General features: G+C 63.5%; 107 protein-coding genes, 3 tRNA genes and 1 pseudogene (2 of these 111 cut by a window edge). 60 read left to right on the top strand and 51 right to left on the bottom strand.

Features of this window, described 5'->3' with window-relative positions; genetic code table 11:
* Window positions 1-847 carry the 5' portion of a Glu/Leu/Phe/Val family dehydrogenase gene (locus PVU19_RS02385; protein ID WP_050663400.1) on the bottom strand. 200 nt of this gene lie to the left of the window's left edge, so 847 of the gene's 1,047 nt are visible here — the first part of the coding sequence; its start codon is at window positions 845-847; the stop codon falls past the left edge of the window.
* Window positions 848-966: 119 nt separating this feature from the next.
* Between PVU19_RS02385 and PVU19_RS02380 the strand changes: the two genes are divergently transcribed.
* Together PVU19_RS02380 and PVU19_RS02375 are read left to right on the top strand one after the other, a co-directional pair.
* Window positions 967-1,422, top strand: coding sequence for an Lrp/AsnC family transcriptional regulator (locus PVU19_RS02380; RefSeq protein WP_050663401.1), 456 nt, complete (start codon window positions 967-969; stop codon window positions 1,420-1,422).
* Window positions 1,423-2,592, top strand: a complete 1,170-nt coding sequence (locus PVU19_RS02375) for a geranylgeranyl reductase family protein (protein WP_050663402.1) — start codon at window positions 1,423-1,425, stop codon at window positions 2,590-2,592. It abuts the gene before it with no gap.
* Here the strand turns inward: PVU19_RS02375 and PVU19_RS02370 are convergent.
* A complete protein-coding gene (locus PVU19_RS02370) occupies window positions 2,568-3,764 on the bottom strand; it encodes a class I SAM-dependent methyltransferase (RefSeq protein ID WP_050663403.1) in 1,197 nt (398 codons plus the stop codon). The two genes, PVU19_RS02375 and PVU19_RS02370, sit on opposite strands and share 25 nt — an antisense overlap.
* Window positions 3,765-3,816: 52 nt before the next feature.
* Window positions 3,817-5,760, bottom strand: a complete 1,944-nt coding sequence (locus PVU19_RS02365) for an AsmA family protein (RefSeq protein WP_050663404.1) — start codon at window positions 5,758-5,760, stop codon at window positions 3,817-3,819.
* A gap of 109 nt (window positions 5,761-5,869) precedes the next feature.
* Between PVU19_RS02365 and rimO the strand changes: the two genes are divergently transcribed.
* Window positions 5,870-7,258, top strand: coding sequence for a 30S ribosomal protein S12 methylthiotransferase RimO (rimO, locus tag PVU19_RS02360; protein ID WP_050663405.1), 1,389 nt, complete (start codon window positions 5,870-5,872; stop codon window positions 7,256-7,258).
* A gap of 63 nt (window positions 7,259-7,321) precedes the next feature.
* Here the strand turns inward: rimO and PVU19_RS02355 are convergent, their stop codons facing one another.
* From PVU19_RS02355 to PVU19_RS02340, 4 genes are read right to left on the bottom strand one after another with little or no spacing between them, the layout of a single operon-like run.
* Window positions 7,322-7,906, bottom strand: coding sequence for a GNAT family N-acetyltransferase (locus tag PVU19_RS02355; RefSeq protein WP_050663406.1), 585 nt, complete (start codon window positions 7,904-7,906; stop codon window positions 7,322-7,324).
* Window positions 7,903-8,298 (bottom strand): ketosteroid isomerase-related protein, encoded by a 396-nt coding sequence (locus PVU19_RS02350; RefSeq protein ID WP_050663407.1) that lies wholly within the window; start codon window positions 8,296-8,298, stop codon window positions 7,903-7,905. Before PVU19_RS02350 ends, PVU19_RS02355 begins: the two co-directional genes overlap by 4 nt.
* The gene (locus PVU19_RS02345) at window positions 8,295-8,756 is read right to left on the bottom strand and encodes an arsenate-mycothiol transferase ArsC (protein ID WP_050663408.1); all 462 of its coding nucleotides are present in this window, start codon (window positions 8,754-8,756) and stop codon (window positions 8,295-8,297) included. Before PVU19_RS02345 ends, PVU19_RS02350 begins: the two co-directional genes overlap by 4 nt.
* Before the next feature lie 3 nt (window positions 8,757-8,759).
* Window positions 8,760-9,239, bottom strand: coding sequence for a UPF0262 family protein (locus PVU19_RS02340; RefSeq protein ID WP_050663409.1), 480 nt, complete (start codon window positions 9,237-9,239; stop codon window positions 8,760-8,762).
* A gap of 775 nt (window positions 9,240-10,014) precedes the next feature.
* Here PVU19_RS02340 and PVU19_RS02335 point away from each other — a divergent pair.
* The 3 genes from PVU19_RS02335 to PVU19_RS02325 all read left to right on the top strand — a co-directional run bounded on the left by PVU19_RS02335 (window position 10,015) and on the right by PVU19_RS02325 (window position 13,877).
* On the top strand, window positions 10,015-10,674 hold the full coding sequence (locus PVU19_RS02335; protein WP_050663410.1) for an ABC transporter ATP-binding protein: 660 nt from the start codon (window positions 10,015-10,017) through the stop codon (window positions 10,672-10,674).
* Window positions 10,652-12,292, top strand: coding sequence for a KpsE/RkpR family capsule polysaccharide export protein (locus PVU19_RS02330; protein WP_050663411.1), 1,641 nt, complete (start codon window positions 10,652-10,654; stop codon window positions 12,290-12,292). Before PVU19_RS02335 ends, PVU19_RS02330 begins: the two co-directional genes overlap by 23 nt.
* Before the next feature lie 88 nt (window positions 12,293-12,380).
* Window positions 12,381-13,877, top strand: a complete 1,497-nt coding sequence (locus tag PVU19_RS02325; RefSeq protein WP_050663412.1) for a phosphomannomutase/phosphoglucomutase — start codon at window positions 12,381-12,383, stop codon at window positions 13,875-13,877.
* A 293-nt stretch (window positions 13,878-14,170) separates the two neighbouring features.
* Here the strand turns inward: PVU19_RS02325 and PVU19_RS02320 are convergent, their stop codons facing one another.
* Genes PVU19_RS02320 through dapF form a run of 3 tightly spaced genes read right to left on the bottom strand, consistent with a single transcriptional unit; the run spans window position 14,171 to window position 16,894 of the window.
* Window positions 14,171-14,791 carry an FMN-binding negative transcriptional regulator gene (locus PVU19_RS02320; protein ID WP_050663413.1) on the bottom strand — a complete coding sequence of 207 codons (621 nt, stop codon included), beginning with the start codon at window positions 14,789-14,791 and terminating at the stop codon, window positions 14,171-14,173.
* 13 nt (window positions 14,792-14,804) lie between these two features.
* A complete protein-coding gene (gene mtaB / locus PVU19_RS02315) occupies window positions 14,805-16,064 on the bottom strand; it encodes a tRNA (N(6)-L-threonylcarbamoyladenosine(37)-C(2))-methylthiotransferase MtaB (RefSeq protein ID WP_050663414.1) in 1,260 nt (419 codons plus the stop codon).
* Window positions 16,061-16,894: a diaminopimelate epimerase gene (gene dapF, locus PVU19_RS02310; protein WP_050663415.1), complete on the bottom strand. Its 834-nt coding sequence runs from the start codon at window positions 16,892-16,894 to the stop codon at window positions 16,061-16,063. Before dapF ends, mtaB begins: the two co-directional genes overlap by 4 nt.
* 108 nt (window positions 16,895-17,002) lie before the next feature.
* Between dapF and PVU19_RS02305 the strand changes: the two genes are divergently transcribed.
* Window positions 17,003-17,078: transfer RNA gene (locus tag PVU19_RS02305), tRNA-Lys, on the top strand.
* 59 nt (window positions 17,079-17,137) lie between these two features.
* Here the strand turns inward: PVU19_RS02305 and PVU19_RS02300 are convergent.
* On the bottom strand, window positions 17,138-17,335 hold the full coding sequence (locus tag PVU19_RS02300; RefSeq protein WP_152911638.1) for a hypothetical protein: 198 nt from the start codon (window positions 17,333-17,335) through the stop codon (window positions 17,138-17,140).
* A 492-nt stretch (window positions 17,336-17,827) separates the two neighbouring features.
* Between PVU19_RS02300 and PVU19_RS02295 the strand changes: the two genes are divergently transcribed.
* The 5 genes from PVU19_RS02295 to PVU19_RS02275 all read left to right on the top strand — a co-directional run bounded on the left by PVU19_RS02295 (window position 17,828) and on the right by PVU19_RS02275 (window position 22,887).
* Entirely contained in the window at window positions 17,828-19,000 is a 1,173-nt protein-coding gene (locus PVU19_RS02295) for an ABC transporter substrate-binding protein (protein WP_420833240.1), read from the top strand.
* A 94-nt stretch (window positions 19,001-19,094) separates the two neighbouring features.
* Window positions 19,095-19,877 carry an ABC transporter ATP-binding protein gene (locus PVU19_RS02290; protein ID WP_050662790.1) on the top strand — a complete coding sequence of 261 codons (783 nt, stop codon included), beginning with the start codon at window positions 19,095-19,097 and terminating at the stop codon, window positions 19,875-19,877.
* The gene (locus PVU19_RS02285; RefSeq protein ID WP_050662791.1) at window positions 19,874-20,581 is read left to right on the top strand and encodes an ABC transporter ATP-binding protein; all 708 of its coding nucleotides are present in this window, start codon (window positions 19,874-19,876) and stop codon (window positions 20,579-20,581) included. The genes PVU19_RS02290 and PVU19_RS02285 overlap by 4 nt, the downstream gene beginning before the upstream one ends.
* A complete protein-coding gene (locus tag PVU19_RS02280) occupies window positions 20,582-21,592 on the top strand; it encodes a branched-chain amino acid ABC transporter permease (RefSeq protein ID WP_050662792.1) in 1,011 nt (336 codons plus the stop codon). It begins immediately after the preceding gene.
* Between the two features lie 29 nt (window positions 21,593-21,621).
* Window positions 21,622-22,887 (top strand): branched-chain amino acid ABC transporter permease, encoded by a 1,266-nt coding sequence (locus PVU19_RS02275; protein ID WP_152911639.1) that lies wholly within the window; start codon window positions 21,622-21,624, stop codon window positions 22,885-22,887.
* Between the two features lie 236 nt (window positions 22,888-23,123).
* Here the strand turns inward: PVU19_RS02275 and PVU19_RS02270 are convergent, their stop codons facing one another.
* The 8 genes from PVU19_RS02270 to PVU19_RS02235 all read right to left on the bottom strand — a co-directional run bounded on the left by PVU19_RS02270 (window position 23,124) and on the right by PVU19_RS02235 (window position 32,251).
* The gene (locus PVU19_RS02270) at window positions 23,124-24,050 is read right to left on the bottom strand and encodes a cobalamin B12-binding domain-containing protein (RefSeq protein WP_082237599.1); all 927 of its coding nucleotides are present in this window, start codon (window positions 24,048-24,050) and stop codon (window positions 23,124-23,126) included.
* A gap of 145 nt (window positions 24,051-24,195) precedes the next feature.
* On the bottom strand, window positions 24,196-24,804 hold the full coding sequence (locus PVU19_RS02265) for a response regulator transcription factor (protein ID WP_050662795.1): 609 nt from the start codon (window positions 24,802-24,804) through the stop codon (window positions 24,196-24,198).
* Entirely contained in the window at window positions 24,788-27,082 is a 2,295-nt protein-coding gene (locus PVU19_RS02260; RefSeq protein ID WP_050662796.1) for an ATP-binding protein, read from the bottom strand. Before PVU19_RS02260 ends, PVU19_RS02265 begins: the two co-directional genes overlap by 17 nt.
* Entirely contained in the window at window positions 27,079-27,696 is a 618-nt protein-coding gene (locus PVU19_RS02255; RefSeq protein ID WP_050662797.1) for a biliverdin-producing heme oxygenase, read from the bottom strand. The genes PVU19_RS02260 and PVU19_RS02255 overlap by 4 nt, the downstream gene beginning before the upstream one ends.
* 218 nt (window positions 27,697-27,914) lie before the next feature.
* Window positions 27,915-28,946, bottom strand: coding sequence for a glycosyltransferase family 2 protein (locus PVU19_RS02250; RefSeq protein ID WP_050662798.1), 1,032 nt, complete (start codon window positions 28,944-28,946; stop codon window positions 27,915-27,917).
* Between the two features lie 35 nt (window positions 28,947-28,981).
* The gene (galE, locus tag PVU19_RS02245) at window positions 28,982-29,965 is read right to left on the bottom strand and encodes a UDP-glucose 4-epimerase GalE (protein WP_050662799.1); all 984 of its coding nucleotides are present in this window, start codon (window positions 29,963-29,965) and stop codon (window positions 28,982-28,984) included.
* A 21-nt stretch (window positions 29,966-29,986) separates the two neighbouring features.
* Window positions 29,987-30,880, bottom strand: a complete 894-nt coding sequence (gene galU, locus PVU19_RS02240; RefSeq protein ID WP_050662800.1) for a UTP--glucose-1-phosphate uridylyltransferase GalU — start codon at window positions 30,878-30,880, stop codon at window positions 29,987-29,989.
* Between the two features lie 132 nt (window positions 30,881-31,012).
* Window positions 31,013-32,251, bottom strand: a complete 1,239-nt coding sequence (locus PVU19_RS02235; protein ID WP_050662801.1) for a urate hydroxylase PuuD — start codon at window positions 32,249-32,251, stop codon at window positions 31,013-31,015.
* Window positions 32,252-32,361: 110 nt separating this feature from the next.
* Between PVU19_RS02235 and PVU19_RS02230 the strand changes: the two genes are divergently transcribed.
* Complete coding sequence (locus PVU19_RS02230; protein ID WP_050662802.1) at window positions 32,362-33,267, top strand: LysR family transcriptional regulator; 906 nt, start codon at window positions 32,362-32,364, stop codon at window positions 33,265-33,267.
* Between the two features lie 86 nt (window positions 33,268-33,353).
* Here PVU19_RS02230 and uraH read toward each other — a convergent pair whose 3' ends face one another.
* On the bottom strand, window positions 33,354-33,707 hold the full coding sequence (gene uraH, locus PVU19_RS02225; RefSeq protein ID WP_050662826.1) for a hydroxyisourate hydrolase: 354 nt from the start codon (window positions 33,705-33,707) through the stop codon (window positions 33,354-33,356).
* A gap of 171 nt (window positions 33,708-33,878) precedes the next feature.
* Here uraH and puuE point away from each other — a divergent pair, with 171 nt between their 5' ends.
* Window positions 33,879-35,294, top strand: a complete 1,416-nt coding sequence (gene puuE, locus PVU19_RS02220) for an allantoinase PuuE (RefSeq protein ID WP_050662803.1) — start codon at window positions 33,879-33,881, stop codon at window positions 35,292-35,294.
* Window positions 35,291-35,791 carry an ureidoglycolate lyase gene (locus PVU19_RS02215; RefSeq protein WP_050662804.1) on the top strand — a complete coding sequence of 167 codons (501 nt, stop codon included), beginning with the start codon at window positions 35,291-35,293 and terminating at the stop codon, window positions 35,789-35,791. Before puuE ends, PVU19_RS02215 begins: the two co-directional genes overlap by 4 nt.
* Window positions 35,792-36,053: 262 nt before the next feature.
* Here the strand turns inward: PVU19_RS02215 and PVU19_RS02210 are convergent, their stop codons facing one another.
* Entirely contained in the window at window positions 36,054-36,887 is an 834-nt protein-coding gene (locus tag PVU19_RS02210; protein WP_050662827.1) for a bifunctional allantoicase/(S)-ureidoglycine aminohydrolase, read from the bottom strand.
* Between the two features lie 213 nt (window positions 36,888-37,100).
* On the opposite strand from PVU19_RS02210, the gene PVU19_RS02205 reads away from it, so the two are divergent.
* Window positions 37,101-37,176: transfer RNA gene (locus PVU19_RS02205), tRNA-Thr, on the top strand.
* 50 nt (window positions 37,177-37,226) lie between these two features.
* Here the strand turns inward: PVU19_RS02205 and PVU19_RS02200 are convergent.
* Both PVU19_RS02200 and PVU19_RS02195 read right to left on the bottom strand, forming a co-directional pair.
* Window positions 37,227-37,820: an HD domain-containing protein gene (locus PVU19_RS02200; RefSeq protein ID WP_050662805.1), complete on the bottom strand. Its 594-nt coding sequence runs from the start codon at window positions 37,818-37,820 to the stop codon at window positions 37,227-37,229.
* A 29-nt stretch (window positions 37,821-37,849) separates the two neighbouring features.
* Window positions 37,850-38,767: an FkbM family methyltransferase gene (locus tag PVU19_RS02195; protein ID WP_050662806.1), complete on the bottom strand. Its 918-nt coding sequence runs from the start codon at window positions 38,765-38,767 to the stop codon at window positions 37,850-37,852.
* Window positions 38,768-39,014: 247 nt separating this feature from the next.
* On the opposite strand from PVU19_RS02195, the gene ahcY reads away from it, so the two are divergent.
* Both ahcY and PVU19_RS02185 read left to right on the top strand, forming a co-directional pair.
* Window positions 39,015-40,403 carry an adenosylhomocysteinase gene (ahcY, locus tag PVU19_RS02190; protein ID WP_050662807.1) on the top strand — a complete coding sequence of 463 codons (1,389 nt, stop codon included), beginning with the start codon at window positions 39,015-39,017 and terminating at the stop codon, window positions 40,401-40,403.
* Window positions 40,404-40,604: 201 nt separating this feature from the next.
* Complete coding sequence (locus tag PVU19_RS02185; RefSeq protein ID WP_050662808.1) at window positions 40,605-40,946, top strand: DUF2853 family protein; 342 nt, start codon at window positions 40,605-40,607, stop codon at window positions 40,944-40,946.
* 50 nt (window positions 40,947-40,996) lie between these two features.
* Here PVU19_RS02185 and PVU19_RS02180 read toward each other — a convergent pair whose 3' ends face one another.
* Window positions 40,997-41,470 carry a MarR family winged helix-turn-helix transcriptional regulator gene (locus tag PVU19_RS02180; RefSeq protein WP_050662809.1) on the bottom strand — a complete coding sequence of 158 codons (474 nt, stop codon included), beginning with the start codon at window positions 41,468-41,470 and terminating at the stop codon, window positions 40,997-40,999.
* A gap of 249 nt (window positions 41,471-41,719) precedes the next feature.
* Here PVU19_RS02180 and ectA point away from each other — a divergent pair, with 249 nt between their 5' ends.
* From ectA to PVU19_RS02160, 4 genes are read left to right on the top strand one after another with little or no spacing between them, the layout of a single operon-like run.
* Window positions 41,720-42,238, top strand: coding sequence for a diaminobutyrate acetyltransferase (ectA, locus tag PVU19_RS02175; protein ID WP_050662828.1), 519 nt, complete (start codon window positions 41,720-41,722; stop codon window positions 42,236-42,238).
* Window positions 42,239-42,286: 48 nt separating this feature from the next.
* Window positions 42,287-43,579, top strand: a complete 1,293-nt coding sequence (ectB, locus tag PVU19_RS02170) for a diaminobutyrate--2-oxoglutarate transaminase (RefSeq protein WP_235575804.1) — start codon at window positions 42,287-42,289, stop codon at window positions 43,577-43,579.
* 5 nt (window positions 43,580-43,584) lie between these two features.
* Window positions 43,585-43,977: an ectoine synthase gene (locus PVU19_RS02165; RefSeq protein WP_050662811.1), complete on the top strand. Its 393-nt coding sequence runs from the start codon at window positions 43,585-43,587 to the stop codon at window positions 43,975-43,977.
* 36 nt (window positions 43,978-44,013) lie between these two features.
* Window positions 44,014-45,450, top strand: coding sequence for an aspartate kinase (locus PVU19_RS02160; protein WP_050662812.1), 1,437 nt, complete (start codon window positions 44,014-44,016; stop codon window positions 45,448-45,450).
* Window positions 45,451-45,982: 532 nt separating this feature from the next.
* On the opposite strand, the gene PVU19_RS02155 is transcribed toward PVU19_RS02160, so the two are convergent.
* Genes PVU19_RS02155 through tsaD form a run of 4 tightly spaced genes read right to left on the bottom strand, consistent with a single transcriptional unit; the run spans window position 45,983 to window position 48,721 of the window.
* Window positions 45,983-46,402: an EVE domain-containing protein gene (locus PVU19_RS02155; protein WP_050662813.1), complete on the bottom strand. Its 420-nt coding sequence runs from the start codon at window positions 46,400-46,402 to the stop codon at window positions 45,983-45,985.
* Window positions 46,402-46,671 (bottom strand): YciI family protein, encoded by a 270-nt coding sequence (locus tag PVU19_RS02150; protein ID WP_050662829.1) that lies wholly within the window; start codon window positions 46,669-46,671, stop codon window positions 46,402-46,404. The genes PVU19_RS02155 and PVU19_RS02150 overlap by 1 nt, the downstream gene beginning before the upstream one ends.
* Window positions 46,671-47,627 carry an NAD(P)H-dependent glycerol-3-phosphate dehydrogenase gene (locus PVU19_RS02145; RefSeq protein ID WP_050662814.1) on the bottom strand — a complete coding sequence of 319 codons (957 nt, stop codon included), beginning with the start codon at window positions 47,625-47,627 and terminating at the stop codon, window positions 46,671-46,673. Before PVU19_RS02145 ends, PVU19_RS02150 begins: the two co-directional genes overlap by 1 nt.
* Complete coding sequence (gene tsaD, locus PVU19_RS02140) at window positions 47,624-48,721, bottom strand: tRNA (adenosine(37)-N6)-threonylcarbamoyltransferase complex transferase subunit TsaD (protein ID WP_050662830.1); 1,098 nt, start codon at window positions 48,719-48,721, stop codon at window positions 47,624-47,626. The genes PVU19_RS02145 and tsaD overlap by 4 nt, the downstream gene beginning before the upstream one ends.
* Window positions 48,722-48,794: 73 nt before the next feature.
* Here tsaD and PVU19_RS02135 point away from each other — a divergent pair, with 73 nt between their 5' ends.
* The 4 genes from PVU19_RS02135 to PVU19_RS02120 are packed head-to-tail and all read left to right on the top strand — an operon-like array spanning window position 48,795 to window position 53,656.
* On the top strand, window positions 48,795-49,529 hold the full coding sequence (locus PVU19_RS02135; protein WP_050662815.1) for a uroporphyrinogen-III synthase: 735 nt from the start codon (window positions 48,795-48,797) through the stop codon (window positions 49,527-49,529).
* 48 nt (window positions 49,530-49,577) lie between these two features.
* Window positions 49,578-50,963, top strand: a complete 1,386-nt coding sequence (locus PVU19_RS02130) for a mitofilin family membrane protein (RefSeq protein WP_082237605.1) — start codon at window positions 49,578-49,580, stop codon at window positions 50,961-50,963.
* A gap of 19 nt (window positions 50,964-50,982) precedes the next feature.
* On the top strand, window positions 50,983-52,446 hold the full coding sequence (locus tag PVU19_RS02125) for a heme biosynthesis protein HemY (RefSeq protein ID WP_050662816.1): 1,464 nt from the start codon (window positions 50,983-50,985) through the stop codon (window positions 52,444-52,446).
* Between the two features lie 40 nt (window positions 52,447-52,486).
* On the top strand, window positions 52,487-53,656 hold the full coding sequence (locus PVU19_RS02120) for a pyridoxal phosphate-dependent aminotransferase (protein WP_050662817.1): 1,170 nt from the start codon (window positions 52,487-52,489) through the stop codon (window positions 53,654-53,656).
* A gap of 300 nt (window positions 53,657-53,956) precedes the next feature.
* Here the strand turns inward: PVU19_RS02120 and tdh are convergent, their stop codons facing one another.
* The 7 genes from tdh to PVU19_RS02085 form a co-directional block, all read right to left on the bottom strand.
* Window positions 53,957-54,979, bottom strand: a complete 1,023-nt coding sequence (tdh, locus tag PVU19_RS02115; RefSeq protein ID WP_200901858.1) for an L-threonine 3-dehydrogenase — start codon at window positions 54,977-54,979, stop codon at window positions 53,957-53,959.
* A 1-nt stretch (window position 54,980) separates the two neighbouring features.
* Window positions 54,981-55,916 carry a PLP-dependent cysteine synthase family protein gene (locus tag PVU19_RS02110; RefSeq protein ID WP_050662819.1) on the bottom strand — a complete coding sequence of 312 codons (936 nt, stop codon included), beginning with the start codon at window positions 55,914-55,916 and terminating at the stop codon, window positions 54,981-54,983.
* A complete protein-coding gene (locus PVU19_RS02105) occupies window positions 55,913-57,109 on the bottom strand; it encodes a glycine C-acetyltransferase (protein ID WP_050662820.1) in 1,197 nt (398 codons plus the stop codon). The genes PVU19_RS02110 and PVU19_RS02105 overlap by 4 nt, the downstream gene beginning before the upstream one ends.
* A gap of 205 nt (window positions 57,110-57,314) precedes the next feature.
* Window positions 57,315-57,449, bottom strand: a complete 135-nt coding sequence (locus PVU19_RS02100) for a hypothetical protein (RefSeq protein ID WP_268784945.1) — start codon at window positions 57,447-57,449, stop codon at window positions 57,315-57,317.
* A 150-nt stretch (window positions 57,450-57,599) separates the two neighbouring features.
* Complete coding sequence (gene mutT, locus PVU19_RS02095) at window positions 57,600-57,998, bottom strand: 8-oxo-dGTP diphosphatase MutT (protein ID WP_050662821.1); 399 nt, start codon at window positions 57,996-57,998, stop codon at window positions 57,600-57,602.
* Complete coding sequence (gene argJ, locus PVU19_RS02090) at window positions 57,995-59,224, bottom strand: bifunctional glutamate N-acetyltransferase/amino-acid acetyltransferase ArgJ (protein ID WP_050662822.1); 1,230 nt, start codon at window positions 59,222-59,224, stop codon at window positions 57,995-57,997. Before argJ ends, mutT begins: the two co-directional genes overlap by 4 nt.
* A 3-nt stretch (window positions 59,225-59,227) precedes the next feature.
* Window positions 59,228-60,079, bottom strand: a complete 852-nt coding sequence (locus PVU19_RS02085; protein ID WP_050662823.1) for a peptidylprolyl isomerase — start codon at window positions 60,077-60,079, stop codon at window positions 59,228-59,230.
* A 192-nt stretch (window positions 60,080-60,271) separates the two neighbouring features.
* Between PVU19_RS02085 and secA the strand changes: the two genes are divergently transcribed.
* The 3 genes from secA to PVU19_RS02070 all read left to right on the top strand — a co-directional run bounded on the left by secA (window position 60,272) and on the right by PVU19_RS02070 (window position 65,630).
* On the top strand, window positions 60,272-62,968 hold the full coding sequence (gene secA / locus PVU19_RS02080; RefSeq protein ID WP_050662824.1) for a preprotein translocase subunit SecA: 2,697 nt from the start codon (window positions 60,272-60,274) through the stop codon (window positions 62,966-62,968).
* A 95-nt stretch (window positions 62,969-63,063) separates the two neighbouring features.
* Entirely contained in the window at window positions 63,064-64,044 is a 981-nt protein-coding gene (locus tag PVU19_RS02075) for a hypothetical protein (RefSeq protein ID WP_050662832.1), read from the top strand.
* 26 nt (window positions 64,045-64,070) lie between these two features.
* Window positions 64,071-65,630, top strand: a complete 1,560-nt coding sequence (locus PVU19_RS02070) for a phosphate ABC transporter substrate-binding/OmpA family protein (RefSeq protein WP_050662825.1) — start codon at window positions 64,071-64,073, stop codon at window positions 65,628-65,630.
* On the opposite strand, the gene radC is transcribed toward PVU19_RS02070, so the two are convergent.
* The 3 genes from radC to dnaK all read right to left on the bottom strand — a co-directional run bounded on the left by radC (window position 65,627) and on the right by dnaK (window position 69,586).
* Window positions 65,627-66,385, bottom strand: coding sequence for a RadC family protein (gene radC, locus PVU19_RS02065; RefSeq protein ID WP_274789877.1), 759 nt, complete (start codon window positions 66,383-66,385; stop codon window positions 65,627-65,629). The genes PVU19_RS02070 and radC overlap by 4 nt on opposite strands.
* A gap of 51 nt (window positions 66,386-66,436) precedes the next feature.
* Complete coding sequence (gene dnaJ / locus PVU19_RS02060) at window positions 66,437-67,597, bottom strand: molecular chaperone DnaJ (protein WP_050664459.1); 1,161 nt, start codon at window positions 67,595-67,597, stop codon at window positions 66,437-66,439.
* Window positions 67,598-67,675: 78 nt separating this feature from the next.
* Entirely contained in the window at window positions 67,676-69,586 is a 1,911-nt protein-coding gene (gene dnaK, locus PVU19_RS02055) for a molecular chaperone DnaK (protein WP_050664458.1), read from the bottom strand.
* Between the two features lie 208 nt (window positions 69,587-69,794).
* Here dnaK and PVU19_RS02050 point away from each other — a divergent pair, with 208 nt between their 5' ends.
* On the top strand, window positions 69,795-70,403 hold the full coding sequence (locus PVU19_RS02050) for an alpha-ketoglutarate-dependent dioxygenase AlkB family protein (protein ID WP_050664457.1): 609 nt from the start codon (window positions 69,795-69,797) through the stop codon (window positions 70,401-70,403).
* Here the strand turns inward: PVU19_RS02050 and PVU19_RS02045 are convergent.
* The gene (locus PVU19_RS02045; RefSeq protein WP_074785071.1) at window positions 70,400-71,221 is read right to left on the bottom strand and encodes an ABC transporter permease; all 822 of its coding nucleotides are present in this window, start codon (window positions 71,219-71,221) and stop codon (window positions 70,400-70,402) included. The two genes, PVU19_RS02050 and PVU19_RS02045, sit on opposite strands and share 4 nt — an antisense overlap.
* Before the next feature lie 164 nt (window positions 71,222-71,385).
* Between PVU19_RS02045 and cysQ the strand changes: the two genes are divergently transcribed.
* The 9 genes from cysQ (at window position 71,386) to tnpC (ending at window position 80,998) form a co-directional block, all read left to right on the top strand.
* Window positions 71,386-72,156, top strand: coding sequence for a 3'(2'),5'-bisphosphate nucleotidase CysQ (gene cysQ, locus PVU19_RS02040; protein ID WP_420833266.1), 771 nt, complete (start codon window positions 71,386-71,388; stop codon window positions 72,154-72,156).
* Window position 72,157: 1 nt separating this feature from the next.
* Window positions 72,158-72,958: a 3-deoxy-manno-octulosonate cytidylyltransferase gene (locus PVU19_RS02035; protein WP_274789875.1), complete on the top strand. Its 801-nt coding sequence runs from the start codon at window positions 72,158-72,160 to the stop codon at window positions 72,956-72,958.
* 253 nt (window positions 72,959-73,211) lie between these two features.
* The gene (locus PVU19_RS02030; protein WP_050664445.1) at window positions 73,212-74,405 is read left to right on the top strand and encodes a tyrosine-type recombinase/integrase; all 1,194 of its coding nucleotides are present in this window, start codon (window positions 73,212-73,214) and stop codon (window positions 74,403-74,405) included.
* Window positions 74,406-74,861: 456 nt separating this feature from the next.
* Window positions 74,862-75,182, top strand: coding sequence for a hypothetical protein (locus tag PVU19_RS02020; protein WP_152911727.1), 321 nt, complete (start codon window positions 74,862-74,864; stop codon window positions 75,180-75,182).
* Entirely contained in the window at window positions 75,179-76,063 is an 885-nt protein-coding gene (locus tag PVU19_RS02015; RefSeq protein WP_050664447.1) for a DUF7146 domain-containing protein, read from the top strand. Before PVU19_RS02020 ends, PVU19_RS02015 begins: the two co-directional genes overlap by 4 nt.
* Window positions 76,060-77,637 carry a DUF3987 domain-containing protein gene (locus tag PVU19_RS02010; RefSeq protein WP_082238051.1) on the top strand — a complete coding sequence of 526 codons (1,578 nt, stop codon included), beginning with the start codon at window positions 76,060-76,062 and terminating at the stop codon, window positions 77,635-77,637. Before PVU19_RS02015 ends, PVU19_RS02010 begins: the two co-directional genes overlap by 4 nt.
* 234 nt (window positions 77,638-77,871) lie before the next feature.
* The gene (locus PVU19_RS02005; protein WP_274789874.1) at window positions 77,872-78,078 is read left to right on the top strand and encodes a hypothetical protein; all 207 of its coding nucleotides are present in this window, start codon (window positions 77,872-77,874) and stop codon (window positions 78,076-78,078) included.
* The gene (locus PVU19_RS02000) at window positions 78,075-78,494 is read left to right on the top strand and encodes a DUF5681 domain-containing protein (RefSeq protein WP_274789873.1); all 420 of its coding nucleotides are present in this window, start codon (window positions 78,075-78,077) and stop codon (window positions 78,492-78,494) included. Before PVU19_RS02005 ends, PVU19_RS02000 begins: the two co-directional genes overlap by 4 nt.
* A gap of 1,088 nt (window positions 78,495-79,582) precedes the next feature.
* Window positions 79,583-80,998: an IS66 family transposase gene (tnpC, locus tag PVU19_RS01995; protein WP_274789764.1), complete on the top strand. Its 1,416-nt coding sequence runs from the start codon at window positions 79,583-79,585 to the stop codon at window positions 80,996-80,998.
* A 347-nt stretch (window positions 80,999-81,345) separates the two neighbouring features.
* Here the strand turns inward: tnpC and PVU19_RS01990 are convergent.
* A pseudogene (locus PVU19_RS01990) lies at window positions 81,346-82,586 on the bottom strand (IS1380 family transposase).
* Here PVU19_RS01990 and PVU19_RS19430 point away from each other — a divergent pair.
* Window positions 82,467-82,724 (top strand): hypothetical protein, encoded by a 258-nt coding sequence (locus tag PVU19_RS19430; RefSeq protein WP_274789925.1) that lies wholly within the window; start codon window positions 82,467-82,469, stop codon window positions 82,722-82,724. The pseudogene PVU19_RS01990 and the gene PVU19_RS19430 sit on opposite strands and share 120 nt — an antisense overlap.
* A gap of 77 nt (window positions 82,725-82,801) precedes the next feature.
* Window positions 82,802-83,326: a hypothetical protein gene (locus tag PVU19_RS01980; protein ID WP_147434216.1), complete on the top strand. Its 525-nt coding sequence runs from the start codon at window positions 82,802-82,804 to the stop codon at window positions 83,324-83,326.
* A gap of 355 nt (window positions 83,327-83,681) precedes the next feature.
* Here PVU19_RS01980 and PVU19_RS01975 read toward each other — a convergent pair.
* From PVU19_RS01975 to PVU19_RS01950, 6 genes are all read right to left on the bottom strand, one after another.
* A tRNA-Phe gene (locus PVU19_RS01975) sits at window positions 83,682-83,756 on the bottom strand.
* A 77-nt stretch (window positions 83,757-83,833) separates the two neighbouring features.
* A complete protein-coding gene (locus tag PVU19_RS01970) occupies window positions 83,834-84,016 on the bottom strand; it encodes a DNA gyrase inhibitor YacG (RefSeq protein ID WP_050662273.1) in 183 nt (60 codons plus the stop codon).
* A complete protein-coding gene (locus tag PVU19_RS01965) occupies window positions 84,013-85,038 on the bottom strand; it encodes a ribonuclease E/G (RefSeq protein WP_050662274.1) in 1,026 nt (341 codons plus the stop codon). Before PVU19_RS01965 ends, PVU19_RS01970 begins: the two co-directional genes overlap by 4 nt.
* Window positions 85,035-85,613, bottom strand: a complete 579-nt coding sequence (locus PVU19_RS01960) for a Maf family protein (RefSeq protein WP_050662275.1) — start codon at window positions 85,611-85,613, stop codon at window positions 85,035-85,037. Before PVU19_RS01960 ends, PVU19_RS01965 begins: the two co-directional genes overlap by 4 nt.
* Before the next feature lie 14 nt (window positions 85,614-85,627).
* Window positions 85,628-85,846 carry a translation initiation factor IF-1 gene (infA, locus tag PVU19_RS01955; RefSeq protein WP_005978431.1) on the bottom strand — a complete coding sequence of 73 codons (219 nt, stop codon included), beginning with the start codon at window positions 85,844-85,846 and terminating at the stop codon, window positions 85,628-85,630.
* A gap of 84 nt (window positions 85,847-85,930) precedes the next feature.
* On the bottom strand, window positions 85,931-86,815 hold the full coding sequence (locus tag PVU19_RS01950; RefSeq protein WP_050662276.1) for a carbon-nitrogen hydrolase family protein: 885 nt from the start codon (window positions 86,813-86,815) through the stop codon (window positions 85,931-85,933).
* 122 nt (window positions 86,816-86,937) lie between these two features.
* On the opposite strand from PVU19_RS01950, the gene PVU19_RS01945 reads away from it, so the two are divergent.
* The 8 genes from PVU19_RS01945 to PVU19_RS01910 all read left to right on the top strand — a co-directional run bounded on the left by PVU19_RS01945 (window position 86,938) and on the right by PVU19_RS01910 (window position 94,615).
* Window positions 86,938-87,975, top strand: a complete 1,038-nt coding sequence (locus tag PVU19_RS01945; protein WP_050662277.1) for a hypothetical protein — start codon at window positions 86,938-86,940, stop codon at window positions 87,973-87,975.
* Window positions 87,968-89,344: a hypothetical protein gene (locus PVU19_RS01940; RefSeq protein WP_235575745.1), complete on the top strand. Its 1,377-nt coding sequence runs from the start codon at window positions 87,968-87,970 to the stop codon at window positions 89,342-89,344. The genes PVU19_RS01945 and PVU19_RS01940 overlap by 8 nt, the downstream gene beginning before the upstream one ends.
* Before the next feature lie 92 nt (window positions 89,345-89,436).
* Window positions 89,437-90,720 carry an ABC transporter substrate-binding protein gene (locus tag PVU19_RS01935; protein ID WP_050662279.1) on the top strand — a complete coding sequence of 428 codons (1,284 nt, stop codon included), beginning with the start codon at window positions 89,437-89,439 and terminating at the stop codon, window positions 90,718-90,720.
* Between the two features lies 1 nt (window position 90,721).
* On the top strand, window positions 90,722-91,339 hold the full coding sequence (locus tag PVU19_RS01930) for a hypothetical protein (RefSeq protein ID WP_050662280.1): 618 nt from the start codon (window positions 90,722-90,724) through the stop codon (window positions 91,337-91,339).
* 22 nt (window positions 91,340-91,361) lie between these two features.
* Entirely contained in the window at window positions 91,362-92,288 is a 927-nt protein-coding gene (locus tag PVU19_RS01925; protein WP_050662281.1) for a branched-chain amino acid ABC transporter permease, read from the top strand.
* A complete protein-coding gene (locus tag PVU19_RS01920; RefSeq protein WP_050662282.1) occupies window positions 92,285-93,217 on the top strand; it encodes a branched-chain amino acid ABC transporter permease in 933 nt (310 codons plus the stop codon). Before PVU19_RS01925 ends, PVU19_RS01920 begins: the two co-directional genes overlap by 4 nt.
* Window positions 93,214-93,936, top strand: a complete 723-nt coding sequence (locus PVU19_RS01915) for an ABC transporter ATP-binding protein (protein WP_235575747.1) — start codon at window positions 93,214-93,216, stop codon at window positions 93,934-93,936. The genes PVU19_RS01920 and PVU19_RS01915 overlap by 4 nt, the downstream gene beginning before the upstream one ends.
* Window positions 93,920-94,615: an ABC transporter ATP-binding protein gene (locus tag PVU19_RS01910; RefSeq protein ID WP_050662284.1), complete on the top strand. Its 696-nt coding sequence runs from the start codon at window positions 93,920-93,922 to the stop codon at window positions 94,613-94,615. The genes PVU19_RS01915 and PVU19_RS01910 overlap by 17 nt, the downstream gene beginning before the upstream one ends.
* 2 nt (window positions 94,616-94,617) lie before the next feature.
* Here PVU19_RS01910 and PVU19_RS01905 read toward each other — a convergent pair whose 3' ends face one another.
* Window positions 94,618-95,304, bottom strand: coding sequence for a rhomboid family intramembrane serine protease (locus PVU19_RS01905; protein ID WP_050662285.1), 687 nt, complete (start codon window positions 95,302-95,304; stop codon window positions 94,618-94,620).
* Window positions 95,305-95,378: 74 nt separating this feature from the next.
* Here PVU19_RS01905 and trpS point away from each other — a divergent pair, with 74 nt between their 5' ends.
* From trpS to PVU19_RS01890, 3 genes are all read left to right on the top strand, one after another.
* On the top strand, window positions 95,379-96,407 hold the full coding sequence (gene trpS, locus PVU19_RS01900) for a tryptophan--tRNA ligase (RefSeq protein WP_050662286.1): 1,029 nt from the start codon (window positions 95,379-95,381) through the stop codon (window positions 96,405-96,407).
* A 74-nt stretch (window positions 96,408-96,481) separates the two neighbouring features.
* Entirely contained in the window at window positions 96,482-97,540 is a 1,059-nt protein-coding gene (locus PVU19_RS01895) for a GlxA family transcriptional regulator (protein ID WP_050662287.1), read from the top strand.
* Window positions 97,541-97,621: 81 nt separating this feature from the next.
* Window positions 97,622-99,667 (top strand): NADH:flavin oxidoreductase, encoded by a 2,046-nt coding sequence (locus tag PVU19_RS01890; RefSeq protein ID WP_050662288.1) that lies wholly within the window; start codon window positions 97,622-97,624, stop codon window positions 99,665-99,667.
* A 32-nt stretch (window positions 99,668-99,699) separates the two neighbouring features.
* Here the strand turns inward: PVU19_RS01890 and PVU19_RS01885 are convergent, their stop codons facing one another.
* The gene (locus tag PVU19_RS01885) at window positions 99,700-100,434 is read right to left on the bottom strand and encodes a GntR family transcriptional regulator (RefSeq protein WP_152911621.1); all 735 of its coding nucleotides are present in this window, start codon (window positions 100,432-100,434) and stop codon (window positions 99,700-99,702) included.
* Between the two features lie 236 nt (window positions 100,435-100,670).
* Between PVU19_RS01885 and PVU19_RS01880 the strand changes: the two genes are divergently transcribed.
* The 5 genes from PVU19_RS01880 (at window position 100,671) to PVU19_RS01860 (ending at window position 105,439) form a co-directional block, all read left to right on the top strand.
* Complete coding sequence (locus tag PVU19_RS01880) at window positions 100,671-101,654, top strand: ABC transporter ATP-binding protein (RefSeq protein WP_050662289.1); 984 nt, start codon at window positions 100,671-100,673, stop codon at window positions 101,652-101,654.
* A 54-nt stretch (window positions 101,655-101,708) separates the two neighbouring features.
* A complete protein-coding gene (locus tag PVU19_RS01875; RefSeq protein ID WP_152911623.1) occupies window positions 101,709-102,974 on the top strand; it encodes an ABC transporter substrate-binding protein in 1,266 nt (421 codons plus the stop codon).
* A gap of 99 nt (window positions 102,975-103,073) precedes the next feature.
* A complete protein-coding gene (locus PVU19_RS01870) occupies window positions 103,074-103,928 on the top strand; it encodes an ABC transporter permease (RefSeq protein WP_074787382.1) in 855 nt (284 codons plus the stop codon).
* 2 nt (window positions 103,929-103,930) lie between these two features.
* Complete coding sequence (locus tag PVU19_RS01865; protein ID WP_050662291.1) at window positions 103,931-104,767, top strand: ABC transporter permease; 837 nt, start codon at window positions 103,931-103,933, stop codon at window positions 104,765-104,767.
* 3 nt (window positions 104,768-104,770) lie between these two features.
* On the top strand, window positions 104,771-105,439 hold the full coding sequence (locus PVU19_RS01860; protein WP_050662292.1) for an aspartate/glutamate racemase family protein: 669 nt from the start codon (window positions 104,771-104,773) through the stop codon (window positions 105,437-105,439).
* On the opposite strand, the gene PVU19_RS01855 is transcribed toward PVU19_RS01860, so the two are convergent.
* The gene (locus PVU19_RS01855; RefSeq protein ID WP_235575755.1) at window positions 105,426-106,025 is read right to left on the bottom strand and encodes a TetR/AcrR family transcriptional regulator; all 600 of its coding nucleotides are present in this window, start codon (window positions 106,023-106,025) and stop codon (window positions 105,426-105,428) included. The two genes, PVU19_RS01860 and PVU19_RS01855, sit on opposite strands and share 14 nt — an antisense overlap.
* 201 nt (window positions 106,026-106,226) lie before the next feature.
* On the opposite strand from PVU19_RS01855, the gene PVU19_RS01850 reads away from it, so the two are divergent.
* Both PVU19_RS01850 and PVU19_RS01845 read left to right on the top strand, forming a co-directional pair.
* A complete protein-coding gene (locus PVU19_RS01850) occupies window positions 106,227-107,342 on the top strand; it encodes an efflux RND transporter periplasmic adaptor subunit (RefSeq protein WP_050662328.1) in 1,116 nt (371 codons plus the stop codon).
* Window positions 107,343-107,362: 20 nt separating this feature from the next.
* A complete protein-coding gene (locus PVU19_RS01845; RefSeq protein WP_050662294.1) occupies window positions 107,363-110,467 on the top strand; it encodes an efflux RND transporter permease subunit in 3,105 nt (1,034 codons plus the stop codon).
* A 2-nt stretch (window positions 110,468-110,469) separates the two neighbouring features.
* On the opposite strand, the gene panC is transcribed toward PVU19_RS01845, so the two are convergent.
* Together panC and panB are read right to left on the bottom strand one after the other, a co-directional pair.
* Window positions 110,470-111,315, bottom strand: coding sequence for a pantoate--beta-alanine ligase (panC, locus tag PVU19_RS01840; protein ID WP_050662295.1), 846 nt, complete (start codon window positions 111,313-111,315; stop codon window positions 110,470-110,472).
* Window positions 111,312-112,139: a 3-methyl-2-oxobutanoate hydroxymethyltransferase gene (gene panB / locus PVU19_RS01835; RefSeq protein WP_050662296.1), complete on the bottom strand. Its 828-nt coding sequence runs from the start codon at window positions 112,137-112,139 to the stop codon at window positions 111,312-111,314. Before panB ends, panC begins: the two co-directional genes overlap by 4 nt.
* Window positions 112,140-112,332: 193 nt before the next feature.
* Here panB and PVU19_RS01830 point away from each other — a divergent pair, with 193 nt between their 5' ends.
* A protein-coding gene (locus PVU19_RS01830) for a GcvT family protein (protein WP_050662297.1) crosses the window boundary here: on the top strand, window positions 112,333-113,260 show its 5' portion. The gene runs 1,580 nt beyond the window's last position; only the first 928 of its 2,508 coding nucleotides appear in the window; its start codon is at window positions 112,333-112,335; its stop codon lies beyond the right edge, outside the window.

The raw sequence follows: 113,260 nt of genomic DNA, 5'->3' as shown, positions 1-113,260 counted from the left end.
CGTAATCCGGCAGATAGAGGATGCCGCGCGCCTCCAGCAATTCGGCGGCCTCGGGCGTCGCCAGCTGATTGTTCGCCGCGCCACAGATCATCGCCGCCCTGATTTCGGGAATGCTGCGCGCATTCAGCACGCCGCCAATCGCGCAGGGCGCGAAAATATCCGCCTCCGCCGCGTGAATGGCCTCGGCTGCCACCGGCTCCGCCCCGAACTCCTTGACGGTCGAGGCAACGCGCGCCGCATCCATATCCGCCACGATCAGCCGCGCCCCCGCCTCGTGCAGCATCAGACACAGGTGCCAGCCGACATGGCCCAGCCCCTGCACCGCCACCCGGCGACCGGACAGATCGGCCTTCCCCCAGACCCGCATCGCGCCCGCCTGCATCGCGCACATCACACCCCGCGCCGTCACCGGCGAGGGATCGCCGCTGGCATGCATGCCCTGATCGCGCCCGGCCACGAACCGCGTCTCGCGCGCGATCTCGGCCATGTCCTCGGGGCTCATCCCCATATCCTCGGCGGTCCAGTAGCGCCCCGCAAGGCTGTCGATGGCGCGGCCCATGGCGCGCAGCAGCGCGGGCGTCTTGTCGTGGTCCGGGTCGCCCATGATCACCGCCTTGCCACCGCCGAGGGGCAGACCGGCGGCGGCGTTCTTGTAGCTCATGCCGCGCGACAGGTTCAGTACATCCTCGATCGCCGCATCATCCCCCTCATAGACCCGCATCCGCAAGCCCCCCGCCGCCGGGCCAAGCCGCGTGGAATGCAGCGCGATATAGCCGCGCAAGCCGCTCTCGCGGTCCTCGACGCGGTACAGGTCCTCGTGTCCGGGCGATGAAAGACGTGTCAGCATGGTGGAATCCTCCTTACGATCAGGGTAAGACCACGCAGACGCGAAAAAACAGCAAACTTTTGTCACTTGGCCGTGACGATTGGGGATTATCCCCAAAAGTGAGAGGGGTTTTGGGGATTATGGACAATATCGACCGCCGCATCATCGCCGCCCTGCAACGCGACGGCCGCCAGAAACTGGCCGATCTCTCGGCCACCATCGGCCTCTCGCCCACGCCGCTTGCGCGCCGCATAACCCGGCTGGAAGGCGCAGGCGTGATCACCGGCTATGCCGCCCGCGTCGATCAGGAAAAGCTCGGCCTGCCGCTCAATGCCTTCATCTTCGTCGAGTTGGAGCATCACACCCGCGACGCCATCAAGACCTTCGAAACCCGCCTACGCCGGTTTGACGAGGTGATGGAATGCTACCTGATGACCGGCACCCGCGACGTGCTGATCCGCGTCGTGGCCGTCGATCTTGCCGGTTTCGACCGGTTCCTCGAAGACGGGCTGATGCAGACGCCCGGCATCCGCTCCATGCGCTCCAGCTTCGCATTGCGCACCATGATCCGGCGCAACGCGCTGCCCGAGGTCTGAATGGAGCAGTTCGACGTCATTGTGATCGGGGCCGGGCCCGCAGGTGGCGCAGCGGCGTTCTGGGCCGCGCGTGCGGGCCTCACCGTGGCGCTCATCGACCGCAAGTCCTTTCCGCGTGACAAGCTCTGCGGCGGTCTTGTCACCGGGCGCGCCCGGCGGCACTACGCCGAGATTTTCGGCCACGAGATGCCGTTCGAGCCCGAGGACTGCAAGACCACCGTCGATTTTCGCTATCGCGGCCAGTCGGTCGGACTGATCGAAGACGCGCCACCCCTCTGCGCCACCATGCGGTGGGACATGGATGCGATGATCTGCGGCCATGCGCTCGGCGCGGGGGCGCAGGATTTCACCGGGCAAGACATGGCGGCACTGGACCCGGACACCGCGACCCTGATGCTCAAGGACGGCCGCAGCCTGAGATATGGCGTGCTCATCGGTGCCGACGGGGTCAACAGCCAGGTGGCCAGACACCTCTTCGGCCAGAGCTTCGAGCGCGCGCGCATCGGCTTCGGGCTGGAGATCGAGGCAACCGATCCGCATCTCCACCCCGACGCCCCCATCCGCATCGACCTTGCAGCGGCACATTGGGGCTATGGCTGGACCTTTCCGAAACGCCGCTCGACCACCATCGGCGTCGGCGGCCTGCTGTCGAAGAACCCCGGGATGAAGCGCGCCATGGCAGACTATTGCGACCTGCTCGGCATCAACGCCCCCGAGGCCCGCATCAAGGGTCAGTTCCTGCCTTTCGGCGACGTTCGCAAGGTGCCGGGGCGCGGTGCCGTGCTGCTTGCGGGCGATGCCGCCGGCCTGGTCGATCCGATCACCGGCGAGGGCATCGGCCACGCGCTCCATAGCGGTCATCTGGCCGCACAGGCGGCAATCGACGCGCTCGCCGCGCACCGCCCCGACACGGCACTGCACCACTATCGGCGCGCCCTGCGCCCCTTGCACCGCAGCCTCCGGATGGCACGGCTGATCCGCCCGGTGATCTTCGCCCCCGCGCTCGAGCCGTCCTTCGCCCGCGCCTTTGCCCGCTCCACCACGCTGCGGCGGCAGTTCCTCGACCTGATGGCAGGCGATACGGACTACCACGACATCCTCTGGCAAGTGGTGCAGCGCCTGCCGCGCCTCGGCCTGATGGCGCTTCAGCGTCGCAGGATCGAGGAATAGACCAACAGCCCGTGATCGCTCAATTCCCGCTCGACCCGCGACCAGAGCGCGCCCATGCCGATCGGGTCGGTCCCGGTGGCTTGCGCGATCTCCTGCAGGCTGCGCCGCCCGTCAATTGCGGCGATCAGCCGGGCCGCCTCTTTCGGCAGGCTCAGCCGCGCGGTGACGCTGCCAAAGCTCAGCTTGGGGCTTTGCCCTTGCCCCACGGCCCGCGCCAGATCGGCCGCGCGCAGCCCCTTGAGATGCGGCACCAGCGCCCGATTGCGTCCCGTCGCCGGGCCCCGCGCCTCACTGCCGCGCACGGCATATCCCACATGCGTCTTGATCGTGCCGCCCAGCTTTTCGGCCAGCGCCATGCGCTCGACCGGGCACAAGTGGTCCGGCACATCGGTGATCCGTGCGAGATCATAAAGCGCCGGCAAGGTGAAGCCAGACAGGTGCCAGCCCGTCGCCTCCAGCATGTCGTTGAGCGTGGTCACGTCAAAGGCGCGGTCCTGTGAATGCAGCAGCAGGTCATAAAACCCCGCATCACTGTCCTTGTGATCGCCAAGATTGATATTGGCCCTGAACGGATGCCCCTCGGGCAGGCCCGCGACGATCTTGCGTGCCGCCTTCAGCCGCGCCTCGGGCGCCATCCCGTCCAAAAGCGCGCCGAACGCCTCCTGCAGCGGATAGACACCTGATCGGCCATAAGGCGCATAGACCATGAAACCCATGCCGCCACCGGGGGCCAGCGCGGCCAGAAGCGCACGAAACCCTGTCGCCGGGTCGGGCAGATGATGCAGCACACCGCAGCAGTCGATATAGTCGAACTGCCCGTGCTCTGCCGCCTCCAGCAGGCTGCCGGTGACAAAGCGGATGCCGCTCAGCCCGCGCACCCGCGCCCGCTCCTCGGCAATCGCGCGCGAGGCGGTCGAGAGATCCAGATAGGTGATCTCCGCCACCCGCCCCGCATCCTGCATTTGCTGCGCCAGTTGGATGAGCGCATCGCCGGTGCCGCCGCCCGCTACCAGAACGCGCAGCGGCTTTGACCAGTCGCGCGCACCGCCGAAGACGAAATGATCGACCTCCAGCACATGCGAGGGCGACCCGGTGATCAGGCGCGTCTTTTCCTCCGCCGGGTCGCGCGCCGGATAGGGATAGGCCTCGTATTGCGCCCTGACCTCGCTCACCGCCCCACCCCCTGTTTCTTCTTGGAAAAAATACTCAAATCCGACGTCCGACTCAGTCGAAAAGCTTGCGCAGCTTGCGCTCGGCCTTGTCCTTGAGCTTGTCCTTGACCGCATCCTCGACGCTCTGGCCCTCCTGCGGCGTCACGTCGAGCCGCTTTTGCACCTCGCGTTCCAGACGCTCCTCGGCCTTCTGCTCAAGTTCCTCACGCTCCGCCTTGAGGTTGAGGTCAAGCGCCTTCTCCAGATCGGGCTTGATCCGAGGGCTGGCCCAGGGGCCCTCGATCCGCACCGGAATGGCAAGGCCACGCGAATTGTCCCCCTCCAGCAGCACCGGCGTGAAAAGATAGTCGATGTCGCGCGCACCCAGACCCACACGGCCCGTCCCTTCGGCCCGCGCCAGCGGCAGCTTCATCGCCAAATCGCGGTTGTAGAGATTACCCTTGTCCATGGTGAAACTGGCGCTCAACGTGTCGAAAACCGTGGTCCCCCCCGACAGGTCGCCCGCGCGCATCAGCCGGTCCAGATCAATCCCCGAGATCACCCCGCGCCCGGTGCGCAACGCGCCCTTGCCCGAGAGCGAATTCATGATCGCATGAACCGACTGGCCGACACCCAGAAACTCCACCTCACCGCTCGCCGAGGCCGAAAACCGGGTGATGTCCATCGCGTCGGCAAGGAACCGTTCGAGGTTGATGCCTTCCGCGTTCATGGTGCCGCCCACCGACAGGCCCGAGCGGTTGTTGGCGACGAACTCGCCGGTGATCAGCCCGTCATAGCCGCTCAATTCGCGCAAGGAAAAGACCGCACGCGACCGGTCCAGCGTCATCAGCGTGCGGGTGGTGCCCAGCTTCAGATCACCCAGGTCGACGCTGTCGGCGACCAGCGCCACCTCGCCATTGGCAAGCGCCAGACCGCTCGCATCAATCGGCGCGCGCGACCAGCCGGTGTCACCGCCCGCGCCCGCCTCATTGCTGTCCGCCCCGGCCAGCTTCGACAGATCAAGCGCGCCCGCATTGAGCTGCGCATTGATGCGCGGCACCTCTCCCGCAAGCTCGATATCCGCCGCCCCCGACAGCGCATTACCCCCCAGATCGAGCGTCATGTCGCGCAAGGAAAGCCGCATTTCTTGCGTCAGCGTCACATCCGCCCCGCCCCTGACCCCTGCACCAAAGCCCTGCGGCAGGTCCACCGCGCCGAGATCCAGCGCCGCGACAAAGGCACGCGTGTCCGGCATGTCGATGTCGAACCGCCCCTGCACCTGCGGCTGCAACCCCGCGCGCCCGTCAAAACCGATGCTCCCGCCCGGCCCCTCGATATTGGCCACCACATCCGTGACCGCCCCGTCGATGAACGCGCCCACCTGTTCCAGATGGCCCGATACCGTCACCGGATCGCCCGCCTGCCGCAGAACCACGTCAAATGTCGCCCGGCCATCGTAATCGGGCCAGCGCAGGTCGAAATCCATGTCGCGGATCGCCTGTGTTTCGCCAGTGCCGTGATCGGTATAGGTCAGATAGGCGCCCTTGATCAGCGCCCGGTCCAGCGTCAGCGACAACCGGTTCGCGGTGGCAGGTGTGCCGCCCTCGGACTGGCCAGAGGGGGCCACGCCCTCGACCCCCAACTCCCAGTTCACCCGGCCGCCCGCGGCCCGCTCCAGCCGGATCTGCGGCCCCACCGCCTCCAGCCCGGTGATCCGGATATCGCCCCCGAAAAGCGCCGCAGGCTCCACCCCGATCTTGAGACTGTCGGCGGTGAACATCGGCCCGGCCTCGGACCACTCAGCATTGGCGACCTCGACCGCCCCGGTCGCAACCCCCAGAACGGGGTAAAAGCTGATCCGCGTATCCCCCGACATGGTGACCTGACGGCCCGTCGCCTTGGTGATCTGCTCGGCGGCGATCTTGGCGATCCGGTCGCCCGGCAGGAAAAACAGCGCGCCCAGTACGATCGCCACCATCACGACCACCAGCCCGATCAGCCGAAACACCCACCGCATGGCACAATCCCCTCTTGCAACGCTCCGCACAACTCTAGGCGTGCAGCACAGGCCGGGGCAACCGCTTTTGCCCCTTCCCGCGGGACCGGGCAGAGGCTATATCGCGGCCATGTCACAGAACCCGCCCAGCCTCCGCCCCGACCTCGCCCCGCGCGCCCGCCTGACCGAGACACCCCGCAGCGGCCAGCCGACCATCGGCATGGTCTCCTTGGGCTGTCCCAAGGCGCTGGTGGACAGCGAACGCATCCTGACGCGGCTGCGCGCCGAGGGCTATGGCATCTCGCCCGACTATACCGGCGCGGATGCGGTGATCGTGAACACCTGCGGCTTTCTCGACAGCGCCAAGGCCGAAAGCCTGGAGGCCATCGGCGAGGCATTGGCCGAAAATGGCCGGGTCATCGTCACGGGCTGTCTGGGGGCCGAGCCCGATTACATCACCGGGGTGCATCCCCGCGTCCTCGCCGTCACCGGGCCGCATCAATACGAACAGGTGCTCGATGCCGTGCATGCCGCCGTGCCGCCCTCGCCCGACCCGTTCATCGACCTGCTGCCCGCCTCGGGCGTAAGCCTGACGCCACGCCATTACAGCTATCTCAAGATTTCCGAGGGCTGCAATCACAAGTGCAAGTTCTGCATCATCCCCGACATGCGCGGCCGTCTCGCCAGCCGCCCCGCCCACGCGGTGATCCGCGAGGCTGAAAAGCTGGTCGAAAATGGCGTGCGCGAACTCTTGGTGATCTCTCAGGACACCTCCGCCTACGGTGTCGATATCAAGCACGCCGAGACGAACGGCCACCGCGCCCATATCACCGATCTGGCGCGCGATCTGGGGGCGCTCGGCGCATGGGTGCGGCTGCATTACGTCTACCCTTACCCGCATGTGCGCGATCTCATCCCGCTGATGGCGGAAGGGCTCGTGCTGCCCTATCTCGACATTCCGTTCCAGCACGCCCATCCCGACACGCTCAAACGCATGGCCCGCCCCGCCGCCGCCGCGCGCACCCTTGACGAGATCGCCGCATGGCGGCGCGACTGCCCCGATATCGCCTTGCGCTCCACCTTCATCGTCGGCTATCCCGGCGAGACCGAGGCCGAATTCCAGACGCTTCTCGACTGGCTCGACGAGGCGCAACTCGACCGGGTCGGCTGCTTCCAATACGAGAACGTTGCAGGCGCCCGCTCCAACGCTCTGCCGGATCACGTCGCCCAAGAGGTCAAACAGGACCGCTGGGACCGGTTCATGGCCAAGGCGCAGGCGATCTCCGAGGCGAAACTCGCCGCGAAGGTCGGCCAGCATCTCGACGTCATCATCGACGATATCGACGAGGACGGCATCGCCACCTGCCGCACCAAGGCCGACGCCCCCGAGATCGACGGGAATTTGTTTATCGACGAGGGCACAGCCCCCCTCTCGGTCGGCGACATCGTCACGGTCGAGGTGGACGAGGCCGGGGAATATGACCTGTGGGGGCGCATCCCCCGTCATCCTAGGGCTTGACCCGAGGATCTCCGGTCAATCTCGCCCTCCGCCCCCCGCCTTCGCGGGGTTGACTGTAAAAACTCAGAGCGACCGCATCCAGAACTGCAAATCGTGGTCGGTCTCATCCTCGCGGTCGACATCCTTCCAGCGGAACTGCGCCACGGCCCCCTCCACAGGCGCATAGCCACGCTTGCGCCAGAACGCATCGAGCGTGCGGTGCCCCTCGGGGCGCAGAGGGTGGTCCGCCGGGCGCAGCACCCCGCAAAAGGCACAATGCGTCCGGCCCAGCGCCCGCGCATGCGCCTCGCGCGCGTCGAAAAACCGATGCCCGATGCCCCGCCCGCGATATTCGGGCAAGAGCACGCTCTCGGCACAATAGAAGATCTGCTCAAGCGCCAGCCCCGTGCCCGCAAACGCCGCGCCGAAATCATCGGCGTGATCCTCCATCGGGGTGCCGGTCGCAGCCCCGATCAGGCGGTCACCGTCATAGGCCCCGACAAGGATCGCATCATCGCTGTCGCGGTAGACCTGAAGATAGCGTTCCTCATAGGCCAGATCGCCGTCATAGAGATAGGGAAAGGCGCGGAACACCTCGATCCGCAGCCGCGCCACATCGGGCAACGCGGTGGATAGCGCATCGCCGGTCAGCCGCTCCACCGCGATCATGCCGAAACCTGACGCGTCCAGTCGGCAAGGTTGTAATAGGTCACGACGCGGGTGATCAGCCCGTTTTCCAGCGAAAAGAACGAGCCCGCAGGCAGGCGGTAGGTCTGCCCATTGGCCTGCGGAAGCCCCTCGTCGGCTTCCAGATAGGTGCCGTTCACGATATATTCGGCCGCCGCCCGGCTGCCGCCCTCGGCGTCGAAGATCACCATATCGGTCAACTCCTCGCGGTAGCAGCGGCTCATATGATCGCAAAAGGCGCGAAAGGCATCCTTGCCGACCCGCACCTGCCCTTCGTTGACGAAATGCCGGATATCATCCCTCATGCAGGCCAGCATCGCGGGCGTATCGCCATGGTTGAAGGCGTTGAAATAGGCGCGCACGGTCTCGTTCATGTGTCCTCCCGGGGTGGGCCCCATCTGTCCTGCAAATGGCCGATGATCTGATCACGGGTCTTGCGATAGGCAACCAACCGCGCGCCGCGCTCCTGCGCAAGCCCGGTCGGGTCCATGATTGGCCAATAAACGACATCGAGGTGAAAATAGCGAGTAAGGTCGAGCGCCCGGCGCTGGCTTGCCGGGCTGAGCGCGACGATCAGGTCAAACGACGACAGATCGTCGCCCCATTGCTCCATCTCGTCGAAACTGCGCGTGCGGTGGCGTTCCAGTTCGACCCCAATCTCGCGGCAGACGGCAATGGAAAAGCCGTCGATCTCCATGTCGCTCTTGACGCCCGCGGATTGCACATAGGTGCCCGCGCCGTAGAATTTCTTCATGATGCCTTCCGCCATCGGCGAGCGCACCGCGTTGTGATCGCAGCAAAAGAGCACCGATTGCGGCAGCGCCTCGGGCATGGATCAGCCCCCGAAATGCAGCACGCAGATCAGCGTGAAGAGCCGCCGCGCAGTGTCGTTGTCGATCTCCGCCTTGCCCTCCAGCCGTTCGGACAGCACACGCGCGCCCTCGTTGTGGATGCCGCGCCGGGCCATGTCGATGGTCTCGATCTGGCTCGGCGGCATATTCTTGACCGCGTCGAAATAGCTCTCGCAGATCGCCCAGTAATCCTTGACCACCTGCCGGAACGGGCTGAGCGACAGGTGGAATTCCGTCGCCGGATCGCCGGCTTCGGTTCGGATATCGAACACCAGCCGCTTTTCGCGGATCGACAGGCCGACGCGATAGGGGCCATCGGGCGCCACGCGATCGTCGCGCGCGGGCAGGGCAAAGCTGTTCTCCTCGATGAGATCATACATCGCCACCTTGCGCTCCTGCTCGATCTCGGGCGTGGGGGGCGGCAGGTTGGCGTCATCCAACTCGATATGGCAAATCCGGCTCATGGCAATCACTCGTGCAGCTTTATCCGCCTCGTGCCTAGCGCAGGCGGCGCGCTTGGGCAATCGCCAGCGTGCTGCACGGGCGACGCGACGCGCCCCCCGTGCCCGATGCGCCACGCCGGAATGGCTCAGGCGGCGATGAAGTCCGAGCGCCGCGACACGCCGGGCGTGCGGGCCTTGCCGACGGCGACCGCGTTCATCTTGACGGTTGGGATTGGCCTTGAGTTACCGTTGGCGTCAACGAGATGAGCCGCGCGGTGCCCGACCGCCGGGTGGGCGCAGCAACCTTGATGGAGTGCACTTTATGCCCGCCAAGCACTCCCGCGTTATCAATGGCTTGAAACGTTCAAAAGCGCCCGCCCGAGGGGGCGGTCGGGCGCTGCGCGGCGGTGCCTGCGGCACCTTGATTCCGCGCATTGGGGCTGCACCTGAAGGTCCGCTCACAACCACTATTGGCAAATGTTCACGCAGACGACACTCACGCCCCCGGTGCCGCACAACAGCACGGGCGAACGCCCGAAACCCCACTCGAAACATCCGCGCACCAACCGTTCAGACAGGGCGTGGCCGCGCCCGGATCGCAGCCTTCAGGTTGCCTTCGACAAGCGGCGGCCCGCTCAGGATCAGGAAATTGCCACGATTCACGTCACCAGACGCATAATATTGCCTTGTTCCAATGGCATATTGTCGTCAGATCGGCAATAATGACGCGATGAGGCTAAGCCGACCTTAAGAGTATCCCGTTAAAGCGGGAGAGCAGTAGTATCGGGGCCAACGGATGCTCGAATTCGAGAATGTCAGCAAGTCCTTCTGGACGGGCACACAGCGCAAGGTCATCCTTGACCGTGTGTCCTTTCGGGTGGATTTGGGCCGCAGCCTCGGCATCCTCGCCCCCAACGGCACCGGCAAGACCACCTTGATCAACATGATCGCCGGGCTCGAGAAACCCGACGAAGGGGTGATTCGGCGGGACTGTCGGATCTCGTTTCCACTGGGCTTCATGGGCGGGGTGATCAGCCGCCTCTCGGCGCATGAGAATGCCCGCTACATCGCGCGGCTCTACGGGCTCGATCCCGATTACATCGAATCCTACTGCCGCTGGCTCTGCGGGCTGGGCGAATATTTCGATCAACCCATCGGCACCTATTCCTCGGGCATGCGCGCGCGGTTCAGCTTTGCGCTGATGCTGGCGCTCGATTTCGACATGTATCTCATCGACGAGGGCATGCCCGGCTCCACCGATGTGGAATTCAATCGCAAGGCGGGCGACATCCTGCGCGAACGCCTGCGCACCACCACCATCGTAATCGTGTCGCACGATCCCAAAGTGCTGGAGAAATTCGCCACCTCGGCGGCCGTCCTGATGGGCGGGAAACTCTACATGTTCGACACCTTGGAAGAGGCAAGAGAGCTTTATGACTACGAAACCCAAGGTTAGAAAATTCCGCATCCGGCGCAGCACGCCCAGCGTCTCCGCCATGGCGGAGACGGGAAATGCCGCGCGCGCCTATGACGACGCGCCGCCGCCTGAGACCGCACAGGACGAGGCACAGGCACAGACCGGCGAACTCGCCTCGGCCCGCGAAACCGACACCGCCCAGGGCATCGACGAGATCCGCCGCGAGGGTCTGACCGGGCGGCAACTGCGCATGGCGCGGCGCATGGCCCAGAAACACGGGCTGGCCCCGACCTCCGATTTCGACGCCGTGCGCCTGTTGCGGGCACGCGGCATCGACCCGTTCCAGCGCGCCAATATCCTCGAACTGGTCGCGAACAAGGGCACCGGCACCGCCCAGACCGCGGACGCAACCGATGACGCCAAGGCCGAAACGCGGGTGCAATTGCCGCAAACCGTGCCAGCGGGGCGTCACCCCAACCTGCCCGCAACGGACATCAGCCCCGCCGACCGCCGCGCACGGGAAATCCAGGAAATCCAGCGTGATATCGGGCGGCGGCGGCGGCGCAAGCTGGCCCTGCTGTTCTCGCGGCTGATGGCCTTTGTCATCCTGCCAACGGTGATCGTGGGCTATTACTACATCGCCGTCGCCACGCCGATGTATGCCACCAAATCCGCCTTCCTGATCCTCTCGGCGGATAGTGGCGGCGGCGGGCGCGGCGGGCTTGGCGGCTTGCTTCCCAGCCAGTTCGCCACCGGACAGGATGCCATCGCCACGCAGGAATATCTCGAATCAAAGGATGCGATGCTGCGCCTCGACGCCGATGTCGGCTTTCGCGCGCATTTCAGCCAGCCCCATATCGACCCCTTGCAACGGCTCGACCCGGATGCCTCGAACGAAGAGGCCTACAGCCTCTACCGCAAATACGTGAAGCTTGGCTACGACCCGACCGAGGGGGTGATCCGGATGGAGGTCTCGACCGCCGATCCCGCGGCAAGCGCCGAGTTCTCGGAGCACCTCATCGCCTATGCCGAAGAACGGGTCGATGAACTCAGTCAGGAAAAACGGCAGGACGCGGTCAAGACCGCCATCGAAAGCCTGGACCAGGCCAAGGCAGAGCGGCGGACGGCGCAGGAACAACTCGTATCGCTGCAAGAAGGCAGCATCCTCGATCCCGAGGGCGAGATCGCGGGCATCCGCAGCCTCGTCAACACCGTCGAATTGCAGCTTCAGGAAAAAGAGCTCGATCTCAGCATTCAGTTGAACAACGCCCGCCCCAACAGCGCCCGGGTCGCGGCCCTTCGCAGCGAAATCGACGTACTCCGCGCCGAACTGAACCGGCAAAAGGGGCGCCTGACCGAGGCCACGGAAGGCGAAACTTCGCTCGCCTCCAAGACCGCCGCGATCCAGATGGCGCAGGCCGATCTCGCGACCGCCGACATGGTTCTGCAATCCGCCCTCGAAACCAAGCGCCAATCCGAGGTCGAGGCCAACAAGCAGGTCCGCTATCTCACCGTCAGCGTGCGCCCCCTGCCCTCGCAGGACTCCTCCTATCCGCGCGTGTTCGAGAACACGGTCCTGGCCTTCCTGATCTTCTCGGGCATCTACCTGATGATCTCGCTCACCGCCTCGATCCTGCGCGAACAGGTCTCATCGTAACCGGCCGCCACGCGGGTGCTTTACCCCCGCGTGGCTTTTTGCCACAACGCGCGCAGCGACCGGACACCCCTTGATAAAGAGCCATTCCATGACCAGCCCCTTGCCGACCGTCACCCCCAACACCTGGGAATTCCTCCGCGACGCGATGATCGTGCCGACGGGCTTTCGCGAATATGACGCGCGCTGGAAATATCCCGATCAGATCAACCTGCCCGGCATCACCGCGCTCGGTCTTGGCCTCGGCACGCAGATCCGCGCACGCGGGATCGCACCGGTGATCGCGGTCGGAAACGATTACCGCGACTATTCGCTCAGCATCAAGAATGCGCTCATCCTCGGGCTGATGCAGGCCGGGATCACGGTCAAGGATATCGGGCCCTGCCTCTCGCCAATGGCCTATTTCGCGCAGTTTCACCTCGACGTGCCCGCCGTCGCCATGGTCACCGCCTCGCACAATCCGAATGGCTGGACCGGGGTCAAGATGGGGTTCGAACGCCCCCTGACGCATGGCCCCGACGAGATGGCCGAACTGAAGGGGATCGTGCTCGAAGGGCGCGGTCAGCCGCATCCCGGCGGCAGCTATGAATTCGTGCCCGGCGTGCGCGAGGCCTATCTCGACGACCTCGCCGGTGACTTCAAGATGACCCGCAAGCTGCGCGTCGTCTGCGCCACCGGCAACGGCACCGCCTCGGCCTTTGCGCCCGAATTGTTCGAGCGCATCGGGGTCGAGGTGATCCCCTCGCATAACACGCTCGACTACACCTTTCCGCATTACAACCCGAACCCCGAAGCCATGGAAATGCTGCACGACATGGCCGACACGGTGCGCGCCACCGGGGCCGATTTCGCGCTCGGCTTCGACGGCGACGGCGACCGCTGCGGCGTGGTCGATGACGAGGGCGAAGAGATTTTCGCCGACAAGGTCGGCGTCATCATGGCGCGGGACCTGTCGAAGATTTACCCCAACTCCACCTTCGTGGCGGATGTGAAATCCACCGGGCTCTTTGCCTCCGATCCCGAGTTGATCAGAAACGGCGTGACGGCGGATTACTGGAAGACCGGGCACAGCCACATGAAGCGCCGGGTCAAGGAACTGGGCGCGCTCGCCGGGTTCGAGAAATCCGGGCACTACTTCCTCGCCGAACCGGTGGGGCGCGGCTACGATTGCGGCATGCGCGTCGCCGTGGAAATCTGCAAGCTGATGGACCGCAATCCCGATATGTCCATGTCGGACCTGCGGCGCGCCCTGCCGATGACCTACGCCACCCCCACCATGTCGCCCTATTGCGCCGACACCGAGAAATACGCTGTGCTGGAGCGCATCGTCGCGCGACTGGTCGCCAAGCACGAGGCGGGCGACACACTTGCGGGCCGCCCCATCAAGGAGGTGGTGACGGTGAACGGCGCGCGCGTCATTCTCGACAATGGCTCATGGGGGCTGGTGCGCGCCTCGTCGAACACACCCAACCTCGTGGTGGTCTGCGAAAGCAGCGACAGCGAGGCCGAGATGCGCGCCATCTTCGCCGATATCAACGCGGTGATCCGCACCGAACCCGAGGTGGGCGACTACGATCAGACGATCTGACGCGCGGTTTCCGGCACGGGGCGATCCGGCCTGGAGCGGTCATCCGATTGAAGCACCCTGCGCGAAACGCGGCCGAAGGCCGCCGCGCATCGCCGGGCCGCCCCCCGGCACGGCGATTTGGCTGCAACCTGCTCTGCGCTCTGATGTTTCTCGAGCTTGGCTGAGATAAAGCGCTGCAAAACTTAACTTGGATCGCCGCACCGCGGCCCGTCGATGCGCGGCTCACGACCACGGCAGCTTCAGGCCATCTTTCTCAGCTGAGGCTCCCCGCGCAGTCCCGACACCCCAAGCACTCAAGCCGGCGGTTCCCGCATCAGCCCCGCAAGCACTTCCACCTCCTGCCCCTGCCCCGCCGCCGCCAGCGGATCAGCGGCGCGCAGACGCACATCCTCGGGCTTGTTCTGGCCCAGCTTCCAGGTGCCCGCAATCTCGTCCACCTGCATCTCGCAGGGCACGATCTGGCGCATCATCCGCTCCAGCACATCGGGTGTCATTTTCTCCGCCCGCCATTCCGGCTTGGGTGCCAGCCGCGCCTCGAACTCCGCCGATTGCCGGTCGAGCAGATCGCGCATCCGCTCCTGCGGCTGCAGGCGCACCTGCCCTACCAGATGCACGGCGACATAGTTCCAGGTCGGCACCTGATCCTCGACGCCGTACCAATCCGGCGAGACGTAGGAATGCGGCCCCTGCACCGCGAGCCGCGCAGGCAGCGGATCAGACATGAGCCGCGCGATAGGGTTGGAGCGCACGAGGTGAAACTCGGCGCGCGTGCCGTCTTCCGACAACAGGAACGGGATATGGCTGATCAGCGGCGCGCCCCCGGTAGCCACCGCCAGCAGGCCAAAGCCCTGCGCACGGGCAAACGCGATGTTGCGGGCCGTGTCGGCCTGACGAAAGGCAGGATTGGGATGCATCGCGGACGACCCTTCAGACAGCTGTCAGTTGCGTGCCGGTATGGCCCGTCACCGTGGCGGAGACGATCGCGCCCTCCGGGCGGTCGCTGTCGAAACTCACTTCGGTGAATTGCTCGGTCCGGCCCATGCGCGGGTTTTCCATCAGCACGGCATGGCGGCACCCCTGCTGTTCGGCCAGATGCGCCGCGACACGCGCCTCACCCGCCGCCCGCAGCCGTGCAGCCCGTGCCTTGATCGCGCGCCCGTCCACCTGCGGCATCTTTGCCGCCGGGGTGCCAGGGCGCGGCGAGTAAGGAAACACATGCAGCCAGGTCAGGTGACACTCCTCCACCAGCCGCAAAGAGTTCTCGAACGCCGCCTCACTCTCGGTCGGGAACCCGGCGATGATATCGGCACCGAATGTCATCTCGGGCCGCAAGCGCCGCGCCTCTTCCGCAAAGCGGATCGCATCGTCGCGCAGATGCCGCCGCTTCATCCGCTTGAGGATCAGGTCGTCGCCATGCTGCAGGCTCAGATGCAAATGCGGCATCAGGCGCGGCTCGGTGGCGATGGCCTGCATGAGATTTTCATCCACCTCGATCGAGTCGATCGACGAAATCCGCAGACGCGGCAAATCCGGCACCAGCTTCAGGATGCGCATCACCAGATCGCCGAGTTTCGGCTGCGACGGCAGGTCCGCCCCCCAGCTTGTCAGGTCCACACCGGTCAGCACCACCTCGTTATAGCCCGCCCCCACCAGCCGCTTGATCTGATCGACCACGACGCCCGCCGGAACGCTGCGCGAATTGCCCCGACCGTAAGGGATGATGCAGAAGGTGCAGCGATGATCACACCCGTTCTGCACCTGAACATAGGCGCGCGACCGGGTGCCGAAACCGTCAATCAGGTGCCCCGCCGTCTCGGTCACCGACATGATGTCGTTGACCTGCACGCGCTCCGCGTCTCCTATGAAATCGGCAGCAAGACCGGCCCATGTGTCGCCCTGCATCTTCTCGGTATTGCCGATCACGGCATCGACCTCGGCCATCGCGGCAAACGTCTCGGGCTCGGTCTGCGCGGCGCAGCCGGTCACGATCAGGCGCGCCTCCGGATGCGCGCGACGCAACCGGCGAATTTCCTGCCGCGCCTTGCGCACAGCCTCTGACGTGACGGCGCAGGTATTGACCACGACGGCATTCTCCAGCCCCGCCTGCCCGGCGAGGTCTTTCATCGCCTCGGTCTCATAGGCATTCAGCCGACAGCCCAGGGTGGTGAAGCGCGGCGCGTCGCTCATTGGACCCTCGCCAGAAACTCCGGCGTCAGCACGCCGCTCGCGACATGCGCCGTCTTGCCGGTCATCCACACGCCATCCTCGCGCCAGTCGACATCGAGCGTGCCACCATCGAGGGTGATCCGCACGCGCCGCCCGGTCAGCCCACGCCGCGCGGCGGCCACGGCCACGGCGCAGGACGACGACCCCGACGCCAGCGTCACGCCCACGCCCCGCTCCCAGACCCGCATGCGCAGATGATCGGCACCGATCACACTCGCCACCTGCACATTGGTGCGTTCGGGATAAAGCGGGTGATGCTCGTAGCGCGGCCCGAACCGGTCGAGTGGCACAGCACAGGCATCCTCGACGAAAAACGTGCAATGCGGATTGCCCATGCCGGTGGCCGTGGGGCCGCCTTCTATGGGCAGTTCCAGCGTCTCCATCGCCTCGGCCAGCGGAATTTCGTCCCAGCCCAGCTGCGGCTGCCCCATGTTGACCGAGGTCAGCCCATCCCCCGCATCGACCGCCTGCAACACCCCGCGCGCAGTGCTCAGCGTCAGCGCGGTCTTGCCGGTCTCCGCCATCAGGTGGCGCGCGATGCAGCGCGTGGCATTGCCGCAGGCCGCAGAGGTCGAGCCATCGGCATTGTAAAAGGTCAGATGCGCATCGCCCTCGCCCGTCCCGATCACCGCAAGCTGATCGAACCCGATGCCGCGATGCCGGTCCGCGATCGCCGCGACCAGCGCCGGAGAAAGCGCAATATCGCCAGCGCGCGCATCGAGCACGACAAAGTCGTTGCCCAACCCGTGCATCTTCATGAAAGCCAGCCCTGTTTCGCGCATATCGGTCATGCCCGGGCATATAAACCCGCGCGCGGGATGAATCCATACGATCCTTCGAACAAGCGTCACTTTCGGGGTTGACCCCCCGCCCCGCTCTTTCTAGATACCGCCCCTAGTGGGCCGTTAGCTCAGTTGGTAGAGCAACTGACTTTTAATCAGTGGGTCGCAGGTTCGAATCCTGCACGGCTCACCACTGTATAAAGCACTGATAATAAAAAATATTATCGGTTAAAAACTCCTAAAAAGCGCTGATTAAAACACCATCTTCATGCCGCTTTTTGCTACAGTATTTGCTGCAAACGCAAACAAACGGCGCGATAGTCCAAGGTATTTGAGCCTGCTTTGGTCAATGCGTGCAGTGATTTCTTGCGCAGTGACCGTTCGGTGTTGGCGCTCTGGCACCTGGCCGACCAAAACCGGACCCGCGATCGCTCTGCGGCGAGTGTTCATAACGAGCCCCTTTTGACCGACGTCAGTGGGTCACATGCCACATCTGCATGCGACCGTTTCCAGCCCCGGAACGGTCATGGCGCGAGACGGCGGGGCTGATAAGAGCGGACCTTCGCAGTGCGTGTGTCGAGTGACCGATGTGCGGCCAAACTGGTCTGATGCTGGCGCGGCAAATCTTTTGGTTATTTGTCCCACCCAGCCCTTGCACTTGAGGCATGGCGATTGCGACATCGCGGCAAACTTCGCCGAACGGGCCGTTCAAGCACCCACCTGACCCCTGAATTTGGTCCGGCCATTCGACAAGCCGTCAATGACCTTGAAACTTGGTCCGACCCGACCGGTCGCAGAGCCGATGCATGACGATCCACGTGTCGCCCCTTACATAACGATGGGTGGAAACATTGATTTCAATATGTATACTCCCCCTCCAACGACCAACTGACGTACAACCAAATGGGAGGTCTAACCATGAGAAAACTATCTGCCACACTTATGTCGGCCGCGCTCTGGGCGACCGTCGCGACAGGCGCATCGGCGCAGGAACCGGTCAAGATCGGCATGATGCAGGGCTTTACGGGCCCGACCGAGTCGCTTGTCAAACCGATGGCGCTTGGCGGCGAAATGGCGATCAAGGAGGTGTCGGACAGCGGCATATTCCTCGGTGGCCGCGAGGTGGTCACGGTCCGAGGCGATAGCACCTGCATCGACGCGGCCGCTGCCACGGCCGCGGCCGAGCGCCTGATAACATCCGAGGGCGTTCAAGGCATCAACGGGGCAACCTGCTCGGGTGCTACCACGGCGGTTCTCAATAACGTCGTGCGCGCGAACGGCATCGTCATGATCTCGCCGTCGGCAACCTCGCCGGCTCTGTCCACCATCGAAGACGGTGGCTATTTCTTCCGCACGGCCCCCTCGGACGCGCGTCAGGGCCAGATCATCGCCGACATTCTTGAGCGTCGCGGCATCTCTTCGGCCGCGCTGACCTACACCAACAACGACTACGGCAAGGGTCTTGCCGATGCGATTCAGGCGGCCTTCGAGGACGCTGGCGGCGAGATCACCGTCGTCGCGGCGCATGAGGACGGCAAGGCCGACTATTCGGCCGAGGTCGGCACGCTGGCGTCGGCCGGTGGCGAAGTGCTGATCGTGGCCGGGTATCTCGACCAGGGCGGCAAGGGTATGATCCAGGCCTCGCTCGATACCGGCGCCTTCGGCAAGTTCGTACTGCCGGACGGCATGGTCGGCGAGGCGCTGACCAATCACTTCGGCGAGGCGCTGGACGGCTCCATCGGCACCAATCCGGGCACCGACAGCCCGGGCGCTTCGATGTTGGCTGAGCTTGCGGAAGGCAAGGATTTCAAGGGCGACGACCCCTATGTGCCCGAGGCCTACGACGCCTCGGCGATCATGCTGCTCGCAATGCAGGCGGCCGATTCGACCGACAGTGCGGTCTACAAGGACAAGGTGTTCGACGTCGCCAACGCCCCGGGCGAGAAGATCTATCCCGGCGAGCTTGCAAAGGGCCTGAAGATCTTGGCTGACGGCGGCGAGATCGACTATGTCGGCGGCACCGCGCTGGAGCTGATCGAGCCGGGCGAGTCCTCGGGCAGCTTCCGCGAGACGGAAGTCAAGGGCGGCAAGTTCGAAACGGTGATGTACCACTGAGGGCATCGCCGGACGACGGCCTACCGTCTCAGGAACGGTCCAGGGATCTCGATCTCTGGCCGTTCCTTGTTTACCGGCAACCAGGATTGATTGAATGATAACGGTCGAAAACGTCGCCAAGAATTTCGGCGGCATCCGCGCGGTCGACGGCGTCTCGCTGTCGATTGAGAAGGGCTCGATCACCGGACTGATCGGCCCAAACGGTGCCGGGAAGACGACGCTGTTCAACATCGTCGCGGGCGTCTTTCCGCCGTCCTCCGGCACGATCTATCTGGATGGCGAGGACGTGACCGGACTCGAGCCGCACGAGCTTTTCCACAAGGGCCTGCTGCGCACTTTCCAGATCGCGCATGAGTTCTCGACGCTGACTGTGCTGGAGAATTTGCTGGTCGTTCCAGGCGATCAGCCGGGCGAGCAACTGCGCCACAGCTGGTTCAATTTCGGCCAAGTGAAGGCGGTCGAGGCGAAGAACCTTGAGCGGGCGCTGGAGGTGGTCGACTTTCTCGAGATCGACCACCTGAAGGACGAGCTTGCCGGCAATCTCTCAGGCGGCCAGAAGAAGCTGCTGGAATTGGGCCGCACCATGATGGTGGACGCCAAGATCGTCTTTCTCGACGAGGTCGGCGCTGGTGTGAACCGCACGCTTTTGAACACCATCGCCACGTCGATCCAGCGCCTCAACGAGGAGCGCGGCTACACATTCTGCCTGATCGAGCACGATATGGATTTCATTGCGCGCCTGTGCGACCCCGTCATCGTCATGGCCGATGGCAAGCTGCTCACCCAAGGCACGATCGAAGAGGTCAAGAACAACGAAGAGGTCATCGAGGCCTATCTCGGCACCGGTCGCAAGCAGCAGCGGAAGGCACCGGCATGAGTTTTCTGAGCGCGACCGGCATGACCTGCGGATATGGCGCTGCCGATATCATCCACGACTGCACCATCACCGTGGGAAAAGGCGAGATCGCTGTTGTCGTCGGCCCGAACGGTGCTGGAAAATCGACGGCGATGAAGGCTGTCTTCGGTATGCTCGACCTGCGCGAGGGTGCGGTCACGCTGAACGGCAAGGACATTAGCAAACTTGCCCCGCAGGACCGGGTGCCGCAGGGGATGGCCTTCGTGCCGCAGAACCGCAACGTCTTTGTCTCGCTGACCGTCGAGGAGAACCTCGAAATGGGGGCCTTCATCCGCGAGGACAACGAGATCGAGGACACCAAGAATCAGGTCTTCGGCCTGTTCCCGATTCTGGCCGAGAAACGCAACCAGCCAGCGGGCGAGCTGTCCGGCGGGCAGCGCCAGCAGGTGGCCGTCGGACGCGCGCTGATGACGCGCCCGGATCTGTTGATGCTGGACGAGCCAACGGCCGGGGTTTCGCCAATCGTGATGGATGAGCTGTTCGACAAGATCCTGGAGATCGCCAAGACCGGCGTCGCCATCCTGATGGTCGAGCAGAACGCGCGTCAGGCGCTGGAGATCGCCGATCATGGCTTCGTCATGGTTCAGGGCCGCAACCGATTTACCGACACGGGCGAAGCGCTTCTTGCCAACGAGGAAGTGCGCCGGTCCTTTCTGGGGGGTTGAATGGAGATCCTTAACGCGTTCGCACTGTTCGCCAACTTCGTCGTCGTGCCGGCGACGGCCTATGGCGCGCAGCTTGCCTTGGGGGCGCTCGGCGTCACCATCATCTTCGGGATTCTGAAATTCGCCAACTTCTCGCATGGCGAGCTGATGTCGTTCGGCACCATGATCACGATCCTCGTGACATGGTTCCTTCAGGACATGGGGGTCAGCATCGCGCCCTTCCCGACCGCGCTCCTGGCCCTGCCGGTGGGCGTGCTGGCGGCGATCGGCGTCGCGCTGCTGACAGACCGCATGGTCTTTCGTTTCTATCGACGGCAGCGCTCCAACCCGATCGTCTTCGCCATCGTCTCTGTTGGCGTCATGTTCGTGCTGGCCGGGCTGATCCGGATCATCATCGGCCCGGCCGACCAGAGCTTCGCCGACGGCCAGCGTTTCATCATCGGTGCGTTTGCGTCGCGTGACCTGCTCGGCCTCGACGAGGGCATCGCCATCAAGCAAAGCCAGGTGATCACCGTCGTCGTCGCCCTCGTCGTCGTCGTCTGGCTGTTCTGGTTCTTGCAGAAGACACGCTCCGGCAAGGCGATGCGTGCCTATTCGGACGACGAGGATCTGGCACTCCTGTGCGGCATCAATCCTGAGCGTGTGGTGATGATCGCCTGGATCATCGCCGCCTCGCTCGCCGCCATCGCCGGGACGCTCTACGGCCTCGACAAGACCTACAAGCCGTTCATCTTCCTGCAGATCCTGCTGCCGATCTTCGCCGCCACCATTCTCGGCGGTATCGGTCAGCCGGTGGGCGCGATCCTTGGGGCCTTCATTGTCGCCTTCTCCGAGGTGATGGTGACCTACGCCTACAAGAAGTTCCTGGCCTATCTCGGCCCGGCGGACTGGGCACCGGACGGGCTCGTCCAGCTGTTGTCCACGGACTACAAGTTCGCGGTCTCCTTCATCATCCTTGTCGCGGTCCTGTTGATCAGGCCGACAGGCATCATCCGCGGGAAAGTGATATGACGCAAAGGGTTGCGCTCCTATACGGCCTCATGGGCCTGGTGCTAATCATGGTCGGCCTCTATCAGAGCTGGAACGTCGCCTTCGGCATCTTCAATCTCTGTGTCATCTCCGCGGTCATGGCACTGGGCGTCAACATGCAGTGGGGCTATGCGGGCCTCTTCAATGTCGGGGTCATGGGCTTCACGGCGCTGGGCGGACTGACGGCGGTGCTGGTCTCCATGCCACCCGTAACCGAGGCCTGGGCCGTGGCCGGCGGCGACATCGCGCTTTCGGTCCTGAGCCTCGTTGCCACGGTGGCCGCGATCATCTTCGCGCGGCGCACGGTGCCTCGGGCGCTCAGGCTACCGGTGACGCTGGTGCTGCTGGTGGCCGGCTATTTCGTCATCGGGTATTTCTTCGGTCCCGCGACCGACGCGATCGAGGCGATCGACCCCGCGCTGAGCGGCTATCTCGGCGGTGCGGGGCTGCCGGTGGTGCTGGCCTGGCCGATTGGCGGCCTTGTCGCGGCCGGGGCGGGCTGGTTTATCGGGCGCATCGCGCTGGGGCTGCGTGCCGACTACCTGGCGATCGCCACGCTTGGCATCGCCGAGATCATCATCGCCGTCATCAAGTACGAGGAGTGGCTGTCGCGTGGTGTGAAAAACGTCACCGGCATTCCGCGCCCTGTTCCCTACGAGATTAATCTTGTTGAGCAGGACTGGTTCATCGGGCTGGCCAATTTCTTCGGTGCCGCGGATATCGCGGATGCCGCCGGCCTCTTCGTCAAGCTGTGCTACGCGGCGCTCTTCATCACCGTTCTGGCGATCATCATGTGGTTCGCGGAACGCGCGCTACGCTCGCCCTGGGGGCGGATGATGCGCGCCATCCGCGACAACCGCGACGCCGCCGCCGCCATGGGTAAGAACGTCAAGGCGCGTCACTTGCAGACCTTCGTCCTTGGCTGCTTCACCTGCGGCGTTGCGGGCGCCATGCTGACCACGCTCGAGGGTCAGCTCACGCCGACCAGCTACATCCCGCTGCGGTTCACCTTCCTCGTTTGGGTGATGGTGATCCTGGGCGGTTCCGGGAACAACTGGGGTGCGGTCCTGGGCGGTTTCATCATCTGGTTCCTGTGGGTGCAGGCCGAGCCCTTTGGCAACTGGTTCATGGCGACGATAACCTGGCCGCTTGGCGAAGACTCCGACCTGGCGCAGCACCTGGTCGGCGGGGCGGCTTACATGCGCTACCTGATGATGGGCACGATCCTGCTCGTGGTTATGCGGTTCGCGCCCAAAGGTTTGATACCGGAACGGTAGTGGCGGAACGTCGAAAGCCTGTCTCATGTAGCCGCGCCGTAGCGCCAATTTTTCAGCGTTGCCGTGGCAATTTCTCCGCGAGCCCGCGCAGCGCGGATTTGACGCTTCAGGGTTGGGCTCAGAACCGGCATTCGCTACGTTTGACTTCAAAGGCGGCTTGCGGAACTGAGCCGAAACTTCAAAAAGGTCACTATTTGTGGTGATCGGGTGTGGCGAGCGTTCGATCCCGGATCCTTCTACTCCTTCAAGAGAAGCCGGTCTTCGGGCTCGCCGTTATCAAGCAGGGAAAAGGACTTTCTTGCCATTTCGCGGTCCCATAAGGCCGAAATATGTTCTTTCGCCTCGTTGATCTCAGCCGCGACGCCATCGAGACCCATCGCGGACAGGCGCGGTCTAAGCTCGTCGATGTCTTGTCCACTCACGACAATGGCGGCCTGGGGGCAGTGCCTGTGCAGCGCCTCCACAAGACCGGAGAGCCTGTCGAGGGAGTGCCGCCCGCCAATGGATAGCCCGACGATGCAGCGCGGCAGTTTCTTGATCTCGGCGACCAGTTCCGCTTCGCTCAAACCGATCTTGAGCGCGATCTCCCATCCGTCATCACGAAACAGGTCCGCGGCCATACGGATGCCAAGCGTATGGTGTTCGCCCGGGACCGAGGCAAAGACGACAGTCAGATCCTGCCTGTTCGAGCCGGGATGCGCGGTGATGGTGATCTTCCGCAGCAATTCGAAAATGCGCCCGGTCGCTGCGGTCACGTCGGTGAAACTCACCCGGTCCTCGGTCCACCAATCCCCAAGCATGCGCGCGGCAGCTGCGAGGTATTTGAGATAGATCACCTCCGTCGTGGTATCTTTCGCGAGGCTGGATATGATCTCCTCCGCCGATGCCGCGCCGTCGTTCGACAGCAGCGCCATGCAGAGCTCCTCAACCTCCGCTGCGGAGGGCGCGTGCGGCAACGCATCGGCGTCCCTCTCCCGATAGGCGATGCGGCGGACCACCTCATGGGCGAGACCGGCCAGCAGGTGCAAAGGCGGTTTGCCGTTGATATGCGCGGCGTCGCACGGGACCGAGTCATCATTCCCGGTGCCCGCGTAGATCAGTAGTGGTGCTGCGGTATACAAACGTTCCCCTCCCGACATCCATATTGCCTCGAGGATCGGCATTCCTTACCTGCGACGGCCCAAGGCCAGACTAATCGAGGTGTCTCGAATTCTTGATCGAGACAACCGAGCGTAGGATGATAGTGTGTTGGTGGGATAGTTGGGAATTACCACTACGTACTTATGCGTACATGGTTTGACGTCGGCACTAGCCCAGCATCCGGATCAGATCGGCAATGCCGCGCACCTGCATTTTCTCGCGGATACGCCAGCGGTGAACCTCGATGGTCCGGCGGCTAATCCCAAGCTCCGCGGCGATTTCCTTGTTGAGCTTTCCCTCGAGCATGTGGCGGAGCACTTCTTTCTCCCGGTCGGTCAGTTTCGCCAAGCGGTCGGCAATGATCTTCTTGGGAAGCTCGAAGGGGGTCCGGTTGGCCAGCAGCCCACCGGCCAATTCGATCGCTTCGAGAAGCCGACCAGCCTCTGTCGGCTTCTCGATAAAGTCGATGGCCCCGTTGCGCATGACCTGAACGGCGATGGGAACGTCGCCATGCGCGGTGACGACGATGATCGGAATATCTATGCCCATCTCGGCAAGCTGAGCCTGCAATTGCGGGCCACTCATTCCCGGCAGCCTAACGTCGAGCAGCATGCACGCCTTCTGCTCCGGGTCGAACGTCTTGAGGAAGCCTTCCGCCGACTCGCAGGGCATTGTCGCATAGCCATGCGCGTTCAACAGCGCGCAGAAGGAGTTCCGCACGGACTCGTCGTCCTCGACGACATAGACCGAAAAGTCCTGATCAGGCCTGTTCGTCATTTGCCCCCTCGATCGGCAGTTGAAACACGAATACCGAGCCGGTCTTAGCGGGTTCGGCCCAGATCCGGCCCTCATGTGCCTCGATGATTGAGCGGCACAAAGAGAGGCCTATGCCCATGCCCTGCGTGGTCGATGTGTTGAACGGCTCGAAAAGGTACTTGCGCTGTTCCGTTGGTATCCCGTGCCCGGTATCACGGACATATACTTTGACCCACTGGCCCGATCTTATCACTTCGACGGTCAGTTTCTGGACCCTTGCCCCCTGCATCGCCGCGATACTGTTGCGCGCCAGGTTCAACATGACCTGACCGATCTGTACCGGGTCGGCAAGAACCCGTGGAATGCCTTGGTCCAACAGCAGATTGACCTGAAGCCTTGGCAGATCCACATAAGCGAGCGCAAGGTCGATGCCCTGCTGGATGGCCTTGTTCAGGTCGATATATTCGGCGTTCAGATCGCCCGCAGATATGAAATTGCGCATGCGGCGCATCAGGTCACCGGCCCGGGTCGTTTCGGCGACGGCCTCGTCGATAAGCTGCGCCGCCCGCTCCGGGATTTCGACGTCGGCGTTTCTCAATTCCTGGCGGCACGCGCTGATGTAATTGGAAATCGCCGACAGGGGCTGGTTCAGCTCATGCGCGATCGCCGAGGCAAGCTCACCCATCGAGCTGGCCCGCGAGGCATCGAGAAGCGCGTGCCGCAAGCGGGTTTCCTTCTCCTCCGCAGTCTTTTGCGCCTCGCGTGCGGCACGCTCGTGCTCGAGGCTGTTCAGAGCGAAAAGCGCCCGGCGCAGGATGCGCAGCGCATCACGGTCCATCGCCGAAAAGGGACGGCTCTGGCCGCGTCGCTCCTCGCGCCAAAGCGCAAAAGAGCCACGCGGCGACAGCCGCGTGACCCCACCTTCCGTGGTGGTCTCGACCTTGTCGGGCTTTCCGGCCCAACGGATCGTCTGCTCGAAATCGCTGCGCAGAAAGACCAGATAATCCCGGCCATCTTCGGACAGATCAAGAAGCGCGGCGCCGGCGGCCACCGTCAATTGCTCCGCGTCCATATCGATATGGTCCGACAGCTGCGCGGTCGTTGCAACGCCGTCCGCCTGCAGCTTGCAAAGACCGGAAAAATCCAGAGGCTTTTCCGGCACCGCGCCGAACGTGACGACACCATCGCCCCGAAACAGCAACATCCCCTGCGCGTCGATCAATTGCATCAGCACCGGGGCCCAGTCGTCTATCAGCGACCGCAGCGACGTGCCGCCACGCGCCTGTTGCTCTATGCGAAAGGCCGTCTTCTCGGCGGTGATGCTCTTCTGGAGCTGGTTGGTGCTCTCGATACTTTGCAGCAGCGCAGAGGTGGTGCTCCCCAGGAGTTCGGCAAACCGCAACCGGCTCGAAGATATCTCGCGCGGCTCGTAATTGTGGCAGGCGACCAGCCCCCAGAGCTGGTTGTTGGTGACCAGTGAAATAGACAGGCTAGCCGCCACGCCCATGTTGTTGAGATACTCGACATGCACCGGGGCGACGGCGCGAAGCTTGGAAAACGTCAGATCCAGAGGAGACGCGGATTGTGCGTCGGCGACGCCCCCCTTGCGGCTGATGATCGGCACCCGCTCGCTGTTGATGTCGGGGATCGCCCGCACGACGTTCAGCAGAAAATGCCGCCGCGCCGGATCGGGAATATCGGACGCTGGATAGTGCAGCCCGAGAAAGCTGTCGGGGCGATTGGTACTCTCGGCGATGACCTCGCCATGCTTGTCCTCGGCGAACCGGTAGATCATCACCCGGTCGAACCCGGTCACATCGCGGATGATCCGCGCGCTCGCATTGGCAAGATCCTCGAGCGCGCCCGGCGTGACAAGTTCCGAGATGAACTCCCGGCGCAGATATTCATCTTCCCAGACCCGCGCCGGCGCAGGCTCGGGGTGCAACAGTTCTAGAACGATATGACCGTTGCTTCGATGTGGCAGGCATTCCAGATCTATCCGCGTGCCGTCGGGCCCCGGAAAACTTAAGAACCACGGGCTTAGAAGGTCCGGGGTCGACCGTCCCAGCGTCAGGCTCCGCAAATGTCGTGCATTTGCCTCACCGATGAGCTTCGCAATATCCTTTCCAAGGATCTGCTCGGGCCCGAGCCCGATGAAAGACGCCGTATTTCTGCTCGCGAATTCGACGGTGAATCGCTCCCCGTCGATTGCAATCAGGGCACCATGCGGCTGGACCGCGCCGATCAGGTGGATCGGCTCCCGGTCGCAGGTTTCGAGGTTGACGGTATCCAGCGTCATGGCACCCTCGCAACGGCAAGAGGGGCTGAATGGTCCAGCGGCGCAAGCCAGTCTGCCAGCAGCCGGAACGTGTCATGAGCACCCTGTCTCAGGTCACTGACGGCGGCCCCCTCGGCCTCCAGCCCCTCGAGGTATGCGTTGGTCATCGGCCAACGGTGGCCACCCACGGCCCGGCACCATGACCAGAACCGCCGACCCGCTTCGTCTTCGCGCGCAAGCAACCGGCGCGCGGCGCGGTCGATGCGCGCGCCCCCGAGTGTCGCGCCTTCGATCACGTAGAGGATACCGCCCAGCGACGCGGGAGACACGATATCGAACGCCTCGCTGCATCGCGGGCTCTCTTCGATCGCCTCGGCGCTCCATCCCAGGTCCGCCAGGTCTTGCGCCAGATACCCGGCCCGTTCCGCGTAATCGTAACCGGCAGTGCATGCCGCTCCACATGAAATCGCGCGCCCAATCGCCCGGTCCAGCGGCTGGTAAAACCCGTAAAGCCGCAAGATCAGATCCCGGTAATCAACGATGCCGAGAGTCTGGTCGAACAGTGCCTGAAAACAAGCGTGCTCGTGTAACCGCTCGTGTTGTTGATGCGTATGCGCGCGCAGTTGGTCGCGCAATGAGACATTCCGAGGTGAACCCTTGGCCGTAGGCACGCGTCACTCCAATGTTGAATATACCGTTTCTGGGGAGACCGTAGCATGAATTTCGCGCATCCCAAAAATTGAATGGCAAACCAAGTGTTTCGCGGTTTCGGCACTGGCAAGACAGATCCGGCGAAGTATCATTCTCAAAGTGCATATGCTCTTCCCGGCTCTCAAGGACTGGCTGCGGTGCCCTACACCCACCCGCCGCGCGACATCAGGCCCATCGCCTCTAGCTGTCGCCAGCCGGTGATCCGTGTCGAGGCGTCGCACCACAGGTCCGGGTCCCCGGTCAGCGCGTCGTAATAGCCCTCGTAAAGCTGGCTATTGGCGAAATGCTCCTGCCGTGCCTTTTCCTCGGCAGACCGCTCCACGACCGTGTTCAGGAACTTGCTGTGCAACAGCACGCCCGAGATCAACTCTCCCCCCAGCCCATCATAGACATGGTTGAGCCGCCTTGGCAGCAGCGAATGCGCGGAACTGACATAGGCATAGCGCCGGTTCCATTTGACCAGCGGCACCTTGCCCATCGTGGGCGCGCGGCGCGGATCGCCGGCAAAGAACATCCGCGCGCGCGGCCCGCCCTGTATCCACAGGTTCTGCAGGTCCGGCTTGCGGCGCATCGTGTAATTGCCGCCATCGAACCAGCACAGCCGCTCGAACGGATCATCCCCCGCCGCATAGGAATACGCCGAGAGCCGCCCCTCGGGATACATGTCCAGCATCAGCGCCCCGAACGAGGCCCGCCCCTGCCCCTCCAGCCAGTCGCAGAGCGCAGGCAGGGGCCGGGTATCATGATAGGGATAAACGAGGCATTCATCGGCATCGAGCGTCAGGCACCAATGGCCATGCCCGTGCCGAGTCTGCAACCATGTCAGCCAATCGACGCCAAAGCGCGACAGCTTGTAACTCTGCGCCGTGCTCCAGAGCGAGACATCGGGCTGCACCGCCAGATACTCGCGGGTGCCGTCGGTGCTGGCATTCTCGACGATCAGGAAATGCCGCACCCCCAGTCGCCGGTGATGCTCGAGGAAATACGGCAGCCGCAGCGCCTCGTTGCGCATGGTGCCGAAGCACAGGATATCGCCGGGTCTGATCTGCGCCGTGCGGTCGGTGACCGCGCGCAACTCGCGACGCTTGCGGAAACTGCGCCACAGCAGGCGGCGGCGCCTCCACCGCAGGCGATAGGCCATCGCCATGTCGCGTATCCCGTCGCCTCTGCCCATGCGGCCCTCTTGATCCCCATCCGGCAGGGTCGGTGCTATTTCGCGTAATGTCCAGACTGATGCCAGCGCCACGCGTCGCCGATCATCTGCGTCAGCGTCGAGCGGCCAGGCTGCCAGCCGAGGTCCGCCGTCGCCCCGGTCGAGCCCGAGACGAGCCGCGTGCAATCTCCCGGGCGGCGCGGCCCCTCGACAATCGGCACCGCGCGGTTGGTCACCGCCGCCGATTGCTCGATCACCTCGCGCACCGAAAACCCGGTGCCGGTGCCCAGGTTGAAGACCCGGCTGCCGCGCCCCTCCTTCAGCCAGTTCAGCCCCAACACATGCGCCTCCACCAGATCGCAGACATGCACGTAATCGCGGATGCAGGTGCCGTCGGGCGTGTCGTAATCGGTGCCGAAGATCGTCAGCGCGTCACGCTTGCCGTCGATCGCATCCAGCATCAGCGGGATAAGATGCGTCTCGGGCTGGTGAAACTCGCCCACCTCGGCCTCGGGATCGGCGCCTGCCACGTTGAAATAGCGAAAGATCACGTGCCGCAGGCCATACGCGGCCTCGAAATCGCGCAGCATGTCCTCGATCGCGCGTTTCGATGCGCCATAGGCGTTGATCGGATACTGCGCGCATCCCTCATCCAGCAGCACGTTGTCCTGATCGCCATAGGTGGCACAGGTGGACGAAAACACCAGATCGAGACAGCCCGCCGCCACCGCCGCCTGCATCAGGCAGAGCGACCCGGCGACATTGTTGTGCCAGTAAAGCCCCGGTTCGCGCATGCTCTCGCCAACCTGGCTGAGGGCCGCGAAATGCATCACCGCCTGCGGCTGGTAGGCGGCGAATATCTGGTCGAGCCGGGCCCGGTCGGTCAGACAGCCCTTCTCGAACGGGCCAAACTTGACCGCGTCCTCCCATCCCGTGCTGAGATTGTCATAGGTGACGGGGGTATAGCCCGCCTTGGACAGGGCCTTGCAGGCGTGGCTGCCGATATAGCCCGCGCCGCCAGTGACCAAAACATTTGTCAAAGCGCGCCCCCGTGCGTGCGGTCACTGCGCGGCTTTTTCGGCATGAACGATATCCGAGATGTAGTTCCACAGCTCGTCGCGCAGCTCGTCGCGGGCGAGGGCAAAGGCCACCGTGGCCTGCAGAAATCCCGCCTTGGAACCGCAATCGAAGCGCTGCCCGCGAAAGCGGAAGCCATGCACCTCCTCGCCCTCCTCACGCGCCGCGTCGATGGCATCGGTCAGCTGAATCTCGCCGCCTGCGCCGGTCTGCTTCTTGTTGAGCTTCTGCAGAACGGTGGGCGTCAGGATATAGCGCCCGATCACCGCAAGGTTCGACGGCGCGCTGCCCGGTTCGGGCTTTTCCACCATGCCCTTGGTCGAGACGATGCTGCCCATGTCCTCTTTCACGTCGAGGATACCGTAGGATTGCGTTGCAGTGTCAGGCACGTCCATCGCCGCAACCATGTTGCTCTGGGTTTCCTCGAACGCCTCGACCATCTGTTGCAGGCACGGCTTTTCGGCGGCGATCACGTCATCGGGCAGGATCACGGCAAAGGGCTCGTTGGCGATGAAGCGCCGCGCGCACCAGACCGCGTGACCAAGGCCAAGCGGCTTGTGCTGGCGCATATAGGCGATCTCGCCGCTGTCCATATTGGTGGACTTGAGGATTTCCAGCAGCTCGTCCTTGCCCTTGCGGCGCAACTCCTGCTCCAGCTGCGGGGCGTTGTCAAAGTAGTCCTCCAGCGCGCTCTTGCCGCGCGAGGTGACGAAGATGAACTCCTTGATCCCCGCCGCGCGCGCCTCGTCGATGGCGTATTGCACGAGCGGGCGGTCCACCAGCGTCATGATTTCCTTTGGTACCGATTTCGTCGCCGGCAGGAACCGTGTTCCCAGCCCCGCCACGGGAAAAATCGCCTTCGTTACCTTGCGACGCATCGCCTGCACCTCAACTGGTTATTTTTGCGCTATCATACACAACAACATGGGGGTTTGTATGCAGTTAAGGGGAAAGTTTGAAACTTTTTTGGCAGAATCATGCCACCCGCTTGGCAATGGCACAAGGCGCGCCTATCCGCCGTCGGCTTTTGCCGCGCGATACCAGCGGCGCACCGCCCGCCGCTCAGCGTCTTCCATGTAACTGAGATTGGCAGGCGGCATCGCGTGGGTAACCCCGGCCTGCATGTAAATCGCCCGCGCCGCATGGGCGATATCAGCCTCGGTCTCCAGCAGTACGTTCTTCGGGGCGTGGTGGATGCCCTCGAAATAGGGCGCACGCGCATGGCACATGGAACAGCGCCCCGGAATGATCGCCGCCACCTCGTCAAAGCCGTCGGCCTCGGCAAAGACCCGCTCGCGCGGGGTGAGGGCGCGCGCTGCGCTGTCGTCGAACGCATCATGACGCCACGGGGCCATCGACAACCAGATGATCGCCGCGAAAAGCAGCACCGTCACGCCCCATGTCCACCAGCGATAGCCGCCGCCCGCATGCATGCTGTTGAAGAAATGCCGGATCGTCACTCCCATCAGGAAAACCAGCGCGGCAATGATCCAGTTATACTCCGTGGCAAAGGCCAGCGGGTAGTGATTGCTCAGCATCAGGAAGATCACCGGCAGCGTGAGGTAATTGTTATGGGTCGAGCGCAGCTTCGCGATCCGCCCGTATTTACCCTCCGGCACGCGCCCGGCCTTGAGATCGGCCACCACGATGCGCTGATTGGGCATGATGATGAAAAACACGTTCGCGGTCATGATCGTGGCGGTAAACGTCCCCAGATGCAGCATCATCGCGCGGCCCGTGAAGACCTGCGTATAGCCCCAGCCCATCGCGACCAGCAGCGCGAACAGCACCAGCATCAAGAGCGTCGGTCGCCCCGCCAGCCCGGATTTGCACAACCGGTCATAGATCACCCAGCCAAGACCCAGAGAGGCGGCGGAAATCGCGATCCCCTGCCCCGTGCTCAACCCGCTTTCAGGCGCGATCAGGTAGATCTCGGCCCCTGCCCAGTAGACCACCATCAAGAGCGCCGCCCCCGACAGCCATGTCGAATAACTCTCCCATTTGAACCAGGTCAGATGCTCGGGCATCCGCGCCGGCGCCACGAGGTATTTGCGGATATGGTAAAACCCGCCACCATGCACCTGCCATTCCTCGCCCTGCGCGCCCTCGGGCAGGTCATCCGCCTGCCGCAGCCCCAGGTCGAGCGCGATGAAATAGAATGACGATCCGATCCACGCCATCGCCGTGATCACATGCAGCCAGCGCAGCGCAAAGCCGAGCCAGTCCCAGATGATGGCAGGATCAAGCATGTCGCGACCTCCGTGTTCTCTTTGCGCCCCCTGCATGCCACAAGACGCGATTGCCCTGCATCCGGGAAAAATCCCTAGCTGTTTCAAGAATAAACTAATAATCTCGGCGCATGGCCTATCTGGAGAATATCAGGACATTCGTGCGCGTCTATGAATTGGGCAGCATGTCCGCCGCCGCGCGCGATCAGCGGATTTCGGCGGCGGTCGCCTCGGCCCGCATCGCCGCCCTCGAAGAGCACCTCGACATCCGCCTGTTTCAGCGCACCACGCGCAAGCTCAACCCCACAGAACAGGGCGCGCTCTTCTATCACAGCGCGCTCAGGATCATCGAGGCAGTGGACGAGGCCGAGGCCGAAATCGGCCAGGTCACCCGCAGCCCGCGCGGAACTTTGCATATCGCGGCCCCGCTTGGCCTTGGCCAGCGTATCATCGCGCCCGCCGTGCCCGAGTTCAAGGCGCTCTATCCGCTGATCAACATCCGCCTGCGCCTGTCCGATCGAAGGCTCGATCTGGCCACCGAGGGGCTGGATGCGATGTTCTTTCTGGGTGTGCCCGAAGATTCATCGCTGCGCATCCGCAAGATCGCCGATTGCGAGCGTATCCTGTGCGCCGCACCCGCCTATATCGCCCGCAATGGACTGCCCGAAACCAGCGACAGCCTTGCCTCGGGCGCGCATGACTGTCTGAACCTGCGCTATGTCGGCGCGCCCGAATTCCAGTGGCCGCTGCGCACGCCCGACGGCGTGCGGCGCATCTCGGTCTCGGGGCCGTTCGAGTCGGATCATGGCGATGCGCTGACGCAATGGGCGCTCAATGGGCACGGCATCATCCTCAAACCGCGCTTCGAGGTGCATGACCATCTCGAGGCGGGCCGCCTTGTCCCGGTGCTGGAGAGCGAGCCGCCGGTGCCGATCCAGATGGCCTGCCTCTATCCCCATAAACGGCGGCAGGACCCCAAGGCGCGGCTGCTGATCGAATTCATGATCGAGCGTATTCTCGGGGCGATGCCGGGGTGACTTTCAAAAGGTGCCGTTGCGATGTGCCGCGCCGGGTCTACCAAACACGTGCAGGATCGCCACACCGCAGCCCACCTCAGCCCCGCTCAACTCCCCCGATAGGTCGAATATCCGAACGGCGACAGCAGCAGCGGCACATGGTAATGCGCGGCCTCCGCCATGCCGAACCGGATCGGAATGAGGTCGAGAAACCGGGGACTATCTGCGGCCACCCCCATCGCCTCCAGATAGGCCCCGGCATGAAACACCAGCTCATAGGTGCCGGGCGCGAACGCGTCCTCCGGCAGGATCGGCCCATCGGTGCGGCCATCGGCATCGGTCGTCAGCGTGCGGATATGCGTGCGCGTTTCACCCTCCATCCGAAACAGCTCTATCGTCAGCCCGGCGGCGGGCTGACCGCGTGCCGTATCCAGAACATGCGTCGTCAGATAGCCTGTCATTTCGACCCCCTTCATCGTCTCATATCATGGCGCAGGCCGCGCGCCCTGCACAAGGTGGTGGCACGCATATTCGGAAACAACTCTTTCAAGTGATATTGGAAAGTGCTTTTGATCGGCTTGCCCTAGACTGACACCGCCGGGCACCCGGCGCGCAACAACCGGTGGAGACTGATGCAACGTTACCCTCGTGATCTTCGCGGCCACGGCCCGAACGCACCCGATCCGCACTGGCCGGGCGGGGCGCGCATCGCCGTGCAATTCGTCCTCAACTACGAAGAGGGTGGCGAGAATTGCGTGCTGCATGGCGATCCCGCCTCCGAGGCGTTCCTTTCGGACATTCCCGGTGCCGCCCCCTGGCCCGGGCAGCGCCATTGGAACATGGAATCGATCTACGACTACGGCGCGCGCGCCGGGTTCTGGCGGCTGCATCGCCTCTTCACCGGCGCAGGCATTCCGCTCACGATCTACGGTGTCGCCTCCGCACTCGCGCGCAGCCCCGAACAGGTGGCGGCGATGCAAGCTGCCGATTGGGAAATCGCCAGCCACGGCCTGAAATGGGTCGAGCACAAGGACATGCCCGAGGACGAAGAACGCGCCGCCATCGCCGAGGCGATCCGCCTGCATCAGGAAGTCACCGGCGCGCCGCCGCGCGGCTGGTATACCGGGCGCTGCAGCTCCAATACCGTGCGGCTGGCCGCCGAGACCGGGCAACTCGCCTATATCTCGGATACCTATGACGATGATCTGCCGCATTGGATGCAGGTCGCCGGGCGCGATCAGCTGATCATCCCCTACACGCTCGAATGCAACGACATGCGTTTCGCAACCTCCCCCGGCTGGATCACCGGTGAGCAGTTCGAAAGCTATCTGCGCGACACGTTCGACACGCTCTATGCCGAAGGCGTGGCGGGCGCGCCGAAGATGATGACCGTGGGCCTGCATTGCCGCCTGATCGGACGGCCCGGCAAACTCGCCGGGCTGCGCCGCTTCATCGAGCATATCCAGGGCTTTGAGGGCGTCTGGTGCCCCCGCCGCATCGACATCGCCGAGCATTGGGCAAAGGTTCACCCGCCCAAACGGCAAGAGCGCCCGAGCGGCATGGATCAGGCGCGCTTCGTCGCCCGTTTCGGCGGGGTGTTCGAACACTCCCCATGGGTGGCCGAACGCGCCCATGCGCTCGAACTCGGCCCGGCACATGATTGCGCGGCGGGGGTGCATAACGCGCTCTGCCGCGCGTTTCGCACCGCCACCCGCGAGGAGCGGATCGGCGTCCTGCGCGCGCATCCCGATCTTGCGGGCAAGCTGGCCGCCGCCGGTCGCCTCAGCGCCGAAAGCACGGCGGAACAGACAGGCGCGGGTCTCGACCGCCTCAGCGATGCAGACCGCACCGCCTTTGAACGGCTTAACGCCGATTACGTGGCGCGGCACGGCTTTCCCTTCATCATCGCGGTGCGCGACCACGACACCGCAGGCATTCGCGCCGCGATGGAGCGGCGGCTGGCCCAAGACAGCGAGGCCGAGTTCGCCGAGGCCTGCCGTCAGGTCGAACGCATCGCCGCCATGCGCCTGCAGGACATGCTGGCATGAGCAGCCCACTCCCGCTCACTGCAACACCGTTGACCGCTTCGGAGTTCGCCCCCTTCGGTGACGTGATCGAGCCCCGTGCGACGCCCACTGTGATGATCAATCAAGGGCTCTGCGCCCGGCATAGCGACCTGGCGCTGCTCGATTTCGCCGACGGGCGCGCGGGCATCAGCCTGTTTGACGCGCAGGCGCGCCACCTGCCGCATCTGGTAGAGATGGTCGAACGCCACCCGCTTGGCAGTCAGGCCTTCATCCCGCTCGGCCCATGGCGCTGCCTCGTGATCGTGGCGGCGGATGCAGGCGGCGTGCCGGACACACCGCGCGCCTTCGTCACCGAACCGGGACGGGCCATCAACCTGCATCGCGGGGTTTGGCACGGGGTGCTGACACCGCTCGACACGGCCGGACAATTCGCCGTGGTGGACCGCATCGGCACAGGCCCCAATCTCGAGGAACACTGGTTCGAGCGACCGTATCTGATCGAGGCGCTGGAGGTGTAGAGGACTGTAGATTTTGGCCTGTTACTTCCATTCGACTTGTGACCATCCGCGCGGAAGCAAGGCGTGCTTGCACGCCGCCGCGCGAGCGCCCGACCGCCCCCAAGGGCGGGCGCTTTTGCAACGTCGCAATTCCGCGTAATCCTTGCAGTATTTGGCTGCCATAAAGCGCATTCCACGACCGTTGCAGCGCCCACCCGCGGTCGATCGCTCGCGCGGCTTGTCCCCTTGGCTGTCAACGGCAGCTTCAGGCCCCTAACCCTCTTCACCCCCCGCCAAGGGTCAACGGCACATGCCGGTTGACGTCCTTGTAAAGCAGGTAGCGAAACGGCCCCGGCCCGCCCGCATAACAGGCCTGCGGACAGAACGCGCGCAGCCACATGAAATCCCCCGCCTCGACCTCCACCCAATCCTGATTTAGCCGGTAGACCGCCTTGCCCTCCAGCACATAGAGCCCGTGTTCCATCACATGCGTCTCGGCAAATGGAATGACCCCCCCGGGCTGAAACGTGACGATGGTCACATGCATGTCATGGCGCAGATCACCCGGGTCGACAAATCGCGTGGTCGCCCAGACCCCACCGGTATCGGGCATCTCGGTGGGTGCGATGTCGCGCTCGTTCAGCACCAGCACCTCCGGCGCATCCAGCCCGTCCACCCGCTGATAGCGCTTGCGCAACCAGTGAAACCGCACGACCCCGGACCCGGTATTGCGCAGCGTCCATTCGGCCCCGGGCGGGATATAGGCATAGCCGCCCTCGCTCATCTCATGCGCCGTACCTTCGACCGTCAGCGACAGACGCCCCTCGACCACGAACAGCACCGCCTCGGCCTCCGGCTCGGTCTCCGGCCGGTCGCTGCCGCCACCGGGCCCAACCTCGGCGATATATTGCGAAAACGTCTCGGCAAACCCCGACAGGGGCCGCGCAATCACCCAGAACCGCGACTTCTCCCAGAATGGCAGCAGGCTGGTCACGATGTCGCTGAAGGTTCCCTTGGGAATGACGGCATAGGCGTCGGTAAAAACCGCACGGTCCGTCAAGAGCCGCGTTTGCGGCGGCAGGCCGCCTGTCGGGGCATAGTAAGAGGGGCTGCTCATGTCCGGGCCTTTCGTCTGATCGTCACGCATGACCCTCTATGCCATGCCCGGCCCGGTCAGGACACCACTGGTATTATTTGAAAGCCTGTCAGGAAAAGCCGGAAGGTAAATTCCACCCGCAGCCCGCGCAACGGGCCTTGCGCGGTGCCGGGGGATCGTTTAATGGGCTGGCGTCATATCGCCCCGCACAGGCGGGTACGATACGGGAAGAAGGCCGCTGTAGCTCAGCTGGTAGAGCACGTCATTCGTAATGATGGGGTCGGGGGTTCGAGTCCCTTCAGCGGCACCATTCTTCTCGCGTTCTGGACAGTTCCGAACACCCTCCAGACACCCGACCTGTCAGGTCATCTCGGCCAAGAGCGCATGATGCCGTGCGGTATAGGCGGCACGGGTGTCGGTGGGCGGGCGCAGGGCGATGCTCAGGTCACGGATCACCTCCGGGTCCGGCTTGCCGAAAAAGCGATCCGCCTCGGCGACAGTGAAACCGGCGATCTCAGTGGCTTCCATCCAGGCGCTGATCCTGTCCGCCTTCTTGATCTGCTTCTTCACCGGCACCGGGATCGTCGCGGGCAGGCCAAAGCGGATATGCACCGCCGCCGCAAGCCGCTTGTCGAGCGCGTCATAGCCCGGCCCGACCGCGTTCTTCACCGGCGAGATCATGTCACCAATCACGTATTCGGGCGCATCATGCAACAGCGCCGCCAGCCGCCATTTGGCGGACGCACGCGGATTGAGGCGCGAATAGAGCCGCTCCACCAGCAGCGAATGCTCGGCCACGGAATAGGCGAAATCACCATGCGTCTGCCCGTTCCAGCGCGCCACAAAGCTGAGACCGTGGGCGATATCCTCGATCTCGATATCGACCGGGGTCGGGTCGAGCAGGTCGAGCCTGCGACCCGAGAGCATCTTTTGCCAGGCGCGGGGTGTGGGCATGGGGTCTCCGGATCAGGTGGTGGCCCTGACTAGCCCGAGCGCGCAGGATTTGCAAAGCCCTGCATGATCCGGGCCAGAAGCTTCGAGTCCGCCCGCGCGGCGAGAAAGTTGTAGCCCTTGTAAGCGTCGGTCTTGCACGCGCGGATGGTGGCGACATCGGGCATCGGGATCAGGCCGGTTTCGATGGAATAGAGCCGAATGTCGGGGTCCGAGAGCAGATGCGCGCTGACCGTGCAGGCCGGATCGTTGCCGTGATCCTCGTAGATCAGGACCGCCCCATCTGTAAGGGCGCGGGCGGCCCCCTCGATCGCCGCGATCTCGGCCCCTTCGACGTCCAGCTTGATGAGGGCCGTCACACCTTCAGGCACCAGATCGTCAACCGCGCGCGTCCCGACGGTCTCGACGCGGTCCTGCCCCCCGGCAGGCAGATCGGCTTCCAACCGCGCCGAGGCATGGCTGAGATGGGTGTTCACGAAGCGCATCTCCTCGCCCGAGCGTGCATGGATCGCGGCACGATGCAGGGTGACATTGGGCACATCGCGGGCGTTTCCCGACAGCTCCGCAAAAGTCGCCGCCGACGCCTCGACCGCGATCACCTGCTCGAACAGCGGCGCGGCGCGCGTGGTCCAGAACCCCTTGTTCGCCCCCAGGTCGCAGAATAGCGGCGTTGCCCCCGAGGCCGCCGTCAGCACGCGGGCGACCTCGGGCTCATAGGGCGCGCGGTAAAGCGCAAAGCGCGTCCAGTAGCCGTCATTCAAGGCGATGCGATAAGGCGGCGCGCCCCCCTCATGCAGAAATACCGTCCCATCCGGACCAAAGACGCGGCCAAGCCCGCGCGCGAACCGGCCATAGAGCCCGCGCGTCACCGCCAGCCGAAAGAGCCCCATCAGAAGCATATATTGAAGCCGCGCGGCGCGGCTAGAGAAGGTCAGGTGACGCTCATTCATGGCCGCAGAGGTAGAGAGAATGCGCGCCCGGTGCCAGTCCGAAACACGCGACTCTGACCGCAAGGCGCGATTGCGCGGCGGTCATGACCCGCCCCAACGGCGTAAGCTGCATCCTCGCGACCGGCCAGAACTGGACCGGAGCAGCCAGAACACAGCCCGACGGCGTGGCCGGGTAATCGCACGTTGCCCAATCGCGGGGTGAGTGCTATCTGCCTTGCAAAATTCTCATGCAAGGAGCCACTTCGAGATGGCAAAAGATTACATCGTCAAGGACATCAGCCTCGCCGCTTACGGCCGCAAGGAACTGGATATTGCGGAAACCGAGATGCCGGGGCTGATGGCGCTGCGCAAGGAATACGGTGAGGCCAAGCCGCTCAAGGGCGCGCGGATCGTCGGCAGCCTGCACATGACCATCCAGACCGCCGTGCTGATCGAGACGCTGGTCGATCTGGGCGCCGATGTGCGGTGGGCCTCGTGCAACGTCTTCTCGACCCAGGATCACGCGGCAGCGGCGATCGCCGAGGGCGGCACCCCGGTATTCGCGATCAAGGGCCAGAGCCTGGAGGAGCATTGGGACTATCTCGACAAGTCCTTCATGTTCGAAGACGGCCCCAACCTGATTCTCGACGATGGCGGCGATGCCACGCTCTATATCCTGCTCGGTGCGCGCGCCGAAGCGGGCGAAGACATCATCCCGGTGCCCGGCTCGGAAGAGGAAGAGGTGATCAAGGCGCAGATCGCCAAGCGCATGAAGGCCAGCCCCGGCTGGTTCACACGCGTGCGCGACCAGATCAAGGGCGTCTCCGAGGAAACCACCACCGGCGTGCACCGTCTCTATGACCTGCACAAGAAAGGCTTGCTGCCCTTCCCCGCGATCAACGTCAACGATTCCGTGACCAAGTCGAAATTCGACAACAAGTACGGCTGCAAGGAAAGCCTCGTCGACGGCATCCGCCGCGCCACCGACACGATGATGGCGGGCAAGGTCGCCGTGGTCATGGGCTATGGCGATGTCGGCAAGGGCTCGGCGGCGTCATTGCGCGGCGCGGGCGCCCGCGTCAAGGTAACCGAGGTCGATCCGATCTGCGCCCTGCAGGCGGCAATGGACGGCTTCGAGGTGACCACGCTCGAAGACGTGGTCGAGAGCGCCGACATCTTCATCACCACCACCGGCAACAAGGACGTGATCCGGATCGAGCACATGCGCGCGATGAAGGACATGGCCATCGTCGGCAATATCGGCCATTTCGACAACGAAATTCAGGTCGCCAGCCTGAAAAACCACAAGTGGACCAACATCAAGGATCAGGTGGACATGATCGAGATGCCCTCGGGCAATCGCATCATCCTGCTCAGCGAAGGCCGCCTGCTGAACCTCGGCAACGCCACCGGGCATCCCTCCTTCGTGATGTCCGCGTCCTTCACCAATCAGGTGCTGGCGCAGATCGAATTGTGGACCAAGGGCGATCAATACGGCAACGGGGTCTATGTCCTGCCCAAGCATCTCGATGAAAAGGTCGCGCGCCTGCATCTCGACCGTATCGGCGTGAAACTGACCGAGCTCAAACCCGATCAGGCCGAATATATCGGCGTCAGCCCCGAAGGCCCGTTCAAGCCCGAGCATTACCGCTACTAGATATCGCACCATGCGCAGGAACACGCCCGTTGGCCAAATGGCCAGCGGGCGTTTTTCGTCACCCCTCCGCCGAAGGGGAGCGCGCGGGCAATTTTCCCTTTGTGCGCGCAATAACAGCCGCTATCGTGCCCAAAGCGCCATTTTCGGGGCTGGGTTGAAACAAAAGACCGACAGCACGGTCGGGTATTCGGGAGAAAGTTAATGGGAAAGCGTGACGATCTGATCGCACAATATGCAGATGACCTGCGCAACAAATGCGGCATGCAGCCGGACATGAATCTGCTGACCAAGGTGACCATCGGCTGCGGTCCGGCGATCTACAACGCGGATGCCTCGACCGTGGCCGCAAGCCAGCCCGCCGAGCTGGAAACCGTAAAGACCAATTTCCTCGTCAAGAAACTGGGCCTTGCCGACAGCCCCGCGCTGATGGATGCGATCAACCAGGTGCTCGAGACCTATGGCCGCTCCGAGCGCAACAAGTATCGCGCCGTGGTCTACTACATGCTGACCAAGCATTTCGGCAAGGAATCAGTCTACGGCTGATCCGCCTGCAACGGCAATGACAGTGCGCCCGCCCCTCGTGGCGGGCGTTTTCATGCGCTGCGCAGATCCCCGGTATCGAGCACCGGCGACGCGTCGATGCCCTCGGCGTCGAGCATCGTCGCCACCCGTTCCAGCGAAGCCACGAGCTGCGCCTGTTCCCAATCCTCCAGCGCCTCGAACTTGCGCACGTAGCGTTGTTGCAGCGCGTCGGGGGCGTGCAGAATGATATCGCGCCCCTGCTTGGTCACTATGATGTTGGTCTGACGCCGGTCGGTCTGCGATTTCTCGCGCGTGACGACACCGTGTTTCACCAGCTTGTCCACCAGCGAGGTCACGGTGGCCTGACTGACGCGCATCTGATGCGCGATCACCGTCGCGGTGCAACTGCCGCGCTCCGCGACGATCTGCAGCACGCGAAACTGCACGGCTGTCAGCCCGGCGGCATTCGCCAGCTTGCGCCCATAGATTTCCGTGGCGCGCAGGATGCGCCGCAGGGCGATGAGACTCTGGTCGGTGCGATCCATTTTCGTTCCTTCGGTAATCGAAGTTATGGTCGCAAAGCTGTCGCTTAATTGCAATTTTATTCCTCCTGAGCCAAACTAATTTAGTTAGCTAATTAAATATATAGCGCATTCCCCCCATAATTATAAGGGTTAAAGCGATTTTTTTCGTATAGAACGGCAAATCGACCTCCGTGGTTGATTTTTCAGATCGTCTGATATATTTAGTTAGCCAAAGCAAATAGAGAGGTCATTGATCCTATGCGACATGCGATGGAAATGTTTCGTAAAGCTCTTCCCAGCCTGCGCAAGCCGAGCGCAGAGGATGGTGCTGCGATCTGGGAACTGATCCAGGAGTGCAAGCCGCTGGACGAAAATTCGATGTATTGCAATCTGATCCAATGTGATCATTTCCGCGATACCTGCATCGTCGCCGAGCTGAATGGCGAGGTGGTTGGCTGGGTCTCGGGCTATATCCTGCCCGACGATCCCGAGACGTTCTTTGTCTGGCAGGTCGCCGTGTCGGAAAAGGCACGCGGCACCGGGCTTGGCACGCTGATGCTGCGCGGGCTGCTCTCGCGTGAGAATTGCGAAGGCGTTAAGCGTCTCCAGACCACGATCACCCGCGACAATCCCGGAAGCTGGGCGCTGTTCCGCAAGTTCAGCGACTACACCGACGGCGAGCTGTCGAGCACGCCCTATTTCGCGAAGTCACAGCACTTCAACGAACAGCATGACACCGAATACATGGTGACCATCACCATGAAGGCGCGGACGAAAAAGGCGGCCTGATCCCAGGCCCCCGCCGCCCTGCACCCCAATTACACAAAGGAATACGTTATGACGACTGACATGTCAGCCGATCTTGCCATCTATACCCGCCGCGAATCCGAGGCGCGCAGCTATTGCCGCAGCTTCCCCACGTCCTTCGTAAAGGCGCAGGGCTCGGAACTGACCGACGCGTCGGGCCGCACCTATATCGACTTTCTCGCCGGGTGCTCGTCGCTCAACTACGGGCACAACGACCCCGACATGAAGGCCGCGCTGATCGAGCATCTCAACGCCGACGGGATCACCCACGGTCTCGACATGCACAGCGGGGCCAAGGCCGATTTCCTGACCGCGTTCGAGGACATCGTCCTCAAACCGCGCGACATGGACTACAAGGTCATGATGACCGGCCCGACCGGCACCAACGCCGTCGAGGCCGCGATGAAACTCGCACGCAAGATCACCGGTCGCCGCAATATAATCGCCTTCACCAACGGCTTTCACGGTATGACCATGGGCGCACTCAGCTGCACCGGCAACGCCGGCAAGCGCGCGGGTGCCGGTGGCGGGCCGCTCTGCGGCACCACCCATATGCCCTTCGAGGGCGCGTTCGGCGATGGCATGGACAGCCTCAAGATCATCGAAGAGATGCTGTCGAACCCGTCGAGCGGCGTCGATGCGCCTGCCGCCTTCATCATCGAGCCGGTGCAGGGCGAGGGCGGGCTCAACGCCGCGTCGCCCGAGTTCATGCGCGGCATCGCCAAGCTGGCCAAGGATCACGGCGCGCTCTTCATCGTCGATGACATTCAGGCAGGCTGTGGCCGCACCGGCACCTTCTTCAGCTTCGAGGAGATGGGCATCAAGCCCGATCTCATCCCGATGGCCAAGAGCTTTTCCGGCATGGGCCTGCCCTTCGCCGCCCTGCTGATCAAGCCCGAGCACGACATCTGGGGCCCGGCCGAGCATAACGGCACCTTCCGGGGCAACACCCATGCCTTTGTCACCGCGCGTGTCGCGTTGGAGAAGTTCTGGAAGGACGACACCTTCCAGAAGGAAATCGCAACCAAGGCAGAGATGCTGCGCGAGGCGCTGGAGCAGATCGCCGACAACGTCCCCGGTGCTCGGCTCAAGGGCCGCGGTATGATGCGCGGCGTCGATGTCGGCAATGGCGATCTGGCGGGCGAGATCTGCGCGCGGGCCTTTGAAAAAGGTCTCATCATCGAGACCTCGGGCGCGCATGACGAGGTGGTCAAGGTTCTGGCCCCGCTCACCACGCCCGAAGCCACCTTTGCCAAGGGGCTGGACATTCTGAAAGAGGCCGCGCGCGACGTGACGGCCACAACCAAATACGCAGCGGAGTAACACGAATGATCGTCAGAGACTTCAACAAGATCATCGAGGAAGAACGCAACCGGGTGGTCTCGGATGCACAATGGTCGAGCGTGCGGATGCTGCTCGCCGATGACGGGATGGGGTTTTCCTTCCACATCACGTTTCTCGAGCCGGGCTCGGAGCACACGTTCGAGTACAAGAACCACTTCGAGAGCGTCTATTGCATGCAAGGCAAAGGCTCGATCACCGATATCGCCACCGGCGAGACGCATGAGATCAAGCCCGGCGTGATGTATGCGCTCGACAAGCATGATCGCCACATCCTGCGCGCCGAGGAAGAGCTCGTGATGGCCTGCTGCTTCAACCCGCCGGTGACCGGCAAGGAAGTGCATCAGGCCGACGGCTCCTACGCGCTGGAAGACAGCTAACAAAGGCTCGGGGGCGCGTCCCCCGGGAAGAGGGATATGACATTTCCAACCCATACCGTCGAGAAAATCGGCGGCACATCCATGAGCCGCGTGGGCGAGTTGCTGGACACGCTCTTCATCGCCGACCGCGAGGGCGAGGCGCTCTATCACCGCGCTTTTGTGGTCTCGGCCTTTGGCGGGATCACCAACAAGCTGCTGGAGCACAAGAAATCCGGCACGCCGGGGGTCTATGGCCTGTTTGCCAATGACGATGACGATCACGGCTGGCTTGATGCGCTGACCGAGACGGGCACCGCGATGCGCGAGGCGCATGGCGACATCCTTGAGCATCCCGGCGACCGCAGCATGGCGGATGAATTCGTGCGCGAACGGATCGAGGGCGCGCGCTCGTGCCTGTTCGACCTGCAGCGGCTATGCTCTTACGGGCATTTCCGCCTCAGCGATCACATGCTGGTCATCCGCGAATTGCTCTCGGGCCTGGGCGAGGCGCATTCCGCCTTCGTCACCACGCTGCTGTTGCAGCGCGCAGGCGTCAACGCCCGCTTCATCGACCTCAGCGGCTGGCGCGACGAGACCGAGCACACCCTTTCCGAGCGCATCGCGCAGGGCTTGGGCGACGTCGACCTCGCCACCGAAATGCCCATCATCACCGGCTATGCGCAATGCACCGAAGGGCTGATGCGCGAGTTCGACCGCGGCTATTCCGAGGTGACCTTCGCCCGCATCGCCGCCTACACGAGCGCGTCTGAGGCGATCATCCACAAGGAATTCCACCTCTCCTCGGCGGATCCGAAACTGGTGGGCGAAGAGGCCGTGCGCAAGCTGGGCCACACCAATTACGACGTCGCCGATCAGCTCTCGAATTTGGGGATGGAGGCGATCCACCCCAAGGCCGCCAAGACCCTGCGTCAGGCCGAGGTGCCGCTGCGCGTGACCAACGCCTTCGATCCCGGCGACCCCGGCACGCTGATCGACGATCAGCCCGCCAAGGAGGCCAATGTAGAGATCGTGACCGGCCTCAAGGTCGTCGCATTGGAGCTGTTCGAGCAGGACATGGTCGGCGTCAAAGGCTATGACGCGGCCATTCTCGAGGCGCTCAAGCGGCACAATGTCTGGATCGTCTCCAAGACCTCGAACGCCAACACGATCACGCATTATGTGCATGCCTCGCTCAAGGTGGTGCGCCGGGTGGCGCGCGATCTCGAAGAGCAGTTCACGTCGGCCACCGTCTCGGCGCGCACGCTCTCGCTCGTGTCGCCCATCGGCCGCGACCTGAGCGGGCTCAAGGTGCTCAGCCGGGGCCTCTCGGCGCTGGAGGACGCGGGCATCGAGGTGATCGCCGCGCATCAGACACCGCGCGGGGTGGACGTGCAATTCGTGCTCTCCTCGGCGGATCTGGAGCCGGGCATCACCGCGCTGCACCGCGCGCTGATCGAAGGTACGGTGGCGCAGGTCCCTAAGAAGGCCGCCTGACCGGGGATCACCCGGTCAAGCCGGATGATGACACCGCGCGAACGTCATCCTCGGGCCTGACCCGAGGATCTCTACCTCGGCCCGCGTCAGTCGGCCCATTACAATTTGAACCGAATGCGCGGCACTCTCCGTTTGGAGAGGCCGCGCTTTTTGTGTAGGGTCAAAGCGTCAGGGCCAGGATGGCCGAGACCCAGTCAGTTACACGTGTGGTGCGTAGGGAGCACGTGGGGTAACGGAGGGTGTCGGCCAGATGGCTGGCATCCTCCGTTCGGGTTTTGAAGGGAGATTTGCCCTTTAGCGGAAATATGCACGTCACGCGCGAAACGCACCGAAGGTGCCGCGCGATCGCCGGGCCGTCCCGCGGCCTGGCGATTTGATAGGGTGCGCAACGTGTTGAGTTCAGGATGACTTGGCTGGGATAAAGTGCGGGCATCAGCTGTTGCATCGCCAGTCCCCGGCCCTGCGACCGCGCGGCACCTTCTGCGGGTCACCTCAACGGCAGCAACAAGCCACTACCCCTCAAACACCACCCCTACCCCGACAACCCCGCCATCTCGCACACGACCCGCCATTCCTCCGCCGTCACCGGCTGCACCGAGAGGCGCGAGTTGCGGACCAACACCATCTCCGACAGGCGCGGATCGGCCTTGATCATCTCCAGCGTGACAGGCACCTGCGCCGCCTCCAGCGCCTTGATATCCACGCACTCCCAGCGCGGATCATCGGTGGTGCTGTCGGGATGCGCCCCGGCGATCACCTCGACCGTGCCCACGACCGCCTTTTCCTTTTGCGAATGATAAAAGAACCCGCGATCCCCCACCGCCATCTCGCGCATGAAATTGCGCGCCTGATAGTTGCGCACGCCGTCCCATTCCTCGCCCGCGTCCCCACGGGCCAGCTGATCGGACCAGCCCCAGACCGACGGTTCGGACTTGAACAGCCAAAACCGCATCAGATCACTTTCTTCCACGGGATCAGCTCGACCCCCGAAAAAAGTTCGGCCTGGGCGTAGGGATCATTGTTGGCCCATTCCTGCGCCGCCTCCATATCCTCGACATCGAGGATCACCAACGAGCCGACCATCTCGCCCTCATCATTCAAAAGCGGCCCGGCCTGAGACACCACGCCGGTTTCCTTGAGATAGGCGATATGGGCGTCGCGGTTGTCGAGACGGGTTTGCAGGGCACCGGGGTGGTCGCGGGCAATCAGGGCAATCAGCATCATTCTTCCTTCAATGGACGTGAGAGCAGCATATCCATCGCCTCGCTGACGCGCAATTCGCCCGTGACAAGCGCAGTGATGGCATGGGTGACAGGCATGTCGAGGTCCAGTGCGCGGGCGCGGGCCAGCACGGCGCGCGCGGTGGCGGCCCCCTCGACGGTGACCCCTCCATCGAACGCCTCACCGCGCCCGAGGCTCTGGCCGTAGCGGTAGTTGCGCGACTGGCCGCTGGTGCAGGTCAGCACCAGATCGCCAAAGCCCGACAGCCCCGCCAGCGTATCGGGCTGCGCGCCCAGCGCATGGGCAAACCGGTGCATCTCGGCGAAACCACGGGTCATCAGCGCGGCGCGCGCGCTCTCACCCAGCCCCGCACCCATCACCGCACCGCAGCCGATGGCGATCACGTTCTTGAGCGCACCGCCCAGTTCCGCGCCGATGGTGTCGGTGGTGCGATAGAGGCGCAGGGTGGGCGTGGTCAGGCTGGCTTGCAGCCGCTCGCCCACCACACCGTCAGCACAGGCCAGCGTCAGCGCCGTGGGCAGGCCCAGCGCGATATCGCGGGCGAAACTCGGCCCGGTGAGGATCGCCGGAATGGCCTCTGCACAGGTCTGCGCGATCAGGCCGGTCGGGCCAAGCCCGGTCGCAAGATCCATCCCCTTGCAGCAGGCGACAAGGGGGCGTGCGCCAAGCGTGCAGTGATGCGCTGTCAGAAACCCGCCCAACGTTTGCATCGGCATCGCCAGCAAGCAGGGGGTATCACCTTCGGGCAGGGTGCCCGAGATCACGGTGATCCCTTCGGGCAGCGGAATATCCGGCAGGCGACGCGCATTGACGCGGCTTGCCTGCATCTCGGCGGCGTGTTCGGCATCGCGCGCCCAGAGCGTGACAGGCCCGTTTTGCGCCAGCGTCACCGCCAGCGCCGTGCCGAACGCGCCCGCGCCGCAAATCAGCGTCATGCCTTGGCCCCCTTCTTGCCGCTGCCCAGCATCGCCGGGCTGGCATTGTCCAGCGGCCAGCGCGGCCGCGCCGCAAGCGTCATGTCGTCGCGATGGCCCTGCGCGTAAAGTTCGGCCCCTGCATAGGCGATCATCGCCGCGTTGTCTGTGCAAAGCGCGAGCGGCGGCGCGAGAAACCGCGCACCCGCCTCTGCCGCCACGTCCGTCAGCGCCGCACGAATGGGGCCGTTGGCGGCAACGCCCCCCGCCACGGCGATCAGCGGCGCGGCAGGGGCCTCTGCCATGTACAGGCTGAGCGCCCGGCGCGTCTTTTCGGCCAGCACGTCACAGACCGCCGCCTGAAACCCGGCACAGAGATCGGCGCGGTCCTGCCGCGTCAACCCGGATTTCTCGGCCACAATCTGATCGCGGGCGCGCAGCAGCGCGGTCTTCAACCCCGAAAACGACATGTCGCACCCCGCCCGATCCAACAGAGGACGCGGAAAGCGCAGACGGCTGGCATCACCATGCGCGGCCTCCCGCTCCACACTCGGCCCACCCGGTTGTGGCAGCCCAAGCAGACGCGCAGTCTTGTCGAACGCCTCGCCCGGCGCGTCGTCGATGGTGCCGCCAAGCCGGGTAAAATCATCCGGCCCGCGCACGATCAGGAACTGACAATGCCCGCCCGAGACCAGCAGCATCAGGTAGGGATAGGCGACCCGATCGGTCAGGCGCGGGGTCAGCGCATGCCCGGCCAGATGATTGACCCCCACCAGCGGCAGGCCCGCCCCAGCGGCGATCCCCTTGGCGCACATCACCCCGGCAATCACCCCGCCAATAAGGCCCGGCCCGGCGGTGACCGCGACAGCATCCACATCGGCCAACCCCAGCCCCGCCTGCCCCAGCACCTCACGCACGCAGGTATCGAGCTTTTCGGCATGCGCCCGCGCCGCGATTTCCGGCACCACCCCGCCGTAATCGGCATGCAGCATGGCCTGCCCATGCACCACCGAAGCAAGGATATCAGGGGCCCCATCCGAACCGATACGCACAAGCGCAGCGGCGGTATCGTCGCAGCTACTCTCAAGTCCAAGGAAGATCAGCGGCTTGCTCATCGCGCCCATGCGTTGCGTGAAAGGTGCAAGGCAGGTAACACCGAATGAGGCAGCCAACAACTCTGGATGATCCATGCCCGTGACGATCCTCATCACCCGGCCCGAGCCGGAGGCGGGCCGCTTCGCCGCGCGGCTGAGGATAGTGTGCGGGCCAGAAACAGAAGTGCTCTGCGCCCCCGTCATGCGAATCGCGTGGCGCGGGACACTGCCACCCCTGCGCGGCGACGAGGTGCTGATCTTCACCTCGCAGCATGGCGTGGCGGGGTTCTGTCACCAGACCACGGCCCGCAATTTCACCTGCTACTGTGTCGGCGAGGCCACGGCCAAGGCGGCGCGCGCGCAGGGGCTGACGGCGATCGCCTGCGATGGCGATGCAGCGGCACTGCTCGACCGGATTGCACAGGACGCGGCCACCGGCCCGTTCCTTCACCTGCGCGGCGCGCATGTGGCCGCCGATGTCACCGGCGCGTTGCAGGCGGCCGGGCATGTGGCGCAAGAGACCGTGGTCTATGATCAGCAGCCGCAGGACATGGGCGAGGCCGCGCGCCGGGTTCTCGCCGGGGAGGCGCCGGTGATCCTTCCCCTGATGTCACCACGCAGCGCACGGCTAGTCTTCAGCCAGGCGGGTCACATCCATGCGCCCCTCTTCGTCGCGGCGATCAGCCGCAATGCGGCAGAGGCGGTGCCAGAGGGGGCCGCGCAGAAACTGAGCATTGCGCAACGCCCCGACGCAGAAGCCATGGCCGATGCGGTGCACGATCTGGTGAAAACGGCCAAGCGGCTTGAGGGTGGAAAACGGGCGCAGTAAGGTCAGGTTGACAGCTTGACGTGATAAGATTCGAAAAGGTGGCGGGACGTGGCAAGAAAAAAGACTTCAAAGACGGACCAGACCGAGGCGCAGGACACGGCCGCCCAGGGCGCGCCCGCGCCGGAGACCGAGGTGCCACCCACCGAAAAACCGTCGAGCGATGCCCCGAAGGCGACCTCCGTAACCGAAGCGCCCGAGCAATCGGCAGACCTTGAGACAACGGCGCAGGACGCCCCCACGGAGCAGCCAGAGCCTGCCGAGAGCACGACCGAAACGGACGGCACGCCAGAGGACACATCCCAAGAGCCGGAAACCGACGACGAGATCACGACCCGCCCCGAAGACGATGACCCGATGGCCGAGGTCGCGACCATGGCCGAGGCCGAAGAGGCGCAGGCCGCTCAGCAGACCGACGAGGCCGAGACACCTGCCCCGATGGCCCCGGTGACGAAAACCGAACAGGTCACGATCCGGCAGGGCGGGTTCTGGTCGATGCTCCTTGGCGGCGTCGTCGCCGCAGGCATCGGCGTGATCGCCGCCCCCTATGTCCTGCCCGACCACCCGCTGAGACCGGCAGAGGACAGCGTTGACACGGATGCGCTGCAGGACCGCATCGCAGCGCAGGAAACCGCGTTGGACGATTTGCAGTCCACGGTCGAGGGCATCGAGCCCGCTTCTGAACCCGCCCCCGACCTGAGTGGCGAACTGGGCGGACTGCGAGACACGCTGAGCGATCTTGCCGAGCAGGTCAGCTCCATCGAAAGCCGCGTCGCCGAGTTGGAAGAACGCCCCGCCCCCGAGGCCGGCGGCAGCGATGTATCGGCGGAGCAGATCGAGGAATTGAGCGCGGCACTGAGCGAACAGCGCGAGACGCTTGACGCACAGCGCGCCGAAATCGACGCCCTCAAGGGCGAGGCCCAGGCACAAGAAGAAGCCGCGCGCGACAGCGCGCGCGCCACATTGCAGCGCGCCGCCCTGACCCGGGTGATGACGGCGCTCGATACCGGCGATGATTTCAGCGCCGCCCTCGCCGACCTGCGCGAAACCGGGGCCGATGTGCCCGCCGCGCTGGCGGACGCCGCCGAAACCGGTGTCCCGACGCAAGAGGCGCTGATCGAAAGTTTCCCAGAGGCGGCGCGGGCGGCGCTCGCCACCGTGCGCGACGCCGATGGCGGTGCCGCGTCGAGTGTCCGCGGCTTTTTCAAGAGCCAGCTTGGCATCCGCTCGCTGGAACCGCGCGAAGGCGATGACCCGGATGCCGTCCTGTCGCGCGCCGAGGCGGCGCTGCGCGATGGGCGGCTGGGCGATGCACTGGCCGAGATCGAGACCCTGCCCGAAGACGCGCGCACCGCGCTCAGCGATTGGGCCGCCGACGCCGAGCGCCGCAGCGCGGCCCTGTCGGCGGCCAATGCGCTGGCCGGTACGATGAATTGAGTTAGAAAAGGCGATCCATATGCTTTGGTCGATTATCAAGATAGCCGTTTTCATCGCCCTGGTGGCTGGCGTGACCTTCGGTGCAAGCTTCCTGCTGGAACTTGATGGCGGTGTCCGCGTCGTCATGGCCGGGGTCGAGATCAACCTGACGCCGATCAAGGCGGTGATCGCCTTGGTGATCCTGGTGCTGGCGATCTGGGCGCTGATGAAACTGGCGGCGATGCTGGTCGCGCTGCTGCGCTTCATCAACGGGGATGAGACCGCGCTGTCGCGCTACTTCGACCGCAACCGGCAGGAAAAGGGCTATCGCGCGCTCAGCGAGGGCATGCTGGCGCTGGCCTCGGGCGAGGGCGATGTGGCGATGGCCAAGGCCGCCAAGGCCGAAGGCTATCTGCGCAAACCCGCCCTCACCGACCTGATCACCGCTCAGGCCGCCGAAATGGCGGGCGACAAGACCAAGGCGGAAAAGGCCTTCAAGCGGCTGCTGACCAATGAGAGAACCCGCTTTGTCGGGGTGCGCGGCATCCTGCGGCAAAGGCTTGAGGACGGCGATACCGAGACCGCGATGAAACTGGCGCAGACGGCCTTTGCCCTCAAGCCGCGCCATGCCGAGGTGCAGGACACGCTGTTGCAGTTGCAGGCCGGGTCGGGCGACTGGAAAGGCGCGCGCGCCACCCTCAATGCCAAGCTGAAATACGGCAATCTGCCGCGCGACGTTCATAAACGGCGCGACGCCGTGCTGGCCCTCTCGGAGGCGCGCGATGTGCTCGACGAGGGCAAGAGCATCGAGGCCCGCGAGGCCGCCATCGAGGCCAACAAGCTCTCGCCAGACCTCATTCCGGCGGCGGTGCTGGCGGCGCGCGGCTATGTCGAGCAGGGCAAGAAACGCAACGCCGTGCGGGTGATCAACAAGGCATGGCTGGTGCGCCCGCATCCCGACCTCGCCGCCGCCTTCGCCGCGATAGAGCCGGACGAGACACCGGAGCAGCGGCTCAAGCGGTTCGGCAAGTTGTTGAAGGTCCATCCCGACAACCGCGAAACACGGCTGCTCGAGGCGGAACTGAACCTCGCCGCCGAGGATTTCCCGGCGGCACGCCGCGCGCTCGGCGATCTGGCCGAGGTCGAGCCGGACGCCCGCGCGCTCACCATCATGGCCGCCATCGAACGCGGTGAAGGGGCCCCCGACGCCGTGGTCAAGGGCTGGCTCGCGCGCGCGCTCAGCGCGCCGCGCGGTCCGCAATGGGTCTGCGACAAGTGTCAGCATATCCACGCCGAATGGGTGCCGTCCTGCGAGAATTGCGGCACCTTCGACACGCTCAGCTGGCGCGCGCCGCCGAATTCTCCGATGGCCACGCCCACCGGGCTCGAAATGCTGCCGCTGATCGTCGGCGCGATCGAGGACCACGGTGACGACGACGAAAATGTGGTCGAGGCCGAGGTCGTCGACGAGGCTGAGAGATCCGAGGACACCGCCAAGACCTGAGCCGCAACGCGCGCCTGCCCGACCCATGCCGGAGACCCCGATGTCACATCTGCACTTCGCCGACAGCCTGTCGCGCCTTGGCACCGAGTCGGCCTTCACCGTTCTGGCCCGCGCGCAGGCGCTGGCGGCGCAGGGCCATGACATCATCAATCTCGGCATCGGCCAGCCCGATTTCCAGACGCCCGACCATATCGTCGAGGCCGGCATCAAGGCGCTGCGCGACGGCCATCACGGCTATACCCCCGCCAACGGCATCCCTGCTTTGCGCGAGGCCGTGGCCGCCGATCTGCACACTCGCCACGGGGCCGAGGTGAACCCCGACAACGTGGTGGTGGTGCCCGGCGGCAAGCCGACGATGTTCTTTGCCGTGCTGATGTTCGGCGAACCGGGCGCCGAGATCATGTATCCCGACCCCGGCTTCCCGATCTACGAAAGCGTGATCCGCTATTCAGGCGCCACCCCGGTGCCGATCGCCCTGCGCGAGGAAAACGGCTTTGCCTTCGACGCCGAAACCGTACTGGCACAGATCACGCCCAAAACCCGCCTGATCATCATCAACAGCCCCGCCAACCCCACCGGCGGCGTCACCCCGCGCGCAGAGGTCGACAAGTTCGTGGCCGGTCTGGCGGACCATCCCTACGTGGCGGTGCTCTCCGACGAGATCTACAGCCGCATGCTCTATGACGGCCGCGAACATGTCAGCCTGCTGCAATACCCCGAGATCCGCGACCGGCTGATCCTGCTCGACGGCTGGTCCAAGACCTATGCGATGACCGGCTGGCGGCTGGGCTACGCGGTCTGGCCCGACGCGGCGGTGGGCCACGCCACCCGGCTCTGCATCAACGATCATTCCTGCGTCAACGCCGCGTCGCAATATGCCGGGCTCGCCGCACTGACCGGGCCGCAGGACGCGGTAGACGAGATGATGCGCCATTTCGATGACCGGCGGCGGCTGATCGTCAAGGCGCTGAACAGCCTGCCGGGCCTGCGCTGCACCGACCCGGGCGGCGCGTTCTACGCGTTCCCCAATATCGAAGGCACGGGGATGACGTCGGCAGAGGCCCAAGATCGCTTCCTCGACGAGGCCGGAGTGGCGACGGTTGCCGGCACCTCCTTCGGCCACCACGGCGAAGGCTATCTGCGGTTCTCCTACGCCAATTCAGCCGAGAATATCGAGACGGCGATAGAGCGGATCCGCGCGCTGCTTTGAGTGTGCGGAGCAGGATTGCCCGTTAAAGATAACTGGTCGGTTTTGGCCTAGCCCCGACATACGCACCACCCGCGCGAAACGCACCGAAGGTGCCGCGCGATCGCCGGGCCGTCCCGCGGCCTGGCGATTTGATAGGGTGCGCAAAGTGTTGAGGTTACAATGACTTGGCTGGCATAAAGCACCCACCACGACCGTTGCTTCGCCAGTCCCCGGCCCTGCGATCACGCGGCACCTTTTGGCGGGGTGCGTTTGTCCGTTCACGGCCAAAAACCCCAAAACCGCGTCACAACTCCCCCGCCCTCACCAATCCATCACCACTTTCCCCGAGTTCCCCGAGATCATCGCGGCAAACCCGGCCTCGAAATCGTCGATCCCGATCCGGTGGGTGATCAACCCCGACACATCCAGCCCAGATTGCACCAGCGCGATCATCTTGTACCAAGTCTCGAACATCTCGCGGCCATAGATGCCCTTGATATGCAGCATCTTGAAAATCACCGCGTTCCAGTCCACCGCGAATTCCGTCGGCGCAATCCCCAGCAGCGCCAGCTTGCCGCCATTGTTCATCCGGGCGATCATCTGCTGCATCGCGGGCGCGGCCCCGGACATCTCCAGCCCGACGTCGAACCCCTCGGTCATGCCGATCTCGTCCATCACGTCGCGCAGCTGCTGATTGCCCACATCGACCACATGCTGCACCCCCATCCGCCGCGCCAGATCAAGGCGGTAAGGGTTGATATCGGTGATCACCACCTTGCGCGCGCCCACCTTCTGCGCCACCAGCGCGCCCATGATGCCGATGGGCCCGGCGCCCGTCACCAGCACATCCTCCCCCACCAGATCGAAGCTCAGCGCGGTATGCACCGCATTGCCGAACGGGTCGAAAATCGCCGCGATCTCGTCGGAGACATCCTCGGGGATCGGCACCACGTTCATCTCGGGAATACAGACATATTCCGCAAATGATCCGGGCCGGTTCACGCCCACGCCTTTCGTGTTGCGACACAGATGCCCGCGACCAGCCCGGCAATTGCGGCACGCCCCGCAGACGATATGCCCTTCACCCGAAACCCGCTGCCCGATCCGGTATTTCACCGCCGCAGGCCCGGTATCGACGATCTCGCCGACAAACTCATGGCCCACGACCATCGGCACCGGCACTGTCTTGGCGCTGAACTCATCCCATTTCCAGATATGCACATCGGTGCCGCAAATCGCCGACTTCTTCACCTTGATCAGCACATCCGCCGGGCCGACCTCGGGCACCGGCACATACTCCATCCAGAGCCCCGGCTCGGGCCGCGACTTCACCAGCGCCTTCATTTCATTCTGCATTGCCCTGCCCCCACAAATCGGTGCTCAGATATTTCAAGCCACTGTCGCAAATCACGAAGGCGACGCAACCACCCCGCTCAGCGCCCTGCAACAGCCGGATCGCCGCCGCCAGATTGGCCCCGGCAGAATAGCCGCCAAAAATGCCCTCGGTCCGGGCCAAAAGCCGCGCATGCTCCGCCGCCTCTTGCCCCGTGATCGTCACATCGCCCGCCAGATCGGCGCCGCGCAGATGTACCAGATCGGGCATTGAGTATCCGCCGCCCTGAATCGGATGATCCGCCCGGTCGGGATGCACCGCGTAGCAGCGCACCCCCAGAGGGCTGAAAAACCGCGCTGCGCCGCCGATCGTGCCACCCGAGCCGACGAAATCGCAGAACGCCGTCACCGCATGGCCCGACTGCTCCCATATCTCGGGCGCGGTGCCACGCGCATGCGCATCCGGATTACCCTCCCGCGCAAACTGATCGGCCCGGAACGCGGCGCGCGCCTCAGTGATCCGCCGCGCCTCTTCCTCGACCAAGGCAAGATCCGCCCCCGACACCTTACCGGGCTTTGCGCCCTCCGCTTGGCGCACCAACACCACCTCCGCGCCAAGTGCCCGCATCATCCGCGCCCGCTCCTCGGAATTGCCCTCGCTCATCACCGCGACAAACGGATGGTCCAGCACCGCACAGACAATCGCCAGCCCCGTGCCCATGTTGCCCGAGGTCAGTTCCACCACCACCTGCCCGTCGCGCAACTCCCCGCTCGCGCGCGCCGCTTCGATGATCGCCCTCGCCGCGCGGTCCTTCTTGGAAAAGCCGGGCGTGAGATAATCGAGCTTTGCCAGCACCCGCCCCTCAAGGCCAAGCGCCGCGCGGATGCGATGCAACTCGACCAGCGGCGTATCGCCAATCGCCTCGATCACCGACGGCAGCGGCGTCATACAATGACCCCCAACTCGCGCCCGACCGACTCAAAAGCGTCAATCGCCCGGTCCAGCATGTCGCGGCTCAATGCGGCACTCATCTGCGTACGGATGCGGTCCTGCCCTTTCGGCACCACCGGGAACGAAAACGCGGTCACGTAAACACCGCGCGCGTTCAGCTTGGCCGCCATCTCCTGCGCCAATTTCGGATCGCGCAGCATCACCGGGATGATCGCATGTTCGCCGGGCAGCAATTCAAACCCCAGCGCGCCCATCCGCTCGCGAAAATACGCCGCGTTCTCCCACAGCCGCGCGCGCAGCGCCCCGCCATCCTCCAGCACATCGAACACCTTGAGCGACACGCCCGCAATCACCGGCGCCAACGTGTTCGAAAAGAGATAAGGCCGCGAGCGTTGCCTTAACCAGTCAACAACCTTCGCACTCGCCGCCGTATACCCGCCCGAGGCCCCGCCCAGCGCCTTGCCCAGCGTGCCGGTCAGGATATCCACCCGGTCCATCACTCCGAAATGCTCCGGCGTGCCGCGCCCGGTCGGGCCGACAAACCCGGTGGCGTGGCAATCATCCACCATCACCATCGCGTCATAGCGCTCGGCCAGATCGCAAATCTCGTCCAGCGGCGCGTAGGTGCCATCCATCGAGAACACCCCGTCGGTGGCAATCAACCGATGCCGCGCCCCCGCCGCCTCCTTCAGGCACCGCTCCAGATCGCCCATGTCGCGATTGCCATAGCGCCAGCGCTGCGCCTTGCACAGCCGCACCCCATCGATGATGCTCGCATGGTTGAGCGCATCCGAGATGATCGCATCCTCCGGCCCCAGAATGGTTTCGAAGAGGCCGGTATTGGCATCGAACGCGGCGGCATAGAGGATCGCGTCCTCCTGCCCCAGAAACCCGGCAATCCGCGCCTCCAGTTGCTTATGCTCCTCCTGCGTTCCGCAGATGAATCGCACCGACGCCATACCGACGCCATACCGACGCAATACCGACACGGCTTCGTCGATGAGTTCGGGGTTGTCCGCCAGCCCGAGATAGTTGTTGGCGCACAGGTTGATCACCTCCCGCCCATCCGCCAGCCGCACCTCGCCCGCCTGCATCGAGGTGATCACCCGCTCGGTCTTGTAAAGCCCCTCGTCGCGCAAGCCCGCAAGCCGCGCCGCTATGTCATCGTTGAATCGATCCGCCGCCGTCATCGCCTTCCCCCCTGAACGGGCCTCTCGATAAGCAGAGGCCGCACTTGTCCTCTTCGCGTTTAACACGAAGATCGGTGCGGGAAATAGCGGTTGGCAGACTGCTATGCGAGAAACCGTCAGTCCGGTCACGGCACATAAATATACCCGCGCACTACGCTGGGGGACGTAGCACGCGGGCAGTCGTGTGAGTGATGGTCTTTGCCTATCAGCCCAGGCTGGACACAGGACGACCGACGAAAAGGCGATCGTCAACACGCACCTGCATGAAACCATTCTCAAGAAGCTTAACAAACATTCCCTGGATCAAGGTGCAGGAGCCTGTCTGGATGGTGCGGATCATCTTTACGATTCCTCGTCTAAAACGCGCCGTCAGGCGTCCGTTGCTCTGGTAGTTTTAGAATGCCAAGAAAAGTGCGGAACGGCCAATGGCCAAAGGGATCATCGGCAGGCTCTTTCGATACCCCGCACGCCTTTGGCTCTGCCCGGATCGTCAGAGCCAGTCGCGCAGGATCGGGATCAGTGGGATATCAGCAGGCGGCATGGGGTAGGATTTCAGATCACCCACGCGCACCCATTTGAGGGCCTGCCCCTCGCGGCCCTGCGGAATGCCCTGCCATTTGCGACAGGCAAAAAGCGGCATCAGCAGGTGAAAACCCTCGTAGGAATGGCTGGCGAACGTCAAGGGGGCAAGGCACGACGCCCATGTGTCGATGCCCAGCTCTTCCTGCAATTCGCGGATCAGCGCGTGTTCCGGCGTCTCCCCCGGCTCCACCTTGCCACCGGGAAATTCCCACAGCCCGGCCATGGATTTGCCCTCGGGGCGCTGCGTGAGCAGGATGCGCCCATCGACGTCGATGAGCGCCACGGCCGAAACCAGAACCGTCTTCAAGACCGGTAATCCGCGTTGATGTCGATATAGCCATGGGTCAGGTCGCAGGTCCAGACGCGCGCCGTGCCGCCACCGAGACCCAGATCGACATGAATCACAATGTCCTCGTTCTTCATGTAGGCTGCGGCCCTCGCCTCGTCATAATCGGGGCTGACAAATCCCTCGCGCGCCACCTCCAGATCGCCGAACCAGATGGACAGACGGTCACGATCTGCCCGCGCGCCGGATTTGCCCACCGCCATCACCACGCGGCCCCAGTTCGGGTCTTCGCCCGCCACCGCCGTCTTGATCAGCGGCGAGTTGGCGATGGATTTGGCATGCACATGGGCCTCGGCATCCGAAGCCCCGCCGGTCACCGAGACCTCGACGAATTTCGTGGCCCCCTCACCGTCGCGCACCACCTGATGCGCCAGATCGAGCATGACGCGGCGCAGCCCCTCCATGAACCCGACATTGGTTTCGGTCACACGAATGCCGGATGCCCCGGTCGCGGCCACCAGAAGCGTGTCGGAGGTCGAGGTGTCGCTGTCCACGGTGATGCAGTTGAACGTCGTGCGGTTGAGCGCACTGACCATGTCTTGCAGAATGTCTTGCTCGATCGCGGCATCGGTGAAGATATAGACCAGCATCGTCGCCATATCGGGCGCGATCATGCCCGACCCTTTGGCAATGCCCGCGATATGCACGGTCTGCTCATCGATCGTGACCGTGGTGCCCGATCCCTTGGGAAAGGTGTCGGTCGTCATGATCGCATGCGCCGCAGTTTCGATGGCATGCGGCGAAAGTGCGGATTTGAGATCATCGAGGCAGGCGGTGATGCGGTCATGCGCTAGCGGCTCGCCGATGACCCCGGTCGAAGAGGAAAAGACACGGGTGGCCGAAATGCCAAGCGTTTCGGCCACGGCGCCAGTGACGGCCTCGACCGACTCGGCCCCGCGCCGCCCGGTAAAGGCATTGGCATTGCCGGAATTGACGAGGATCGCGGCCCCGCCCACAGGCGCGTCGCCGATCTTTTCCTGGCAATCCAGCACCGCCGCCGAGCGCGTGGCAGAGCGGGTAAAAACCCCCGCCATCGCCGTGCCCGGCGCAAGGTTCGCCAGCATTACGTCGGTGCGGTCCTTGTAGCGCACCCCCGCCGCCGTGGTGGCAAAGCTCACCCCGGCGATCTCGGGCAGTTCGGGAAATCCCGCCGGGGCGAGCGGGGAAAGCGGCGGTTTGGCGCCCATGGCTCAGTTCTCCAGAAGGTCGGTCTGGTTGATCAGCGCGGGGTCGAGCGCGTCGCCCGCCTCACGCGCGACGCTGCTTTCGGCCTCAAGCTCTGCTATATAGGCATCAAAGGCCGCCTGTCGCAGTTCACCCGTCAATTCGTCACGCACCTCGTCAAGCGCGGGGCGTTCCTTGACCCGGGTCTCCTTGAGCTGGATCACGTGCCAGCCGAATTGCGTCTGCACCGGAGCCGAGACACCGCCCTCACCAAGAGCCGCGACCGCGTCGAAGAACGCGGGCACCATGACGCCATCGCCAAACCAGCCCAAATCCCCGCCCGAAGGACCGGAAGGACCGGTGGAGTGCTCTTGCGCGAGGGCCGCGAAATTGGCCCCGCCCTCGATCTCCTCGATCAGCTTTTGCGCCTCCTCCTCGGTTTCCACGAGGATATGCGCGGCCTTGTATTCGGTCTCGGGCTCGGCACCCGAATAGCGCGTCTCATAGGCCTCTTGCAGCGCCTCTTCGGTCAGGGCGTCGTTCAGCACATCATCGGCCACATCCGCCGCGAGGATCGCGCGGCGCTCATTCTCGAGTTGCACCTGCGCGGCCAGCGACGGCGTGCCTTCATGCGCCTGCATCAACAAGGTCTGCTGCACCAACTGATCCAGCACGCCCTTGAACAGTACCTCCGGCGGGATCTGATCGTATTGTTGCGGAAGGCCTGCGCGCAGCGCCAGCATGTGCCCCAGCGTGATTTCGGTGTCACCCACGGTGGCGACGACGGTTTTGGCGGAGGGGTCATCCTGCGCCATGAGCGGCGTGCCCAGCATCAGCCCGGCAGCAAGCGCGGTCGAGGTCATCATACGGCGAAACATGGAAACATCCCTTTATTGCGTGACGCGACACCGGGCGTGACGGCGCGCGACGTTGACACTTTTCCGGCGGCCCCTTACATCGCCTTGTAACCAAGGCGCGAGCCGACAACTTGCGCCCGTTTTAGGGCGCGCGGGCGAGCGGGGCAAGCGATTGCCTGTCACGGACAGTCAAAACACCAGAACGGATAAAACATGTTGGGTATTGGAACGGTCGCGCGAAAGATCTTCGGCACACCGAACGACCGCAAGATCAAGGCGACGCGCCCGCTGGTCGAAAAGATCAACGCACTGGAACCCGAATACGAGGCCCTGAGCGACGACGGGCTTATCGCAAAGACGGAAGAGTTTCGCACGCGCATCGCCGGGGGCGAGAGCCTCGATGCGCTCTTGCCCGAGGCCTTTGCCAATTGCCGCGAGGCGGCCCGCCGCGCGCTTGGACTGCGCGCCTTCGATGTGCAGCTGATGGGCGGCATCTTCCTGCATCAGGGCAACATTTCCGAGATGAAGACCGGTGAGGGCAAGACCCTTGTGGCGACCTTCCCCTGCTATCTCAATGCGCTTTCCGGCAAGGGCGTGCATGTGGTCACCGTGAACGACTATCTTGCCCGGCGCGATGCCGAATGGATGGGCAAGGTCTTTGCCGCGCTCGGCATGACCACGGGCGTCGTCTATCCGCAACAGCCGGAAGCCGAGAAAAAGACCGCCTATGGTGCTGATGTCACCTATGCCACCAATAACGAGCTTGGGTTCGATTATCTGCGCGACAACATGAAAGCCTCGCTCGAAGAGATGAACCAACGCGCGCATAATTTCGCCGTGGTAGACGAGGTCGACAGCATCCTGATCGACGAGGCGCGCACACCGCTGATCATATCGGGCCCCAGCCAGGACCGCAGTGAACTGTATCAGACCATCGACGCGCTGATCCCGGAATTAAGCGACGACCACTATTCGCTCGACGAAAAAACCCGCAACGTCACCTTCACCGATGACGGAAACGAGTATCTGGAAAACCTTCTCAAGGAACGTGGCATCCTGCCCGAGGATCAATCGCTCTACGACCCCGAAAGCACGACCATCGTGCACCACGTCAACCAGGGCCTGCGCGCGCACAAGCTGTTCAACAAGGACAAGGATTACATCGTGCGTGACGGTGACGTCGTACTGATCGACGAATTCACCGGTCGCATGATGGCGGGGCGCCGTTTGTCGGATGGCCTGCATCAGGCCATCGAGGCCAAGGAAGGCTGCCAGATCCAGCCCGAAAACGTGACCCTCGCCAGCGTGACCTTCCAGAATTATTTCCGCCTTTACGACAAACTTTCCGGCATGACCGGCACCGCCGTCACCGAGGCCGAGGAATTCGCGGAGATCTACGGCCTCGGCGTGGTCGAGGTGCCCACCAACCAGCCGATTGCGCGGGTCGATCAAGACGATGCCGTCTATCGCACCCAGCAGGAAAAATACGACGCCATCGTCGAGGAAATCCGCGACGCCCATGGCAAGGGGCAGCCAATCCTCGTCGGCACCACCTCGATCGAAAAATCCGAGATGCTGAGCACGCTGCTGACCAAGGCAGGGATCACGCATAACGTGCTCAACGCCCGCCAGCACGAGAAAGAGGCGCAGATCATCGCCGATGCCGGTAAGCTGGGTGCGGTGACCATCGCCACCAACATGGCCGGGCGCGGCACCGACATCAAACTCGGCGGCAATCTCGATTTCCAGATCATGGAGGCGATCGCTGCCGATCCCGAGGGTGACCCCGAGGACATCCGCCGCCACATCGAAGAAGCACACACCGCCGACGAAGAGGCCGTCAAGGCCGCAGGCGGGCTCTTCGTGCTCGCCACCGAGCGCCATGAAAGCCGCCGCATCGACAACCAGCTGCGCGGTCGCTCGGGCCGTCAGGGCGATCCGGGGCGGTCGGCCTTTTTCCTCAGCCTCGATGACGACCTGATGCGCATCTTCGGCTCCGAGCGGCTGGAAAAGGTGCTCTCGACGCTTGGCATGAAAGAGGGCGAGGCGATCATTCACCCCTGGGTCAACAAGTCGCTGGAACGCGCCCAGGCCAAGGTGGAAGGGCGCAATTTCGATATCCGCAAGCAATTGCTGAAATTCGACGACGTGATGAACGAACAGCGCAAGGTGATCTTCAAGCAGCGCCTCGACATCATGAAGGCCAAGGATCTGAGCGAGATCATCAGCGACATGCGCGCCGAGGTGATCACCGATCTCGTCGACCAGTATATGCCGCCCAAGACCTATGCCGATCAATGGGATACCGAGGGCCTTCATGCTGCGGTGATCGAGCATCTCAACATGGATCTGCCGGTGATTGATTGGGCCGCCGAGGAAGGCGTGGACGACGAGGAGATCATCGAACGCCTGGACAAGGCCGCCGACGAAATGATGGCCGCCAAAGCCGCCCAGTTCGGCCCCGAGAGCATGCGCATGATCGAGAAACAGGTGCTCTTGCAGACCATCGACGGCAAATGGCGCGAGCATCTGCTGACGCTCGAACACCTGCGCAGCGTCGTTGGTTTCCGCGGCTATGCTCAGCGCGATCCGCTCAACGAATACAAGAACGAGTCATTCCAGCTCTTTGAGACCATGCTCGACAGCCTGCGTATGGACGTGACCAAGAAGCTCTCGCAGATCCGTCCAATGTCGGAAGAAGAGCAACAGTCACTGATGCGCGAATTGCAGGAGCAGCGCGCCGCGATGGAGGCCGCCGCACAGCCCGAAACCCCCGCCGAACCATCCGCAGAGGGTGCGCCGGGCTTTGTCGAGAGCGATCCGTCGACATGGGGAAACCCGGGCCGGAACGAGCCCTGCCCCTGCGGCTCCGGCAAGAAATTCAAGCATTGCCACGGACGGCTGAGTTGAGAAAAATCGCCTGATTGAGACCTTTTCCCTGCCATTGGGAAGCCATTATTAACGCCTAGCCTCTATATCAACCGTGTTTTGGTATGGAGAGCACTATGTCAAAGGCTCGACGTTACATCATGGCGGGCGGCACCTTTGCCTGCGCGCTTGGAATTGGATTTTTCATGCAGGCGCAGGCGCCGTCGCACCAAGTGGCCGCGATGCAATCGGTGTCGGTTCCGGTGCTCGACAAACCAGTGGAAATCTCCCAGATCGAACTGACATCTGCCGCGCCCACACCTCCTGCGGCGATGCCGGGCCCTGTCGCCCTCCCGGCGGTACCGATTACGCTCGCCGTGGCCGAGGAGACGGTGACACCCGACATCCTGCCACAGGAAGAGGTCGCCCCGACCTTCACATGCGACTACGAGATGGATGCCGCGCTGCGCAAGGGCGCGATGGTCGAACTGACCGTGTCAGCCCCATGCCGCATCAACGAGCGTTTCACGGTTCATCACAACGGCATGATGTTCAACGCCGCGACCGATAGCGCCGGACAAAGCAGTCTTGAAGTGCCAGCGCTGAGCGAGAGCGCGGTTTTCATCGTGTCTTTCGCCGACGGCGAGGGGGCGCTGGCGACGGCGGATGTCGATACGCTCCCCCTCTACGATCGCTTTGTCGTGCAATGGAGCGGCAGTTCAGATAGCCTGCACATGCACGCCCTCGAATACGGCGCAGATTTCGGTGAGGCGGGTCATATCTGGGCCGCATCCACGCAGAACAAGGCACGCGGCCTCGCAGGCGAAGGTGGGTTTCTGACACGTCTTGGCACCCCCGGCACCGATCAGGGCCTGATGGCCGAAGTCTACACCTTTCCCACCGGCACCGCCACGCGCGCCGGCGACGTGACCCTGCGTGTCGAGGCCGAGGTAAGCGCGGCAAATTGCGGCCGTGAACTCGAGGCGCAGACCATCGCCACTGGCGATGCGGGGCTCAAGGTGCAGGATATTGTGCTGGCCATGCCCGATTGCGAGGCCGTCGGAGAGTTTCTGGTGTTGAAAAACCTGTTCAATGACCTGAAGATCGCGCAAAACTAAGACCGCGTTTTTCAGGGGGGCAGGACATGACAGCATTGCGTGCGGCGATCCTCGCCGCACTTTGTCTTCTGGTCATTCCGATCGCGGTCACAGCACAAGATGTGACGCTCCGCTCTCATGATGGCTCTGTCGAAATTTCCGGCAACCTTCTGGGCTTTGACGGCGAATTCTATCGTGTCGATACGGTATATGGCGAATTGACCGTCGATGGATCCGGCGTCGCCTGCGAGGGGCCCGGCTGCCCCAATCTCGAGGCCTATGTCGCGCGGCTGGTGTTTTCCGGCGCGCCGACAGTCGGCCGCATTCTCATGCCCGCCCTGCTCGAAGCCTTTGCCATTCGTGGTGATTACGATCTGCGGCGCGTGATCGACACGCCGACGGAACTGCGTTTTGATCTGCATACCGGTCAGGACGCCACGCTGATCGGGGAATTCACCTTTCGTCTGACCAATACCGATGAGGGGTTTGCCGACCTTCTCGCCAACGAGGCGGATATCGCCATGACATTGCGCGAGATTCGGCAAGGTGAACTGGAGCGCGCGCGAGAGGCCGGGCTTGGCAATCTCTCGGCACCGGGACGAGCGCGAGTGCTTGCGCTGGATGCGCTGGTTCCAGTCGTAGCTCCAAGCAACCCCACGCAAGGCATCAGCCTGCGGCAATTGTCGCGCGCATTGGCGGGCGAGATCGTGAACTGGGCCGATCTGGGCGGCCCGGATGCACCAATCGACATTCACCTGTGGTCGGCGGAAACCGGGATCGGACAAGCCAGTGTCGATCAGGTGCTTGTCCCCGAAGGCCGCCGCCTGCTGGAACGTGTCGAACGGCATGCCAATGGTGCAGCCTTCGCCAAGGCCGTCGCGAGCGACCCTTTTGCGCTCGGTCTCACGACGCGCTCCGAGCAGGGTGACACGTGGGAATTACCCATTACCGGGGCCTGCGGATTTGCGCTGCGCGCGACGCGCCGGGCGGTCAAGACCGAGGATTACCCGCTGACCGCGCCACTCTTTCTCTATCTCCCCGCACGCCGTTTGCCCAAGCTGGGCCGCGAGTTCATCGCCTATTTGCGTGATCCCTCGGCGCAACTGGTCATCCGTCGTGCGGGATTTGTCGATCAGACCCCCGAAGAAATCGAGATCAACGCGCAAGGCGACCGGTTCGCGAATGCGATCGCGCAGGCAGGCGACGAACTGGGGTTAGGCGAGTTGCAGCGCATGGTGCGCACGCTTGCCCCGCTCAAGCGTCTGACCACCACGTTCCGCTTCGAAACCGGATCGGTCCGGCTTGATGCCCAGTCCCGTTCCAACGCGCAGCAACTGGCAAGGGCACTGGAGCTTGGACTGTATGACAATCGCCGTTTGGTCTTTGTCGGGTTCTCCGATGGCGAGGGCGCGGCCGAAACCAATCGCGAGATTGCTCTGCGGCGGGCCGAAACGGTGCTGCGGGCCGTTATTCGGGCCGCTGAAACCGCCCGGCTCGAACAGATCGACCTTGCCGTCGAGGCGTTCGGCGAGGCGATGCCCATGGCCTGCGACAATACCGCCTGGGGCCGCCAGGTGAACCGTCGGGTCGAGGTCTGGCTCCGCTAGAGATAGCCGTCCGCGCGAAAGCTCACCTCGCCTGCACGGCCGATGACCACGTGATCGTGCAGCGTGATGCCCAGCACTTCGGCTGCGCGACCGACCTGCGCGGTCATGTCGATATCCGCCGCCGAGGGTGTGGGATCACCCGAGGGGTGATTGTGCACGAGGATCAACGCGCTCGCATTGAGTTGCAGCGCGCGCCTGACCACCTCGCGCGGGTAGACCGGCACGTGATCCACCGTTCCGCGCGCCTGTTCCTCATCCGCGATCAGCACATTCTTACGGTCGAGATAGAAAACGCGGAACTGCTCGGTCTCGCGATGCGCCATGCTGGCCCGGCAATAGGACAGCAGCGCCTCCCAGGACGAGAGCACGGCTCGGTTCATCACCCGCGCCTGCGCCAGCCGGTGCGCCGCAGCCTCGACCACCTTCAACTCGCAGATCACCGCTTCGCCCACGCCAGCAACCCCCAAGAGCCGCTCCGCCGGGGCGGAGATGACCCCGGCGAAATCGCCGAACATGTCCAAGAGTGCGCGCGCCAGCGGTTTCACATCGCGGCGCGGAATGGCGCGAAAGAGCACGAGTTCCAGCATCTCGTAATCCGGCACCGCCTGTGCGCCGCCATCAAGGAAGCGCGCACGCAATCGCTGCCGGTGATCGCGGATATAGGATGGCTGGGCGGCGGACAGGGTGACTGGCGTCGCCGTCTGGGACGCAAAGAGCGGCAAGGGCCGCTCGGAAAAGGCAGGGGCATCTGTCATGCCCCTACCCTGCCCGTGGAGCGTTAGAAAACGGTTAACGCGCGTCCAGCATCAGCTTTTCATCGAATCCCAGAAATTCTTGACCGACGAAAAGAAGCTCTTGCTCTCGGGGTTGTTATCCTCGCTCAGCGCATCGAACTCACGCAACAACTCTTTCTGCTTCGAGGTTAGGTTGACCGGGGTTTCCACCGCCAGTTCGATGAACATGTCGCCGGGCGCACCGCCGCGCAGGGCTGGCATGCCCTTGCCGCGCAGCCGCATCTGGCGACCCGACTGTGACCCTGCGGGGATCTTGACGCGACTGCGCCCGCCCTCGATCGTCGGAACCTCGATGTCGCCGCCAAGCGCGGCCTTGGCCATCGACACCGGCACCCGGCAGAAGAGGTTGGTATCCTCACGTTCGAACAGCTCGTGCTTGGTCACCTCGATGAAGATATAAAGATCACCCGCCGGACCGCCGCGCATACCGGCCTCACCCTCTCCGGCGAGACGGATGCGCGTGCCGGTCTCGACGCCTGCGGGGATGTTCACGCTGAGCGCGCGATCCTTCTGCACACGACCCTGCCCCTGGCAGACCTTGCAGGGATTCTTGATGATCTGGCCGATCCCACCACAGGTGGGGCATGTGCGTTCGACGGTGAAAAAGCCCTGCTGCGCACGCACCTTGCCCATGCCCGAACAGGTCGGACAGGTTGTAGGCTGTGCGCCACCCTCAGCCCCCGAGCCATCGCATTCGTCGCACGGCACGGCAGAGGGCACCTTGATGCTCTTTTGCAGGCCTCCATAGGCCTCTTCCAGGGTCACGCGCAGGTTATAGCGCAGGTCGGCACCGCGGGCCGCGCGCTGACGACCGCCACCACGGCCGCCACCCATGAAATCGCCGAACAGATCGTCAAACACGTCCGAGAAGGCAGAGGCGAAATCGCCCTGCCCTGCCCCGCCGCCGAACCCGCCACCGGGACGTGCGCCGCCGCCGCCCATACCGCCATCAAAGGCAGCATGGCCGAACCGGTCATAAGCGGCCTTCTTCTCGGGGTCTTTCAGGACGTCATAGGCCTCGCCCGCTTCCTTGAACTGCTTCTCGGCGTCCGGGTTGTCGGAATTGCGATCGGGGTGAAGCTCTTTCGCCTTGGTGCGGTAGGCTTTCTTGATCTCGTCTGCCGAGGCGCCCTTGGAAAGCCCGAGCACTTCGTAATAGTCACGTTTGGCCATCTGGGATCTCCTTGATGTCGGAGCGTGGGAGCCGGTCCGGCATTACACCGAACCGGCCCACTTGGTCCGAAACGTGCCTCAGGCGCGCTTGTTGTCGTCGAGATCCTCGAAATCGGCATCGAGGATGTCATCGTCGTCACCCCGCGCCTGATCGGCTCCCGCAGGCTCATCCTGACCGTCGTCTTGGCTGGCCTTGTAGATTGCCTCGCCCAGCTTCATCGAGGCCTCGGCCACGTTCTGAATACCGGACTTGATCTTGTCGACATTCTCACCCTCAAGCTCGTCCTTGAGCGCAGCGACGGCCAGCTCAATCGCCTCGACGGTGGTGGGATCGACCTTGTCACCATGCTCCTCGAGCGATTTCTCGGTCGAGTTGATGAGGCTCTCGGCTTGGTTCTTCGACTCGACGAGTTCGCGCCGGGCCTTGTCGGCATCGGCGTTCTCCTCGGCCTCCTTGACCATGTTCTCGATATCTTCTTCCGAGAGGCCGCCCGACGCCTGAATGGTGATCTTCTGCTCTTTGTTCGTGCCCTTGTCCTTGGCCGAAACAGAGACGATGCCGTTGGCGTCGATATCGAAGGTCACCTCGATCTGCGGCATGCCACGCGGGGCGGGCGGGATATTCTCGAGGTTGAACTGGCCGAGCATCTTGTTGTCGGACGCCATCTCGCGCTCGCCCTGGAAGACACGGATCGTCACGGCCGACTGATTGTCTTCGGCAGTCGAGAAGATCTGGCTCTTGTTGGTCGGGATCGTGGTGTTGCGGTCGATCAGACGGGTAAAGACACCGCCCAATGTTTCGATGCCGAGGCTAAGCGGCGTGACGTCGAGCAGCACCACGTCCTTGACGTCGCCCTGCAGCACACCCGCCTGAATGGCAGCCCCCATGGCCACGACCTCGTCGGGGTTCACACCCTTGTGCGGCTCTTTTCCGAAGAACTTCGTCACTTCCTCGACGACCTTGGGCATGCGGGTCATGCCGCCCACCAGAACCACTTCATCGATCTCGGAGGCCGACATGCCGGCATCCTTGAGGGCCGCAGCGCAGGGCTTCATCGAAGATTTGATCAGGTCGCCCACAAGGCTCTCGAGCTTGGCGCGGGTCAGTTTCACCACCATGTGCAGCGGCTGACCGTCCGACCCCATCGAGATGAACGGCTGGTTGATCTCGGTCTGGCTGGAACTGGACAGTTCGATCTTGGCCTTTTCGGCGGCTTCCTTGAGACGTTGAAGCGCCATCTTGTCCTTGGTCAGGTCAACGCCATGCTCTTTCTTGAACTCGTCGGCGAGGTAGTTGACGATCCGCATGTCGAAATCTTCACCACCAAGGAATGTGTCGCCGTTGGTCGCCTTGACCTCGAAGAGGCCGTCGTCGATTTCGAGAATGGTCACGTCGAACGTGCCGCCACCAAGGTCATAGACGGCAATGGTGTGCGTTTCTTTCTTGTCCAGGCCGTAGGCGAGCGCCGCCGCCGTCGGCTCGTTGATGATGCGCAGCACTTCAAGACCGGCAATCTTGCCAGCGTCCTTGGTGGCCTGACGCTGCGCGTCGTTGAAATAGGCGGGAACGGTGATGACGGCCTGCGTCACCTCTTCGCCGAGATAGCTCTCGGCTGTTTCCTTCATCTTGCCGAGGATGAAGGCGGAAATCTGGCTGGGCGAGTATTTCTCGCCGCGCGCCTGCACCCATGCGTCGCCATTGCCGCCATCAACGACGGTGAACGGCATGTTCTTCTTGTCCTTCGCGAGATCGGGATCATCGACGCGACGACCGATCAGGCGCTTGACGCCGAAAATGGTGTTTTCCGGGTTGGTGACGGCCTGCCGCTTGGCGGGCTGACCGACAAGGCGTTCATCCTCGGTGAAAGCCACAATCGAGGGCGTCGTGCGTGCGCCTTCGGAGTTCTCGATCACGCGCGACTGAGCGCCGTCCATGATCGCGATGCAGCTATTCGTGGTGCCGAGGTCAATACCAATCACTTTGGCCATGTTTTCGATCCCTTCTACTTAGGCGATATGACGAAGGCCCGACCCGTTTCGGCATCCGGCCCCCGATGAGGAGCAGACCCGCGACGTGCCGCAGTGCCTGCGTTTCTGCGCGTATATAGGCAGCGCCGTGTGGGGCTGCAAGCATTGGGACGTAATGGAATCGTGCAATTTGGTATAAAATGACCATCTGGCACAAAGAGGAGACCACATGCCCCAACCAACTCTGACCCTGCGCGGCGTGGCAATCTACAAGGGCTGGCTGTCGCCCGAGACGCAGGCAGCGATGGTGGACGAATGTCGCGGTGTGGTGGCGCAGGCCCCGCTCTTCACCCCCGTCACTCCGCGAGGCAAGGCTATGAGTGTGCGCATGACCTCTGCCGGACGCTATGGCTGGGTCACCGATCGGCGTGGCTATCGCTATGAACCAACCCACCCCGACGGGCTGCGCTGGCCGCCGATTCCAGAGAGCGTGCTGACCATCTGGCGCGCACTTGTAAGCGAGGCGCGGCTGCCCGATTGCTGCCTGATCAATCATTACACCGAAGGCGCGCGGATGGGATTGCATCAGGATCGTGACGAGGCGGATTTCTCATGGCCGGTCCTGTCGGTGTCCCTTGGCGACGACGCGCTCTTTCGCGTCGGCAACTGCACACGCGGAGGCCCAACCGAATCGGTCTGGCTGAATTCGGGTGACGTGCTTGTCATGGGTGGTGCGGTGCGCCTGATCCATCACGGGGTCGATCGCATACGGCCCGGCACCTCGTCGCTGTTGCAGGGCGGCGGACGGATCAACCTGACCTGCCGGGTCGTGGATTAACGCCGCGCATCCCAACTGCGCGAGGCATATTGCCGGGTATAAAACTCGCCCATCAGCCCGACCACCAATAGAACGATGCCCACATAGATCGGGTATTCCAGCGACGTCTTGTGCGGGAAATAGTTGATGAAAACGAACCCCCTCGCCTGATCGATATTGTGAAACAGCGGGTTCCAGGAAAACATGTTGTACATGAAGGGCGGCAGAGTGTTGACCACGAACATCTTGCCCGAGGCGATCATGTTGGCGCGCTGGTAGACCGTTGCAAAGATCGACACGAAGGTTGGAAGCCACGGCTTGATCGCCAGCAGAACCAAGCCCACGGCCACCCCTGTGAACCACGCCAGCAGGACCATGCCGAAGGCTGCGATCGGCTGATAGATCGTGATCGGCGTGAATCCCACATGGTAGACGAACAGGATAACGAACATCGACAACACCTGGATGTAGAGTGCCCCAAGCGCCGAAGAGGCGATCGCCACGATCGTGTTCATCGGGGCATGCTGCATCATCGGCGAGGATGGCCCATCCGCCCCGAGAACCGCCCCCATGCCCTTGATATGCGTGAGATAGAGAAAAATCCCTGACATCATGAACAGCAAGAAGTCACCGCGCAGCTTTGCGCCGCGAATGCCGAGAACCGTGAACATGAGATAGAACGCCAGTACCATGATGATCACGGTCATGATGTTCAACACGAGCGCGATCACCGCATTGCCATGCGCCTGACGCACGCTCCGCACGGTCGCATGATAGATCACGTCAAGGATGATGATCGCCGAATGCAGGCTCGATCTTGGGCGTGCGGTCTTGAACATCGGGAAAACTGCCTGAATGCCGTTGGATTTCTTGCGCGGGTTTCTTGCTGTCCCATTCAGACCCTATCATAAGGGGCACCGGGTAATCCATTCATTAAGGGCGCAAAGTGGCGTCTTCCGGGCAAAGGAGCGACAATTTGGAGTACGACACGCTTGTGGCAGAGATGCGGCGACTGGCATTGGAAGCTGGCGACCGGATCATGGAAATCTACGAAGCAGATAATTTCGACGTGAAAGTGAAGTCTGACGCAAGCCCCGTAACCGAGGCCGACGAGGCCGCCGATGCAATCATTTCCGCCGGTCTGCGCGCAGCCTTCCCCGACGTGGCGCTCGTTACCGAAGAACAGGCCGCGTCGCATGGTCAAAGCGTTGACACGTTCCTGATCGTCGATCCGCTCGACGGGACTAAGGAATTCATCAACCGGCGCGGCGATTTCACGGTGAACATCGCCTTTGTCGAGAACGGCACGCCAACCCGCGGTGTCGTCTATGCCCCGGCAAAGGGCCGCATGTTCTACACCCTCGCCGATGGCACTGCCGTTGAGGAGGACGGTCCCTTCGACAAGGCCACCCTCGGCCAGCAACGGACCATCCGCGTGACCAATCCGGACAATGATGCGCTGATGGTGGTGGCCAGCAAATCGCACCGCGATCAGGCAACCGATGACTATATCGGCAAATACGCCGTGAAAGACATGACAAGCGCGGGGTCTTCGCTCAAGTTCTGCCTTGTCGCCACCGGCGAGGCCGACCTCTATCCCCGTGTCGGGCGCACCATGGAATGGGATACCGCCGCCGGGCATGCTGTCCTGTCAGGCGCCGGTGGGCATGTGGTGCGCTTTGACGATCACACACCGCTGCGCTACGGCAAGGACGGCTTTGCCAACCCGTTCTTCATCGCCCATGCGCCGGGCATCGACCTCAAGAAAGCCTGACATGAGCGTTCTCATTGCCATCCCCGCCCGCTACGCATCGACACGCTATCCCGGCAAACCCCTCGCCGAGTTGCGCGGGACAAGCGGAGAGGCCCGGTCGCTCATCCGCCGCTCATGGGAGGCCGCCTGCGCGGTCGCGGGCGTCGACAGGGTGGTCGTGGCCACCGATGATGACCGGATCAGAACCGCCGCCGAGGCATTCGGTGCCGAGGTGGTGATGACTTCGGAGGAATGCGCGAACGGAACCGAGCGTTGCGCAGAGGCGCATGCCGCCCTTGGCGGCGGCTTCGATATCGTTGTGAACCTGCAGGGCGACGCGCCGCTGACCCCGCACTGGTTCGTCGAGGACCTGGTGGCGGGCCTGCGCGCCGACCCCGCGGCAGAGGTGGCAACGCCGGTGCTGCGCTGCGATGGCGCGGCGCTCAACGGGTTTCTGGCCGACCGCGCGGCGGGCCGCGTGGGCGGCACGACCGCAGTTTTCACCCGCGACCGCCACGCGCTCTATTTCTCCAAGGAAGTGGTGCCCTTCACCTCTCAGACCTTTGCCGACGATGCGCAGACCCCGGTCTTTCACCATGTCGGCGTCTATGCCTACCGCCCCGAGGCGCTCGCCGCCTATCCCGGCTGGGCACCGGGGCCGCTCGAAGGGCTCGAAGGGCTGGAACAGTTGCGCTTCCTGGAAAACGGTCGCGCCATACTCTGCGTCGAAGTCGAAGCCCGCGACCGCCAGTTCTGGGAGCTGAACAACCCCGAGGACGTGCCTAAGATCGAAGCGATGATGCGCCAGATGGGGCTGGACTGACCCAGCCCCCTCAGCGCCGGACAGCCTAACGCCCCGCACTGTCGGCACCTTGGACCGAAGCAATTAAGGCAAGTCATAGAGACATTTGGTAACATGGTGCCCGGGGGCGGCACCAACACCCTGTTTTTACTTGTTTTTATCCGTCCATCCTTGCGTGTATCCCCCTAAAAATATGGGCCTAACTGCCCCGAACTGTCTTGCCCTGTCCATCCCTATCCACTAGCTTAAGGTGGATATTTAAGGGGATAAAAAAATGCGGGCAACGAACAGGCTTTCGTCTCAATTTGTGAAAACCGCCCCCGTGGGCAAACATTGCGACGGGGCCGGGCTTTGGCTGGTGAAGCGCGATGATGGCGGGGCGCAATGGGTGCAGCGTGTAACCGTTCACGGACGGCGGCGCGAAATGGGCTTGGGTGGCTATCCTGCGCTCGGGCTGGCGAACGCCCGCAAGCTGTCCGAACGCTGGCGCAATGTGGCATCGGCGGGCCGTGACCCTGTGAAGGAACGTGAAGCCGAAGAGCGGGCCGCGCGACGCGAAGATATCACGCTGGAGATATTAACCGCAGATGCGTTTGAATCCCGTAAGGCCGAATTGAAAGGGGATGGCACGGCGGGCCGCTGGCTTTCCCCCCTGACCCTTCACGTCTTGCCCAGGCTGGGCCGCGTGCCCGTGACTGACCTCGATCAACGCGACATTCGGGACACGCTTGCGCCGATCTGGCACACAAAGGCCGACACGGCGCGCAAGGCGTTGAACCGGCTTTCAATCGTGCTGCGCCATGCGGCGGCGCTGGGCTTGGACGTGGACTTGCAAGCGACCGAAAAGGCAAAGGCGCTTCTGGGGAAGTCGCGGCATGTGCCCCAAAATATTCCCGCGATGACTTGGGCTGATGTGCCGGGCTTCTATGCAAGCCTTGAAACACCGACCCTGACCCATCTGGCTTTGCGGCTTCTGATTCTTACCGGCCTGCGCTCTGCACCGCTGCGCAATATCCGGCTGGACCAGATAGAAGGCGACCTTTGGACCGTGCCAGCCGAAGCCATGAAAGGCCGCAAAGGCGCAACCGAAGCCTTCCGCGTGCCCCTATCACTGGAAGCCCAGCGCATCATCGACCTTGCACGCCCCCACGCCCGCAACGGCTTTCTTTTCCCATCGGTGCGTAAGGGTGTAATATCCGACGCCACAATGTCACGGCTGATGGAACGGCGCGGACTAGAAGCGCGACCGCATGGCTTTCGCACAAGCCTGCGCACATGGCTGGCCGAAGCGACCGACGCCCCGCATGAAGTGGCCGAAGCGATGCTGGCGCATGTCGTGGATGGCGGCGTCGTGCGGGCCTATCGCAGAACCGATTATCTGGAACAGCGGCGGGCGCTGGCAGAACGCTGGGCCGACCATGTGACTGGCGGCGCTGGGCAAGTGGTGAAGCTGGCGGGGGCAGGCTGATGGCTCGGGACAAAACTGACAAAACTGACTTAACCCCAGCGACACTTGCGACTTCTGCGACACGGGGCGGCTGATATCTCGGAACGCCAAATAAATTTCCCGCTATGGCTAAGCGTTTGAAAAGAAAGCCCGGACCCTTTCGCATTATCTTTTATTACCTCCCCTTTTTACCTACTATTACCATGTTTTCAATGGGTTACGCTATTCAGGCGGCTTGACAGGCAGCCAAAACCAGCCAATTCTGGACGATATGAACCAGAGAAGGATGGTGCGAAATGCAATATCTAACATTCACGGAACTGCGCGCAAAGATTGGCAATCGTAGCCGAAGCGCAATTTATCTCGACCTTGCGGCGGGCCGACTTCCGCAGCCGGTAAAATTGGGCGGAAAATTGTATTGGTCGGAAGCGGATATTGACGCGCACCTTGCCGCCCTTCGCGGGGAGGTCGCATGATATGAGTAGTGAAAAAAACGAAGCCCCGGCGCGCGGGCAAGCGCGACCGGGGCGGGGAAGTCGTCATCTGAAAACAACCTACGATCATAAAATAGCACAATCCGAAGGGCACGCCAAGCGTGCCGATCTGCCCCGGATGCAGGACGCGGCAGAGATGGTCGTGGCGTGGGATGTTGCGGACGGGGTTGCTTTGGCCGAAGCGCTCAAAGCCCTGCAAATGGTCGCTGCGCTCAAGATGGTTATTCATTGCGGCGCAGACCAAACAGCGGACGTGTTGCGCGACCTGGCGCAATTCATCGAACTTCACGAGGGCTCGCAATGACCGATGCGCGCACAATGACCGAATTGCTGGGCGGCGACTGGTTTCGAAGCTACGGAACCGCCCCTTGCCCTGTGTGCCAGCCTGGTGGCCAGACCGGGCAAAACGCCTTAACTTTGGCCGATGCAGACAACGGGCGGCTGATGGCCCACTGCAAAAAAACCGCCTGCACCTTCCGGGACATAATGGCGATGGCGGGCTTGCGCGGCGTTGCCTATTGCCCCCCGGATGCTGCGACGATTGCCCGGCGCGAAGCCGAACGGCGGGCCGACGCCCAGCGCCGGGCGGGGCAAGCCGAACGCATCTGGCAGGAAGCCCAGCCCATCGCGGGCACGGCGGCAGAAGCCTATTTGAGGGGACGGGGCATCACATGCGCATTGCCCCATACCCTGCGCTTCCATCCCGCTTGCTTTCACGGGCCGACCGCCCAGCGATTTCCGGCGATGGTGGCGGCGGTGCACGGCGGCAGCTTTGCGGTGCATCGCACCTATCTGCGCCCCGATGGCTCGGGCAAGGCCGGGCTGGACGGCGGCGACAAGCTGATGCTGGGGGCAACCGCTGGCGGCGCTGTGCGGCTCACTGATGGGCCGGGGCGGCTGGTGGTGGCGGAGGGTATTGAAAGCGGTTTGTCGCTTGCCTGTGGCCTGCTGGATGGCCCTGCAACGCTTTGGGCCGGGCTTTCAACTTCCGGCATTCGCGGGCTGTGCCTTCCGGTGCAACCGGGGCGGCTGACAATCGCTTGCGACGGTGACACGCCGGGCCGCGACGCTGCGCACGCCTTGGCCGAACGGGCGCACGGCTTGGGCTGGCAAGTGGGCATCTGTGACCCCGGAACAGGGGCCGACTTTAACGACATTCTGACAAGAAAGGCGGTGGCAGCATGAACGCGCAACCCGGAATGCCCGGCTTCCCCTTGAAAGTGGCCGTCCACGAAATGCCCAAAGGGCCGCAACCCCATTTGAAAGAAACAGCCTTCACGCCTTCATGGCCTGCGCCTGACCCTCGCATGTTGTGCACTGAACTTCCCCCTGCCCCGGAACTGCCCCTGCGCGAAGTGCTCGGGCCGCGCTTGGCGCAATGGGTGGAGGATGCAGCCGAATCTAAAGGCGCGCCCGCTGATTATGTTTTCGCGGCAATGCTGGCGGCGGCTGGCGCAACAATCGGGAACACGCGCTGGGCCTTGATCTGGCAGGGCTGGGCCGAACCGCCCATTATTTGGACAATGTGCATCGGCCTGCCCAGCGCTGGCAAAAGCCCGGCGATTGACGCGGCAATTCAACCGCTGCGCAAAGCCGAACGCCCGATGCGCGAAGCGGCAAAAGCCGAACTTAACGCTTGGACCGAAAAGGCGGAAATTGCCAATTTGACCGAAGCGGCATGGAAGGGTGCGGCAAAGGCAGCAATCAAGGTGGGCGAGGCCGCCCCAGAAAGGCCGAAAGGCTGCGATATCGGGCTGCCCCCGCATATCCCCCGGCTGGTGGTGAACGATGGCACAATCGAACGGCTGGGCGCGATACTAGCCCGGCAACCGCGCGGCACACTGCAAATGCGGGATGAATTGGCCGGATGGCTGGAAGGAATGCAGCGCTATGCGGGCGGCGGCACTGACCGCCCATTCTGGCTGGAAGCTTTCGGGGGCCGGGGCTTCACGGTGGAACGCATGGGCCGCGAACCGCTGACAATCGACCGGCTTTCAATCGGCGTGCTGGGGGGGATCCAGCCTGACCGGCTTAAAACGCTTCTATTCAAAAGCGATGATGACGGGCTTCTGGCGCGCTTCCTGCCCATCTGGCCGAACCCTGCGCCCCTGAAACGCCCGCAAGCTTGGGCCGATGAAGCGATGATGGAAGGGGCTTTGGCGCGGCTTCTGACGCTCGACCTTGCAACCGATGAACAGGACGAAACCCGCCCGTGGTTTATCCCCTTCACGGATGACGCGCGGGCGCTGATGGATGACTTCCGGCTGGCAGTGCGGGGCTGGGAAAGTGAGGCGGAAGGGCTGATGCTATCCTTCCTTGGCAAGCTTCCGGGCCTGTCTGCACGGCTTGCGCTGGTGCTGGGCTTTCTCGACTGGGCAGCCGAAGGGGCCGAAGAACCGGCTTCGATATCGGTGCAACATTTTGGCCGGGCCGCGCATCTGGTGGAAGCCTATTTCTTGCCGATGGCGCGCCGGGCCTATGCGGACGCGGCAACCCCGAAGGCCGAACGCGCGGCGCGGCGGCTGGTGGGCATCATTCGGAAACAGGGCTGGCAGCGCTTCAATTCGCGCGACGTTATGCGGCTCGACCGCTCGGGGCTTGGCAACAAGGCCGAACTCGACCCGGCGCTGGCGCTTCTGGAAGATGGCGATTGCATTCGCCCGGTTGAACCGACCGTGAACCCGCAAGGCGGAAGGCCGCAACGACTTTTCACGGTGAACCCGGCACTTCATGGGGGCGATAATGTCAAAATGGCTTGAAGCGGCAAAGCGGGCAAGCGGGGCTGTCGATTTGCGGGGGGCACCGATCGAACCGAAGCCGGTTTTGTCAGTTGTGTCGGTTTTGTCCGAAGGGGGAGGGCTGACCCCGCCCCCCAAAACATGGACGGGCCGCATTGTTTCACTGGATGACTGGCGGCGACTTACTGAAGCGGAACAGCACGGACCGAACGGGCGGCTTTGGAACGGCATGACACGGCAATGGGAACAACCCGAATGAATATTTTACGCACGCGCCTTGCCAGACTGGAACGCAACCGCCCTGCGCTTGATGCTGATGTGCCGCTCGACCTCAAAGGGCTTCCGCGCGACATGGCCGCGCGCATCATGGCGGCAAAGGCACAAGGCACCTTTCCGCGTAGCCTTTGCGATGCTGACCTCGAAGCGCTGGTGGCTTTGGCGGATGAAGAGGGGGCGATATGACCCGTAAAAGCGGACGCAATACGGATGGCACCTTTGGCCCCGGCAATTCCGGCAAGCCCAAGGGCACGCGTCACAAGGCGACACAAGCGGCGCTGGCGCTTCTGGACGGTGAAGCCGAAGCCCTGACCCGCCAAGCCGTGACAATGGCGCTGGGCGGCGATGCAACGGCGCTGCGCTTGTGCCTTGAACGCATCGCCCCGCCCAGAAAGGATGTGGCCGTGACCTTCGACCTGCCCCGCATGGAAACCGCCAGAGATGCTGCAAAGGCCGCTGGTGCGGTGCTGGGCGCAGTGGCCGATGGCGACCTGACCCCAACCGAAGGCGCGCATATCATGGGGCTGGTGGAAACCTACCGGCGGACGCTGGAAACATCGGACTTGGAAGCCCGGTTGCGGTACATGGAGGAGACGTTATAGTTTACGGACATAAGGAATCGATGACGGTTGAACTGCGAAGCTTTCATTTCCGTTGTCAAGTTTGCGTCAGGTATAAAGCCGGATGCCTCGAGGTGACTGGCCTAGACACTTGGCTGCCCCCGTGCACAATGCCAAGTCGAAGCGTTGGTGGCCGCGCTTTAACACTGGCCAGCATTACTGATCTTAGGTTGGAAACTGAAAGGGCGCACGTTGAAGGCAATATCACTCACCCTCAGTGCTACTGCTGTTTGGGCTTTGGCTGCATGCACGCCCAATGCAATGCTTATGACAAATCCAGGTGCAGCGCTTGATTTGATGGCAGGTTCAGGTTCCGTGACCAGAAGCCCTAGTGGGAAAACTACTTTTCGATTTGCGATTCTGGCCAATGCTTTTGATGGCCTTGTTGATGATCCTTCGCAACAACGTGAGCAAGACAGGCAAGCGCTCGGGCAATGGGTCGGTCAACAAGGGATTTGTCCATCAGGCTACACTGTGAACCCACCAACAAGCACAGAGGGTAACATGGGGCCTATTTTGCTTTATGAGGGCCAATGCAGTTAAGTGCTAGTTCATCCCCTCACCCGGCATGTCGCGGGTGCTGTTTACGCTTCACTGCGTGTAAAAATGCTCCGGCGCTAGTGGACGTCGTGACGCCGCCCACTTCAACTTTTCGTTCAAGCTACTTAAGGCAGAGATATAGGTATTCGGTGGAGATCATATATTCCCCAGCAGGAACCTGACGCGAACTCGCCCGCTCAGCACGCCTATTTGGACCACGGCTACAGATCTCTTGCGCCCTTGCATCTGCCTTTGCCACTGCTGCGGCCTCTGCCTCAGGTGTCATGACCGCGAATGTGCTTTGTTGGATTTGGATGCCGACGCTTGCCTCATTGAATGATGTGACAATTGGCTCAGAAGCCGTATCCGTACAAGCAGCCAACGCTAAAGTTGTTGTAACTCCCAAGCACCCCCGCGGTAGGGGTTATTGTCAGTTTCGGGGTGAGTCCAATTTGCCATTCGGCGCGTGAAGTTTTCGTTCCGGGCTGAATTCCGTGGCGCCGGGTCGATTTCTCTGAATCAGTGGTGGCATGGATCGGCTTACCACCCTTGAACAACAACTCGCCACGGCTCTGCGCAGGATCACTGAGCTTGAAGCCGCGTTGGCGACCATGGCGGAAGAAAACGCGGATCTGCGCCGACAGTTGGCCAAGAACAGCAACAATAGCAGCAAGCCCCCTTCGAGTGATGGCCTGAAGAAACCGTCACCGCGCAGCCTGCGTGGCAAGTCCGGCAAGAAAAGCGGCGGCCAGGTTGGCCACCGGGGCAACACCCTGCGCCAGACGCCAACACCCGATTTTGTCGAACGGCATGAAGCGACGCGTTGTGGCGCGTGTCAACGCGCCCTGACGGCGGAGATGACGAAGGGGATGGAGAAGCGTCAGGTGTTCGACCTGCCCGCGCCGCGCCTGGAGGTCACCGAGCATCAGGCGGCGGTTTATTGTTGCGACCATTGTCGAGCCATGACGACGGCTGGCTTTCCCGATGGCGTGAACGCGCATGTGCAATACGGCACGCGCATGCGGGCGGCGGCGGTCTATTGCAATGTTCAGCAGCTGATACCCGAGGATCGGGTCTGCCTGCTCCTGCGCGACCTGTTTGGGGCCACCAGCCTGTGCGCAGCCAGCGTGACCAACTGGGTGAACCGCGCGGCGCACACCTTGGGTGGCGTGGTCGAGCACATTCTTGCCCGCCTCACCAAAGGCGGCGTTCGGCATCTGGACGAGACCGGACTTCGTGTTGCCGGCAAGCTGCACTGGCTGCACTCGATCTGCGATACCGCCTTCACGCATTACCGCATCGACACCAGGCGCGGTGCCGTTCCAACCTTCCTGACCGGCGGGACGATCGTTCATGATCACTGGAAACCCTACTACGCCCATATGAGTGGGGTCGACGCCCACGCCCTCTGCGGGGCGCATCACTTGCGCGAACTCAAGGCCATCGAAGAGATCGAAAAGGAGCCGTGGGCGAGAGAGGTGAGCGCGGTGCTCAACCGCGCCAATCAGCTCAGGTGCGAGGCTCAGCACCGAGGCGAGACCGAACTTCCGGAACCGGTTCGCCAGGGTATCGTCACCAGATACATGGCGATCCTCGCCGAAGGGCTCGCCTTCCACGAACGTCAGCCCCCACTGGCCAAAAGCCCCGGCACCCGCGGCCGACAAGCCAGGCGGCCAGGCCATAACCTGCTCATCCGCCTGCGTGACTACCGCGACGACGTCCTGCGGTTCCTCGCCGACTTCGCAGTCCCCTTCACCAACAACCAGGCTGAACAGGACCTGCGCATGATGAAGCTGCGCATGAAAATCTCGGGCACCTTCCGCACAGTTGAGGGTGCGCAGGTCTTCGCCGACATCAGGTCCGTCATCTCGACGGCCAGAAAACACGGGCTCAATGTCCTCGACACCCTGACCCTGTCACCATCTCAGATCATCGCTCGGCTCTGAAGGCAGCCCCCCGCACAACCTTATCGGAGAGGGTGCTTGGGAGTTACAAGTTGTTCCCAAAGCCATGATGAACTTATTGTGCATAATTACCTCTTTCATTACCAAAGAAACGTGCATGATTCTAACCCGACATTCCCCAAATGGCCTGCCGCTTGAAGCGAAAATTGCCTGACAGGGCCCAGTGGGTCAAGCGTATTGTGCTCGTGATGGCCGCGACTGCCGTGCGAGGACGCCGATTTGGGCGGATCGGGCCGTGAACCGGCGTCATCCTGCGGCAACGACTGCGTTTTTCAGCGCGGCAGGCGGACCTGTCCAGCCGCTTTCGTTCGGTTTGGGCCTGGTTTTTTTCACGCGCATGAGGGTGGCGCTCGCAATCGGTGGATCGCGGCAAGAATGGCGCGCACCATGGGGCCTGTGACCGCGACCTCGGCCAGCTGGAAGGTGATTGCCCGGGCATGGCGCACAACGCGGGCCCCTGTCTTGATCAGCTTGAGTTGGAGGCTGGTGAGCGACCAGTCGGCCATTTCTTCGGGTAGTTCGATGCGGCGCAGGAAGGTAGCCAGGTTGTAGGCCAGTGCGTGCAGTTGCAGCCGCACCTCGTTGTCGCGGAACCGCTTGCACGACAGCCGTGTCCAGCGGAAGGCGTGTTTGCCCTCCTTGATGTGCTGCTCGGCGGTTCCGCGCTGGTTGTAGAACCGAACCACCCAGTCCGGGTCCATCGGCAGATTGGTGACGATGAAGCCCACGCGGGGGAACAGCTCGCCCGGATGCCATTCGATCTTGGCGATGACCCGACGCGGTTTACCCCATGACGCGGCCTGGTACTGGAAGTCCTCGTAAAACCGCTTGACCTTGGTCAGCGACGGACGCCCCACGGGTCGGGTCACTCGGTGCGCGATCCTTGAACGCAGAACGGCATTGGAGGGCAGTCGGATGGCGTAGAAATAGTCCCCTTCCTCCAGCCGCTCGTAGATCGCGGGGATCGCGTAGGCGGCATCGGCGCGGAAGAAACGCATGAGGTCACGCTTGGCGTATCGGGCGATCACCGGGTCGAGCACATCCTGCCAACCGTCCGCGCTGTGGACATTCCCATTTCGCAGGGCGCAGCGTTCCAGCATGCCAAGCTGGTTGAACAGGAAGTTCGGATGATAGCAGGTGCAGTCGAAATGCCCGTTCCAGGCCGTGCCTTCCTGATCACCATGGGTCGGGCTGACGGAACTGTCCATATCCAGCACGATGTACTTCAGCCCGTTGCGGTCATGAAAGCGGTCAATCCACTGGCTATTCAAATCGGCCAGCGCTTCCCGGTTCTCTGGCATAGCCAGCGTCTCGGTCTCGAACCGCCCCATCTGCGAGGCTGAGGCGGCGTGCGCATCGACTGCGCGTCCACCCACAACCTGGCGCATGACGGGATCAAGGGCGAGACGGTCAGCATCGTTGACATTCCCGCCAGCCGCCCGTAAACTGATTGTCGGAAAAGCCCGTCAATTCGGTGAACAGTGTTCTTGCCACGGCGGTTGTCATTGAGCGCACCCGACGCAAGATCAGACAGCCCGAGCACGTCATCCAACTCGCGCATTACCAGCAGACCGCCGTCGGAACTGAGCTGCGTGCCAAGAAATTCCAGCCGCACCCGGCGGTCAAAACCAAGCCGCCCATCGCCCGTTTCGCCTGCACCCTCTGGGTGATCCATTATCCGCAACCTCAAGCTCAATTAACATGCTGAAATATAACACATTACTGACCATCAGAGGGGTGAAAACGTCAATTTACTTGGGGAATGCGGGATAAAGGGTATCAACAATGAAAACTCGAATAGGAATATTGATTGGTTTGGCTCTTTTTTTGACTGCGTGCGTTGAGACCGCACCAACCTCGATCAATTCTGCTGCTGAGGATATCTCTATTGAAACAGACAGATTTAGTGGTGAGACTACAATTAGGAGCCCTCTGTATCTAAGCCGACAAGGTTTCACAGATACTTTTCCCGTAAAACTTGCTTACGAAGCATCCTTGGATGACGATGGCGAATTGCGGTTCGTCCGTCTCTATGTCGTCGCAACACGCACTGAGTGGGGTTTTTATAGTTCAGCTATTGGAGAAGATAACTATGAATTTGCCTTTTCAGAGGTAGACCGACAAGTGGATTCAATAGGAGCGATTGTGACCGTAGAGGAACACTTTTTACTTACGGTTCCGCTGGCTCAACTGGCGTCAATGTCATCAACTGATTATGAAATTAGAGTTTATGGCCGACGTGACAGCGGTGTCTTTGTAGTGCCGTCGGCTGTTACAAATGCATTCCTGCAAAGGCTGAATAGTTTATAATTTATGCAAGCCGAAGTGCGACTGAAAGGATGAACCCCCTTCAAAAACGCCTAGACCGCCTCGAAGCCCATCATCAAAAAACGAGCGCTGGCCCTACCGTGATTTTCCTTTGCGACGCCACAACGTGCGAGCCGGGCGCGGCGCTGCTGATGGGTGGCGGCGGGCTTGAACGCGAACCGGGCGAAACTGCGGACGCCTTCACGGCTCGGGCATCGGCTGGCGTATCAGGTGCAATTTATTTTTCCCGACTATAAAAGAGGCCGTAAGCGCAAGGCAAAGGGTGTATAATTAGGGGGATACTTCAACACCTAATGTCGTCTTTATCTATATAATACAATAACTTACGCGATTTAAATGGTGCCCGGGGGCGGAATCGAACCACCGACACGAGGATTTTCAATCCACTGCTCTACCCCTGAGCTACCCGGGCACGGGAGAAGGCGGGGCCTTCGGGTGGATGCGTTCTAGGCGAGGCGGGGCGGGGTGTCCAGAGGGTATGCGCAAAAATCAATGGGGTTTTTGCGGCTCTTGATCAACAGCTTCAATGGCCGCCTCGACATCCTCGGGATCGGCGGAGGGCACGGCGTAATCGCCGCTGAACCACTTGCCCAGATCGACATCGGCGCAGCGTTTCGAGCAGAACGGGCGATAGCGGGTATCGGCAGGCTTTCGGCAGATCGGGCAGGTCATGTCACCACATCGGTCAGGGGCAGGCGGTCGCGTTTGCGTTGCAGTTCGAAATGGCCGAGGGGCGTCCATCCCGCAAGGGCGGTTTCAGTCGCATCCTTGCGGAAAGCCGCGCGCAGGCTGGTCTCGAATGTGCGACGGTCCTTCTTGGGCATCGGCGCGAGGTCGAGCGTGATCTGACCACCCAGACCCCGCAGGCGCAATTGCCGGGACAGGTCGCGGGCCATGGCGAGATTGGCCTTGAGCCCTGCGGCAGGGCTGGCATCCCCGCCGGTGTTTACATCCACCGCCACCAGCGCGCGTGTCGGCTCCACGAAATACGAGCCGCCACCGGGCAGGGGCACCTGCGCGTCGCTCAGCCTGTCCACCTGATCAAGCACGTCGAGCGTGGCGAAGCAGCCTACATCGGTGATCACCTCCGAGGGCTCTGCCCAATCCCGCCAGGCGAGGGCATGCGGGCCATCGCCTTCGGTCAGCTTTTCAGGCTCGCGCCCGGCAGCATCGGCCAGCACCGCGCGGGCCAGATCGTGCATGGTGCGAATGTCCTCGGCGATCTCGTCTGCGTCCCCCACGGCGCAGGCCGAGCGCAGGATCAGGCCCAAATCGCTCTCACCCATTTCCGCATGCGCGATCTGCAACAGGGTGTCGCGCAGGTCGTCGTCCTTGATCGACCGTGACACGTTCAGCCCCGGCGCATCCGGCGTGACAATGGCATAGCGGCTCTTGAAGAGCAGTTTCGTCGTCACCGGCAGCGCCTTGCCCGGTTCCGCATAGCCCGTCACCTGCACCAGCAGCGGCTGACCGGGGGCGAGGCCCTTGACCTGCCGCAAGAACGCCGAGCCATCGGGGGTGCGCAGGAACATGCCGCCCTGTCCCTTTACGGGTCGGTCGGCGATGGCGCGGTAGATGGCACCGGGGCGGGGTTGGTCCGAATCGATCAGCAGGTCGTCGAGCCTGCCCTCCACCATAAGGGCGGCGGCCTCGGCCCCGCCGATATGATCGAGGGCGATGGTGCGCGCGGTCATTGGGTGTCCTTCCAGAGGGGATAGCCTGCGGCCTGCAAAAGCCCGGCGGTCTCGGCCAGCGGCAGGCCGACAACGGCGGTGAACGAGCCCGAAATCCACGGGATCAGCGCCCCGGCGGGGCCCTGAATGCCATAGCCGCCCGCCTTGCCCTGCCAGTCACCCGAGGCGAGATAGGCGTTGAGCTCCTCGTCCGAGAGGCGCTTCATCCGCACGGCAGTCACCACGTCGCGCTCCCAGATATGCGCGCCACGTCGCACCGCGACGGCGGTGATCACCCGGTGACGGCGGCCCGAAAGGGCGAGCAGAAACTCAGCGGCCTCCGCCGCCGACTCGGGCTTGCCCAGGATACGGCGACCCAGGGCCACGGTCGTATCGGCGGCGAGCACGATATCGTCGTCCTCCGCCGTGACCGCCCACGCCTTTTCTCGCGCCATACGGGCGCAGTAGGGGCGGGGCAATTCCCCCTTGGCGGGGGTCTCGTCGATCTCGGGCGGGCGGATATCATCCGCCACTACGCCGATCTGCGCCAACAGATCCCTGCGGCGCGGGCTGCCCGATCCGAGAATGAAACGCATGAAAAATCAGACGCTTACTTGAAGCGGTAGTTGATCCGACCCTTGGTCAGATCATACGGGGTCATCTCAACCTGCACCTTGTCGCCTGCCAGAACGCGGATGCGGTTCTTGCGCATCTTGCCTGCCGTATGTGCGATGATCTCATGGCCGTTCTCAAGCTCGACCCTGAATGTCGCATTCGGCAGGAGTTCCTTGACGACACCGGGGAATTCGAGCGTGTCTTCCTTGGCCATGGTCTCTCCTTGCTTTGGCTTTCCGCCTGTTTTGCGGAACGCGCTAGTAAATGAGCCTCTTTAACGTTTTTTTCAAGGGCATATTCACCCGAGCGGTGTAGATGTGACCTGCATGTCGCGGCCCCTCTGTTCGGCCCAGTGGCGGCGGTTGAGCACGACGCCATCCGCGCGGACATGCGCGACGCGCGCGAGGTCGACCTCGGCCAGTGTCCATCCCGGTCTGTTGAGCGCGCCTTCGGCAATGACGCCCGACTGCGGAAAGCCCGTGTCGGGCGGGCCGAAGATGCCGCCCATGCCGGTGTTCTCATCCACGGCCGGGGACCATTCCGCGTCGCCCACGGTCGAAGCCATAACGGTGACACATTGCAGTTCGAGCGCGCGCGCCATCGCACCGATGCGCACCCGCCAATATCCGGCGAGGGCCTCGGTGCAGGAGGGCACGAGGAGCATATCCGCGTCCTGCAGGGCGCGACCCAGCAAGGGAAATTCACTGTCATAGCAGATCAGGATGCCGATCTTGCCGAGGCTCGTGTCGAACAGGCGCAGCGGCCCGCCCGGAACAACATCCCAGTCCTCGCGCTCGAACCGGGTCATGATCTGCTTGTCCTGAACACCGCAGCCTCCCGAGGGAGTAAAAAGCCGCGCGCGATTGACCGGGCGGGCGCCAAGACCGGGATCGAACACCGGGGCCGAGGCCGCGAGAACGTGCAGCCCGTGCCGCACGGCCAGAGTGCTGTGCAGGTCATCCACATCGGCAATCCGGCCGGAGACCGCATGCAGCGAGCGTTCCAGATCGCCCGCCACCTCCGGCCCGTCGAGCATCGCCAGCTCCATCGCCCCATATTCGGGAAAGACCGCCAGATCGGCCCCCTGCCCTGCGGCATCGGCAACCCACTCGGTGATCTTGGCGGCGTAGTCGGCCCAGTTGGTCAGCGCATCGAGCGGATAGGCGGCGGTCGCGATTTTCATCGAATTCCTCATATGCAGCAGGTGGCGCTCTTGTAATCGCTCTGCAAGGGCACGTCGAGCGATTGCCGCCTTGCGCGCAACCGTGCTATCACTTGTCGTATCGAGGCAGGGCAGCCCTACATATGGCAAAAACGGCACTCAGCAAATACCAGCGGCTCGAAGCGGCGGGCCTTTGGCGCGCCGACGCAGAGGCGCAGCGCATCGACGTGATCGTGTCGGTGGGCGAGGCGACGCTGACCATCACCGACATGCGCGAGCGGGTGCAGGCGCATTGGTCGATTGCCGCCATCGCGCGGGCCAATCCGGGGCAGACACCGGCGATCTATCACCCCGATGGCGACCCCGGCGAGACGCTGGAACTGCCCCAGAACGAGACCGACATGATCGCGGCCATCGAAACCCTGCGCAATGCGATTGCCCGGCAACGCCCGCGCCCCGGACGGCTGCGGCTCTACGGCGTACTGGCCAGCGTGTTGGCGGTGCTCCTGATGGGCCTCTTTTGGCTGCCAGGTGCCGCGCGGGACCATGCGCTGCGGGTGGTGCCGGCAGTCAAACGCGCCGAGATCGGCCAGGCGCTTATCACCCATTTGCAGCGCGCCACAGGTCCCGCCTGCCGTGCGCAAGGCGGCAACGCCGCGCTGGCTGCGCTGGCGCGTCGCCTGCCCCCGCGCACAGGCGGCGTGCGGTTCATGATGGTGCGCAGCGGCGTCGAAGACACCCTGCGTCTGCCCGGCGGAACGGTCATGATCAACGCCGATCTGGTCGAGGATCATGACGAGCCCGACGTCGTCGCGGGCCACATCATCGCGGCCTACCTGCGCGCCGAGGCCCGCGACCCGCTGCACCGCCTGCTCACCGATGGCGGCGCGATGGCGAGCCTGCGCCTGCTGGCGACCGGACAACTGACCGACGACACCCTGCGCGCCCATGCCGAAACGCTGTTGAAATCGCCGCCCAACCCACCACCCGATGCCGCGCTGCTCGAAGGATTTGCCCATTGGCAAGTGCGCATGGCCCCGTATGCTTACGCGCGCGACATCACCGGCGAAACTGTCTTGTCGCTGATCGAGGCCGACCCGTTCGCGCGCGGAGCAGAGCCGCCGCCGCCGATCCTGAGCGACGCAGACTGGTTGCGGCTTCAGGGAATTTGCGGTGGCTGAAAGATCCATGGTTCTGGCCGTCTCAAGCGCGATCACCTTGATGATCCTGGCCAGCGCCGCATGGGCGCACGCCTCAGAGCAGGGGTTCGTCCTGCTCTTGCCGACGGATGTCTATATCGCGGCGGGCGGGGCCACCGTGGCACTGACCGTGGCCTTATTGGCGGTATTGCCGGGCCGGGTGGCAGGGGCGATCTTTCGGCCTCTGCCGTTGGCCGTCTCGCCGCCAAGGCCCCGACATATTCTCAGTCTTGTGGCAACCGCTGTCCTGTTGTGGCTAATCTGGCGGGGCTTGTCGGGGCCACGCGATCCGATGCTCAACCCGCTATCGCTGAGCATCTGGGTGGTGTTCTGGATCGCGCTGGTCAGTCTTCAGGGGCTGATCGGCGACCTCTGGCGCTGGATCAACCCATGGTCGGGCATGGCCGCGCTTGTCGCGAGGGTCACCAGAAGTCGCGCGCCCCTGCGCTATCCAAAGGCACTCGGGCATTGGCCCGGAGTGCTGAGTTTCCTCGCTTTCGCAGGCTTTCTGCTGGCTGACCCCGCCCCCGCCGATCCGGCGCGGCTGGCAGTAACGGTTGCGGTCTATTGGGCGGGCCACATGGTCGGGATCCTGCTCTTTGGTGGCCCATGGCTCTTGCGCGCCGAGGGAATCACACTCCTGATGCGCAGCTATGCGCGGATGGGCCTTTTGGGCCGAGCGCGTGGGCGGCTGGTCCTCGGCCTGCCGGGCTGGCAGGTACTGGCCCGCCCGATGCCGTCGCTCAGCCTTGCGGTGCTGATGCTGATCCTTCTGGGGAGTGGCAGTTTCGACGGGCTGAACGAGACCTTTCTGTGGATGGGCTGGCTTGGCCTCAACCCGCTGGAGTTTCCTGGCCGTTCGGCGGTGATCGGGTCTAATTTGCTGGGGCTGCTGCTCACCAACCTGGGGCTGATCGCGGTCTTTGCGGCCTTTCTCTGGCTTGGTGCGCGGCTGGCGGGTGAGCGGGCGGGGCCGGGCCTGCTGATCCGCCGTTTTGCGCCGACGCTCCTGCCGATCGCGCTGGCCTATCACATCGCCCATTACCTGACGAGTTTTCTGCTCGACGGTCAATATGTGCTGGGCTGGCTGTCCGAGACGCTGGGCGCGGGGCATGTCCATGTCACGGCGGGGTTTCTGAACAGCCCCGGCCCGGTGCGACTGATCTGGATGACGCAGGCCGGGGTGGTGGTCGCAGGGCACGTGATCGCGCTGCTGCTCGCCCATGCCATCGCCGTCCGCGCCGGGCAGAGCACGCGGCGCGCGGCACTGGCGCAGGCCCCGCTTGCGCTCTTTATGGTGGCCTATACCGTCTTCGGCCTGTGGCTCTTGGCCACGCCGCGCGGGGCCTGATGGCTAAAGGGCTGGACATGCAGGCCGCTGTTGCGCAATTTGCGCCCAACCGGGCTTTGCGGCCCTAGTTCTGACTGATCGGAGGATCGCCCATGACCACCCCGACCAAAACCGCCACCCGTCGCGGCGCGCTCAAGACGCTGGCAGGCGGGGCCGCTGCCGCCACCCTGCCGCTTTGGGCCCGCTACACCCATGCGCAAACCGCCGAGCCGATCCGCATCGGGTTTCAGCAGCACCGCACCGGCATCGGCGCGGCCTATGGGCGCTGGTATGGTCGTGCCACCGAGGCCGCCGTTGGGCTGATCAACGCGGGCGGCGGCATCAATGGTCGCCCCATCGAGATCATCGCCGAGGATGACGGCACCGACCCCAAGCGCGGGGCCGAGGTGGTCGAGAAATTCGCCAATCAGCATGGCTGCGACGTGGGCTTCGGTACGCTGTTCAGCCATGTGGTGATCGGCTCCGCCCCGCGCGCGGGCGAGTTGAAACTGCCCTATTTCGTGGTCTCGGAGGGCACGCATGTCTCGTCGGGCATGCTCAACCGCTACACCTTGCAGCCGGGCATCACGGACGTGCGCAGTCAGGTCATCGCCATGGCCCCGTTCATCACCGACACGCTGGGCAAGAAGGTCACGATGATCTTTCCGGATTACGGGTTTGGCTATGACCACCGCGATGCCCTCGCCCCGGCCATCGAGGCACAAGGCGGCGAGGTTTTGGCCAAGATCGCCATTCCGCCCTCCGAGACCTCCTTTACCAAGTACTTCCCCAAGATCCCGCGCGACACCGAAGTGCTCTACCATGTCATGGTTGGGCCTGCGGTGCTGACCTTCGTCAAGGAACTGGGTGAATTCTTCGGCGGGCAGGGGCCAGAGCTTTTCGGCTTTATCGACAGTCTCGAGGCAGTGGCTATCGACAGCCCCGGCCTCGACTTCCTCGAAGGCAGCCATTTCTGGGAAGGCATGTGCCGCCACCAACAGCCCGACGAAAGCGCGCATGAGACATTCTATCGCGAGGCGGTGGGCGTCGATGCACGCGGGGCCTCGGTGAACGATCCGGCGGATGTGTCGACCTACGGCCACATGTTCGGCTGCTGGGAGACGCTGCACGTGATCAAGACGGGCATGGAGGCGGCGGGCTATCGCGGGCCGCAAGACCGCGCCGCACTGATCGAGGCGGTCGAGGCGATGACCGACATGCCCCACTCCCGCGAACACCCCCAAGGGGCCAAGCGGTTCAACGGCAAGACCCATCAGGTCTTTGGACATCAGTATATCAGTCAGGTGCAGAACGGCACGCTGACCCGCGTTCATACCACCGCGATCGAGGATTCGGCCTATCCCGATATGGTCGACTACACCACGCAGGCGTTCTGATATGGGTCCGGCGGCGCTCTTGCGGGGGATGCTGGCAGGGGCGATGCTCTTGCTGGCCGCCTGCGCGACACCGCCTCCCCCGCAACCCGAGGAGGTAAGCCGCCTTGCCTCCGCGATCCGAGGCCTCGGACCGGAGGTGGACCCGGAGGAGGCCCAACGCGCAGCCACCATGGCCTATCGGCACACGCATGATCTGGCGCTGGAATACCAGATCACCGATCCACCCATCGTGCACAATACCAAGGTCAATATGGGGCTGAAGCCGCGCGGTCTGTGCTGGCACTGGGCACGCGACATGGAGGATCGGCTGAAAGCCGAAGACTTCCAGACCCTCGACCTGCATCGCGCGGTGGCCAATTCCGACAACGCCTTTCGCCTCGAACACAGCACCGCGATCATCAGCGCGCGGGGCGACGCCTATGACGAGGGCATCGTACTCGACCCGTGGCGCAAGGGCGGCCGCCTGACCTGGGCAGGCGTGCGCGAGGACGCATCCTATGACTGGCAACCGCGCGACGAGGTCGTCGCCCGCAAGCTGGAACGCAAGCACGGCCAGATCGTAACCCTGACCGACGATCAGCGCCTCCTCGTGGGCGGGGTGGAGTACGCGGCGCAATGACCCCTGACACCCGGACAGCCTGATGGATCTAGGCCCCTATCTCGTGCTCGCCACGCTGGAAGGCGCGGTGACGGCGGCGGTGCTGGCGCTGACGGCGGTGGGGCTCAGCCTCGTGTTCGGGGTGATGCGGGTGGTCAATATCGCGCATGGCGAGTTCTTCATGCTGGGCGCGGTGCTGGCGTGGTGGATCGCGACCAGCGTCGGCGGGCACCCGGCGTTCGGCTTCGGTGCGGCGCTGATCATGGCCCCCCTGATCGTCGGCGGGCTCGCAATGGCGACCGACATGACCATTCTCAAGCGACTGGACTATGACCCCGAGCGCACGATCGTCGCCACCATCGGCCTGCTCTACATCATTCAGCAAATGACGCTGATGGGCTATGGCCCCGAGGCGCGCCCGGTCGAAGCACCTTTCAACACGCGCCTTGCGATTCCGTGGTTCGAGCATGGCCCCGAAGGCTGGCAGATGATCTGGCCCTGGGGGTTGGGCACCACCTCTTACAAGCTGGCGGTGATCGGGGCGGCGGCGCTCATCCTCTGCGGGGTCTGGGCGGTGATGGCGCGCACGCACCTTGGCCTCGTGATGCGCGCCACGCAGGCGGATCGTGAAATGGCATTGGCCTTCGGCATCCCGGTCGAGCGAGTCTATGCCATCACCTTCGGTCTCGGCGCGGGGCTGGCGGCGCTCGCCGCTGTGCTGATCGTGCCGATCCAGCAGGCACATTACCTGATGGGGGCCGATCCGCTGCTGCTGTCGTTCATCGTGGTCATCATCGGCGGGTTGGGCAGCCTGCCCGGCACGGTTCTGGCCGCCGTGCTTATCGGACTGTCGGACGGAATCATCTCGGTCTTCTTCTCACCCACGCTGGCCAAGATCATCGCGACGCTGCTGGTGGCGCTGGTGCTGGTGTTCCGCCCGCAGGGCCTCTTTGGAAAGCGCGCGGCATGAGGGCTTTGGTGCTGCATCTGGGCCTTCTGGCCGTGCTTCTGGCGCTGCATTTCGTGCTGCCCGCCTATCATCACGGCAACCTTGCGCGGATCATGGTGCTGGCCAGCTTCGCCATGGGATACAACATCCTCTTTGGCTATACCGGGCTGCTCAGCCTCGGACATGCGCTGTTCTTCGCGGCGGGCATGTATGGCATGGGCCTGTCCGTGCAGCACCTCGGACTGAGCGCGGGGCCAGCATTGCTACTCGGAGTCCTCTCGGGCGCGGTCGTCTCGGGCGCGCTGGCGCTTCTGGCACTGCGCACCAGCGGCGTGGCTTTCATGATCGTCACGCTGATGTTCGCGCAGGCGGGATACCTGACGATCCTGCACTTCTCAGAATGGACGCGCGGTGACGAAGGGTTCGTTCTGGCGCAGGCCGGGCGGATGGTCTGTGGGTTCGATCTCAGCGACCCGAACGCGCGCTATATCGCTGCCCTCATGCTGTTCGGCGTATGCCTCATGCTCAGTCTCTGGCTGGTGCGCGCACCCTTTGGCCGGGTGCTGGTAGCGATCCGCGAGAACGAGGAGCGGGTGCGCATGCTGGGCTACGACACCTTCGCGCGTAAACTTGCCGCACTGACAATCTCGGGCACCATGGCGGCGGCTGCGGGGGCCGCTTACGGCATCCTCTTCGGCTATGTCGGGGCGAGTTTCGCCGCCGTACAATACTCGATCCTGCCGCTTCTTTACGTGTTGCTGGGGGGCGCGGGCACGGTGCTTGGCCCGTTCATCGGCACGCTCTTCATGTTCTACCTCATTGACCTCAGTTCCGGCATCACCACCGCCTACATGCTGATAGCGGGTGTGGCCCTCGTCCTGCTCACGCTCTTCGCGCCGCAGGGGATCATGGGCGAGCTGCGCCGCAGGCTGTGGAAAGGGCTGCCGTGATGCTCTTGTCTGTGCGCAATCTCTCCAAGCGGTTCGACGGGCTGCACGCGGTCAAGAGCGTCGATCTCGACCTGCCCGAGGGCGAAATTCGGGCGCTGATCGGCCCCAATGGGGCAGGCAAGACAACTCTGGTCGGCATGATCGCCGGGCGCATCACAGCGAGCGCCGGGAGCGTGATCTTTGACGGTGAGGACATCACCCGCCTGCCCGCGCATCGCCGCATCGCGCGTGGCATGGCCTATACGTTCCAGATCACCTCGGTCTTCGCACGGCTCAGCGTGGCCGAGAATGTCGGACTTGCTGCGCGCCGCCACCTGCATGGTGCCAAGGCGCGCAAGGCGGTGGCCGAGGCGCTTGACCGCGTCGGCCTCGGCGCACGGGCGGAGCAGGAGGCGGGCGATCTGGCCTACGGCCATCAGCGCCTGCTGGAACTGGCCATGGGGATCGTGCAACACCCCCGCCTGCTCATTCTAGACGAGCCGACGCAGGGCCTGTCAGAAGGCGAGATCGAGGCGTTTCAGAGCCTGATCCGCAATCTGGCGCAGGAGACGACCATCCTGTTGATCGAGCACAACATGCGCGTGGTCATGGCGCTTGCCGACCGGATCACCGTGCTGGATGCGGGCCGCGTGCTGGCCGAGGGCACGCCCGAGGAGATCCACGCCAACGCCGCCGTGCAGGCCGCCTATCTGGGGGGTGGCGATGCTCAGGCTGGATAAGATCGGGGCAGGCTATGGCCGTGCCCAAGTGCTGCATGAGGTGTCATTGCAGGTGTCCCCCGGCGAAATCCTGTGCCTCTTAGGCCGCAATGGCGCGGGCAAGACCACGCTGATGCGCGCGGTCATGGGCCTTGTGCCGCTGATGTCAGGCGCGGTGCAGTTGGACAACGTGACGCTGAGCAACCTGCCCCCGCACGATGTGCCGCGCGCCGGTGTCGGATATGTGCCGCAGGGGCGCAGGCTGTTTTCGGGTCTGAGCGTGGCGCAGAATCTGGAGATCGGGTTGATGGCTGGCGGTCAGGGAATGGCCATGCGCGAGGAGGTGCTCGACCTCTTTCCGCGCCTGCGCGACCGGATGGGACAGGCGGCGCAGACGCTGTCGGGTGGCGAACAGCAGATGCTTGCCATGGCGCGGGCGCTCTGCCTTGCGCCGCGCGTGCTCCTGCTCGACGAGCCGACGGAGGGCTTGCAACCCTCGATGATCGACGCCATCCGCGAGGTCATCACCGCCATGCGCGCGCGCGGCGTCGCGGTCTTGCTGGTGGAACAGCGCCTCCATGCGGTGTTGTCGGTAGCAGACCGCGTCGCGTTTCTCGAGGATGGCAGAAACGGCCCGGTGATCCCGGCCGAAACACTGCGCGCGGATCGCGCCCTTGCCGATCGTTACCTCGGTGTCTGACCTCAATCGTGGCGGATGCGCGCGCGCAGCTTGGCAAAGCCGCCGGGGCTGAGCACGAAGGACGCAAGAAAGCCCACGACAAAGCCGCTGACATCGGCCACCCATGTCGCATTCGCGCCAAAGATCAGCCCAAAGACAAGTTGCAGCCCCATCAGCACGCCAATGAGCGTAAAGGCCCGCGCCTGATTGCTGCCCAACTGCCCCAACCGCAGCCACATGATATAGGTGAACCCGCCGATCAGGCCGTAAACGCCGGGGAACGCCCCGATCAGCCACGGCCGATCCTGCACCACTAGGCCAAAGACCAGGGCACCTCCGACCGTGCTGACAAGGAAGAGGACCAGAACCGCCCAGTGACGGAACACCTCGCTTACGAATTTCCCCATGGCCAGCAGCAGAACCCCGGCAAAGAGCGCGTGGGTGAAGCTGCCATGCACGAAGGCATAGGTCACGAAGCGGCGCAGATGTTCCGTGGGCCAGACGTTGTTCTGCAACATCCATGTCAGGATATCGCCGTTGAACCCGTAATCCTCTCTCGCGCCCGCGCGCCAGCCGATCGCCTCGGGCCCGCCGATCATGCCGCGCGCGCCGAGCGAGAACATCGCCTCGACCCCGATGATCACCAGAAACAGCGCAATCACGAAGGGCGGCACCGGGTTGAGCGGGCTTGGGCGCTGCGGGTCTTGCATTGCGGCTCTCCTTGACGGGGCAATGGCGCATGGGTAAGCGAGGCGAGCACAGAAATCCACCACGGAGTTGAGCCATGACCGAGGCGGCCTTTACCCCCCGCGTGTTTTCGGGAATCCAGCCCTCGGGCAACCTGCATCTCGGCAATTATCTCGGCGCGCTCAAACGCTTTGCCGATGCCCAGAACCAGGGGGTGCAGACGCTCTATTGCATGGTCGATCTGCACGCCATCACCGTCTGGCAAGAGCCCGCCGATCTGCGCCATGCCACCCGTGAATTGGCCGCCGGGTTCATCGCCTCGGGCCTCGATCCCGCGCGCTCGATCCTGTTCAACCAGAGCCAGGTCGCCGAGCACACGCAACTGGCATGGGTGTTCAACTGCGTGGCGCGTATGGGGTGGATGCAGCGCATGACACAGTTCAAGGACAAGGCGGGCAAGAACGCGCAGAACGCCTCTCTCGGCCTCTTCGCATACCCCGCGCTGATGGCAGCCGACATCCTCGCTTATCACGCCACCCATGTGCCGGTGGGCGAGGATCAGAAACAGCACCTCGAACTAACCCGCGATATCGCGATCAAGTTCAACAACGATTTCGGTGTTGATTTCTTTCCCATCACCGAACCGGTGATTGAGGGCGCGGCAACCCGGGTGATGTCCCTGCGCGACGGATCGAAGAAAATGTCGAAATCCGACCCCTCGGACATGAGCCGGATCAACCTGACCGACGATGCCGACGCCATCGCCAAGAAGATCCGCAAAGCCAAAACCGACCCCGAACCGCTGCCATCCGAGGCGAAGGGGCTGGAGGACCGGCCCGAGGCGCGCAATTTGGTCAATATCTACGCGGCCCTTGCGGATATGAGCGTCGATCAGGTCATGGCGGAAGCGGGCGGCAAGCCGTTCTCAGAGTTCAAGCCGATGCTGGCCGATCTGGCGGTCGACAAGATCGCGCCGATCTCGACCGAGATGTCGCGGCTGATGCAGGATGTGACCGAGATTGACCGCATTCTCGCCAACGGGGCGGACCGCGCTCGCGCCATCGCCGCACCGATTCTGCGCCAGACCTACGAGATCATAGGCATGGTCGGCCCGCGCGAGGTCTGATCCGTCACGTCTTGCCGGTAGGCCAAGCCTCTGCTTAGCTGTCACCGGACAGCTTCAACGGCGAGGAGAGGCCGATGACCAGCATGCGTGACAGTTCTGGCCTGACCGAAGAGCGCCCCGCCGTGATCCCGGTCGGGGCCGCCTATTGCGCCGTCGATATCGACCGGCCGTCCCGGCATTTCGCCTTTCTCCTGCAGCCCGACTTCACCCTGCTGGCGTTCAGCGCTGCGCTTGATCCGCTGCGCATCGCCAACCAACTGGCACAGCGCCCGCTCTATCGCTGGACGGTATGTTCCCAGGATGGCGCGCCGGTCAGCAGTTCCTGCGGCATGTCGGTCAATGTCGATCAGCCGCTGGCACGCTTTGCCCGCGACACCGATCTGGTGGTCTGTGGCGGCACCGTGCGGCCCGGCGGATCACACCCCGGCGTGCGCGCCATTCTGCGCGAACATGTCCGGTTCGGCGGGCGCGTTGGCGGCATCTGCACCGGGGCCATCGCATTGGCCGAGGCCGGGCTGCTGGAGGGGCGCAAGGCGACGCTGCACTGGGAAAACCAGCCCGCCTTTCGCGAACAGTTCCCGCAGGTCGAGATCAGCACCAACACCTATGAACTGGATGGCGGCATTTTCACCTGTGGCGGCGGGGTGGGCGCGACCGACATGATGCTCTTGCGCATCGAAGAGGATTACGGCCCGTCCTTTGCCGATGTGGTGGCCGATATGTGCCTCTACGGGCAGCGCCGGGGCGAACGCACGCAGCAGCGCGCTTCGGTCAGCAGTGCCATCGACAGCCGCAATCCCCTTTTGGTGCGCGCGATCAAGGCAATGCAGGCGAATATCGAAACGCCGCCCGGCATGGACGATCTGGCCGCCGCTGCGGGGTGTTCTCGACGGCAGATGGAACGCCTCTTCATGAAATATTGCGACAAGACGCCCTACCGTTTCTTTCGCGACCTGCGACTGGATCACGCGCGCGGCCTGCTGCGCGAAACCGATCTGAGCGTTTCGGAAATCGCCGTCGCCTCGGGATTTGCCTCACAGGTGGTGTTTATCAAGAGCTTCCGCGGCCGGTTCGGCCATGCGCCGGGCCGGTTCCGCAGCGGCAAAGCGGCGCCCCTCCAGACCACGCCTTGAGCCAGTAGAAACCGGGGCTTGACAGCAACACGCACCTGACCAAAGGCTGGATCGCGATCCCGGCCAAACGGAGCCCGCCCCATGTCCAACGATCCCCTCCTTCAGCCCTACCAGCTAAAGCATCTGACCCTGCGCAACCGGATCATGACCACCAGCCATGAACCGGCCTATCCCGAAGACGGGATGCCCAAGGAACGCTATGCCGCCTATCACGCCGAGCGCGCCCGCGCCGGCGTAGCATTGGCGATGACCGCCGGGTCGGCGGCAGTGTCCAAGGACAGCCCGCCGGTCTTCAACAACGTCCTCGCCTACAAAGACGAGGTAGTGCCCTGGATCAGACAACTGACCGATGCCTGCCACGATCACGGCTGCGCGGTGATGATCCAGCTGACCCATCTGGGCCGCCGCACCGTCTGGTCCAAGGGCGATTGGCTGCCGTCGCTGTCGTCCTCGAAACACCGTGAACCCGCGCACCGGGCCTTTCCCAAGCTGGCCGAGGATTGGGATATCGAGCGGATCATCACCGATTTCGCCGATGCCACCGAACGGATGAAAGCGGGCGGCATGGACGGGATCGAATTGCAGGTTTACGGGCACCTGCTCGATCAGTTCTGGTCGCCGCTGACCAATAACCTCGATGGCCCCTATGGCGGGCACGACCTCGACAGTCGGATGAAGCTCTTGATGGACGTGCTGCGCGGTATCCGCAAACGCGTGGGCGATGAGTTCATCGTCGGCCTGCGCTACACGGCGGATGAGGCAGAGGCGGGCGGTATCACCCCCGAGGAAGGGCTGGAGATTTCCAAAAAGCTGGCCGATTGCGGCATGGTCGATTTCCTCAACGTGATCCGCGGGCGCGTCCATACCGACCCGGCAATGACCGATGTGATCCCGGTGCAGGGCATGAAAAACGCGCCCCATCTCGATTTCGCGGGCGCAGTCAGGGCGGCGACCGGCATGCCCACCTTCCACGCCGCCAAGATCCCCGACGTGGCCACAGCCCGGCATGCGGTGCAGGCCGGACTGCTCGACATGGTCGGCATGACCCGCGCCCATATGGCCGATCCGCATATCGTGAAAAAGATCGTCGAGGGGCGCGAGGACGATATCCGCCCCTGCGTGGGCGCCACATTCTGTCTGGATCGCATCTATGCCGCCGGTGAGGCACTCTGCATCCACAACGCCGCCACGGGCCGCGAACTAACCATGCCGCACGAGATCGCCCCGGCCCCCGAGCGCAGGAAAATCGTCATCGTCGGTGCAGGCCCCGCCGGGCTCGAGGCCGCGCGCGTCGCCGCAGAGCGCGGCCATGACGTGACGGTGTTCGAGGCCCAGCCCGACCCCGGCGGACAGGTCCGGCTGACCGCGCGGAACCCGCGCCGCCGCGAGATGATCAGCATCATCGACTGGCGCATGGCGCAATGCGCCGCACGCGACGTGACCTTCCATTTCAACACCTGGGCTGAGGTCGAGGACATCGCCGCACTCGCGCCCGATGTGGTGATCGTAGCAACGGGTGGCCTGCCCAATGTCGAACTCTTCGAGAGCGGCAAGGAACAGGACCTTCTCACCACGACATGGGACATCATCGCGGGCGACGTGAAGCCGGGGCAAAATGTGCTGATCTACGACGAAAGCGGCGATCACCCCGGCCTGATGGCCGCCGAAGTGGCCGCCAATGCCGGTGCCAGCGTCGAGGTGATGACCCCCGACCGCACCTTTGCCCCCGATATCATGGGGATGAACCTCGTGCCCTACATGCGCGCACTGCAGGACAAGGATGTGACCTTCACCGTCACCCGCCGCCTCTTGGACGTGACCCGCGACGGCAACCGGCTCAAGGCCACGATCGGTACGGATTACAGCGATTTCACCTCAGAGAAGAGCTACGATCAGGTTGTCGTGAACTACGGCACCCTGCCGATGGATGATCTCTATTTCGAGTTGAAACCATTGTCCTCGAACGGCGGTGAGATGGATTACGATGCGCTGATTGCCGGTCAGCCACAGGCCGTCACGCGCAACCCGGACGGCGCGTTCCAGCTGTTCCGGATCGGCGACGCGGTCAGCGCACGCAACACCCATGCCGCGATCTACGACGCATTGCGTCTGGTCAAGGATATCTGACACGGGATCACGGGGCCGCAACAGGCGCGCAACTACCCCTGTCCATCGGGCGAGGACGGCCCGAGAAGGATCTCGCCAAGGCTGATCTCGCGCGGGGCGGGGTCGCGCAGATCAAGCGTCGTGACGATATCGACAAGGTGGTTTTTCATGAGTTCCTCGGCGTCATCCGCATCGCCGCGCGCGAATGCGTCGAGCAGGGCGTGATGCGCGTGCTTCTCGCACATCGCACTCTGACGTTGCCAATAGAGAGCGATGATCAGCGACGAACGCGCGACCAGCCGCTCGATGAAACCCGCGATCGTGGCCTGATCCGCAATATGTGAAATTTCGATGTGGAATTGCCCGGACAGACGCAGGGCCTTGCCGTGTTCGGCGCGGGCCATGGCGTCGTGCTCGGCCTCGATATGGGCATGCAGGCGGTCAAGATGCGCACGCGTCATCCGCTCTGTCGCAGAGCGCGCCGTGCGCGGCTCCAGCAAGGCGCGTGCCTCGAACACCTCGCGCGCCTCGCGGATCGTCGGCTTGGCGACAAAGGCCCCGCGATTGCGTTTCAACTCCACCAACCCGTCATGCGAGAGCGCCTGAAGCGCGCTGCGCACGACGGTGCGCGACACCTCGAACACGTCGCTCAACTCGTCCTCGCCCAGCTTTGTGCCCGGCGCCAGCCGATGCTCATGAATGGCCTGTGACAGCCGCGCGACTATCGCGGCACTCGGGCCGGTGATCGTCGGCTGGATAAACAGGGGGGATTCGCTGAGATGGTTCATGCAGGTCTCCTGCGGCAATCATGCGCCCCTGTGTGCACGTGCACAATACCAGGTGGGATCACATCCCGCCTTCAGATGAATTGTATACAGTGATTGCGCACAATATTGCGCCGTGCCGCGATGAACCTGCCCAAAATACGCGCATCTTGTCGAATGCTCCACGCCGCACTGCCGAATCCATTGCGAGCTTCGATCCCGTTCGCCGCAGTTGAACCATGCCGATAACGGGATGCCAGATGACAAACGCCGCCGACCTAGAATTCGTTTCCCTGACCAAACGCTACGGTAACACCGTGGCGGTCGATGCGATCTCGCATCACTTCAAGGCGGGCACCTATGCCTGTCTTCTGGGGCCGTCGGGCTGTGGTAAATCCTCGACCCTGCGGATGATCGCGGGACATGAAGAGGTCAGCGACGGCGCCATCGTGCTATCAGGGCGCGACATATCCCACCTGCCGCCCGCCCGGCGCGGCACGGCGATGATGTTTCAAAGCTATGCGCTTTTCCCGCATCTCAATGTGCGCGACAACGTGGCCTTCAGCCTGCGCATGGCTGGGCAGGACAAGGCCACGCGCCTTGCCCGAGCGGATGAAATGCTCGACCTCGTCGAAATGACGCAATACGCGGACCGCAAGCCCGATCAGTTGTCCGGCGGGCAGCAGCAGCGCGTGGCCCTTGCGCGGGCGCTCATCACCCGACCGCAGGTCCTGCTGCTGGATGAGCCGCTCTCGGCACTCGATCCCTTTCTGCGCGTTCGAATGCGAACGGAGCTGAAACGGTTGCAACGCGACCTCGGCATCAGCTTCATCCATGTGACCCACGGGCAGGATGAGGCGTTGGCCCTCGCCGACGAAATCATCGTGATGAACGACGCGCGCATCGAACAGGCGGGCCCCGCGCGCGAGGTGTTCAACGCGCCGCGCACCGCCTTTGTCGCGCGGTTCATGGGCGGGCACAACGTGCTGCACCTGCCACAGGGACGGATCGCCCTGCGCTCTGACGTCATGTCCGTCACTGCACCCGAGGCCGGGCGTATCGACGGGCGCATCACCGGAATCGAATACCAGGGCACGTATGTCGCGCTCATTTCCGTGGTCGCGGGCGACCAGGAGGTGACGGCGCTTTTGCCCGAGCGCGAATTTTTCCAGAACCCCCGGGAATTGGGCGAGGTGATCGGCCTGGGATGGGACGACCGGGCGGCCCATCCGATTTCAGCCTGAAGAACAAAGACCCGAGTCAAATGACCACAACGGAGAGGACCAACCATGACGACGATCTGCAAGACCCGCTACAGCCGCCGAAGCCTGCTCAAATCAGGAGGCGCAGCACTTGCCGCCTCTGCCCTGCCTGCGCCGATGGTCTGGGGTCAGGAAGGCAAGGATATCGTGCTGCGCCAGTTCGGCACCGGGGTGTCCAACCTCAACGAGGTGGCAACCAAGGTAAAGCAGGATCTGGGCATCACGCTTGAGATGACGGCGCTTGATACCGACAGCGTGACACAGCGCGCCGCCACACAACCCGACAGCTTCGACATCGCCGATATTGAGTATTTCGTCTGTAGAAAGGTCTGGCCGACCGGCAACCTGCAAGCGATGGATGCCGGCCGGATCGAGAATTACGACAAGATCGTCGGTATTTTCCGCGACGGCAAACTGACCCCCGAAAGCGAGATCGCCCAAGGCACCGCTCCGCATACGGTCGGCTTTGTCGAAGGGCCGGGCGGCACTGACTTCGTGGATACCGAAAGCGGCTGGATGACGCTGATCCCCACGATCTACAACGCCGATACGCTCGGCATCCGCCCCGATCTGATCGGGCGTCCGATCGAAAGCTGGACCGAGTTGCTCAACCCCGAGTTCAAGGGCAAGGCGTCGATCCTCGACATCTCCTCGATCGGAATCATGGACATGGCGATGGTCTGCGAGGCGATGGGCGAGATCACCTATGGCAACAAGGGCAACATGACCGTCGAGGAGATCGACAAGACCATCGCGATCTTCACCGAAGCCAAGAAGGCAGGCCAGTTCCGCGCGTTCTGGAAAACCTTCGACGAGAGCGTGAACCTGATGGCGAGCGGCGAGGTGGTGATCCAGTCGATGTGGTCGCCCGCCATCACGGCAGTGCGTTCACGCGATATTCCCTGCGTCTACCAGCCGCTGAAAGAGGGCTATCGTTCATGGGGCGGCGGCATCGGGCTGTCGGCGTCGCTCTCGGGAATGGAGCTGGGTGCGGCCTATGAGTACATCAACTGGTATCTCAGTGGCTGGGTCGGCGGTTTCCTGATGCGGCAGGGGTATTATTCGGCGGTGCCCGAAACCTCCAAGGCGTTCATGAGCGAGAACGAATGGGGCTACTGGTTCGAGGGCAAGGAAAGCACTGACGTGATCACCTCGCCCTTCGGTGACGAGCTTGCCGGTGTGGGCGAAATCCGTGATGGCGGGTCGTTCTATGACCGGATGGGCGCGGTGGCCTGCTGGAACTCCGTCATGGACGAAAACCAGTACATGGTCCGCAAGTGGAATGAGTTCATTGCCGCCTGAGTGAGGCATCGGATCGCCTTTGGCGATCCGACCAACTGGGGGGCGTTCCGCCCCCCAGACCCCCTGAGAGTATTTTTCCCAAAAAGAAGAGGCTGCCGGGTGCTGCGAAATCGAAACCTTGTCGGATGGCTGCAAGCGGCCCCGCTGGCGACCGTTCTGTTGGGCTTTCTCGTGGCCCCAATAGCCATGATCGTCATCGTCAGCTTCTGGGGCGCGACAGAATACTCGATCTACCCGGCATTTCAATTCGACAATTACCAATTCCTCTTCAGCTCTCCCGTGACCTACACGGTTTTTTTCAACACGCTCAAATATGCGGCGATCACCTGGGCCTTTACCCTCGTCATCGGCTTTACCGTGGCCTATTTCCTGGCCTTCGAGATCCGTAGCCTGAAATGGCAGATCGCACTTTTCCTTCTCTGCACCATCCCGTTCTGGACGTCGAACATCATCCGTATGATCAGCTGGATTCCGTTTCTTGGCCGCAACGGCATCGCCAATTCGACGCTGATCAGTTGGGGCGTCATCGACGAGCCGCTGGAATGGCTTTTGTTCTCGGACTTCTCGGTAATCCTTGCCTTCGTTCATCTCTACACGCTGTTCATGGTGGTGCCGATCTTCAACTCGATGATGCGGATCGACCGGTCATTGATCGAAGCCGCGCGCGATTGCGGTGCCAATGGCTTTCAGACCCTGTGGAACGTGATTGTGCCGCTGTGCAAGCCGGGCATCATGATCGGCACGATCTTTGTCACAACGCTGGTGATGGGGGATTTCATCACCGTTCGGTTCATGTCCGGCTCGCAGCGCGCCAATGTCGGGCGGCTCATCTCGAACGATATCAGCCTGCTGCAATACCCCTCGGCGGCGGCCACGGCGGTGGTGCTGCTCTGCACGGTGCTGATCGTGATCGCCGTGCTGTTGCGGCTGGTCGATATCCGAAAGGAGTTGTGAGCATGGAACGACGCAGCCGGAGTTTTTACCTGCTGGCCGCATTTTTCGGGCTGTTCGTGCTGTTTCTCTATGGCCCGATCGTGACCATCGGCATCCTGAGTTTCCAGGGGCCGCAAGGTGGCCTCACCTTTCCGATGAACGGCGTCTCATTGCACTGGTTCCGGGACTTGTTCGAAGAACAGGCCGTCGGTGATATCTGGGGCAGTTTCCGTCGGTCATTCGCCCTCGGGCTGATGGTGATGGTGACGACGGTGGTGGTCTCGGTTCTGGCAGGGCTGGCGTTCCGCAAACGCTTTGCCGGGGCGACGGTGCTGTTCTACCTGAGCATCGCCTCGCTGGTAATCCCGTCGATCCTGATCTCTCTCGGCGTCGGGCTAATCTTCAATCAACTGGGGTTCAGGGTGCATTGGATCACCTCCGGTTTTGGAAGTCAGCTGACATGGACCCTGCCCTTTGGCCTGCTGATCATGTTTGCGGTCTTCAACCGGTTCGACAAGAGCTATGAGGAGGCTGCGCGCGATCAGGGGGCGACGCCCTGGCAGACCTTTGCGCATGTTATCCTGCCGATCATCGCACCGTCGCTTTTGGGGGTCGCGCTGTTCGGCTTCACCCTGAGCTATGACGAATTCGCCCGCACCCTGCTCACGGCGGGCAGCTACAACACGCTGCCGCTGGAAATCTTCGGCATGACCACCAATGTCACCACCCCGGTGATCTTTGCGCTCGGCACGCTGACCACGCTGTTTTCACTGGCGGTGATCGGCACCTTCTTTCTCACCCTCTGGCTTCTGTCGCGCCGGCGCAAGCGCCCGTCGGACGCAGGCAAGGGGATGGTCTGACCGGTGGCCGTGATCCTCATCAACCCCAACAGCACAGAGGCCATGACCCAAAGCGCGCTGACCGCCGCACGGCTGGCCGCCCCCGATCTGGAATTCGAGGGCTGGACCTCTGCCCAAGGCCCCGCCGTGATCGAGGGAGAGGCCGATGGCGCGCGCGCGGTGCCGCCCCTGCTGGCGCTGATCCGGAAGGCATCGGATAGCGGGGCCGAGGCGATCATCATCGCCTGTTTCGACGATACCGGGCTCAGCGAGGCGCGCCGCATCGCGACCTGCCCCGTGATCGGGATCGGTCAGGCGAGTTTCGCGCTCGCGGACCTCTTGTCGGATCAGGCGGCGGTGATCACCACGGTCGAGGCCGCCGTTCCGGTGATCACCCGCAACATCGCGCAGCATGGCTATAGCGCAACCATCCCGCAGGTTCTCGCCGCCGACACCCCCGTTCTGATGCTGGAGGAAGAGCCCGCCCGTGCCGCCGCGTATTTCGCGCGTACATCGACACGCGTCACACCCGGCACGACGCTGGCCATACTGGGATGCGCCGGGGCCGTGACGATCATTGGCGCGGTGGCCAAGGCGGTGCCATTTCCGGTCATCGACGGGGTCACGGCAGCCGCGCAATTGTGCCGCGTGCTGGTCGCGGCGTCGAAACGGAACGCACTCAACGCGCCATGACACCGCCAAGGAAAACACCAATGGCCAGCCGCGTTCGGGCGGCAAACCCTTCGGGCGAGGCCAGCCGGGAAGGGTCGAGCAGCGATTCCAGCGGCCACGGGCGCAGCATGTCGAGCAAAAGTGCTGCGGCCTTCCCGGTATCATCCAGGTTGATCTCCGCGCGTGCGACCCCGCGATCCAACTCTGCGGTCAGAATGCGCAGATCCCGCTGCATCAGCCGATCCACCAGATCACGCCCGATCTCGGGACAGGCGGGTACCTGAGCCATGAAGGTCCGCAGGATTTCCAGCGGCAAGCCGTAGCCCTGATGACGCGCATTGCGAGACATGAGACGGGTCAGTCGCTCGGCAATCGGCAGGGCAGTTTCGGGCGCGGACAAGGGCTGAATGAATTGCTCCGCGACCTTGTCCATATAAGCGCGCAAGAGCGTGGTCCGGCTCGGAAAGACATCGTAGAGCGTGCGCTTCGACATCCCCGCATGGCGCGCGATCGCCTGCATCGTTGCCCCGTCCAGCCCGGCCTCCGAATGCAGTTCTTCAAGCGCGGCGAAGATCGCCTTGCGCCGGGCGTCTGTCGACAACGTCACCGGACGGCCACGCCGTCCCGGATCACACTGCCCGATTGGCGGGCGCTTTACCGGTATCGACCCCATTCATCCCCGCACAGTCACTGTGCGCCCCCAATTGCGCGCTTGCCATTTTCAAACGCGTCATATTTATAAAACCCTAAAGTTTTATAAATCAACGGACGCATGCGCGCCAATCCTTTATGCGTGAAAGGGCTTGTGATGGCTTATCTCCCCCGTTTCATGGCTGCACTCGCGGCCTGTGCCTGCCTGATGCCAGCGGCGCTGTCGGCACAGCAGGGGCAAGGCCGTGCGCCAGTGACGGTGGTCACGGTCGAGCCGCAGGACGTGACATTGACCTCGCTCTTGCCCGGGCGCGTCGCCGCCTCCGCCGAGGCCGAAGTGCGCCCGCAGGTCAACGGCATCATCATCGAACGCCTGTTCGAAGAAGGCGCGGACGTGTCCGAGGATGATCCGCTCTACCAGATCGACCGGGCGACCTATGAGGCCACCGTCCGACAGGCACGCGCCAGCGTTGCACAGGCCGAGGCACAACTGCGCGCCGCCGAACGCGAGGCGAACCGATTGGTGGAACTGCAATCGCGCAACGTGGCCAGCGAGCAGGCCCTCGATGAGGCGGTATCGGCGCGTGACAGCGCCGAGGCCGGTCTGGAACTGGCGCGCGCGCAACTCAACTCCGCCGAGATCGAGCTGTCGCGCACCACGATCCGCGCGCGGCTATCTGGTCGGATCGGCCTGTCGCAGACATCGCAAGGCGCGCTCGTGACCGCAAGCCAGGCGCAGCCGCTGGCGGTGATCCGCAATATCAACCCGGTCTATGTGGACGTCACCCAATCCGCCGCCGACCTGCTCCGCTGGCGGCGCGGCGAGACCGAAGAGGAGTTGCGCGGCGCGGATGCGACCGTGCGGCTGATCCTCGCGGATGGCTCGGATTATTCCGAAACCGGACAGCTCAAGGCCGCCGAGCCGAATGTCGATCCGCAGACCGGCGTGGTGACGTTGCGCATGCAGTTCGACAATCCCGATCTGCTGCTCTTGCCCGGCATGTATGTACAGGTCGACATGCCCGTCGAGGTGGCCGAATCCGTCTATCTTGTCCCGCAGGAAGGCGTCGTGCGCGACCGGCGCGGGCGGCCCAACGCATGGGTGGTGAATGAAGAAAACGTGATCGAGGAGCGCACGATCAGCATCCTGCAGGATCGTGGCAACCAATGGGTTGTGGACGAGGGGCTCAATCCTGGGGATCGCATCGTCGTCTCCGGCTTTCAGAAAACCGCAGCAGGGGCGACAGTGACGCCCGAACCGCGCGCAGAATAACCGGGCAAAGGACGTAAAGCATGGCACGTTTCTTCATCGACCGCCCGGTCTTTGCCTGGGTCATCTCGATCCTGATCATGGGCGTGGGCGTACTGGCGATCCGGCTATTGCCGGTGGCGCAATATCCCGAGATTGCCCCGCCCTCGGTCACAGTGGCCGCCAACTACCCCGGCGCCTCCGCTGATACGGTCGCCAATACCGTGACGCAGGTGATCGAACAGCAGATGACCGGGCTCGATGGCTTGCGCTATTTCTCGTCGCGCTCCACCTCGCAGGGCAATGCCGAGATCACGCTGACCTTCGAGACTGGCACCGATGCCGATATCGCGCAGGTGCAGGTGCAAAACAAGCTGGGTCAGGCCACGCCGCTCCTGCCGGAAATCGTCCAGCGTCAGGGCATCACGGTCGAGAAATCCTCGGCCGGGTTCCTGATGGTCGTGGGCATGATCTCGACCGATGGCGCGCTCGAACAGGTGGACTTGTCAGACTACATGTCCACCAACCTCGTGGACGAGCTGAGCCGGGTCGAGGGCGTCGGCTCGGTGCAGGTCTTCGGCTCAGAATACGCCATGCGGATCTGGCTCGACCCGTCCAAGCTGGCGGCCTTCGGCATGTCCCCCTCGGAGGTCGTGGCCGCCGTCTCGGCGCAGAACGCGCAAATCTCAGCGGGGGCGTTCGGCGCCCGGCCCGCAGTCGACGGCCAGCAACTCAACGCCACGATCACCGCGCAATCGCTGCTGAGCACGCCCGAGGATTTCCGCCAGATCGTGCTGCGTGCCGAGACCGATGGCGGCCTCGTGCTGCTCGATGACGTGGCCCGCGTCGAGATCGGGGCGCAGAACTATGCCACCACGGCGCGCTTCAACACCGATCCTGCGGCAGGCATGGCGATCACGCTGGCACCGGGGGCCAACGCGCTCGACACCGCGCGCGCGATCAAGGAACGGATGGCGGAATTCGCCCGCTTCTTCCCCGAGGGCGTCGATTACGTGATCCCCTATGACACCACGCCCTTTGTGGAGATTTCGATCAAGGAGGTGGTCAAGACCCTGTTCGAGGCCATCGGACTGGTGTTCCTCGTGATGCTGCTCTTCCTGCAAAACCTGCGCGCCACGCTCATTCCGACGCTTGCCGTGCCGGTGGTGCTTCTGGGCACCTTCGGGGTGCTCGCCGCCGCCGGTTTCTCGATCAATACGCTCACCATGCTGGCGATGGTGCTGGCCATCGGTCTTCTGGTCGATGACGCCATCGTTGTGGTCGAGAATGTCGAGCGGATCATGGAGGAAGAGGGCCTGCCGCCGCGCGAGGCGACGCATAAATCCATGGGCCAGATCACCGGCGCGCTGGTCGGCATCGCCATGGTGCTCTCGGCGGTCTTTGTGCCGATGGCGTTCTTTCCCGGCTCCACCGGCGTGATCTACCAGCAATTCGCGATCACCATCGTCTCGGCGATGGCGCTGTCGGTGGTGGTGGCGATCACGCTGACACCTGCGCTCTGTGCCTCACTGCTAAAACCCAAGGGGCACGAGCCGAAGCGCGGCCCCTTCGCATGGTTCAACACCGGATTCAGCAAGCTGACCAACGGATATACCGGCACGGTGCGCTGGTCGGTGCGCCGCCCGGTGCGGGTCTTCGTGGTCTATCTGGCACTCGCCCTCGGCATGGCGCTGATGTTCCTGCGCACCCCCACCGGGTTCCTGCCCGAAGAAGATCAGGGCATTCTCTTCACCCTCATCCAGACCCCAACAGGCTCGACCGCCGAGCGCACGCTCGACGTGGTGAAACAGGTCGAGAACTACTACCTGGAACAGGAATCCGAAGTGGTCGACTCGATGTTCGGCGTCGTCGGTTTCAGCTTTTCGGGCAACGGTCAGAACATGGGCCTCGCCTTCGTGCAGCTCAAGGACTGGGACGAACGCCCGCGACCCGATCAAAGCGTGCAGGCCCTCGCCGGTCGCGCCTTTGGTGCGTTCAGCCAGATCCGCGACGCGCAGGTTTTCCCGGTGGTGCCGCCCTCAGTGATCGAACTGGGCAACGTCTCGGGGTTCGACTTCTACCTGCAGGCGCGTGGCGGGCAGAGCCATGGAGATCTGATGGCGGCGCGCAATCAGCTTCTGGGGATGGCCGCGCAAAGCGATCTCATCGCCTCGGCGCGGCCCAACGGGCTGGAGGACGCGGCGCAGTTCAACCTCGATATCGACTGGCGCAAGGCCGGGGCGATGGGGCTGACGCCGACGGATGTCGGCGAGTTGCTGCAAATCGCCTGGGCGGGCACATATGTGAACGATTTCCTCGATCAGGGCCGGATCAAGCGCGTCTATGTGCAGGGCGAGTCCGAGGCCCGCGCCACCCCCACCGATATCGACAAGTGGCGCGTGCGCAACACCAGCGGCGGGCTGGTCCCATTCTCGAATTTCGCCGAAGGCAACTGGGATTACGGCGCGCAGGGGCTATACCGCTATAACGGCATCCCCTCGGTACAGTTGCAGGGCTCTCCCGCGCCCGGCGTCTCGACCGGCGAGGCGATGGCCGAAATGGAGCGGCTTGCCGCAGAGCTTGGCACGGGTTTCGAGCTGGCGTGGACCGGGCTTTCCCTGGAAGAACGCGAATCGGGCAATCAGGCACCGCTTCTCTATGCGCTCTCGCTGGCCGCCGTGTTCCTGTCGTTGGCCGCGCTCTATGAAAGCTGGTCGATCCCCTTCGCCGTCATGCTCGCCATGCCCATCGGCATCGTCGGTGCGCTGACCGGCGCATGGCTCGGTGGGTTCGAGAACGGGGTGTTCTTTCAGGTCGGCCTGCTCACCGTCATCGGCCTCACGGGCAAGAACGCGATCCTGATCGTGGAGTTTGCCCGCGAACGGCACGAGGCGGGCGATCGCGTGATCGAGGCGGTGGCGACGGCGGCGCGGCAACGCTTCCGCCCGATCATCATGACCTCGATGGCCTTCTCGCTTGGCGTTCTGCCGCTGGTGCTCAGCTCCGGCGCGGGCTCGGGCGGGCGCAACGCCATCGGCTCGGGCGTGCTCAGCGGCACCATCTCGGGCACGGTGCTGGGCGTGGTCTTCGTGCCGCTCTTTTTTGTGATCGTGACGCGCCTGTTCCGGCGCGGCGCGGCCAAGCAATAGCCTCAGTCCACCGCGATATTGTCGATCAGCCGCACCCCCGCCAGCCACGCCGCCGCAAACAGCCGCGCCGGGCGCGTGGGGGTGGTGAGCGCCGCAAGATCGTCCTGCGCCCGCAGGTCGAGGTAATCGACCCCGGTGAACCCTGCCCGCTCCAAACGGGCCTTGGCCTGCTCCTGCAACCCGGCGAACGCGTCTCCGGCGCGCAAGCCCTCGGCAATCTTTTCCATCTCTTCGAAGAGTACGGGTGCCTTGGTGCGCGCCCGGTCGGACAGTAGCAGGTTGCGCGACGACAGCGCCAACCCGTCGATGTCGCGGATCGTCGGGCAGCCATGCACGGTGATCGGAATATCCAGATCCCGCGCCATGCGCCGCACCACCATGAATTGCTGGAAATCCTTCTCGCCGAAAAACGCATCGGTCGCAGCGGTCTGGGTGAAAAGCTTGGTCACCACCGTGGCCACCCCATCGAAATGACCGGGACGCCAGGCCCCCTCCATCACGTCGGTCAGGCCGGACACCGACACCGTGGTCGCGAAATGCGCGGGATACATCTGGTCGCCATCCGGCACCCAGAGCGCATCGACGCCAAAACGCTCCAGCTTGCGCGCATCCTCGACCTCGGTCCTTGGATAATTCTTCAGATCCTCGGGATTGTTGAACTGCTTGGGATTGACGAAGATCGTCACGATCACCCGGTCGCAACGCGCCTTGGCCGCCGCCACCAGCGACAGATGCCCGTCATGCAGCGCGCCCATGGTGGGCACGACGCCGATGGTTTCGCCCGCGCGGGTGAAGGGACGGGTGAGATCGCGCAGGTCACTCAGCGCGCGCAGAATCGGGGCAGTCATGCCTTGGGTGCCTTGTCGGAAAACACATGTTCCGGCGCGGGAAAGCGGCGACTGCGCACCTCCTCGGCATAGGCCGTGATCGCCGCCTCACCATCCGCGCCCAAATTGCCGTATCGCTTGACGAATTTCGGCTTGAACGCGGTAAAGAGGCCGAGCATGTCATCGACCACGAGAATCTGCCCGTCGCACCCCGCCGAAGCCCCGATGCCGATGGTGGGAATGCTGATCGCGGCGGTGATCTCGTCGGCCAGCGTCGCGGGCACCTTTTCCAGCACCACCGAGAATGCTCCCGCCTGATCGACGGCGCGCGCGTCCGCCACAAGCGCCTCTGACGCTGCCCCCCGACCCTGCACCTTGTAGCCACCGAGCGTATTGATGGATTGCGGCGTGAGACCGATATGCGCCATCACCGGCACACCTCGCGCCACCAGAAAGCCGATTGTTTCAGCCATGTGTCGCCCGCCTTCGAGCTTGACCGCCGCCGCGCCCGTTTCCGCCATCAGCTTTGCTGCATTGCGGAACGCCTGTGCCGGACTTTCCTCGTAAGACCCGAACGGCATGTCGACGACCATCATGGCACGGCTTAGCCCCCGCGCCACCGCCTGCCCATGCAGGATCATCATCTCCATCGTCACGCCAAGCGTCGATGGCAAACCGTGCAGCACCATCCCCACGCTGTCGCCCACCAGAACGAAATCGCAATGTTCGTCCATCATCTGGGCCATCGGCGTTGTATAGGCGGTCAGGCTGACGATGGGCGTCCCGCCCTTCATCGCCCTTATGTCATCGGGCAGCGGGGCGGATTTCTGGGCAGTGGCGCTCATGGCGGTCTTTCGATTGTCTCGCGTTGCGGCGCAAGCTAGCAAGGCTGGCAGGGGAAATCCACAACTCAGTTTTGCACCGGCGAGGGCGGCAAACGTCGCTTTTGGGCGGCTTTGTGTCGGCTGAATTTCGCACGGATTGGCAGGACTGATAAAGATCGCCCAAACACCGCATACCCCAAGGGAGTCGCATGCCATGAAAACCCAAGTCAAAGCCCTCGTCGTCGGCGGCGGTGCCGTCGGCACCTCCATCGCCTATCATCTGGCCAAGGCGGGCTGGGACGATGTCATGCTGCTGGAGCGCGACGAGCTGACCTCGGGCTCGACATGGCACGCGGCGGGACTCCTGCCGCTCTTCAACATGTCCTACGCCACGACCCATATCCACAAGTATTCGGTCGATTTCTACAAGACGCTGGAAGAAGAGACCGGGCTCAACGCCGGGTTCGCCGTGGTCGGCAACCTGCGCATGGCGCAGACCGACGCGCGCATGGACGAATACATGCTCTACGCCTCCACCGCCGAGACCTGCGGCGTGGCCTATGAATGGCTGACGCCGGAGCAGATCAAGGAGCGCTGGCCGCTGATCGAGACCTCCGACCTCAAGGGCGCGATCTATCACACCGAGGATGGCTACATTAACCCCGCCGACGTGACGCAGGCGATGGCCAAGGGCGCGCGCCAGCGTGGCGTGATGATCGAGCGCAAATGGCAGGCCGATGCGTTCCACTGGAATGGCGCGGCGTGGGAGGTGACCTGCATCAAGATGGTCGAGAAGGGCGGCAACCTCGTGCCCTCGGACGAGCAGATCGTGATCACCGCCGAGCATGTCGTGACAGCCTCCGGCAACCATGCGCAGACCACCGCCAAGAAACTCGGAATCAAGATCCCCGCGATCCCGGTAGAGCATCAGTTCATCGTGATGGACAAGGACCAGGCACTCGTCGATTATCGCGCGAATGGCGGGCGGGAACACCCGGTGATCCGCGAAGCCGATGCGCAATCCTACGTGCGCGAAGAGCGTGGCGGCTGGATTCTCGGGGTCTATGAGAAGAACGCGCCCGCCTGCTTTGAATACGGCGTGCCCGACAGTTTCCGCGCCGACCTCTTCCCGCTCGATCTGG

It is taken from the genome of Roseovarius tolerans, from assembly GCF_028885395.1.
Lineage (GTDB): Bacteria > Pseudomonadota > Alphaproteobacteria > Rhodobacterales > Rhodobacteraceae > Roseovarius > Roseovarius tolerans.
This window is presented reverse-complemented; position numbering and strand designations above follow the sequence as displayed.

Excerpts from the sequence above, each read along its gene's own strand:
- ectB (WP_235575804.1), top strand. The coding sequence starts at position 42,287 with ATGACGACTGACATGTCAGCCGATCTTGCCATCTATACCCGCCGCGAA.
- PVU19_RS02215 (WP_050662804.1), top strand. The coding sequence starts at position 35,291 with ATGAGCAGCCCACTCCCGCTCACTGCAACACCGTTGACCGCTTCGGAG.
- PVU19_RS02045 (WP_074785071.1), bottom strand. The coding sequence starts at position 71,221 with ATGTTCAAGACCGCACGCCCAAGATCGAGCCTGCATTCGGCGATCATC.
- dnaK (WP_050664458.1), bottom strand. The coding sequence starts at position 69,586 with ATGGCCAAAGTGATTGGTATTGACCTCGGCACCACGAATAGCTGCATC.
- PVU19_RS02020 (WP_152911727.1), top strand. The coding sequence starts at position 74,862 with ATGAGTAGTGAAAAAAACGAAGCCCCGGCGCGCGGGCAAGCGCGACCG.
- PVU19_RS02320 (WP_050663413.1), bottom strand. The coding sequence starts at position 14,791 with ATGCATCCCAATCCTGCCTTTCGTCAGGCCGACACGGCCCGCAACATC.
- PVU19_RS02330 (WP_050663411.1), top strand. The coding sequence starts at position 10,652 with ATGACTACGAAACCCAAGGTTAGAAAATTCCGCATCCGGCGCAGCACG.
- dnaJ (WP_050664459.1), bottom strand. The coding sequence starts at position 67,597 with ATGGCCAAACGTGACTATTACGAAGTGCTCGGGCTTTCCAAGGGCGCC.
- PVU19_RS02380 (WP_050663401.1), top strand. The coding sequence starts at position 967 with ATGGACAATATCGACCGCCGCATCATCGCCGCCCTGCAACGCGACGGC.
- radC (WP_274789877.1), bottom strand. The coding sequence starts at position 66,385 with ATGACAGATGCCCCTGCCTTTTCCGAGCGGCCCTTGCCGCTCTTTGCG.
- PVU19_RS01965 (WP_050662274.1), bottom strand. The coding sequence starts at position 85,038 with ATGACCGCGCGCACCATCGCCCTCGATCATATCGGCGGGGCCGAGGCC.
- mtaB (WP_050663414.1), bottom strand. The coding sequence starts at position 16,064 with ATGAGCGACGCGCCGCGCTTCACCACCCTGGGCTGTCGGCTGAATGCC.
- PVU19_RS02210 (WP_050662827.1), bottom strand. The coding sequence starts at position 36,887 with ATGAGCAGCCCCTCTTACTATGCCCCGACAGGCGGCCTGCCGCCGCAA.
- PVU19_RS02290 (WP_050662790.1), top strand. The coding sequence starts at position 19,095 with ATGATAACGGTCGAAAACGTCGCCAAGAATTTCGGCGGCATCCGCGCG.
- ahcY (WP_050662807.1), top strand. The coding sequence starts at position 39,015 with ATGGCAAAAGATTACATCGTCAAGGACATCAGCCTCGCCGCTTACGGC.
- PVU19_RS01930 (WP_050662280.1), top strand. The coding sequence starts at position 90,722 with ATGGGTCCGGCGGCGCTCTTGCGGGGGATGCTGGCAGGGGCGATGCTC.
- PVU19_RS02345 (WP_050663408.1), bottom strand. The coding sequence starts at position 8,756 with ATGCCCGAGGCGCTGCCGCAATCGGTGCTCTTTTGCTGCGATCACAAC.
- PVU19_RS02125 (WP_050662816.1), top strand. The coding sequence starts at position 50,983 with ATGCTTTGGTCGATTATCAAGATAGCCGTTTTCATCGCCCTGGTGGCT.
- PVU19_RS02180 (WP_050662809.1), bottom strand. The coding sequence starts at position 41,470 with ATGGATCGCACCGACCAGAGTCTCATCGCCCTGCGGCGCATCCTGCGC.
- PVU19_RS02155 (WP_050662813.1), bottom strand. The coding sequence starts at position 46,402 with ATGCGGTTTTGGCTGTTCAAGTCCGAACCGTCGGTCTGGGGCTGGTCC.
- PVU19_RS02135 (WP_050662815.1), top strand. The coding sequence starts at position 48,795 with ATGCCCGTGACGATCCTCATCACCCGGCCCGAGCCGGAGGCGGGCCGC.
- trpS (WP_050662286.1), top strand. The coding sequence starts at position 95,379 with ATGACCGAGGCGGCCTTTACCCCCCGCGTGTTTTCGGGAATCCAGCCC.
- PVU19_RS01950 (WP_050662276.1), bottom strand. The coding sequence starts at position 86,815 with ATGAAAATCGCGACCGCCGCCTATCCGCTCGATGCGCTGACCAACTGG.
- PVU19_RS02285 (WP_050662791.1), top strand. The coding sequence starts at position 19,874 with ATGAGTTTTCTGAGCGCGACCGGCATGACCTGCGGATATGGCGCTGCC.
- PVU19_RS02015 (WP_050664447.1), top strand. The coding sequence starts at position 75,179 with ATGACCGATGCGCGCACAATGACCGAATTGCTGGGCGGCGACTGGTTT.
- PVU19_RS02165 (WP_050662811.1), top strand. The coding sequence starts at position 43,585 with ATGATCGTCAGAGACTTCAACAAGATCATCGAGGAAGAACGCAACCGG.
- PVU19_RS02335 (WP_050663410.1), top strand. The coding sequence starts at position 10,015 with ATGCTCGAATTCGAGAATGTCAGCAAGTCCTTCTGGACGGGCACACAG.
- PVU19_RS01960 (WP_050662275.1), bottom strand. The coding sequence starts at position 85,613 with ATGCGTTTCATTCTCGGATCGGGCAGCCCGCGCCGCAGGGATCTGTTG.
- PVU19_RS01890 (WP_050662288.1), top strand. The coding sequence starts at position 97,622 with ATGTCCAACGATCCCCTCCTTCAGCCCTACCAGCTAAAGCATCTGACC.
- PVU19_RS02185 (WP_050662808.1), top strand. The coding sequence starts at position 40,605 with ATGGGAAAGCGTGACGATCTGATCGCACAATATGCAGATGACCTGCGC.
- PVU19_RS01925 (WP_050662281.1), top strand. The coding sequence starts at position 91,362 with ATGGATCTAGGCCCCTATCTCGTGCTCGCCACGCTGGAAGGCGCGGTG.
- uraH (WP_050662826.1), bottom strand. The coding sequence starts at position 33,707 with ATGACAGGCTATCTGACGACGCATGTTCTGGATACGGCACGCGGTCAG.
- panB (WP_050662296.1), bottom strand. The coding sequence starts at position 112,139 with ATGAGCGCCACTGCCCAGAAATCCGCCCCGCTGCCCGATGACATAAGG.
- PVU19_RS01885 (WP_152911621.1), bottom strand. The coding sequence starts at position 100,434 with ATGAACCATCTCAGCGAATCCCCCCTGTTTATCCAGCCGACGATCACC.
- PVU19_RS02150 (WP_050662829.1), bottom strand. The coding sequence starts at position 46,671 with ATGCTGATTGCCCTGATTGCCCGCGACCACCCCGGTGCCCTGCAAACC.
- PVU19_RS02260 (WP_050662796.1), bottom strand. The coding sequence starts at position 27,082 with ATGACGCTGGATACCGTCAACCTCGAAACCTGCGACCGGGAGCCGATC.
- PVU19_RS02100 (WP_268784945.1), bottom strand. The coding sequence starts at position 57,449 with ATGATCCGCACCATCCAGACAGGCTCCTGCACCTTGATCCAGGGAATG.
- PVU19_RS01910 (WP_050662284.1), top strand. The coding sequence starts at position 93,920 with ATGCTCAGGCTGGATAAGATCGGGGCAGGCTATGGCCGTGCCCAAGTG.
- PVU19_RS02235 (WP_050662801.1), bottom strand. The coding sequence starts at position 32,251 with ATGCTTGATCCTGCCATCATCTGGGACTGGCTCGGCTTTGCGCTGCGC.
- PVU19_RS02270 (WP_082237599.1), bottom strand. The coding sequence starts at position 24,050 with ATGCCGATCCTCGAGGCAATATGGATGTCGGGAGGGGAACGTTTGTAT.
- PVU19_RS02105 (WP_050662820.1), bottom strand. The coding sequence starts at position 57,109 with ATGACGGCGGCGGATCGATTCAACGATGACATAGCGGCGCGGCTTGCG.
- dapF (WP_050663415.1), bottom strand. The coding sequence starts at position 16,894 with ATGACCGATATGCGCGAAACAGGGCTGGCTTTCATGAAGATGCACGGG.
- PVU19_RS02085 (WP_050662823.1), bottom strand. The coding sequence starts at position 60,079 with ATGTTTCGCCGTATGATGACCTCGACCGCGCTTGCTGCCGGGCTGATG.
- PVU19_RS02195 (WP_050662806.1), bottom strand. The coding sequence starts at position 38,767 with ATGAATGAGCGTCACCTGACCTTCTCTAGCCGCGCCGCGCGGCTTCAA.
- PVU19_RS02000 (WP_274789873.1), top strand. The coding sequence starts at position 78,075 with ATGACCCGTAAAAGCGGACGCAATACGGATGGCACCTTTGGCCCCGGC.
- tsaD (WP_050662830.1), bottom strand. The coding sequence starts at position 48,721 with ATGAGCAAGCCGCTGATCTTCCTTGGACTTGAGAGTAGCTGCGACGAT.
- PVU19_RS02120 (WP_050662817.1), top strand. The coding sequence starts at position 52,487 with ATGTCACATCTGCACTTCGCCGACAGCCTGTCGCGCCTTGGCACCGAG.
- PVU19_RS02300 (WP_152911638.1), bottom strand. The coding sequence starts at position 17,335 with ATGAACACTCGCCGCAGAGCGATCGCGGGTCCGGTTTTGGTCGGCCAG.
- PVU19_RS02325 (WP_050663412.1), top strand. The coding sequence starts at position 12,381 with ATGACCAGCCCCTTGCCGACCGTCACCCCCAACACCTGGGAATTCCTC.
- PVU19_RS01970 (WP_050662273.1), bottom strand. The coding sequence starts at position 84,016 with ATGACCTGCCCGATCTGCCGAAAGCCTGCCGATACCCGCTATCGCCCG.
- PVU19_RS02340 (WP_050663409.1), bottom strand. The coding sequence starts at position 9,239 with ATGAGCCGGATTTGCCATATCGAGTTGGATGACGCCAACCTGCCGCCC.
- PVU19_RS02275 (WP_152911639.1), top strand. The coding sequence starts at position 21,622 with ATGGGCCTGGTGCTAATCATGGTCGGCCTCTATCAGAGCTGGAACGTC.
- PVU19_RS02075 (WP_050662832.1), top strand. The coding sequence starts at position 63,064 with ATGTCAAAGGCTCGACGTTACATCATGGCGGGCGGCACCTTTGCCTGC.
- puuE (WP_050662803.1), top strand. The coding sequence starts at position 33,879 with ATGCAACGTTACCCTCGTGATCTTCGCGGCCACGGCCCGAACGCACCC.
- PVU19_RS02265 (WP_050662795.1), bottom strand. The coding sequence starts at position 24,804 with ATGACGAACAGGCCTGATCAGGACTTTTCGGTCTATGTCGTCGAGGAC.
- PVU19_RS02160 (WP_050662812.1), top strand. The coding sequence starts at position 44,014 with ATGACATTTCCAACCCATACCGTCGAGAAAATCGGCGGCACATCCATG.
- infA (WP_005978431.1), bottom strand. The coding sequence starts at position 85,846 with ATGGCCAAGGAAGACACGCTCGAATTCCCCGGTGTCGTCAAGGAACTC.
- PVU19_RS02375 (WP_050663402.1), top strand. The coding sequence starts at position 1,423 with ATGGAGCAGTTCGACGTCATTGTGATCGGGGCCGGGCCCGCAGGTGGC.
- PVU19_RS01945 (WP_050662277.1), top strand. The coding sequence starts at position 86,938 with ATGGCAAAAACGGCACTCAGCAAATACCAGCGGCTCGAAGCGGCGGGC.
- PVU19_RS02250 (WP_050662798.1), bottom strand. The coding sequence starts at position 28,946 with ATGGGCAGAGGCGACGGGATACGCGACATGGCGATGGCCTATCGCCTG.
- rimO (WP_050663405.1), top strand. The coding sequence starts at position 5,870 with ATGTCACAGAACCCGCCCAGCCTCCGCCCCGACCTCGCCCCGCGCGCC.
- tnpC (WP_274789764.1), top strand. The coding sequence starts at position 79,583 with ATGGATCGGCTTACCACCCTTGAACAACAACTCGCCACGGCTCTGCGC.
- PVU19_RS02010 (WP_082238051.1), top strand. The coding sequence starts at position 76,060 with ATGAACGCGCAACCCGGAATGCCCGGCTTCCCCTTGAAAGTGGCCGTC.
- PVU19_RS01895 (WP_050662287.1), top strand. The coding sequence starts at position 96,482 with ATGACCAGCATGCGTGACAGTTCTGGCCTGACCGAAGAGCGCCCCGCC.
- PVU19_RS02295 (WP_420833240.1), top strand. The coding sequence starts at position 17,828 with ATGTCGGCCGCGCTCTGGGCGACCGTCGCGACAGGCGCATCGGCGCAG.
- panC (WP_050662295.1), bottom strand. The coding sequence starts at position 111,315 with ATGACTGCCCCGATTCTGCGCGCGCTGAGTGACCTGCGCGATCTCACC.
- PVU19_RS02200 (WP_050662805.1), bottom strand. The coding sequence starts at position 37,820 with ATGCCCACACCCCGCGCCTGGCAAAAGATGCTCTCGGGTCGCAGGCTC.
- secA (WP_050662824.1), top strand. The coding sequence starts at position 60,272 with ATGTTGGGTATTGGAACGGTCGCGCGAAAGATCTTCGGCACACCGAAC.
- PVU19_RS01920 (WP_050662282.1), top strand. The coding sequence starts at position 92,285 with ATGAGGGCTTTGGTGCTGCATCTGGGCCTTCTGGCCGTGCTTCTGGCG.
- tdh (WP_200901858.1), bottom strand. The coding sequence starts at position 54,979 with ATGAAGGCGCTGGTGAAGTCGCGGCCCGAGCCGGGGCTCTGGATGGAG.
- PVU19_RS02070 (WP_050662825.1), top strand. The coding sequence starts at position 64,071 with ATGACAGCATTGCGTGCGGCGATCCTCGCCGCACTTTGTCTTCTGGTC.
- PVU19_RS02280 (WP_050662792.1), top strand. The coding sequence starts at position 20,582 with ATGGAGATCCTTAACGCGTTCGCACTGTTCGCCAACTTCGTCGTCGTG.
- PVU19_RS01845 (WP_050662294.1), top strand. The coding sequence starts at position 107,363 with ATGGCACGTTTCTTCATCGACCGCCCGGTCTTTGCCTGGGTCATCTCG.
- PVU19_RS02145 (WP_050662814.1), bottom strand. The coding sequence starts at position 47,627 with ATGACGCTGATTTGCGGCGCGGGCGCGTTCGGCACGGCGCTGGCGGTG.
- PVU19_RS01865 (WP_050662291.1), top strand. The coding sequence starts at position 103,931 with ATGGAACGACGCAGCCGGAGTTTTTACCTGCTGGCCGCATTTTTCGGG.
- PVU19_RS01880 (WP_050662289.1), top strand. The coding sequence starts at position 100,671 with ATGACAAACGCCGCCGACCTAGAATTCGTTTCCCTGACCAAACGCTAC.
- PVU19_RS02350 (WP_050663407.1), bottom strand. The coding sequence starts at position 8,298 with ATGAACGAGACCGTGCGCGCCTATTTCAACGCCTTCAACCATGGCGAT.
- PVU19_RS02050 (WP_050664457.1), top strand. The coding sequence starts at position 69,795 with ATGCCCCAACCAACTCTGACCCTGCGCGGCGTGGCAATCTACAAGGGC.
- cysQ (WP_420833266.1), top strand. The coding sequence starts at position 71,386 with ATGCGGCGACTGGCATTGGAAGCTGGCGACCGGATCATGGAAATCTAC.
- PVU19_RS01850 (WP_050662328.1), top strand. The coding sequence starts at position 106,227 with ATGGCTTATCTCCCCCGTTTCATGGCTGCACTCGCGGCCTGTGCCTGC.
- PVU19_RS02355 (WP_050663406.1), bottom strand. The coding sequence starts at position 7,906 with ATGATCGCGGTGGAGCGGCTGACCGGCGATGCGCTATCCACCGCGTTG.
- PVU19_RS02230 (WP_050662802.1), top strand. The coding sequence starts at position 32,362 with ATGGCCTATCTGGAGAATATCAGGACATTCGTGCGCGTCTATGAATTG.
- PVU19_RS02110 (WP_050662819.1), bottom strand. The coding sequence starts at position 55,916 with ATGACGCCGCTGCCGTCGGTGATCGAGGCGATTGGCGATACGCCGCTG.
- PVU19_RS01905 (WP_050662285.1), bottom strand. The coding sequence starts at position 95,304 with ATGCAAGACCCGCAGCGCCCAAGCCCGCTCAACCCGGTGCCGCCCTTC.
- PVU19_RS02005 (WP_274789874.1), top strand. The coding sequence starts at position 77,872 with ATGAATATTTTACGCACGCGCCTTGCCAGACTGGAACGCAACCGCCCT.
- ectA (WP_050662828.1), top strand. The coding sequence starts at position 41,720 with ATGGAAATGTTTCGTAAAGCTCTTCCCAGCCTGCGCAAGCCGAGCGCA.
- PVU19_RS02365 (WP_050663404.1), bottom strand. The coding sequence starts at position 5,760 with ATGCGGTGGGTGTTTCGGCTGATCGGGCTGGTGGTCGTGATGGTGGCG.
- PVU19_RS01935 (WP_050662279.1), top strand. The coding sequence starts at position 89,437 with ATGACCACCCCGACCAAAACCGCCACCCGTCGCGGCGCGCTCAAGACG.
- PVU19_RS02035 (WP_274789875.1), top strand. The coding sequence starts at position 72,158 with ATGAGCGTTCTCATTGCCATCCCCGCCCGCTACGCATCGACACGCTAT.
- galU (WP_050662800.1), bottom strand. The coding sequence starts at position 30,880 with ATGCGTCGCAAGGTAACGAAGGCGATTTTTCCCGTGGCGGGGCTGGGA.
- argJ (WP_050662822.1), bottom strand. The coding sequence starts at position 59,224 with ATGGGCGCCAAACCGCCGCTTTCCCCGCTCGCCCCGGCGGGATTTCCC.
- PVU19_RS01980 (WP_147434216.1), top strand. The coding sequence starts at position 82,802 with ATGAAAACTCGAATAGGAATATTGATTGGTTTGGCTCTTTTTTTGACT.
- PVU19_RS02030 (WP_050664445.1), top strand. The coding sequence starts at position 73,212 with ATGCGGGCAACGAACAGGCTTTCGTCTCAATTTGTGAAAACCGCCCCC.